Source organism: Sulfuricella sp. T08 (genome assembly GCF_000971475.1).
Lineage (GTDB): Bacteria > Pseudomonadota > Gammaproteobacteria > Burkholderiales > Sulfuricellaceae > Sulfuricella.
In genome coordinates, this window is record NZ_DF967535.1 from 1 (window position 1) to 109438 (window position 109438).

Sequence of the window (109438 nt, forward strand, 5' to 3'; positions counted from 1 at the left end):
GAATTCTTCCGGGTAACGTTTGCTGCTCATAACACCTCCTTGTTGCCTCAAGTTTAAGGCTTAAAGGTGTCTAGCTGGAACGGGGCGATTCAAAAGCAGACGGAACTTCATCGGCTCATCAGCCGTTATCTTGGCAAAGCCGAGATTGCTCATTTTCTTGATGATCGCATTCAACTCCTTCTGGTCGCTTACCGAAACCTGAGCCATGTAGCCCTTGTAGCGGTCGTTGGTCAGATGAGGAAGCGCATCCGCGCCATATTCGTTGCCAAACAAAGACTCAATGACGTTGTTTCCGTTGTCCGCCAGCCAATCAACAAGCACATAGATGAACAGTGCCAGCTTTTCTGTGCCGTCGCTCAACCCACGTTTTGAACCGTGAAAATAAAAGAATCCGCGCGAATCGCTTACCAACTCAAAACCCAGCGCACTAAAGACTGCCTGATATTCAGAAATGGATTTGTTGAGCAGCTGCCACACTTCGCCGTCTTCGATGGTGATATGCCTCCCTAGAGATAACGACTGAAAGGCCATGTCGAGTTTTTCAGGCAGGTGCATTTAGACCTCGATTCTCAATGGGAAATAGTGATAAGTGGCCGCGCCAACGGCATGGCTGGTCATCGCGCTATCGAACGAATACTGAATGTCATTTTGCAGAATCTCTTGGTACGCAGCCAAGACGGAGTGCTCTGTCTTGGCTGGGAAGGTGTCAAATAGCCAACGAAGCGTGTCCTTGATAGGTTTGGATTCATTCACTCTATCCAGCAGGTCAAATGGGTCTATGTAGCGATTTGCTGACGCGCCGGATACAGATGTTGTGATGAGAGGCTCCGGTGTGGATTGGACGCACTCCGACACACTGGACAGATAGTTTTCCATCGTACCAGATGAAAACAAACTCTCAGGCTTCCACTTAGAAATCGGCACCTGCTCTTGCAACAGCTTTGCCAATGGGCCACAGCCATCTCTCGAAAATGCGTCCAGCTGCTTGCTCACAGCACGCGCAAGGTGTGCATCACGGCGCAGTTGGTTATACAGGGGAAGCACTTCTTTGAACGCGGCCGAGAAGCGAGAGAGCGTCTCTCTTTCAAGTCGAATCACGGTTGCCCTTAATCTGGCCAGCATTTCTGGCGCTTGCGGGTCATTTGTGAAGTCAGCCAAACCGTTTTTTATCACCAACAAAAGCTCATTCAGACGTTTATCCATCTCCCCGCCCGGATCGACAATCGAGCGCAATGGTTCTATATGATGCTCGTACATATCGCTGATGAATGCGTAACGCTCATGGACAGAGCGTTTATCAGTGCGCGCCTTGATCTTCATTACCTCATGGATGACAGCAGCGTGGCGGCTTTCACTGACATGGCGAACTTCGTCCAAACGGTCTTTGACCTCTCTGCACCGTGCGAGAACCACATCAGATGATTTACCCTCAATTGCTTTATGCAGCTCTCCAGTTTGGTAAGAAATATCCTCCAGAATGGAAACCAGAATACCTGGAGAAGAAAGACGCTGTCGGCTAGACAGGTGACGGAAAAAATCACCAAAAGCATGAACCATTTCCCATTCTGAATCAGATTCAGCCGATCTTTCCAATATCCCGCATTCCTCTAGTAGCGCGAGAACCACCAACGGGGGACGATCTTCTTTCGGCAGATACTTGTCCAGCAAGTCACGCATTTCGTGGACTGACACCAACGATTGCCTATCAGCCATGCGTTCCAAGATCGGCCAGAATGAAGACGCAACGGATAGTGATTTGGCTGGATTCATTGTGCTAATGGGGCGAAAGCCCGTTTACTCATGGAATAATTCTGGAAGCATAACGCGTTACTGGCTCGCTGCGTGAGCTTGATGAAGGAATTTTCTACAAAAACCGTTTGAAAATCAGATAACAGAGGGGCGCTACCCTTTAACCGGCCTGACCCGGCTTGCAGCCAGCTTGGCACTTTCTCGCGCCTGATCGGTATTGGTACCGTTTGCCAGTGCAACGCCCATGCGTCGGCGTGCGAAAGATTCGGGTTTCCGAAATGTTGCGGCGAATGATTTGCGTAAATAATTACAGTCAGGCGGCCAGCCTTTGGATGCTATCCAGTTGACTTGCAATAATCCCCTGCGCCTCCCGCAGGTCATACTCGTCCTGCAATCCCATCCAGAACTGGACGGAAGTGCCCAGCGCCTTTGCCAGCCTAAGGGCGGTATCGGCCGTGATGGCGCGCTTCCCCAGGACAATCTCATTGATGCGGCGGGGCGACACGCCAATTGCGCGTGCAAGCCCATTCTGGCTGATATTCATTGGCCTCAGGAATTCTTCAAGCAAAATTTCGCCAGGATGAACATTCTTCAGCTTTTCCATATTCTCACCTCTGTTTAACCATGCTATTCAGTGATAGTCAACAATCTCGACCCTTGATGGACCGTGTCCTGTCCAGATGAAGCAGATTCTCCATTGATCGTTGATTCTGATGCTGTGCTGTCCCTTGCGTTCACTCTTGAGGGGTTCCAGCCGGTTAGCCGGGGGTATGCGCAAGTCATCAAGCATTTGTGCCTTGTCGAGCATGAATAGTTTGCGCAGTGAAACCTGCTGTATCTCACGCGGCAGACGGCGTGATACTTCGCCTCGCCATATTTTTTCGGTCTCACCGCAGAGGAAATCAACAATCATACTTAAATATAATGCGGCGCGTTATATAACGTCAAGCGTTATTGTATATATGTAGGAGGCCAAGGTTTATTTCCTGCAAGCCCACGTTGGCCGGGGTGAACCCGCGAACCCCAGCCTACGCCAATCACCCCACCCATTTCCTGGCATTGCGGAACATCCGCAGCCACGGCCCGTCCTCCTTCCATTCGGAAGGATGCCAGGAATGCTGCACGCTGCGAAACACCCGCTCGGGGTGCGGCATCATGATGGTGAAACGTCCGTCCGGCGTGGTCAGGCCGGTGATGCCCAGAGGTGAACTATTCGGATTGGCCGGATAACTGACGGTCGGCTGGCCGCGATTATCGACGTAACGCAACGCCACCTGGGCCGCATTCATCTGCTGTTCGCTGCCGAATTCTGCATATCCCTCTCCGTGCGCTACCACGATCGGCATGCGGCTGCCGGCCATGCCGTCGAGGAACAAGGACGGGCTTGGGGTCACTTCCACCATGACGAAACGCGCCTCGAACTGCTCCGACTTGTTGCGCACGAAATGCGGCCAGTTTTCCGCGCCGGGAATGATGGCGTGAAGATTGCTCATCATCTGGCAGCCGTTGCATACACCTAGGGCGAAGGTGTCGCCGCGCTGGAAGAACGCCTCGAACTCATCTCTGGCACGGGCATTGAACAGGATCGACTTGGCCCAACCCTCCCCGGCTCCCAGCACGTCACCGAAGGAAAAACCGCCGCAGGCGGCAAGGCCATGAAAATCCTTCAGTGCAACCCGGCTTTCGATGACGTCGCTCATGTGCACGTCCACCGCCTCAAAGCCGGCACGTTCGAAGGCAGCGGCCATTTCCACCTGGCCGTTGACGCCCTGCTCGCGCAGGATCGCCATGCGCGGACGGCTGCCTTTGGTAATGAACGGCGCAGCGACGTTGTCATCGAGATCGAAGCTCAAGGCCGCGTGCAAACCGGGATTACCGGCATCCAGAATGCTTTCATATTCCTGCTGTGCGCACTCCGGGTTATCGCGTAAGGCCTGCATCCGGCTGGTGGTTTCCGACCAGGCGCGCTGCAGTTCGATGCGCGATGTGCCCAGGATTTCCTTGTTGTTGCGCTGGATGACCAAGCGGTCATCCCGATTCAGCGTGCCGATGACGTGCAACTCGCCGCGCAGGCCGGTGGCGAAGAACGCTTCCATTACTGCCGAGGTATCGCTGCGCTTCACCTGCAGCACCGCGCCGAGCTCCTCGCTGAACAGTACACCGAAGATACGGTCGGTATAGCCGCCAGGCGGCACCACCGGTTCTTTTCCGCTCAGCTCGGCATCGTTGCGGATGCGTTCGAGGCACAACTCGTCAACGTCTATCGTCACGCCGCAATGCCCGACGAACATCATCTCGCACAGGGTGGCAAACAGTCCGCCATCGGAACGGTCATGATAGGCAAGGATGCGCCCATCCGCATTGAGACGCTGCACCGTATCGAAAAACCCCTTGAGTTGCGCTGCACTCACCACGTCGGGCGCCTCGTTGCCGGTTTGCTTGTAAACCTGCGCCAGAGCTGAGCCACCCAGCCGGTTTTTGCCCTGGCCGAGATCGATCAGGATGAGATCGGTGTCACCGGCATCGGTGCGCACACACGGGGTCAGAGTCTGGCGCGCATCAGCGCAGGGTGCGAAGGCGGAAATGATCAGCGACAACGGCGCGGTGACTTCCTTCCTTAGACCGCCCTCCTCCCACACCGTCTTCATCGACATCGAATCCTTGCCAACCGGGATGCTAATTCCCAATTCCGGGCACAGATCCATGCCGACCGCGCGCACCGTGTCATAAAGCGCGGCGTCCTCGCCGGGGTGACCGGCCGGCGCCATCCAGTTGGCGGACAGTTTGATGTCGCCGATTTCGGCGATGCGCGCAGCGGCGATATTAGTGATTGCCTCGCCGATTGCCATACGGCCTGAAGCGGCCGGATCGATCAGCGCGAGCGGTGTGCGCTCTCCCAAGGCGAATGCCTCGCCACGGTATTCGTCGAATCCTGCCAGAGTCACTGCCACATCTGCCACCGGGATTTGCCACGGACCGACGAACTGGTCGCGGGCGGTCATCCCGCCGACGGTGCGGTCGCCGATGGCGATCAGGAAGGTCTTGTCCGCCACCGCCGGCAGGCGCAGCACGCGTAGCGCCGCCTCGCCGAGGTCGATCCCGTTGGTCTCGAAAGCCGGCAATTCCCGTGTCAGGTGCGCCACGTTGCGCGTCATCTTCGGCGGCTTGCCGAGCAGCACCGACAGTTCCATATCGATCGGCTTGTTGTTGAAATAGCTGTCTTCGAGTATCAGTCGCTGTTCAACCGTTGCCTCGCCAACCACGGCGTAGAGGCAGCGCTCGCGTTGGCAAATCGCCTCGAACTGCGGGAAATCCTCCGGCTTGACGGCGAGCACGTAGCGCTCCTGTGCCTCATTACTCCAGATCTGCATCGGCGACATGCCCGGCTCTTCGTTGCGGATGGCGCGCAGCTTGAAGACTCCGCCGCGTCTGGAATCGTTGACCAGCTCCGGCAGGGCGTTGGATAGTCCGCCAGCACCAATATCGTGAATCGAGATGATGGGATTCTGATCGCCCAATTGCCAACAGCGGTCAATCACCTCCTGGGCGCGACGCTGCATTTCCGGGTTGCCGCGCTGCACCGAGTCGAAGTCGAGGTTTTCGGCATTCGCGCCAGTATCCATGCTCGATGCCGCACCGCCACCGAGGCCGATCAGCATGGCCGGGCCGCCAAGCTGGATGATCAACGCACCCGGCGTGATCTGGTGTTTCTCGGCATGCCGTGCAGAAATATTGCCGACGCCGCCAGCGAGCATAATCGGCTTGTGGTAGCCGCGCATTTCCCCGGCCACCTGTTGTTCATAAGTACGGAAATAGCCGGCCAGGTTGGGACGGCCAAATTCGTTGTTGAAGGCTGCGCCGCCGATCGGACCTTCGAGCATGATCTGGAGCGCCGAGGCGATGCGGCCGGGTTTGCCATAATCGCATTCCCAAGGCTGCTTGAACCCCGGAATGTTCAGGTTGGACACCGAAAAGCCGGAGAGTCCCGCCTTCGGCCTGGAGCCGCGACCGGTTGCGCCTTCGTCGCGGATTTCACCGCCCGAGCCAGTAGCCGCGCCAGGAAACGGCGAGATTGCGGTGGGGTGGTTGTGGGTCTCCACCTTCATCAAAATCTGCGCGTCGTCCTCGACGTAGCCGTATTTTGCACCCGCGCCCGGATAGAAGCGCTTGACCTTGAATCCCTCGATGATCGAAGAGTTGTCGGAATAAGCCACCACCGTGCCGCGCGGACTTTTTTCGTGGGTATTGCGGATCATGCCGAAGAGGGATTTGTCCTGCTTTTCGCCGTCGATCACCCAGTCCGCGTTGAAAATCTTGTGGCGGCAATGCTCGGAGTTGGCCTGAGCGAACATCATCAGCTCGACGTCGGTCGGGTTGCGGCCGATGCGGGCAAAGTTCTCCACCAGGTATTCGATCTCATCCGGCGACAACGCCAGCCCCATCGAGCGGTTGGCCTGATCCAGCGCGTCCTTGCCCTGCTCCAGTATGTCCACGGTACTGAATGGCGCCGGATCGAAGTGGCGGAACAGCTTTTCAGCATCGTCGAAATCGGCCAGCACCACTTCCGTCATGCGGTCGTGTATCAGTGGCTGCAGCACTTGCATTTCCTGCTGCGTCAGAGATGCTCCGTCGGCTTTCTGTGCGTAGAACGCCACACCCCGCTCAAGGCGTTCGACTGCCTCCAGCGCGCAATGACTGGCGATGTCGGTGGCCTTCGACGACCACGGCGAAATCGTGCCCAGTCGCGGCACCACCAGGAACAGTTCGCCCTGCGGTTCTTCCACCAGGGATGCGGGACCATAGGTGAGGATCTTCTCCAGCACCGACAATTCCTGCGCTTCCAGCGCGCGGCGGGTGGCGGCGAAATGCCAGTATTCGGCGTGGACATGCGAGATGGCAGGCGCTGCTTGGCGCAGACCCTGCATCAGTTTTTCGAGACGGAAAGAGGAAAGTGCGTTGCCGCCGCGCAGTTTGAGCATGACTACCCTGAGTGACTAAGATCAAAGGGTAAATCATACCCGAAAACAGCCTTCTAAGGATTATCCGCGTGCCAATACAATGCAGTTGCGACCGGCATGCTTGGCCTCATACAGCGCCTTGTCAGCGGAATCACCCAAATTGATCGCATCCCCGAAATGAACAACCTCGGCAATGCCGCAGCTGAATGTAGCGGGAAACTCTTTCCCATCTGCCAGATGTTTCAGGCGGGAAAAGGCATCCCGTAGCTCGTCCATCACCTTTATTGCCGCAGGACCATCCGTTTCGCTCATGATTACCGCGAATTCCTCGCCTCCATAGCGGCCAACCACGTCGGTCTCGCGCAGGCGTTGTTTCAACAAACGTGACAGACTCTTGATCACGCGATCCCCGGCGGGGTGGCCATAAGAATCGTTCACTTGCTTGAAATGGTCAATATCGATCATGGCGTAGGTTAGCGGCATCTTCTGCCTTTTTGCACGCGCCACCTCCCGCTCCATCTGATCCTTGATGGCAGTATGGTTGAGTAGTCCAGTCAGGCTGTCGCGGACCATGAAAGAATGCAACAGACGGGAACGCTGGATGCGGCTCGTTACGGATGAAACCAGATGCTCCGGTTTGATCGGCTTGGTAAGGAAATCATCACCACCCAGGCTCATTGCGGACAACTGCTTATCCAGGTCTTTTTCAGCAGACAAATAGACAATGGGAATACTGACGAATGAATCCAATTGCCGAATTACGCTTGCTATCTCCAACCCGCTGCATTCCGGCATATAAATATCCATCAGGATCAGGTCAGGAGAAAACTCCCGCAATGGCCCCAGCACCTCCATAGGGTTGTTCACCACCTTGACATCCATGCCAGCCTGCTCCAGCACGGCAGAATGGTAGTTAGCCAGCGAAGTCGAATCATCAACGATCAATACGCGAAAAGGCTCTGGCGGAACAGCGGAGGTCAATTCATCGAGCTTGTCGACCAGATCACCGATGCTGACCGGCTTGGAGAAATAAGCCAGTCCCCCGGTGCGCACCGCCTCAAGACGGGCCGTCACATCATCCAGAGCGGAGATGAACATGACGGGAACCGGCTCATCCCGCCCCTGCTGGATTTCTCTCATGGCGTTAACCCCGCCCAGGGGATCCTCCGGGAAGGAGATATCCATCAGAACAAGCACGTTCCTGGTGACTTTCATTGCCTGCAAAAATTCATCCAATCGCTTGAATACCCGCACCTCATAGCCGAAGTAACCCAATTGCAGCGCAATCTCTTTTGCCTGGTCAGGCTCATCCTCGACCAGATAAACAAGCTTCTCGTTAGCGGGTCCGACAGCCGCTGACGAGGTTGCCATTAAATCAGGCGAGGCATAAGCTGAAGAGTCGGAACTTGAAGCGGCCTGCTTCAACGCCACAATTTGCTGATGGATTTCAGTGAAGTTCTCAGCATTCGAAGGCGATTTCTGGTTTACGATATTTTTAAGATACTCCTCCAGAACACGTGCAACCTGACTGAGCTCAACAAAACCGAACGTTGCACCTGAGCCGGTCAGGCTATGTACCATGAGGTGAAGCGCATGCAAGGTTTCCTCATCCAGCCGGGACTGATAGCCTGAGCAGGCTTCCTCAATCTGGCGGATCTTCTCCGGCAATTGCGCCGCATAGGCTACACGCAGCACCCGCATCTTTTCCTGCAACTCCGCAGCGCGATTAGCCATGGCAGCTCGCCCAGATCTCTTCCACCCTGCCGGCCAAAGTCATCGGATCGAACGGCTTGGGAATCACGTCCACCGCTCCAAGTTCCTTGTAATACGCCACCTCGCTCGGCTGCACCTTGGCGGTCATGAAAACGACCGGTGTCGATGCAGTTTGTGGCAAGCCACGCAGCAGCTTGAGCGTCGTCGGGCCATCCATCCCCGGCATCATCACGTCAAGCAGGATAAATTGCGGCTGGAACTCGGGTGCGCGTGCTATCGCCTCATTGCCCGAACTGCATACCTCCACGGTAAAACCGCCCAGTGTTTCCAGGGCAAGTCTCGCCACCATCTGGATATCTGGTTCGTCTTCCACATACAGTATTCGAGTTAATTTATCCGCCATGAACTGCCTTTCCTTTGACGCATTCCAAAACCTTGTCCAGAACGCGAGCTGCGTTGAATGGCTTGACCACAAAACCTGCCGCGCCCTTCTTGATTGCTTCGGTAACCTTGTCCATGGTCGCCTCCGCACTGACCATGATAATTTTTATTTCCGGTTGCGCCTGCCGGATCGCCTCCAGCACCTGCAAGCCATCCATTTTTGGCATCTGGATATCAAGCAGAACCAATTTAGGCTTAAGCCTGGCGCACTGCGCAAGCGCATCCTCACCGTTGGATGCCTCGCCCACCACATGATATTCCTCACTGCGCAAAATAGCCTTCAACATCTCCCGCATAAGACTGTCGTCATCCACCACCAACACCGAATAGTTACGGGGAGACACCATCCTACGTCACTCCAATCAGTTGTTTGATCGTTGCCAGCAACATCTCGTTGCTGGTGCGCGCTTTTACCAGAGCATTGTCCACTTCCTTCTCGCCTTCCAATCCCATTTCACTGGCCGAGAACACCATCACCGGGATCGGTGGCGAAGCGCCGTTCAACAAGGGTAGCAGGTCCTTGCCTGAGCCATCTGGCAAGCCGAGGTCAAGGATCACCAGGTCATAACGGCACCGGCCAAGCAGTTGCCTCGCCTCGGCCAAGGTGGAGGCATGATCCAGGTGAGCCACCTCACCCACGATACTTTGTACCACCCGAAAAATATCCGGGTCATCCTCGACTTGCAGCACTCGGGGCTGACTGTCGGTCAGTTGCCCCATCACCTGTTTCAACGCCAGTACCAGCTGATCCTGATTAATCGGCTTGCTGATCCAGTCAATCACACTGATGGCTTCGCCGTCCAATTCCTGACGGCCCTCGACTGCCTTGGCCGAAACCACCACGATCGGCAAAGCTGCGGCCTCCTTTGACTCACGAAGCTCGCGAATCAGCGAGATCCCATCCTGATCCGGCAGGGCCAGGTCAAGCGTCATCGCGACGTACTTACCCTGTGCCAACATTTGCTTTGCTTGCCCTGCATCATAGGCAATATCGGCTGCCAACCCGTTCTGCTCCAGCATCAGCCGAAGCAATGCAGCAATGTCGCGATCATCCTCGCAAATCAGCACCCGCTTTTCCTTCCCGCTCAAGCCGGGTGCGAAAACGGCAGTCTCTTGCCAAACCGGAAATTCAACATAGAAATTGGTCAGCACATCCGGTGCTGAATCGAAGCCTATGCTGCCACCCATCCGCTCGACGATCGCCTTCGTAATGGAAAGCCCAAGTCCTGTCCCCCCCTTCTTGCGAGTGTCAGACGAATCCGCCTGGGCAAATTTCTGGAAAATCCGGTCACGGAACTGCTCCGGGATACCACTACCATGATCCTTCACCGCCACACGAATACGGTTGCCCGTATGAGTAACCTCAACCATCACCTTGTCTCCCGCAGGAGAAAATTTGGCGGCATTGGATAGCAGGTTGGCCAGGACTTGCATCAAGCGGTTAGCATCCGCGTTCAACATGATGCCCGGCAGATCACTTTCAAGTTCGTAGCTCACCTCAAACTGTTCACCGTAGGCCCGGTTTGATTCCAGCGCCTGACGCAAAAGAGGCATCAACTCCACCGGCTTGAGTTGAAACTCGATCTTGCCCGATTCAATTTTTTCCATATCGAGGATGTCGTTGACCAGCAGGATCAGTCGCTCGCTGTTCTTGTGCGCGATGTCCACCAACGCCTTGAGCTGAGGAGCCAGTTCTCCCGCCACACCACCGGCAATCAGCCCAAGAGAGCCGCGAATCGAAGTCAGGGGTGTGCGCAACTCATGGCTAACGGTAGAAATGAATTCATTTTTCATACTTTCGATCTTCTTGCGCTCGGTAATGTCGCGGAAAGACACCACCGCCCCGACAATTTTATCCTCCTCGAGGATGGGTGAACTGACATACTCCACCGGGAAACTGCTGCCATCCTTGCGCCAGAAAACCTCATCCGACACGTGAAAGGTCTTGCCGTAGCGAAACGAGCCGTAAATATTACATTCATTCGACGGATAAGGCGTTCCATCGCTATGGGTATGGTGAGTCAGTGGATGCTGCGCCCGGCCGAGGAGCTCCTCTAGCGGGAACCCAAGCATGCGCAAGCCAGCCGGATTGATAAACGTGGTTCTTCCCTCCATATCCACGCCATAAATACCCTCATCGACCGTATTCAGAATCAATTCGTTACGACGACTGACAGCCGCAAGTTCTTCCTCGATACGCATACGCTCGGTGATGTCCTCCTTGATGCCGACGAAATTGGTGATCCGGCCAAGGCGGTCTCGAATCGAGGAAATATAGACAAATTCCCAGAACAGTTCGCCATTTTTTCTGCGGTTATGCAGCTTGCCACGCCATTCCTCGCCGGCAAGAAGGGTTTGCCACATCGTGCGATAAACTTCGTCAGGGGTCAGCCCGGATTTCAGAATACGCGGATTCTGGCCAATCGCCTCGTCAGCGGAATAGCCGGTCACCTCGGCAAATTTGGCATTAACGTATTCGATATCCCCTCTGTCGTCGGTGATCACCACCGACACCGGGCTCTGCTCGACCGCGCGGGACAGTTTCCGCAACGTCTTCTCATTGTTCTTGCGTTCGGTGACATCCTGCACCGTGCCTATCATGCGCACCGGCTTGCCGGATTCGTCGAAAATCACCTCGCCCTGCTCATGCACCACCCGTTCCGTGCCATCGGGCAGAATGATGCGGTGATCGATGCTGTAAGGGGTTTGGTCTCTCTGCGCATCATTCACCGCCTGCTGAACCGGTCCGCGGTCTTCGGGATGCACGAACTGCATGAACGCGTCGTAGGTTGCGTCGAACTGCTGCGGCTGCAGACCGAAAATCCGGTAGATCTCATCCGACCAGCGCAGCGCATTGGTTTCGATATTCCAGTCCCAGTTACCCAGATGGGCGATCTGCTGCGCCCGCGCCAGGCTATCGCTGCTTTCCCGCAGCGCCTGTTCGGCCTTTCTTTGCTCGGTAATATCCCGGGCAATACCGAGAAAGCCGGTGATCATGCCCTGCTCGTCGCGCAGAGCCGTCACCGTCAAAAGCACCGGAATACGACTGCCGTCCTTGCGGATATAACTCCACTCGTGAGTATCCACCTGCCCGCGGCGCGCCAGAGCCACAAACACTTCAAAGCCGGGCTCGACCGCCACTCCCACCACAGTCATTTCCTGAGCACGGGTCAGCACTTCCACGGGATCGTGGAGCAGCGCTGGCGTGGCTTTACCAACCAGCTCTACGGCGCGATAGCCGAGCATTTTCTCTGCGGCCCGGTTGAAGGTCAGAATGATGCCATCGGGATCGGTGGCAATAATGGAATGATCAGCGCCATCCAGAATCGCCTGGTTCAGCCGACTGGCGCGCGACAGGGCATCTTCCGCCAGCTTGCGACGGCTTATATCGCGCACGATGCCGGTAAAAATGCGGCGCTCGTTCAGCCAGGTTTCGGTCACCGCCAGATCCATCGGAAATGTCGAACCATCCTTGTACCGTCCTACCACCTCGCGACCGATACCGATAATCTTCTTCTCGCCCGTGCCGATAAAATTACTGAGGTAACCGTCATGCTGGCTGTGGTAGGGTTCCGGCATCAGCATCTTGACGTTTTCGCCAATCACTTCTTCCGGCGTGTAACCGAAAATCTGCTCAGCTGCCCGGTTGAACGATTCAATGATTCCCTGTTCGCTGATGGTGATGATGCCGTCGAGCACGTTGTCGAGCACAATGCGGCTGCGCGACTCGCTTTCGTGCAGTTCTTGCACCATTTCCTCGGCAAGCGCTGTGGCACGGCGATTCGAGTTACCCAGTACCGACACGATCCAGAACAGCAGGAAAGAAACCATGCCACCGCCGATCAGCACGATCCAGGGCAGCGTCGCTTCCTGACCGGCCAAGTTTTCTCCCTTTTGGGTCAACGTAATGCGCCACTGGCGGCCGCCGACCTTGATCAGGCTCTGCCGCTTCGGCAGGTCACCAGGCCCAAGCCCATTCTGATGGTTTTTTTGTTGCAAGCGGCTGTCGAACAACGCTTCCCCGGCGGAGCCTGGAGCCGACTGTGCATCCTCGATCACCACCTCCATCCGGTTGAGAAAACGCTCGCCGATAGACTTGTTCACCAGGTCGCCCACGCGCAGACCGAAATAAGCCAGGCCCAGGAAAGCCGCGCGCCTTTGCTCGACGGTCTGGATCGGCATACCGGTCCGGTATAAGGGGGCAAAAAACAGAAATGCCTTCTGGCTGCCCTTTTCCTGAACCAGGGTAATGCCGTCGGTTGCCGCCAGTTCTCCGGTATCCCGCGCTCTTTCTGCGCCTTCCCGCCTGACCGGCTCGCTACCGACATCCAGCCCAAAGGCCTTTTCATTGCCTGCCATCGGCTCCAGATAGGTAATCACGAAATATTCCGCACGCTCCCCCTCTGGCTTTATGGCGAAATAGGGATAGCCGACGGGATCGAGGCGCTTGTCCAGCCTTACCTGCTGTTCGAAGGCAGCCTTGTCAGCCGCAGGGACTGCCTGGATGTAGCCAGCCACTGTAATGCCGGGATAACGATCAAGAAAACCGTTATAAAATACGACGCGGCGAAATTCCGCACGCGACAGATGCTGATCCAAAACAAACACTGACTGCAACCCTGTCAGCACCTCGGAAAAGGACTGAATGCGGCGCTTCAGCGCATCCTCGGCCTGAATCGCCTGAAAATCAAAATCTTTTTGGTAATCCTCCACGACAATACGGGAGGTATAACGCCACATCAGCACACTCAGCATCAGCCCGCATGCCAGTATGCCTAAGGCCAGGATATTGAATTTGCTGCCATGCCGCACAAGATTCATGTCTAACCTTTTTTTATTCGATTGTGGTTCAAGCCCACATGAAGAGCATGCCGACCATAATCGTTTAGCATGATCGGGGAAAAGTATAAATCATCTGCCTTCACTATTGCATAGAGATTCCAGTTGATAGTAAAGAGGCTTTATTCCATCATTAGGCAAATAATTTGTCATGTCAGGATATGCGCATGCCCGCACCCATTTATTTTTCCCACGAAATACGCCAACTGGAAGAAAAAGCCCGTACCGCCGGCGTCACCGACCTGATGGAACGGGCCGGACTGGCTGCGGCAAAACTGACGCGCGAACTGCTGGCCGGCAAGACCTCGGTACTGGTGATCGCCGGGCCGGGTAATAACGGCGGCGACGCTCTGGTGGCAGCACGCCACCTCAAAGCCTGGTGGTTCAAGGTCAACGTCGTGTTTGCCGGAGAAGCCGCCAAGCTGCCGGCCGATGCCGCCAATGCCATGCAAGCCTGGCAGGAGGCTGGCGGCGAACTGCTCGACGCCATTCCAGCCGAAGGTAAATGGGATATGGTGATCGACGGCCTGTTCGGCATCGGCCTGGCACGCGAATTGAGCGGACGCTATCTGGAACTGGTGCGGGAAATCAACCGCATGAATCTGCCGGTGCTGGCGCTGGATGTGCCCAGCGGGCTTGACGCCGACGCCGGCCAGACCTTCCGCGCCGCTGTCCACGCCAGCCACACCCTTTCCTTCATCGCGCTGAAACCGGGGCTGCTGACCGCCTATGGCCCGGATTATTGCGGCCAGATTCATGTCGATACGCTGGGGCTGGATGCTCCCGCCCTGCTCAAGCCCAACGGCTGGTTGCTGGAGAAAAACGAAGTGGCTGCTGCGCTCAAACCGCGCCCTCGCAACAGCCACAAGGGCATGCTCGGCAGCGTCGGCATCCTCGGCGGCGCATCATCGATGTGCGGTGCGACGCTGCTGGCCGGACGCGCTGCACTCAAGCTGGGTGCTGGTCGGGTCTATGCCGCACTGCTGGCGGATGCTGCCCCGGCCGTGGACATGGGTCAGCCCGAGCTGATGCTGTGCGCGCCGGAAAAACTCTTCCAGCTCGATCACCTGAACTGTCTCACAGTCGGGCCCGGCCTGGGGCAATCCCCGCAAGCGATTCAATTGCTCAGGCAGGCACTGGAAACCGAACTGCCGCTGGTGCTGGATGCCGATGCGCTTAATCTGCTTGCTATCCATGATGACCTGCAGGAACTGACGAAAAGTCGCAAGGGCAGCACTATCCTTACCCCCCATTCGGCCGAGGCAGCGCGTCTGCTGTCCAGCACCACCCACGACATCCAGCAGGAACGAGTCCATTCAGCGACGCTGATCGCCCAGCGTCTTAACAGTCTGGTGGTACTGAAAGGCGCCGGCAGTATCTGCGCGACGCCCAAAGGGGAATGGTTCGTCAACCCCACCGGCAACCCTGGCATGAGCAGTGCCGGCATGGGCGACGTGCTGTCAGGCATGATCGCTGCTCTGGTCGCCCAGCGGCTGACACCGCAGTCAGCCCTGCTGCTGGCCGTTTACCTGCATGGTGCGGCAGCCGACGATTTGGTGGATCAGGGCATCGGCCCAATCGGGCTGACCGCGACGGAAGTCGCCGAGGCGGCCAGGATACTGCTTAACCGGTGGATTTATCCTAAGAAATAATCAGCTTCAACCCGATCAGGATGGTGACGATCTCGAAGGCGCGCTTGATCCAGCGGTTGCCCTTTTTGATCGCGTAGTGGCTGCCGACATAGCCGCCGATCAGCGAACCCGCCAGCAGCGCCGGCATCCAACCCCAGGCGATAGTGCCGATCAGTCCCAGAACAACCGCCCCTGTACCGTTCCACACCAGCCCGCACAGTACCAGGGTATAGGCCACGGCGCGTTTGTAGTCGAGACCGAAGTGGTGGATCAGCCACATGGTGAGGAACAGCCCGGTACCGGAAGTGATCGAGCCGTTGAGGAAGCCAACCACGAACAGGCCGACCATGCCAGTAGCGAGGGCTCGTCCCTCGCGATTTCTGGGAGCGTGCTCCATGCCCAGTTTCGGCTTGAAGAAGGAATATAGCCCCAGCCCCAATGTCAGAAATCCCAAGGCAAGCTGTGCGTAATGCGCCGGAATCTTGAGGATGGTGCTCGCCCCCAGCACCACGCCCGGCAGCCCTGCCCCCAGGATGATCAGGGAGAAGCGCCGCTCCAGATGGCTTTCGCGCCAGTGGCGCAGGGTCGCGCCGAGCCCCAATGCCACGCTCGCCACCTTGTGGGTAGCCAGCGCCACGCCGAATGGCAGGCCGAGGAAAATCAGCATGGGGAACTGGATCAGCCCCGCCCCACCGCCGGAAAGGGCGGAAAACCAGTTGGCGAGGAAGGAGGCGAGGAAAAGGACGAGATGGTCGGTTAGGACCATCTATTCGGTTATGCCGTATTCTGCCGGTATCGCGACGTAGAACAGCCTTAAGCCCTCGGTTTTGAGTAGCGCCAGCAGCCGTTCGGCCTGCTCCGTGCTGACCAGGAACTCGATCTCGACCGGCAGGTCGCCCGCCAGCTCGAAAAACGCCTCCTCGTGCAACCGGCCATGACGCCCGAAGCCGGCGACGGCGCGCAGCGCGGTGCCGCCCCCGATGCCCATGCCCTTCGCCTGCTCCAGCAGCCACTCGTAGAGCAGTTCATTGCCGTGACGCTGCACTTCACTGACAAAAAATTTCAGGCAAACTCCTTGCATCGCTCTACCCTTTCAAAAGTTTGACAGTCCAGATGCCGAGCACGGTCATCATCAACGAACCGACGAGATGCGCCATGATGATCGCCGCGCCCCAGGCATACTGGGCGCGCAGCAGCAAGGTGACGGTTTCGGCCGAAAAGGTGGAGAAGGTCGTGAGCCCGCCGAGAAAGCCGGTGGCGATCAACAGCCGTGCTTCCGGCGGCAGGCCGGGATGATCGGCGAACATCGCCATCGCCAGCCCCATCAGGTAGCCGCCCACCAGATTCGCCGCCAGCGTGCCCAGCGGCAGCGTCGGGAACACCGGGTTCCACAGGAGGCCGAACCACCAGCGCAGCCAGGCTCCCACCACCGCGCCCGCACCGACGGCGAGCAAGCCGTAGAAACTCATAGTACGTCTTTCACGATTGCTTTCATCGCAGCATCATAAGCCAAGCCGCCAGTCCGAGCAAAGTGACGAGCAGCACCGGCAGCGTCAACGCCACCCCAACGCGGCAATACTGGCCCCAGCCTATTCGGATGCCGCGCGCTTCCAGCACGTGCAGCCACAGCAGTGTGGCGAGGCTGCCCAGCGGCGTCATCTTCGGCCCCAGGTTGCAGCCGATCACGTTGGCGTAGATCATCGCCTCACGCGTCAGCGCGGAAAGATGGGCGTCGTGGATAGCCAAGCTGGCCACCATCACCGTCGGCAGGTTGTTCATCACAGCCGACAGAAAGGCGAACAGGAATCCCGCACCCAGAGTGGCCGGCCAGAATCCCCGACCGTCCAGCCATTCCAGAACCACTCCCAGTTCGGCGGTGAACCCCTGGTTGCGCAAGCCGAACACCACCAGGTACATGCCCAGCGAAAACAGCACGATTTGCCAGGGCGCCTCGCGCAACAGAGTCATCACCGGAATGACCGCCTGCGGTTGCTGGCGGATGAAGTGCTCGCGCAGCGCCGCCAGCACCAGCAACAGCGCCGCGGCTCCAGCTATGGCCGAGACAGGCAGGCCGAGCGGACGGGCAGCAAAGTAGCCCGCCATCAGCAACGCCAGCACCAGCCAACCGGCCTTGAACACGAAGGGATCGCGGATGGCCGAGGCCGGGTCCGGCAAAGCCGAGACCTCGAAGCGCGGCGACAGATCCTTGCGGAAGAACAGCCACAGCACGGCCAGCGAAGCCAGAACCGCCAGCACGTTCACCGGCGCCATCACCGCCGCGTAATCGGCGAAGGAAATGCCAAAATAGTTGGCAACGATGATGTTGGTGAGGTTGGAAATCATCAGCGGCAGGCTCGCCGCATCCGCCATGAAACCGGCCGCGAAAACGAAAGCGAGCGCGGCGGCGGGCCGGAAGCGCAGCGCGTGCAACATCTCCAGCACCAGCGGGGTGAGTATCAGCACCGCGCCATCGTTGGCGAAAATCGCCGCCACCACCGCCGTCAACAGCACGATCAGCAAAAACAGCCAATGACCGTAACCCCTGCCCCAACGCGCCACATGCAGCGCCGCCCACTCGAAAAATCCGGCGGCATCGAGGACGAGGGAAATGACGATCAGGGCGATGAAGGTAAAGGTGGCATCCCACACGATGCCCCACACTACCGGCACGTCGGCGAGCGTAATCACGCCGGCTGCCAGCGCAACCACCGCTCCAAGCAGGGCGCCCCAGCCGATGCCGAGTCCTCTCGGTTGCCAGATCACCAAGGCCAGGGTGGCGGCAAAAATCAGGATAGCGGTCAGCATTTAAAGTCTCGAGCGTAAAATGGGCGAATTTTACCATCCGCGTCATCGCGATTCATGCTGCCGTCTTGCACACCTCCATAAATGCCAGCAGCAGGTTTCTTTCCCTCACGAAAATCCACGCAGTCCGCCAGCGTAAAAACTGGTACCCAATATCAGGTCGGGCGAACTCGGGGCTCCTCAAAGGAGCACTTGTCGCCATTACACCTTCAGCCATTTTCTCAATTTTTCTTTCGCATATTGCGAGGCGGCGTCACCCCAGAGCATGAAGGGATTTTCTCTTTTTTCCTTGAGCAGACGTATCTCATTTTCAATATCGGTCTGGCCGAGCCTTTCGGCAAACAGCCGCGTAGCATACTCATACAGTTCCATGTCCAAGGTGTTGAATTTTTCGATCAGCCGGATTGTGCGAACGGGAATTTCTTTAATGCTCGACCTCTGCTGCGCCACGTTCTTCGGCAGGTAGGACTTTATTGGCCAGTCGAACATTTTGCTCATTAGCCCATAAGTTTCGTCAAAGCGCTCCGTGATTCCCACCAGGGCAAAGTTTTGCTGAACATTATGCCTGGCCCATTCCAGCATCTCCGCTGAACATTCTCCAAATCTGACCGAATCCGGCGACCCAGACAGCCTTCTGGTCTGGCCATTGTCCATTTCGTTGAGATTGCATTGCGCAACCCAGTCATCCAAGCTCGATCGCATGGCAAGTTCCTGAAGCGGATCGTTGGCGGTACGCCTGACGTAGTGGTAATGCGATATCACCCGCTCCACGGGGTTGCGCATCAGTGTAACGTATCTGGAGTTTGGTGGCAGCAACTCATGAATACGGTAATCCATGTGGCCATAGATTACCCTCAACATGTCTTTGCGAGACTGAGAGAGATGCTTGTATTTCTCAATGGATTCCATCGCCGGGTTAATCTTGTGCAACTCGGAATGCTTGTAAATATCCCTGATCATGGAATATAGCGTCATTCCACCCGTTTTTGGAATGTGTATGAACACAACAGGATCGGCTGATTTCGAGCTTCCTGATGTTCCTGGCAAGGAATTATTTGCTGCTGGAAGCATTGTTTCCCGGCCAGGAAAAAGGTCCACATAAAATGCGGCCTGGCTGTTGCCGGCAGTTTTGTTCATCATGATTATCTCGTGTTTTGAATTTGCGTTGAATCGGCGGTTGCCCGCAGTTATTTCAGGTCAGAGATCACCGGCAACTCCTGGTGATAGCCGACCATCATCATGTCAAGAACTACCGGTGCGCCCGATATAGCCCTGTTAGCGCCCTCGCCCCATCCCTCCACCGCCTTCCATGCCACCCCGTCCCTGTCCGCCTCCCTGACCTTTCTTTTGTTCACGCATTTGATTGCGAGTTTCATCCTTTTCTGCCGAGCTCATGTTCACTGATCGTTTCTGCATTTCGGCGCGAAAAGCATTACGGTCCCCATCATTCATTTCGCTGGGTTTCAGTTGCGTCAATTCCGTCGTGCCCAGCCCCGAAAAATCCTGCGCCGCAATTGCGCTCAGGCTGATCAGACCAAAAGCCACCGCAGCGGCCTGCATAAATCTTTTTCTGTACATATCAAGCACTCCTGTTAAAGGTGAGATAAACAACTCCTGTCGAGCAAGCTCGTTACCATTACATCGGCATTTCCTGGTCGAAGTGCCCGTTGAATACTTTCTTCTGCTCCGGCGTCAAAATGCCATTCAACTGATTCATGGCGGCCGCCACGGTTTCCATGCCGGCCACGCGCTGCTTCATGAACTGGATACGCTCGCCGATACGGTCTGGTGCAGATTGAACCGGTTGCACTCTGGACACAGGCTGCATCCGCTCCTGCATCGCAGAGATCATTTCTGTTTTCTGCTGCTTAATGGTCTTGGCGAATGCCGACCATGCCTCCTCTTGATCGGAACCAATGTTCAGATCCTTTTTCATCGTGGCCAGATGGCTGTCTATCTGAGCAGGATTTATCATTTTATTACCGGCCATAGCACATCCTCCACCCGGCCCCATGCCCAAGCCGGTTGCATAGGAGGTAGCCATCATGCCAATGCCGAGGGCAGTAGCGGTGGCAGCAATTAAGGTCAGGGCGATTTTCTGCGCGCGTTTCATGATCGAGTCCCCATGTAAAATGAATAGTGCTTTTCAGCTAAGCGTATTTAACCGCAGTGGTGTAAATGGGGTATGTCAAAATCGCCATTTTTTGTAACTAATTGTGACAAGGTGCCAGGGCGTTTCCTGTACCAGAAGATTCGAGTCTGTTTGGCTCGTGATGTGTTGTTATGAATTCCATTGCATGATGCAGTCTCTAGCGAGGCCCGGAGGCCGCCCCAAAAAACTCTCGCATCAGAAAATCTTCCAGTCCCGCGTTATCTTCGACACGTGCAGACATGATGACAACGCGATTCAGGCGTTGCGAATCCCAATTAAAATCACCTTTGTAATATTTACGAATCAGTTCAATCATTCTGCGCACGATTGCGCGCTCTATATCACCATTTGGATCTGCTTCGACTTCGATCAATTCGCGCCGGGAATTGCTAAAGTCTTTAGTCCAGCCACGAAACGAAAATTTACCCGTCCGAATGCCCACACTGATAATTTGAAACACCCCATTCGTGCCTTGTGGCTGGAGATTGCGCATGACATTGGCCATCCTGATCTCGTCGGCCGAGGGCACATGCTCATTCGCTTTTGCTGCTGCATATTCACGTTCGGCAGACGTCTCGGCTGCACGGCGACGCTCTCTGGCCGCATTAATGTAGGCCGTCAAGTCTGCCGGTGGCGCTAAATTTGGTGCGGGCGCCGGATCTGACTGGGTCTCAGACCTGGCTGCTGCAGTTTCAGTACGCGGTGACACGTCAGAACGAGGTTTTATCTTGGGCTTGCTGGCATGCTTGGGCAGAGGTTTGGACTGAACTTGAGGACTTTTACTTGGCACCACTTCAGGCAATTCTACAAAGCTGGCTTCTATGGGTGCAGACGCTCCCTTTTCTACATTGGGAGAACTCAGGAAATCGCCAAATTTCCAGATGATCGCCAGCCAGAGGATGATCGCCAGTGGCGCCGGCCACCAGAGCCTGATCTCCCTTGATCGGGAATCGGACACTCTTACACTCACGACCTTGCCACAATTGCCGCATATGGCCTGCCGAATCTCTCGTGGCCGGTACTCTGGCACGCTTACGACATCACTCATGTTTTACCGCAATCAAAAAATGCCGGACGCCGGCGACCCGTGCCTGCAACATCGCCTGCACCACGAGACCCTGTGGCGTTATGTTATCCGCCGATACGACGACGCTTTGTTGCGAATTGTTCAGCAACGGCTCTAGCGTAGCGGCCAGGGTTTGCAAGGTCACCGGAGTCCGGTTGACAAAGATTTTGCTATCGCCTGTCAGCGTCATAGTGACGGGTTTATCGGCGTTGAGCTTTTCGGCTTTCCCCTGTGGCAGATTCACTTGCAGCGAATCGAGGTTCTGCATAGCCAATGAAGACAGCATGAATGTCGCCAGCAGGAAGAACATCACGTCTATCATCGGGATGATTTCGATGCGGCCCTTGCGATACGTCCTGGGTTTACGCAGCTTCATGGGCATCACCCTGTTGGTCAAGTCGGATGTGATCAATCAGGCGTGTGCCAAGGCGTTCCATTTCATCCATCGTTTGCGATTGCACACGAGAGAAGTAATTGAATCCGAACAAGGCAATCAGCGCGATCAACAAGCCGATTGCCGTTGCAATCAGCGCCTGTGCCACGCCTCCCGTCACCCCGGTTGGATTAACTATGCCACTGCCGCCGATGATCTTGAAGGCATCCATCATTCCGCCTATGGTTCCCATCAGCCCGAGCAAGGGTGCCGCAGTGACGATGGTCTCCAACACCCACAACCTGCGTGCAAGGGATGTTTCGATCAACTGGGCTTCATCCGCCGCACGGGATTCAGTCCACCATGCGGGACGGCTACGATTGGCGATCACCACCTCGAAAAACCGCCTGAAGTAATGACGTTCATTCAAGCCGTAAAGCTTTTTTTCCAGATCTTCCCAGGCGAAGCCATAAGTCTCGGCGAGGTTGAGTAATTCAAGTGGAAGACGTGCATAACGCCAATAGATAAATGCCTTCTCAAGCATAATGGCCAAGGCGATGATCGCCAGCAACGACAACGGCAGAATGATCATCCCGCCAAGTTTTATTGCGATCCAGGTTTCATGTAGGTCTTGCATTATTATCTCCGCATTGGGGGGCTATTCCCCTTGACTTAGTTCAGGCTTGTTTTGCACCGGTTGCACGCACGCTGCCAATGCCGTGGAGAAAAAGTGGAAACACCAGTTTCCCTTCGGCAATCAGTGATTTTCGTGCTTCTATAATGGAAACCCGCATCACCAGGCCCTGAATGATGCCGGTAAACATGACGGCGGCACCGTGCTCGTCCAAGTCCGGGCGAACCAGGTTCTGCGCCTTGGCCTGAGCAAGGAGACCGACCACTTTGGCCTCGTAATCCGCCAGGATGCTGCGAATCAGTTCCTTGATCTTGGGATTTTTTTTCAGCAGTTGATCGGTAAATACCAGCTTCGGGATCGCAGGCACCTTGTCGACGAAGCCTAGGTGAGCGAAAAATATCTTTTCCAGGGAATCGAGCGGGTCGCTGCCCTGATCTGCCGCCATATCTACCACGCTCATCAGCCGCCCACGCACCCAGTGAATAACTGCCAGCCAGATCATGTCCTTGCTGGGGAAATGGCGGAAAATCGCACCTTGTGAGATGCCTACGGCATTTGCCATATCCTGTGTCGTCACGCCGTCAACCCCCTGTTCGCCGGCAAGTTCCACGGCAGCTCTGATAATTTCCTCCTGCCGCTCTTCAGCCGATAACCGTTGCCTGTGTTCGCTCATCTCTTGCTTTCCTTGGTCAGTGTTTCATGTAATTTCAATGTTCAGGCACGGATGCCATGAAGGTATTGCTGCCATACTTTACGCCCCTCGTGCAGCAATGTTTCAGTCGCACCCCAGGTAATTGACCGCATCGCCAGTCCCTGTATCAGATAAACGAACAATTTTGCCGCAACCGCAGGATCAAAATCGGGCCTGACTATCGCATCCTTTCGTGCCAGATGAAGCAACAGCGCCAGGTTGGCTTCGTAATCTTCCAGCAGTTTACCGATACGGTGGCGCAGCTCCGTACCGCCTTCTGGCATCGCAAGCGCTTCCAGAAGCAACGTTGGAAGTGTAGAGTGTGAAACAAGAAAAGCGACATGAACATGAAAAATGTCTTCCAGCACCTCCAGCACCGGTTTGTTGCGCAGTGCTGCATATTCGATCTACACCATCAAATTATGCGTAGCCCACTGGAAAATGCCGGCCGAAAGCATTCCGCAGTTCGGGAATACCCGCCTCACCTCATCCTCGCTGATCCCGCTGTGGAGGGCAAGTGTCTCCGCGCCGAGATGGTTGAGACGTTTTCCGTTTGCCAGTTCAATGGCGGCAATAATGATTCTTTCCTTGTTTTCGGACTCTCCCATGGTTGCGTGCCTCTCTTCGTGGTAGCGTTGCGCTGCATGTCATGTAGCAGCATTTGATAATCGGTCAAATCATCGATCAATTTGGAGCCCTGCGTGTGTAACTGATCCACGGATTCGGCGGGGCCATTGATCGTGACGAATATCACTTCGACCAGATAGAAATCAAACCCGGTTTCCGCTTTGTCGGTTTTGTGCAAATGGCGGAAACTTGCGACCGTGATTTCGACCATTCATATCTGCTTCTTTTGTTTGTTTAAACTGCGAATGAGCGCGGGCCAAGATGCGCAATGCGTTTTTAGAACTCAATGCTCAGCGCGACAGAGCCATAAGCCTGGTTTGTCCCCTGCTCCTCGAATTCCCGTGAACGGTAAACACGCATCACGGCCAGCTTGACGCCGTTACCATCCACCAGGCCATGAGCGCTGACCCCGATAGCAGCCTGGGCAACCCATGGTCGGCGAGTAACACTGTGGCTTGATCGAAAGAGGTTGCCGTCGAGTGAAAAATCATGCGCGACGAGTTTTGTTTCCATCGTTCCAAAAAGGTGAACACCGGGTCGCAGCCTGGCGACCGACAATGGGCCACCGCCTGAGCCGCTGTGGATGGAGGCGGATGGCGGACGATTTTCTGCGCCGGGTCTGATCGGATAGGTCCCGAAGTCGTTCGGTAAATTCCAACCGATACGCCCTTCGATCCCCAGGGTAGCGGAGGTTTCGATGTTGCCTAGCCGCAGCCCCAGTGAGCGTATCGAATCGGCAGAGAAACCCGGCGTGATCGGACCCGCTCCGCGATAATCCTTGAACTTGCGGTCCATGGCCAATTGCAGCGCAGGCTCATTCTTCAACTGATGTTGCCAACCAAGAAATCTATTGGCACCGATCGCATCGTGAACCCAATTTTGTGACTGTTCCGCGAGAGACAACGGGCCGATGACGCCCAATGTGATCTCGCGTGTATCGAGTATTTCCGAGTTGCTTTGTGGTTCATGTTTCCGACGGTTCCACGACATGCCCACGTACAGCAAGCCCGCATAAGGCCGATCGTCCGGGATCAGATCGGTCCTGGCTGGATCTTTCGGTGTGAACATGGATTGACCAAACTTCACCACCACGTTTTGCGTATGTGCGGAGTTTTCCTCATCGTACCAAAAACCAGGGTTCAGAAACTTGATGAGTTCCGCATGCAGTCGCACCGGTGTGGGCAGGCACTCGGTTCGAAGCTTGCCGGCGATGTCGTGCGAAACAGCGGTGAATGCCACGCCGTTCGTGTAGTTTTGGTCAGTACCGGTAAAAAGGTCATTCTCCAGTCTTGCGGTCCCCCCGCGGAATCTGACAATTTCATCTGCCTTGCAATCCTTGATGCTCGAGGTATTTTCATTGGCGGCTTGTGCACTGGTCGGCACGATGTGTAATAACAGCAAGAGTAGCCACGCAGCTTTCCCCTGCCCATGCCTTGTCGTCAGACGCAGCGTCAGGGGAGGAAACTTGATCCACTGTGGGAATGTAGCAAACACGCCTTTCCCGGATACAGCTTCCGTCATTTCAACTGAAAACCCGCAATACACTGAATTTATAGAAGTGCCCATAATTTTAGTGGGGAGCTACTTCGGCCTCCGCAGGTTCAACCTCAGGACCGCCCAACCGAACCAAGCCATCGCCGCCACCATAGAAATGCCGCCGACTAGTACCAGTGCCGGTGGCAGGCCGAATACCACCTCGGAAAGGATTCCAAGCGGCATCAACATGCCTGTCAGGGAAAGCCATGATATCCATTTTGTGGAGATGGCTCCGATGGGAAGCCTCAGCAACAGATAACCCACGACGATGTTGATGAAGGCGAAAAGGTTACCGTGCACATGCGCCAGGCGCGATTCGAAATGCTTACCCACAGCGTAATCAGCGATCCATGCTTCCTTTCCAGGTGCGAAATCACGCAGATAGATCAGCACGAACCCATAAGCCATGAAACCGGCCAGGAACAGAAAACCTGCCGCGATATTCTTTTTTCCTTCCATAACGTACTCCTTTATTCGGTCAAAAAATCATGCCATGCAGTTCACAAGATGACTGCTATCCAGGCGCGAGCATTGCGGCGCTTTTATCTGCGCAGCACCCCCCGGCCAGCCACCGCCGCGATCGTCACCCACACCAGCGTTCGCAGGCTCATGGCGATCACCGTGCGCAACTCGTAGGCGCCGCCGAAAACCACGTGTAAGCCGAAAGCCGCGAACGTGAGTGCTGTCGCCGTGGCGATGGCGATGGCGAGCCACATTGCCCAGCGCTGCTGTAGCCACAGACCGGTACCGGCAATGATATAGGCGAAGCCTGCCAGAAAATTAAACCAGAGCACGAATGGCACGTAGTTGCCGGCCGCAATGCGTGCAGCTTCGTCGCCGAACAAAATCGTGCCGCCTTCCTTGATGGTCAGCAGACCGAACCCGATTGCAACCAGGGAAATCGCCCAGACACGGATGCCGCGCTGTTGTTTGGGTGTAGCCATGATGAACTTTCCTTTTCTATTGGTGTTTTGACGAAAAAATCCTCTTAGCCTGATGTCATTTCGACAGAGAGACTACCCCTGCCCGGTATAAAGCAAAAACCTCGACTGCCTCACGCAACAGTCGCTCTCGCTGGCGCAAATCGGCATTCATTCTGAGTGCCAGGCTCTGGATAATACCGACGAAGAAACTCGCCGCAGTGTGCGGTTCAATATCGGCCCTGATGAGTCCCTGGTGCTTTGCCTGATCAATTATTCGGCAAAGGCGTAATTCGTAATTGTTAATTACCACCTGAATACGCCGACGAATACGGCCATCGCCGCCATGCGATAACCACCCTAGAAGGCGCTTGGGAATGTCGGGATGCCGTGCGATGAACGAAATCTGAAAATAGAAGGCGCGCTCCAGTTCATGGAGCGGATTTTGATCTTGCCTCGCTGTGCGCTTCAAGAGACGCAGCAAGCTCCCCCGCGCTCGTGAAATGAAGCGGTCCTGAGCACCATGGCTTTCCAGGTTTGACTCAAGCAGCGCTGTCTCTGTCGCATCGACGAGGTTTTCCCGATCGGCAAACAAATAATGGCGCGTAGTTTTTAGCCATTGTTCCAAATACGCCTGCTCAAACATATCCGTATTACCTGTATTCATGATCTACCTCCTGTTCCGTTAGGGCTGTAGGGTGCGATAACAGAGGAACCGCAAAGAACTGGATCACTGTACGGCGTCTTTCTTGCCGTAGAAATGCTCCACGAAAGGCTTGCGGAATTCGCTGTGGCAGTTGTAGCAACTGGTCTGGAGTTTCTGGAAGGCGAGAATGACGCCTTGGCCATCCTTGGCCTTGGCGGCCTTGCCTACCGCCTGCGCCTGCTCGTGAGTTTCGCCGTCATAGGTCTTGAACTTGCCCATGTTGGTGCCCATGAAACCCATAATGCGCATTTTTTCCGACATCGGCGGCTGGGGATGATCGGCGATCAGGGGTGCGGTTTTTTCCACCAGTTCCCAGTCTCCGCGGGAAATTCCGTCGGTGATGACCTGCATGTTCTTGCCAAGGTCTTTCATGACATTCTGCAGGGCGAGCGGCTCAGCCGCTTGCACTCCAGGTGCGGCGAATAGCAAGGATGAAGAAGCAAGGAAATTAAGGATAAGGTTATGGGTGTTTTTCATGTCAGGTCATCCTTTTCTGGAAACGAAGTGAACTAATAATCAACAGCGTGGTGCCCAGCACCGCCAAGGCGGCGAACTGGGGCCACAAGATTTCCCAGCCGCTACCATTGAGAAAGATGTCCCGGATAATGACCAGGAAATAGCGCAGCGGGTTGAGATAGGTGAGCCACTGCGCCGGTTCCGGCATGTTCGAAATCGGGAACATGAAGCCGGACAGCAGCACCGCGGGGAGATAAAAGAAAAACGACGACATCAGCGCCTGCTGCTGGGTCTGGGAAATAGTGGAAATGAACAGCCCGATGCCGATGGTTGACATCAGATACAGCCCGGCGCCGAACAGCAGCAGCCCCAGGCTGCCCTGGATCGGCACGTTGAACCAGTTGATCCCGATAAAAGTGACCACCAGCACGTCGATGAAGCTGATCAGCACGAAGGGCAGGGTCTTGCCGAGGATCAGTTCGAACGGCTGGATCGGCGTCACCATCAGCTGCTCCATGGTGCCGATCTCACGCTCGCGCACGATCGCCATGGCGGTAAGCAGCAGGGAGATCAGCAGCACCACCACGGCGATCACGCCGGGGACGTTGTAATAGCGACTCTTCAGGTCAGGGTTGAACCACGCGCGCGAGCGCAGCTCGATGGGATTGGTCTGCGGCGGCTGAGCCAGCTGGGCCAGTTCTATCGGGGCGGATCGTGCCCGGGAGAATTCCTGGGTGATGCGCTGGGCGTAGTCCATCGCCACCGTGCCGGTGTTCGAATCGGTACCGTCAACGATCGTCTGGATCGCTGCCTGCCTGCCCGAGCGCAGATCGTCGGCGAAGCCGCGGTTGATCTGGATGCCCACGATCGCCTTGCCGCGGTCGAGCAGTTCGCCCAGCCGTTCGGGCCGGTCGGTATTGTCCACCACGGTAAAATAGCCAGAAGCCGTGAAGCGCTCGATCAGCGCGCGGCTCTGTGGGCTCTTGTCGAGGTCGCACACCGCGGTCTTGATGTGGTCAACGTCGGTGGTCACGGCATAGCCGAACATGATCAGCTGGACCACCGGCATCACAAAGATCAGCGCCTTCATACGCGGATCGCGCAGCACCTGGATAAACTCCTTCACCAGCATGCGATAGATTCTTTCCCACATAACGCCTCCGTCAGGCCAGTTTTTTGCGGAACTTGCCGAGGGCGACGGCGAACACCACCCCCGCGAACAGTCCGAGGAAAATCAGGTCGCCCGCCACGAAAGAAGGAGGGCTGGCCTTGAGAAAAATGTTCTTCAGCACCTCGACGAAATAGCGCGCTTGCACCACATGGGTGACCACCTGCAAAAAGCGCGGCATGTTGTCGATGGAGTAAAGAAAACCGGAGAGCAAAAAGGCGGGCAGGAAGGTCACCACCATCGCCAGCTGGCTTGCTACCAGCTGCGATTTGGCGATGGTGGAAACCATGATGCCGAGACTCAGGCCGCCCACCAGGAACATCGCGGTGACGCCGAGCAGGAAGAGGAAGCTGCCGCGCAGCGGCACATCGAACACCCATACCCCCATCGCCACCGAGAACAGCACGTCGAGCACGCCGATCACGAAATAGGGCGCCATTTTGCCGAGGAATAGTTCGATCGGCTGCACCGGCGTAGCGATCAACTGTTCCATGGTGCCGCTCTCCCACTCGCGCGAGACGGTGAGCGAGGTGAGCAGCGCGGTGATCACCGTCATGATCACAGCGATCAGGCCGGGGATGATGAACCAGCGGCTTTTCAGCTCGGAGTTGTACCAGACGCGCAGGCGGTTATCCACGGCGAGCTCGATCTTGCTGCCCAGGTGCGTCGTGCTGTAGCGGTTGGTGATGGCCTCGGCGTAGCCCATGGCAATGGTTGCTGTATTGGCGTCAGAGCCATCGGCGAGCAGTTGCACCTGCGTCGTTCGTCCCTGCTCCAGATCGCGCGCGAAATGCGGCGGGATCACCAGCGCCAGGTGTGCCTTTCCCTGGTCTAGCAGCGCGCGCGCGCCGTCGTAGTTTTCTACCGCCGACACCACGCTGAAGTAGCTGGAGGCCGGGAAACCTTCCAGGTAATTGCGGCTGGCGGCGCTCTTGTCTTGATCGTATACGACGAGGTTGAGCGTCTTGATGTCCATGGTGATGGCATAGCCGAACAGGATCAGCAGGATCAGCGGCATCAGGAACGCCATCGCCAGGGAACGCGGATCGCGGATGATGTGGATGAACTCCTTTTTCACCAGCGCCCACAGGCGTATCCACGAAAAGTTAGGCTGCTTCATGCTTTTTCTCCCTGCGTGCGCTGCCGGTCGTCGAGCTCGATCAGGGAAACGAACACGTCCTCCATCGAGGGGGTAACCTGCTTGATGGACTGCACGGCGAAGCCTTGCTGCACCAGGAAGTCGTTCAGCGCTACGCTTGCCGTGGCCGCATCGCTGACCACTGAGTGCAGGGCGTCACCGAACAGGGCGACTTCCTGTGTCAGTTTCGAGGCTTCCAGCCGTTCCAGCGCATCGAATGGACGTTCGACGTGAATTTCAAGAATGTCCTCGGGTATGAGGGTCTTGAGTTCGGCAGGTTTGCCTTTGGCGATCATCTTGCCGTGGTAAATCAGCGCCAGCTCGTCGCAGTATTCAGCCTCCTCCATGTAGTGGGTTGTGACGAAAACGGTGGTACCGCCGTGCGACATCTGTGCAATCAGATCCCAGAACTGGCGTCGCGAGAGTGGGTCCACGCCCGAGGTCGGCTCGTCGAGAAACAGGAGCTGCGGTTCGTGCAGCACCGCGCAGCCCAGGGCCAGGCGCTGTTTCCAGCCGCCGGCCAGCGAGCCGGTCAGGTTGCTTCGCTTGTCGGTCAGTCCCGCCATCTCCAGCACCCAGTCCTTGCGCGCCTTGCGTTTGGCCCTGGGCACATTGTAGATGCCGGTGTAGAAGTCGATGTTCTCTTCCACGCTGAGGTCGTCGTAGAGGGAGAATTTCTGCGACATGTAACCGATGTGGCGCTTGATGGTTTCGGACTCGGTCATAACATCGAAGCCCGCCACCCGGCCCTCGCCGGAACTGGGCAAAAGCAGGCCGCACAGCATGCGGATGGTGGTGGATTTACCCGCGCCGTTGGGGCCGAGAAAGCCGAACACCTGACCCTTTTCCACAGTGAGCGAGATACGGTCGACGGCGACAAAATCGCCGAACACCCGGGTCAGGTCGCGCACTTCTACGGCGGAGTCCACGCTCATGCCATCGTCTCCTCTTTGTTTCGCGTAAGCTGATAAATGAATACGTCCTCCAGCGACGGGGTGATGGTGTTTTCGCCCAATATTGAGATGTTGGCCTCGCTCAACACGGTGCGGGCCTGCTCCGCCTCCCCCTCGTCTGCGGCGTAGAGGTGCAGCTTGCCGCCGAACAGACTCACGCGATTGGAACCCAGCCGGGTGGTGAGAGCCTCCCGTGCGACGCGTGGTTGCGCGGTTTCCAGTTCCAGCAGCAGGCCGGGAATACCTTCCTTGAGTTTCTGCGGCGTGTCGCACTGGATCAGGCGACCCCGGTGCATCAGGCCGACACGGGTGCAGCGCTCCGCTTCGTCGAGGTAGGCGGTGGAGACGAAGATCGTCACCCCCTCCTTGAGCATGGCGTAGAGAATGCGCCAGAAATCACGCCGCGACACCGGATCGACACCGTTGGTGGGCTCGTCGAGAAACAGGATTTCCGGCTTGTGGATCAGGGCGCAGGCCAGGCCGAGTTTCTGTTTCATGCCTCCCGAGAGGTCACGCGCCAGGCGCTTACTGAACGGGGTGAGGTTGGAGAAGCCGAGCAAACGCTCTTCCTGCGGCTCGCGCTCGCGCCTCGGTACTTCGTACAGGTCGGCATAGAAACGCAAGTTTTCCTCCACCGTGAGGTCGCCGTACAGGCCGAAGCGTTGCGACATGTAGCTGATGCGGGACTTGATCTGTTCTTCGCCGCCCTTAATCGGATAACCGGCCACTGTGGCCGTGCCTTCGCTGGCGGCAAGGATGCCGGTCAGGAGGCGCATGGTGGTGGTCTTGCCGGCGCCATCCGGCCCCACCAGACCAAAGATCTCGCCGCGCCGCACTTCGAGGTCGAGTCCTCGAACCGCCCACATTTCGCCGAAAGCGCGGCCCAGGCCGCTTACCTGAATGGCAATGTCATTCATGACATTTCTCTGTGTGCCGCAAACAGGGTGTCACGGACAGGGTTGCTGGCAATCGCGGCGACGACCTCGGGGTCGAAAAGACTGCCTGCAGCCTGGGCAATTTCGTTCAACGCCCGGTCCGCGCTGACGCCACTGCGGTAGCTGCGGTTGCTGCTCATGGCATCGAAAGCATCGGCCACCGCGATAATGCGCGCAGCGAGAGGGATGTCCGACCCGCTCAGTCCGTCCGGATAACCGCTGCCGTCGAAATGTTCGTGGTGATGGCGCACGGCGTGAACATGGTGGCTGAGCAGCGGGATCGATTGAACGATCTCGGCGCCCATGACAGGGTGTTTCTGGATGACACTGAATTCTTCAGGAGTCAGTTTGCCAGGCTTGGTGAGTATGGCGTCGGGGATGCCGATCTTGCCAATATCGTGAAGCGAAGCGGCTTCTCCGATGGAGTGGGATTCCTCCTGCGGCAGACCGAGGGCGATTGCGATCTGGCGTGCGTAAAACGCCACCCGCCGCCCATGTCCGCCGGTATAGGTGTCTTTCAAGCCCAAGGCATTGTCGTAGGCGAGCAGCACCGACTCGTGATTTTCCTGTTTCTCGTGCATTAATTTGCACACCAGGCGCCGGTTGGCGCGCAACAGCATTGCCCACAATGCCGTACTCAGCACCAGGTAGACCACTCCCCTGGCAAGAAGGGGAGCAATACCAAAGCGATCCGCCATATGGAAGTAAAAGACTACCGCCTCCTCGACCACGACGACTACCAGGCTGAACAGTCCATAAAAAATAAGGACATTCCGGTCGCGCCGTTCCAGCTTCCGGGCGGTCAGTTGTTCATCTTCGGTCAAGGTAAACGCCGGAATCATTTGGTGGATCCGCCTTGGGCAGTGATATATACATCAGCCGGCATACCGGGTTTGAGCGTACCGTCAAGATTATCCAGTGTCACGTTCACCGCAAAAACCAGCTTCACCCGTTCTTCCTGAGTCTGCACGTTCTTGGGTGTGAACTCCGCCTGAGACGAAACATAGCTCACGCGCCCATCAAAGTCCCGGTTGGGAAAGGTGTCGACCTTGACTTTGGCTGCGGCGCCCAGGCGCACCTTGCCGATCTGGGTTTCCGGGATGTAGACCCGTACCCAAGGCCTGGAAATATCGGTGACCGTCACCACTGGGCGCCCGGCACCCAGGGTTTCTCCCACTTCGGCATGCTTGCGGGTGACCACGCCTTCCACCGGGCTGGTTACCTGCAAATCCTCCAAGGCAACATGGGCGGCGGCGACTGCGGCCTGCGCTTCCTCGAATTGCGCGCGCGCGGCGTTGATGGTCTCGGGACGGTAACCGCTTTGCAGCAACTTGAGCCGTTCCTGAGTGGCGCTTAACTGCTGGGCGGCCACGTCGGCGACGGTGCGGTCCTTGTCGCGCCGCTGCTGGCTGGTGGCGCCGCCATGGAAGAGCGCCTCGGAACGCCGGGCTTCTTCTTGCAGATTGCTCAGATTGGCGCGTGCCTGTTCGGCCTGGGCACGCGCTTCGGCGATTTCCTGCGGGCGGTAGCCCTGTTCCAGGTCTTTCAGGCGCGCCTGGGCGACCTGCTGCGCGGCTTCCGCCTGGTGCAACCGGGCTACAGTCTCGCGCTCGTCGAGCGCGGCCAGCAATTCGCCCGGCTTGACGTGGCTGCCTTCATCTACCGGCCGCTTGATCAGAATGCCCGGCACACGGAACGAGGCGGCTATTTCAGTCGCATCCACCGTGCCCGAGGCGAATACCGAGCCTTCGTCCGGCCGCGCAGCCCAGGGCGCGAATTTCCACAGCACGGCGGCGCCGATACCTGCGGCGAGGATGCCGATAATTACGATCTTTTTGTTCATAGCTTTGCTCCTTGCTGGATAGAGTGTCCCGGAAGATCCGTTGCGGCGAGCCTTTGACGGGGTGAAATGCCGACATTCGCATTCTGTTCGGTCGGCTCGCCGCCACAGGTCATTCCGCAGCGATGCCATGAGAGGTATTGCGCGAAAGTGAATGGGTCAATGCCGGATAAGGAATGTTCCGCACCGGATTTTTTGCTCGCGGCTGAGGGCCTGAAACTGTCTGGAACGAGTTCGCCGATTACGCGCAGCAGCCGTGCCTGACTCACGGCAATATCGTACCCCGCCTGGAGGCGGCTCGCGGTAGCTGACCAGAGAGCGGATTCGGCGCCGAGCAGGTCAGTGATAGTATTCTCGCCGCTGTGGTAGCGCAGGGTTTCGATGCGTAGCGCTTCACTGGCCTCTTTTTCTCCCTGAGTGGCCGCTTCCAGCCTGGCGCGTGATTCGGACAGGGCTCCGAAAGCCTGTTCCACATCGCTGGCGAGGCGGTTGCGAGCGTCTTCTTGTAGCAAGGCGTTTTGCCTCTGTTCGAGACTTGCCTGCTCCACCCGGTGCTTGCGAATATCACCGTCAAATATTGGCAGGGTCAGTTGCACGCCCATCTGCCAATCGTCATAACCCTTCCAGTCGCCGCCGGAGGTCTCTTGCACCTTGGTCACCAGATTTATTTGCGGCAACCGGTCGCCGCGGGCGATGACGGTTTTCTGCTGTGCAGCCTTGCCTATGGCATCGAGCCTGAGAATATCCGGGCGCTGCTGCAAGGCGCGACGCATCGCTTCTTCAGCAGAAACCGGCAGAACCGGAGCAGTTTCGCCCAACTCCGACAGAATCGGCACAGGTCCACCCTCACCCAGCAAAGAAGCCAGAAGCGACAGCGCATCTTTCTCGCTCTGCGTAACGGACACTTTGTCGTAACGCGCCTGGGAAAGCTGGGTCTGGAGCCGAATTAATTCCAGCCGGGCGGCGCGCCCCTGCTGGATGCGCAATCCGATATCCTTTTCCTCCTGCTGCAGCGCCTTGACGCGAGTATCCAGCACTTTTCCGAGCTGGCGGAAATGCAACGCCTTGGTGTAGGTAGCAGCGACATTGAACAGCAGGTCTTGCCAGCCGGCGCGCAACGCCTGGACGGATGCCTCCTGATTATGCTTGGCCAGCGCCTCACCGGCCACCAACTTGCCACCGCTATAAACTGGCAGATTAAGTGCTAAGCCAATATTGGCAATATTCCTGTCCATCGGGGGGAATACGCCCGTTTCGCGTATGGGCGTAACGAAGGTCGGGTATGCATAGCTGGTGTAAGCAGCGTTCAAGTCGACTTTGGGGAAATGTTGGCCGTGGGCAATGTCCTGCTCCAGTATTTGCCTGCTGACTTCGACCTGCTGGCTTTTGATTGCCGGGTTGGATTGTGCGGCCCGTTCCATCGCCTCCCACAGGGGCAACGAATCCGCTGAAAATGCCACTTTCCCGAAGGAAAGAATGAAAGCGAACAGCGACAACCGTGACAAGGGTTTCATAATCAAATCCATCCTGAATTTATTTATTTCCTGATTTAAGTAAGTAATCAGTTACTACTTTATATATCGAATAAGCCTTTGTCAAGAATTGATTAATGATTATTTAATTACTACAACATACTGTTTTTTAATGTGTGTATATATAATTAAATACATACGCAATAAACAAGTAATCGAATGCTTATTAAGAATTTTTATGTTTTTTGAAAGCACATCATCTTAGCCAGTAGTTCATGGCCATCTTGGCTAGAATGGAGCTTGAAGTCCGACACGGTGACCCAGGCGCTTATCGATTTATTTCATTTCGACAGCGAGCCAATTTCTGCCTGATATAGAACAGAAACCTCGATGGACACACTAAGTAACGAAATCACTAGCAGTAAACTTCTTGCCGTATAAATGCGCCACGAACAATTTGAGAAATTCATTGTGGCAATTGAAGCAGAAGGCCTTCTTCTGGTAGTGGATCCCGCCATTATGAGCATTGAAATTCCTCATGCAGGCATCCATGAAGCCCATGATGTGCATTTTTGGACATTGGTGGCCAGGCAGGACAAAACAAAAAGGCTGAGGACAAGGTTGCGAGTGTTTTTCATGTCAGGGCAACCTTTTGCAAACAGTTTTTCCTGGTTCATCCAGCCTATGGGGCGCAAAACTTGCGCCCCATAGGCTCAGGCCGCTGTTGAAATGGTGCGGCCACTGGTTTGCTCGTCTTGACCGAATGCGCCGTAAGATGCCGCCAGCTCCATTATTCGAGCCATTACCCTGGCATCGTCACTCTGTGCTTCACTTGAGGACGAGGTGGTTCCGTTTGATAATTGGTAAGCCATCGCTTCCTGCGCACTGATTTTTCCATCCTGATTAGTGTCCGCCGCGTCGAAATTCTGGGCCAGGGTGTTCAGCGCCTGTGATGCGCTGCCAGTGGCACTGCCTGCCATGCTACCAATGTCGCTCTTCGACATGCCGCCCATACCGCCCTTGCCGCTCATCCGCATGCTTTGGAATTGGCTGTCGAGCTGGTCGGCAAGTTTTGTGACACTATCGGACATCTCCTGCTTGGTCACCTTGCCGTCACTATTGCCGTCCAGTGCCTTGAAGACATCGTCCACGCTGGGTGTCTTGCTAGAAGATTTATTCGATAAGACCTGATCAAAAGCGCTTTGAAGATCGCTTTTCTCGATATACCCCTGACCTTTGGTATCCAGTTTCGAAAATAACTTGTCAGCCATTTTTGACGGATCAGGACGTTGCATTCCATTCATTCCGCCCATCATCGCTGAAGAACCCCCTCCGGCACCACCGATTGCGCTACTCATAACAACACCCCCTATATAAAATGAACTATTTGATTTGCAGCGAAGCATATTTAACCGCCATGGTGTAACCGGCATATGTCAGAGCGGGTCTTTTTTGTAACTTATTGTGACAAGGAACCGGGCCGTTACACTGCTTTACAATTTTCTTGCATGAAAATCAGGTAAACAGGGTATAAAAACATCATGACGATACCAGAACACATTCTTATCGTGGACGACGATGCCGAGATCCGCAGCCTGCTGGGCGATTACCTGCGGAAAAACGGCTATCGAACCACTTCCGTGGCGGAAGGCAAGGGCATGTTGGCGGCGCTGGAGAGCGGACGGGTAGATTTGATCGTGCTCGATCTGATGCTACCAGGAGACGATGGCCTGGTGCTGTGCCGCAATCTGCGCGCGCGCTCCGACATCCCGGTGATCATGCTCACCGCCCGTGGCGAGGACATGGACCGCATCCTCGGCCTGGAAATGGGTGCCGACGATTACCTGCCCAAGCCATTCAATCCGCGCGAACTGCTGGCGCGCATCAAGAGCATCCTGCGCCGGGCCAAGGCTTTGCCGGAAAATCTGCGCACCGACGACGCGCATCACCTCCGCTTTGCCGGATGGCAGCTGGACATGATCTCGCGCCAACTGGTCTCGCCGGAAGGGGTGGTAGTTCCACTGAGCGGTTCTGAATACCGCCTGCTCCGGATATTTCTCAATCACCCCAACCGGGTTCTCAGCCGGGATCAACTCATGGATCTGATGCGGGGGCGGGAAACGGATCCTTTTGAAAGAAGCATTGATGTTCAGGTGAGCCGACTCCGTCACCGCTTGGCGGACGATGCCAAGGAACCCACCATCATCAAGACGGTGCGGGGTGAAGGCTACGTCCTGGCCGCGCAGGTGGAAGCGGGAAGATAATGATGCGACTCTTGCCACAATCCCTATTCAGCCGAATGGTTCTGATCCTGCTCGGCGGTCTGATTCTGGTGCAATCAATTAGCGTCGTCTTCCATTTGCGCGAACGCGACCGTTTGCTGTTTCGCTCAAACAGCATGGAATCGGCGCAACGGATCGCCGATACCCTCCGTCTGCTAAATTCTCTCCCCCCCGCCGATCGGCATAAATTCGTGGCGGCCCTCAATTCCCCAACCCTGCGGATTTCCCTCGTCACACCCCCCTCAAGCCAACCCCGTCAGAGTCCGGACGGCGCAAACCAGGCGGCCAGTTTCGGTATGATGTTGCGCGACCTGCTTGGGGAAAATCCGCCTATCGCAGTCACTGTTTCCGAAATGGAATGGCCCGCAAGGCAACACGAGGTCAATGCACCCTATCGCGCCGAGAGTATCCACCCACGGCAAAAAACCGCCTTCACAGTGGAAACGCACTTGCAGGATGGGACAACGGTGTCACTCGATGCACTCCCAACCGGCCAGGCATTTCCCCTGCCTCCCCGCCTGCTGCTCAATCTGCTGATCCTGCTTGCCGCAGTGATTGTTCTTTCACTGCTCGCAGTGCGACTTGCCACGCGCCCCCTTAACACCCTCGCCAGCGCCGCAGAAAAACTGGGCAACGACATCAACAGCCCGCCCCTGTTGGAAACAGGCCCGACCGAAGTGCGTCGCGCGGCACATGCCTTCAACACCATGCAATCACGCCTGGCCAGCTATATTCAGGAACGCACGCGGATTCTCGCGGCCATGTCGCACGACCTGAAAACCCCCATCACCCGGTTGCGGCTCCGGGCCGAACTGCTGGAGGATGACGAACTCAGGGTGAAGTTTGCAAAAGATCTGGAAGAAATGGAGTCCATGGTTGCCGCCACCCTGGATTTCATGCGCGGGGTAGACAACCCGGAGCCGCTACAACCGATGGACATCATGGCCTTGCTGGAAAGTCTCCAGGCAGATGCGGCGGAAATTGGCCACGAAGTCAGGTTGCAGGGTATCGCTGCACAGCCTTATCCGTGCAAACCGACAGCCCTGAAGCGGTGCCTGAGCAATTTGATCGACAATGCCATCAAATACGGAAAAAGTGCCACCGTCATCGTGAACGACGACGACAAACAACTACAAATCCACATCCTGGATCACGGTCAGGGCATTCCAGAGGCTGAACTAGAACGGGTATTCGAACCTTTTTATCGCCTGGAAAATTCACGCAGCCGCGATACCGGCGGCACCGGCCTGGGCTTGGGCATTGCACGCAACATCGCACAGATGCACGGCGGCGAACTGGTATTGAAAAACAAGGCCGGCGGCGGCCTCGAAGTCATCCTCACCCTGCCCAAACCCATTACCAGCGGCAGCATGGCGACGAAAACTGGAGCAGCGTCTAACATTCAGGCAAAGAAACCGAGGATGTAATATCCCGCCAGAAGTATCAGCAGCAAGCCCAGCAGCAGCTTGAGCGTTTTTTGCGGAACACGTTTCTGGCAGCGTGCACCGAAGTACATCCCGGCGAAACCACCCAGGCCGAACAGCAGGCCCAGCGCCCAATCCGGCTGAGTCGCCATCCCCGCCGGCGCGGGAAGCAGGCTATACAACGCCACCCCGGCTACCGAGGTGAACAGCGTACCGGCAATCGCCGCCCCGGCGATGGCATGTACCGGCAGACCGAACAAGGCCACGCAGAACGGCGCAATGATGGCGCCGCCGCCGATGCCATAAGTGCCGCCAATCACGCCGACGACCAGCGCCAGCAGGAACATGGCCGGCACGCTGAATGAGAAGACCTGCTCGCCGAAAGAAAAACTTGCCTTGGCCAGCGAGAATTCGAGCATGCGGATCGCCGTCACAGGCTGGGGGCTGGTCACTTCTGTCCGGGGTTTTCGCTGTCGGGGCAGGAACTCCGCCAGCACCCGATAACCGATATACAGCAGCACCAATCCGGCAAACAACTTGAAATCGCGCGGATCGGGCAGATACATGATCCGCAGATAATAGCCGATGACGATGCCCGGCGAGGTGCCGGCCACGATCACCCATACCAGCGGCCACACCATGCGGCCTTCGCGCAGGTAGCGGTAAACGCCGCCGGGAGTGGCGACCAGGTTATAGACCAGATTGGTGGCGCTGACCGAGGGCGCGGTGTAGTTGAGAATACTCATCTGGAACGGCAGCAGCAGAAACGCTCCGGAGATGCCTACCATGGAAGTGAAAAAGGAAATGATGAACGCCACCAGCGGCGGCAGCCACAGCCAGGTTTCGACGCCGGAAACAGGAAAAGTCGCCATGAACGAATTCATCTCGTAGGCCCGGATTGAATCGGCACCCAGAACTTCAGCAAAAGCGCCGCCAGGATGGCGCAACCGGCGGAAAAAGCGAAGGCCGTTTCCGGGCTGAAGGTCTGCCACAGCCAGCCGAACATCAGGGAGGCGGGAAGCAGCATCACCCCGGCGGTGAGATTGAACCAGCCGTAGGCGGTTCCGAGCAGTTCCTTGGGTGCGAGATCGGCGACCAGCGCCTTTTCCGCACCCTCGGTGGCGGCCATGAACAGTCCGTAGAAGGCGAACAACGGCCACAGCAGCCACAGATTTTGTCCGTTCAGGCCGAGAAGCAGGTAGAACACGCCATACACCGCCCAGCCGCCGACGATCAACCTGGTTCTGCCGAGGCGGTCCGACAGCGCCGACAGCGGGGTGGAAAACAGCATCGCCATGCCCGACGCCAGTGCCCACAACAGCGGCACCTGGGATTCTGCCAACCCCATTTCCCTGGCACGTAACAACAGGAACATGTTGGACGAATTGCCCAGGGTGAACAACGCCAGTACCACCAGGTAACGCTTGTAAACCGGCGGAAAGCCTTGCAGCGTCCAGCTGAAAGCCGGCTTGTGTAGTGGCATCTCGCGGTGCGGCTCACGGATGCACAGCGCCAGACCGACCGTCATCACCCCCGGCACCAGGGTCCACAACAATATGTCGCGGATCGGCATGCCGCGATAGAGCAGCCAGGCGGCGAGCAACGGCCCGACCACCGCGCCGGCATTATCCAGGGCACGGTGAAAACCGAAAGCCAGGCCGCGCTGCTCGGGCGCCACGCTCAACGCCAGCATGGCGTCGCGCGGCGAGGAACGCAGCCCTTTGCCCACTCGATCGGCAAAGCGCAGCGCCAGCACCATCGGCCAGGAGCCGGCCAGGGCGAGAATCGGCCTGCCCAGCGCGGCCAAACTATAGCCGCCCACCACCCAATATTTGGTGGAACGCATTTTGTCCGCCAGCACGCCGGCAAACAGCTTGAGCAGGCTGCCCGTCGCCTCGGCGATACCCTCGATGATGCCCAGCGCCTTGGGCCCCGCCATCAGCACCGAGGCAAGATACAGGGGCACAAGCGGGTAGACCAGTTCGCTGGCCGAATCGTTGAAGAAACTCACCAACCCCAGCAACCACACGGTGGAAGGTAAAGCGAATAAAGCCTTCAGCATCTCAGCGCACCACCATCACGTTGCAAGGGAGTCCCATTTTTAGCCTTGGCGTACTCGATCATCATAATATTCACTGGGAGTCAGTATGGGAATGCCCCGATAGGGGTTCAATGTGAGCAGGTCATCGTCGCTGGACACCAACACATCAGCCGAACAATACAATACCAGTCTTGTTGTGGGTGGCGGAGAGTTTCCATGATTATTCCAGCGCCCGCCCCTCCCCTGCCTCCTCGAAAGTTCTCCCGTCGCGGATGTTGTAGATGCGCTTGAACGTGGGGATGATTTTCTCGTCATGGGTGACGACGATGATGGCGGTCTGGTACTGGCTGGCCATCTGGTTGAGGATGCGCATCACGGCCAGCGCCCGCTCGCTATCCAGAGGCGCGGTGGGTTCGTCGGCCAGGATCACCGGCGGCCGGTTGGCCAGCGCACGGGCAATGGACACGCGCTGCTGCTCGCCGCCGGAAAGTTCAGAGGTTTCTGCCTTCGCCCGGTGTGCCACGTCGAGCGCCTGGAGCAGCTCCAGCGCCCGAGCGCGGGCTTCTCCGTTGGGCCGTCCCGCCAGCATGGGCAACAGCGCCACGTTGTCGGTCACGTCGAGAAAGGGGATCAGATAAGGGGCCTGGAAGATGAAGCCGATGCGATCCCGGCGCAGCACGCGCAGGTCGGAAATCTTCCAGCCATTGTCGTAAATTACCTCGCCGCCCAGGGTCATGCGGCCGCGCGTCGGTTCGATCACCGCCCCCAGGCATTTGAGCAGAGTGGTCTTGCCGGAGCCGCTGGGGCCGATGAGGCCGACCACCTCGCCAGGGGCGACGCTCATGTTCACTTCCTTGAGCGCATCGACAGCAGTGTCTCCCTCGCCGTAACGCTTGCTCAAGCCTTCGATGTGGATGCCGATGCCTTTTTCCATCTCAGCCTCCAATCGCCGTGGCCGGATCGATCTTGAGCGCCGCGCGTATGGCCAGGGTGCTGGCGAGGGTGCAGACCACCATCACGATGACGAAGCCGCGCACCGCATCACCCGGTTCGAGCAACACATATCTCGGGAAGGCCGGCCCCCAGATGGTGGCGGCTATCTTGCCCACGGCGAAACCAATCAGACCCAAGCCCAGCGCCTGTTGCAGGATCATGCTGGCGATGGTGCGGTTGTGGGTGCCGATCAGCTTCAGCACGGCGATCTCCCTGATTTTGCCCAGGGTCATGGTGTAGATGATGAAAGCCACGATGGCGGCGCTGACGATGGTCAGAATCACCAGAAACATGCCGATCTGCTTGGCCGAGGTGGCAATCAGCTTGGCGACCAGAATCTCCTCCATCTGCTCGCGGTCGAAGACCTGTAAATGCTTCCAGCGGAGAATGTCCCGCGCCACCATCTCGGCAGAGCGGCCCTCGGCCACCCGCACCAGCACCGCGTTGACGTTGTGGTTGCTGGTCTGCGAGGCGTTGATCGCGTCCAGCAGGCCCGGCACGCCGGGACGGTTGAGGGTGGGGTTGGCGGCAGTGCGGGAGCGCTCGTTGACGATGGCGTCATTGTCCTTGAGGAATTGCGCTTCCTGGGCGTCCTTGAGCGGAATGAACACCATCGGGTCGCCACCGGAGGACACCATGCGCCGGGTGAGGCCGACTACGCTGTAATCGTGGCGGCGGATGCTGATACGGTCGCCCAGGGCGAAGCCGGTTTTGACATCGGCTATCGCCTCGTAATGGCTGCGGGTAACGCGCCGACCCGCCACCAGGTGGCTCGGCTCGCCCGGTTGTCCTGGCTCGAAGCCCACCACCATGGTGCGCACGTCGATGCTGCCTTTGCGCACCTGCATGGTGAGATAGGTAACATTGGCGGCCTGCGCCACGCCAGGCATGCCGAGAATGCCGCGATACACATCGTCGTGGATGCTGGACGATTCGGCATAGGGGCCCAACGTGTCCTTTTGCACCACCCACAGATCGGCGCCGCTGTTGTTGAGCAGCACCTTGGCATCGTCCACCATGCCGCGATAGACGCCTGCCATGGTGAACGTAACGCCGATCAGCAACCCGAGCCCCAGTCCGGTGAGAACAAACTTGCTCCAGGAATGCAGGATGTCACGACCGGCCAGGCTGATCATTTCCCTTTACCGCCCAATGAAGCAACCACCTTGATGCGGCTGTCATCCTTTAGATCGCTCTCGCTGTAGACAATCACCTCGTCACCGGCTTTCACCCCTTCGACAATCTGCACCTTGCCATCAAGACCCTCCGCCCCGGTTTTCACCGGCACGAAGCGCAGATGTCCGTCCGCACGCAGCCACACGCCGGCTTTGGCGCCGCGATACCGCAGTGCGGCATTCGGGACCAGCAGCGTATCGCGAATCGCAGGCGGATGCAGCGTCACCTCGGCCATTTCGCCGGTGGTCACCCCTTGCGGCAAACTATCGAAAGCCACCTGGGCAAGTCGCTCTTCGGTCACGCTGTCGCTCACCGGTTCGATACGGACGACCTTGCCTGCAAATAGTTTCCGGGCTTTGGATCGGAGCGTGATTTCGGCAGGCAATCCCACCTGCAATCCTGCGGATCGGCCCTGGTCCAGCCGCGTTTTGACCCACAGGCTGGCAGGATCTACCAGTTTGAGCACGGCCTGTCCGGCCACGACGGTGGAGCCAGGCTCAGCATCGCGCGAAGTCACCACACCGTCGGCGGGCGCTTCCAGGCGTATGTTCATCCGTTGCTGTTTCACCCCCTCGCGGTCGGAATCCAGACGGCCCACGTCTTGCCGGGCACTCGCCAAGGCGGACTCGGCGGCAGCAAACTGGGCATCCGCCGACTGCTGTTGCTGCAACTTGCCATCCACCACGCTCTGACTGACAAACCCCTTGTGGCCCAAATCAACGTAGCGTCTGGCCTCGCTGGCGGCCAATGCCTGGCGGCTCTTCGCATCGTTCACCTGGGCTTGTGCCGTCGTCACGGCGCTCCCGGCGCGGGCCGTTGCAGCGGCCGCGGAAGTCACCCGCGCGTCGAGGTCAACCGGGTCCATTTCCGCCAGCAATTGGCCCGCTTTCACTCTGTCTCCTACATCCACCAGCACGCTTCTCACCCGTCCGGCGGCAGTCGGCCCGATGAGGTAAGCGCGCCGTGCCTCGACCGTGCCGATGCCGAACAGGGCGGGTGCCACTTCTCCTTTGGCAACCTGGGTCACAGTCACCTTGATCGGCGCGAGCGGGCCGCTCGTAGTGGCCACCCAGCCCAAGGTGAACAACAGCGCAATGCCAAAAACGGCAAACCAGACCTGCCGTGGCAGGGTTATAGGCATTTTCATCGTTTTTCCCTAATAGCTTTATCTTAAAATCGGCCTTTCCACCGCAGAGGAAGGGAAGCACCAGCAAGCCACATTCACTGCCCCTCAATCTCCAGGTAGACGCGGCTGGCATTGCCGCCCTTGAGCAGATCGAAGTTGATCAGGTGACTGAAGGCGCTCTGATCCAAACTGTCGATGGCGTCTTGTAAAGCGATCCCTTTATCCACCGCCTGCTGCATATGCAAGATCAGCAGGCGCAGGTAATCCCCGGTCTCCCGACGCGCCCTGGCAAGGTCACATACCTGTCCGTGGCCGGGAATGATCGTCTTCGACTTGAGTTTCTCCATCATCTCGAAAGAGGCCAGCCAGCCGGTTGCACTACTGAAAGGCAATACCCCGAGCAGACGGTCCACATAAATCATGTCGCCGGCAAACAGCACGTTCTGCTTCGGCAGCCACACCACGCTGTCTCCCGGTGTATGGCCGCCGTGGAAATACAGCAGCTGGATTTTCTGCCCGCCCAAACGCAGTGTTTCGGACTGGTCGAAGAAGCGGTCGGGGTAGACAGGCCGCGTCCCCACCACTTTCTTGTCCAAGGTCTGGCGCAGACCGTCCAGCTGCATCTCGCCACGCGTCTGCATGTCGGCCAAGGCGGGCCGGGCGGCAACAATCTCGGCGCCGATGGATTTGAAATAGCCGTTACCCAGCCAACGGTGATCCTGGTCGCCGGTGTTGACCACGATTTTCACCGGCTGTCTGGTCACCGTCTTGATAGCACGGTGGATTTCCTTCGCTACTTTCCAGGTCGGGCCACTGTCGATCACCACCACGCCCTCACCGGTGACGATAAAGCCGGTGTTGGCATTCATACCCTCGTTATCAGCGGTGCGCATCCCCGTATCGCCGATGAAGGCATACACATCGGGGGCCACCCTGACCGGCGTGAGGGTGAGTGCAAAAGCATTGCCCATCGCCAGGCAGGAGAGGAACAGAACGATACTGGTCAGGCGGATCATCCTGTTTATTGAACGCGGTAAGTCGAGTGGCAGGCCACGCACTGCTGCGTCACCTTCGAAAGGCTATCCAGGGCGCGAGGGAGATCGCCTTCCTGCGCGGCCATGGCAAAACGGCTCGCGGCATGATGCATTTCCGAGCCGATAGCCTGCATCCCCTTGGGCATGTACGGCGCCATGTGCGAGGCGTTGTGCGCGACCATCGAAGTCATTCCAAGCCGGTGTTCGGCGATGTCCGCCGCCTTGTCCAGCTCAGAATTGGCCAGCAGCGCCAGAATTTCGTTCAGCGCCGCCAAATGATCGCGCATGTTGGAAAACTGATGCTGTCTCATCATCTCTGGAAAATTGACCTTCTCGCGGGTATCGTCCGCCGCTCCTGCGGAAGGCAGGATGGCAGCCGTCAACGCCAGCACGCATACGATTTGAAACGGATTTTTCATTTTCTTGCTTGCTCGGCGCATTAATCGGAAGCTCATGTTAAATCAGTCTTCCGCATGTCATATATGATTTCAGTCATATGAGGCAAATCGGGATAGGACTTTCAAGCATTTCCAAACAGTTTCTTAAAGACGCTTTCGCGATGGTCAGAACTTGCCCGATTTCATCGGCCGCCAGCCGGGGTGATCGAAATAGCGGTCGTAGTTTTCAAGGGCATGCATCACTTTCGAGGCGCCACCACGTCGATCCAGTTCCTTGTTTTTCCCCTCCATAGCCTCCGCGCCTGCGATGATTTCCGCCAGCACGAGATGGAACATGGCATCGGCTCCCTTGTCCAGCTTGCAGTTCTGCACCATGAAGGCGATCTGTTCATTCACCCGTTTGGCCCGGATTTCGAACTGGGAGGGATCGGCCTTGCCGGCATAAATGGCCGGAATCGGCTCTTCCATCGCATCACGGATGCGGCCCATACCCTGGCGCAGACTGGCATCGGTCGGCCATTTCCTGCCCTGATTAAGCGAAAGGGCCGACGGCGCACCGGACGATGCGCCGTGCTCATGGTCGTGGTCAAGCGCCGCCGCCCGGCCCGCCAGGATCAAACTCAGTACGATGCCGGTTGTTGCCACTAGGCGAGTTGCCTTGATAAAAAACGAATGCATAAATTCTCTCCTGATTACTTCAGATAATTGTCAATGGATGTTCCCTCTGGCCTTGCTCTCCCCTCCAACTGAAATCAGCGCTGCCTTTCAGACACCCAGACATAGAACATCGGCAGGTAGAACAGGGAGAGCACCGTTCCCAGCAGCAGTCCGCCAATCGCAGCATCGGCCAGCGGGGAAAGGCGCTCCAACCCAACCGCGCGCTGCATGGCGATGGGAATCATGCCGGCGATTGTACCGAAGGCAGTCATCAGGATCGGGCGGTAGCGCAGCCGGATCGATTCCATCGCCGCCTCGAACGCGCTGCTGCCTTCGCGGCGACGCTCCTGGATGAAATCTACCATCAGGATGGAGTTTTTAATAATGATGGAAAACAGCAGGACGATGCCAAGAATGGCGGGCAAGGCCAGCGCCTTGTTGAAGGCCAGCAACCCCCATACCGCTCCGATGGCGGAAAGCGGCAGGATAATGATCGACAGCAGCGCCAGGGCTACGCTGCCGTAGGCCGGGGCAAGTACGCCGAACAGCAGCAGCACTCCCATCCCCAAACCCGTCAACATGCGCTTGCTGGAATCTGCTGCTGCTGCATTATCGCCCTTGTCACTCGCTTCCACGCCCGGCGGCAGCACCTTTTGAGTTGCCGCCAGCGAGTTCTCGCTGAGTATGCTGATCGGCGCGGTATTGCGATAGCCCAGCACGTCCAGACTGTAGCGGTTGCCGTTAGTGGTGAGCAGGGAAAGTCCTGGCTGGTTAACGATGTAACTGATTTCGCCCAAACTCACCATGCTGCCGTCCGGCAAAGGAATGGGCAGCAAGCTCAGGGTGGCCGGGTTCGATCGGTAGGGTTCGCTAAAATAGCTGCGAACAGGGATTGCGCTTACCGTGGGCAGTTTACTCATGCTGGCCACGGCCGCGCCCTTCAGGGGCAGCTGGGCGAGCACAACGTCGGGGGTCAGGCCGAGTGTGCGCAGCTTGTCCTCGTTCAGCACCAGACTGGCTTCCGTGGTGTTGGCGTCCCAGCTCACGGAAACCGACGACAATCCGGGAACAGTTTGCAGCGCCGCTTTGACGCGTTCGGCCGCAGCCGGCAACAGCCTCCAATCTTCAGCGGTGAGGCGGATGTCGACCGGCGCCTTGATGGTGGAAAGAGCGGTCGCTCCGGAATCATAGGCATCGGCGATAGTCACCCCCGGCAGGGCCGCAAGCTGGCGGCGCAAATCCGCCTCAATCTGCCAGCTGCTTTCCGCGCGCTCTAGGCGGTTGACATAGGTTATGGCGAGAGTCGCCTCCGCCGGCAGTTGGCCGGAACCGAGGGAAATCACCCCCGCTTCGGAACCGAAGGTGGTGCTCACCCGCTTCACACGTTTGTCCTGCATCAGGCGTGTTTCAAACTCCTTGAGCCGGCTTTCCGCCACACCCACAGGCTCGTTGGCGCCGAATTTCGCATGTACCCGTACGATGCCGGTATCCATCGGCGGCAACGCGTCCTTGCCAATCAGGGGAATGATGGTCTTGAAGCTGAACACCAGCAGCATGAAGGCGGGAATCACCAGGATCAGGCGGCGGAAGAAGCCGCCGTTGAAGGCAAAGCGCAGCGCGCCGGCATAGAGCCCCGCTCCCGGCGCTACGGTGCGCTGGTAAAACCGTTCCATGAAGAGTTCGAGGCGGTTCTTGGGCGGCAGGCCGTTGCGGTACCAGAAGGCGGAAAGACGCGGGATGAAGGTCACCGCCACGAAGTAGGAGGTGAACACTGCGATCACCACCGCCAGGATCAGGTGCTTGAATATCTGCTGGGAAAAGTCGCCGACGAACATCAGCGGCGCGATCACCACCGCCGTCGCCAGGGTGCCGACGAATACCGGGAACAGCACCTCCTCGGTACCCCTGCGGATTGCGGTATTCACATCCTCGTGCAGTTCGCCCAGATGGCGCTCGATGTTCTCCAGCACCACCACGGCGTCGTCCACCAGCATCCCCAGCGCCAGGATGATGCCGGTCATCACCAGGATATTCATTTCCTTGCCAAGTAGCCACAAGATCGCCACGGTGGAGAGAAATACCAGCGGAATGGAGATCAGCGCGGTCGCCACGGCGCGCCAGTTGCCGAGGAAGAACAGGATCACGATGCTGGTGAAAATAATCGCGTCGCGCAACGCTTCCGTCATATTACTGTTGGAGGTCTGGATCAGCTCGCCCTGCGTGTCGGCTACGGAAAATTCAATATTGGGGTAGCGCGCCTTGAGTCGGGGAAGCTGCCCCTCGATATCGTCGATCGCCGCCTGTACCGCACCGCCCGGTGCGCGCATCACCGCCACGGCAATGGCCTGCTTGCCGTTGCCGTGGTAGGCGGAATAACGCTCGGCATGGCCGAGGCTAAGCTCAGCCACATCGCTCAGCGTCAGGCCATGGATCAGCGGCAGCAGGCGCAACGCCTCAACATTGGCGCGTTCGCCATAGATCGTAAGGGTCAGGCTGCTGTCCTCGCCCTGGGCGGTGCCCACCGGCCAGTCGCGATTGAGCTTGTTGATCAGGTCCTGCAATTGCGCCTGGGAAATGCGGTAGCGGGCAAGTTTGAGGGGATCGAACTCGACCCGCACTGCCGGCTCGTAGCCGCCGAACACTTCCACGTTGGCAATCGCCGGTTGTGTGACGAGAGCGGTACGAATGTCGTTTTCCGCCAGCAGGCGCACCTGGGCAAGCGTCAGTCCGGTACCCGTCTTGGGTGACAGCGCCAGCACCATTACCGGCGAGGTGAAGCCGCCCACCGCGTAAACACTTGAAGGCGGCACCTCTGGCGGCAGCTTGCCACGCACCCTGGATAGTGCGTTATTCACGTCCAGCAGCGCAGCATCCATCCCCTTTTCGTAATTGAACTCGGCGCGCACGATCGAGACTTCGTTCTTGTTGGTGCTTTGCACCTCGCGGACGTGGGAGAGCGCATACAGCTCCTGCTCGATCGGACGCGACAGTTTCTGCGTCACGGTCAGCGCGGAAGCGCCGGGGAGTTGGGTAATCACCGTGACCTGCGGCCGCTCCACGTCGGGATACATGTTGCGCGGCATGTTCATGTAGCCGACCACCCCCAGCAGCGAGGTGATCGCCAGTATCATCTTCAGCAGCAGCGGACGATTATGAAAGAATTTGAACAGCATATTTTACTTCCCGTCCTGGACGCGGAAAGACACCCCGGCAGCCAGCCGGGTCAGGATATCGGAGCTGGCACAGGCCACGCGCTGGCCAGCAAGCCGGTTGTCCAGCGTGGCGGCGCCCTCCTCCCCCGCTGCCGCCAACACAATGCGCAGCGGCTCCAGCTTCTTGTCGTCCGGCAGCCGCAGCACGGTGGCGAACTTCCCGTCGTCATTAAACAGGCAGGCGCGGGGCAGAAGCAGAGCCTGGCTGGATTCGAACACCACCGTGCGAACTTCGATGCGCGCGCCGGGAATGAAGGATCCATCCTGGGTGCGCGCCTCATAGCGGCGCAAGCCTTGCGGACTGGCTTCGGGCCACGGGCGCAGCGGCAAGGTCTGGCCGCCGACGCGTAGCGCCGTCGGCTGCACGCTTTCCGGCACGCTGACCAGCAAACGGTTGCCGGAACGGGTATCGACGATCTTCAGCAAGGGTTTGCCAGGCGTGGCCAAGTCGCCCGGCTGCACCAGGCGCTGGCTGACCACACCGTCGAAGGGCGCCGTTACCGTGGCATTGCGCAGGTTTTCCCTTGCAACCGCATGGCGGGCTCGCGCAGCAGCAAAGGCGGCATCGGCCGACTGGAGCTGCTCCTGGGAGACCCCCTGGATCGGGTACAGGGCTTGAGCACGACGCAGGCGTTCCTGCTCGGCCTTGAGGTTGCTTTCGGCAGCAGCCAGATCGGCATCGAGCGAGCTGCCCTGCGCTTGTCCCAGGCTTGGCGGACTCATGTCGAGCCGCGCCAGCAGGTCGCCGCGCTTGAAGCTGTCACCCTCGAATAGCGGCAAGGCAGTTACGTAGGCGGTCAGCCGGCTCGCCACCATGCTGTCGCGCACCGCCTGAACATCGGCGGTGGTACGCAGGGTCAGCGCCACCGGCCCGGTTTGCAGGGTTAGTGTCGTCACCACCACCGGCAACGTCTGCGGGGTTGTTTCCTGGGTGAGCTGGTGACGCTTCTTCATGATCAGCGCAACTCCGGCACCAATCACGACAACAAGGATCAGCACTACGACGGCTTTATTTTTCATTTTGCATCCATTCGGGCAATATAATTTTCAGTCGGCAATCCGGTCAGCACCTGTGCCGCAGACCAGGTAGCTGCGGCGCGTGCCTTGGCTTGCTCCAGGCGAAAGCGGGCGTCGAGCAGGTCCCGTTCATGACGGAACAGGTTTTCCAGGGTCTGGCTGCCGAGGCGTTGCATTTCCCCCTGTACTGCGGCCACCTGCTCGCGGTAGGCGACTTCCTTTTCCATCGCCAGGGCATCCGCGGCAGCCGAATCGTAAGCGGCGCGCAGGTTCGCCAACTGGCGTGCGCTGTCGCGCGCGGCAGACTCGCTCTGCTCGGCGGCAGCTCGAGCATTAAGCCGCTGCGCATCCGCCTGCCGGTATTGGGACATGCCCAGCGGCAGGCTCACCACGCCGCCCAGCGCCCAAGTGTCGCGATGGTCACCGCCGCCGATATTGCGAAAGTAATTGGCGTCCAGGCTCAACGAGGGTAGCAGCGCCTGGCGACTTTCATCGGCCTGGGCACGCGCCGCTTCGCGGCGGGCCTGCGCAATCCGGGCCGGAAGAGTGCTATCAGAGGTGACATCTTCCCAGGCAGGAACATGGATACCGGCACGAGTCGGCAGGAATTTTTCGCGGCTGCCGGCTTCTTCGAGATCGGCCTGCGCCTGGATCAGCGCACCGTTGAGCACGGCCTCGTCGGCAATCAGCCGCGCCAGTTCGCTCTCGGCATAGCGGGCATCGACTCCCGCCGCCTTGCCCAGCTCCACTTCCTTCTTGATGCGACTATGCGTGGCCTCGATTCGCTGGCGGTAAATGGCAAGTGCCTCGCGCTGTTTGAGCAGTGCCTGCAGGGTGAGATAGGCGCTGGCGGTCTGGTGCAGCTTGAGCAGGGTTTGCTGGCGCGCCAGCAGTTCGGCCGCATCCAGGTCATACTGCGCTCGTTCCCGGTTTGCGGCGATCACGCCGAACAGGTCCACTGGCAGGCTGTAGGCCAGCCCAGCCTGGCTGATCCGGTCGGAGATGAGGGGAGCGCCGGGCGTACCCGGGGTATAAACCCCCACCACACGCTGGCCTTCATAATTGTGCCACCCGGCCGACAGCGCTGCACTACCGAAATACCTACCGGTCGCAGCATCCTTCAGTGCCCGCGCCGCCTCGACCTGGCTGGCTGCCGCGCGCGCCTGGGGGTGCTGCAGGGCAACCTGCAGCAAATCTCCCAACTCGCCCGCCTGTGCCATTGAGACCAGCATCAGGACAACCAGAGCGGCTGGTGCTAGATTGTGCTTTATCCGGATTATCATGCCTTCCTCATTATTTTAGACTTGTTCCTCATTATTCCGTGACCGGATTCCATCCAGGTAAATCGGGAAAACTTTCTTTGCCGCTTCAGGCAAGGCACGTTGGCTGCCAAATAAATTCCATTGCAACACCAAGCCCTGGATCATGCCGATAAACAAGGTGGCCGCACTACTTTCATCGAGATCGGGGCGAGCAAAACCGGTCGCCTTGGCTTGGGTTAGGATGGCTGCAATTTTGCCCTCGTAACCGGTGATGACTTCCTGGATCAGCTGTTTCAAACGTGTATCCCGGCGCAGCAGCTGATCCGAAAACACGATGCGCGGAAAGCCCGGATGCCTGGAAATAAAGGACAAATGCGCAAAAAATATATTTTCCAGCGCCTCCAGCGGATTCTCGCTTCGTGCAGCGGCAGTTTCCACCACGCTCAGCAAACCAATGCGTATCCAGCGAATCGCCGCCAGCCATATCTCATCCTTGGTCGGAAAATGGCGAAAAATAGCTCCTTGGGTCAAGCCCATCGCGTTCGCCATGTCTTGTGTGGTCACGGCATCCACCCCGCTCTTAGCCGCGAGCTCGATCGCTACCTGAACAATCTCTTCCTGACGTTCCTCCGCGCCCTTACGGCGCTTGCGGGGTATGTCAGCATTGTCTGTCGGGGTATTCTTTGGCATCTTCCACACATTAAGATAGTAATCAGTCACTATCCTATCTAGAGGAAAACATCATGTCAATCCATGACGCAGCAAATTTTAAAACGAATGGCAATTGACCTTTCCACATCATCAAAGTAGAATGCGGCCTCTTCGGGGTGTAGCGTAGCCTGGTAGCGCGCCTGGTTTGGGACCAGGATGTCGGGAGTTCGAATCTCTCCACCCCGACCAGGATTTGTCCGACAATCTGCCCGTAGCTCAACCGGATAGAGCACCAGCCTTCTAAGCTGGGGGTTACAGGTTCGATTCCTGTCGGGCAGGCCAGTTTGGTCTGTTTCATCAGTGGTGGCTGTAGCTCAGTTGGTAGAGTCCCGGATTGTGATTCCGGTTGTCGTGGGTTCGAGCCCCATCAGCCACCCCAAATATTCAAAGGCTTGCAGCGATGCAGGCCTTTTTCACGTCTAGAATTCTGTGAAATGTAACCAGTATGTAACCGCATTTGCTCAATGGCACAGCGTTTTGATTGGTTATCACTGGACGGTTCACTTTCTGGCAGGATCGAACGCCACAATCTGCCCCATCCCATTGTCGGTCATTCTTACACTTCCACATCCTGAATTAGGACATAACTCTCCAAGTTATTGTATCTAACGCATTGATTTTTCTTGGTACACATGTTGCTTAAGTATTCAGTTAGTCTGGAATGTGCGAAGACTCGGTGTTTCTGCACGCTTGGGTCCGTTGCAAAACTTCACGGTGACGCTATCCGATTGGCGCGTCCCGCTCCGCGGCAGCCGAGTGCACCCATTTTCGTAACAAATATGCGACAGCAATTTTTACCCTGCTAGTATTTAAGAGAGAATATTTTCGACAATAATTTGGCGGATGGTATCGAATAAAGGGCCATCAACGCGTTAGAGAGAGATGCTGGGCATGGATGTTCTATTGGTTGAACCCGAACCAGCAATGAGCGCGTTGCTGCAATCCGTGCTTGAAAGCCGTGGCCATACAGTCACAGCGGTCGCTGATGGCGAAAGTGGCTGGGAAATCTATCAGTGTCGCCACTTTTCCATGGTGATCCTGGAATGGCTATTGCCGGAAATGAACGGACTGGAAGTATGCCGTAAGATTCGGAGTAGCCCGAAAGGAGCAGACAGGCAGATTTTGGTGATCACCTTGCGCACGAACCCCGGTGACCTCAAACAAATACTGGCTGCCGGCGCCGATGATTACCTCGCTAAGCCTGTCGAGAGACCACTCCTGAACATACGGCTTGAGATTGCCGAACAACGTGTTAGCAACCTGATACATCAACGGAAAGCCGAGGAAGGTCGTGCCCAGGTCCAGGCCATGCTCAAATTGGTGCTGGACACAATTCCCTCACGCGTATTCTGGAAAAACAAGGAGAGCCGCTACCTCGGCTGCAACCGTCTCTTTGCACTGGATGCGGGCTTGAAAAACCCTGGCCAGATCGTTGGCAAGACTGATCGTGACTTGTGCTGGTCCGAGCAGGCCCAGCTATACATTTCAGATGATCGCGCAGTAATGCAGTCCATGCAGGCCAATGTAAATTACAAAATACAGAAGACCACCCTGGATGGTGCATCAATGTACCTGGAAGCCAGCAAGATCCCCCTGAAGGACAGGGAAGGCAATCTGGTAGGTGTGCTGGGCACCTACCAGGACATTACCGAGCGCAAGCGTGCGGAGACCGAACTGTTTGAGGCGCAAAGCAAACTTGTCGCCATGTTCGATGCTCTTCCAGACATGCTGTTTGAACTTGATCTGGACGGGCGCTACTTCGACTACCATTTTTCACGTCCTGAATTATTGGTCGCACCTCCAGAAGTATTGATCGGCAAGACCGTGTACGACATCTTTCCCCCCGAGGCAGTGGATGTGGTCATGTCGGCACTGCGCGAAGCCAATGAAAAAGGACGTTCCCGTGGTGGACAGATAGAGCTGAATGTTCCGCTTGGCAAAATGTTGTTCGAGCTCTCCATTGCCCGCAAGCCTGTCGCAGCGGGGTTGGCGCCTCGTTTTGTCGTTCTGTTGCGCGACATCACCGAGCGCAAGCTGGCCGGCGAAGCAATTCGCAATGGCGAGCTCTTCATGCATGCCATCCTGGATTCCGTGTCGAATCAGATCGCCGTGCTTGACAAGAACGGGGGGATCTTGGCCGTAAACGAATCCTGGCGGCGCTTCGCAGTGGAGAACAGCACCGTGCCCGGCCAAGCCGCGGCTCGCACCGGAGTGGGAGAGAGCTACCTGGCGATCTGTCAAGCCAGCACCGGCTATTCCTCCGATGGAGCCATGGATGCCCGGGACGGCATTCTGGCGGTACTTGAGGGCCGCCAGTCCACCTTCAGCATGGAGTATCCCTGCCACTCTCCGGACCAGAAGCGCTGGTTCATCATGACCGTCACACCCCTTGGACCTGAGGCCCAGGGGGTGGTCATCTCCCATACCAACATCACCGAGCGCAAGCAGGCCGAGGCGGAAGTCAGCGCCCTCAACCTCAGCCTGGAAGTGCAGGTACGAGAGCGCACCAAGGAGCTGCTTGCCAAGGAAGAGCAACTGCGTGAAACCCTGGCGCTGAACGATAACATCCTGATGAAGTCCACCGTAGGGATTGCGGCCTATCGGCAGGACGGCCAGTGCGTAATGGCCAACCCGGCGTTTGCCTCAATAACCGGCGGCACTCAGGAACAGTTGCTGAAACAGAACTTTCGCCAACTCAGCTCATGGCAGGCTTCGGGAATGCTGGAGGCGGCGGAGCATGTGCTGGCCACCGGCGCTAGGGTGGAGCACAAGGTTCGATACCTTACCAACCCTGGCCGCGACGTTTGGGCGCGAGATCAGTTATCCAGCTTTACCAGCCGAGGCGAGCCGCATCTGCTGCTCATGCTTGAGGACATCACCGAGAAGAAGGCTGCCGAGGAGGAATTACGCCTCGCCGCCAGCGTGTATCAAAACTCGTCTGAAGGCATCCTGGTCACCGATGCGGCAGGCATCATTCTGTCAGTCAATCCTGCCTTCACCGAAATCTCCGGATACGCGGCAGACGAGGCGCTGGGGCAGAAAACCAGCCTGCTGAGATCCGACCGCCATGGACCTGAATTTTACCGCTCTATGTGGGAAGCCCTGACCAAAGAAGGTTGTTGGCGGGGAGAGGTCTGGAACCGGAGGAAGGACGGGGAGGCCTACCTGGAGTGGCTCTCCATAAACCGCATCGAAGCCAGTGCCGGAGCCCCCATCCGTTACGTCGCCGTTTTCCACGATATCACCGAACTTCGGCGCAAGGACGAGGATATCCGGCACCAGGCGTTCCACGATGCCCTCACCGGCCTGCCCAACCGCGCCCTGATGAAGGATCGCCTTCTGCACGCCATCGAACGGGCGAAGCGCGAGGGTGGTCGGCTTGCGGTGATTTTCATCGACCTCGACCGCTTCAAGGCCATCAACGACGGGCTGGGCCACGACGTCGGGGATCTTCTGCTGCAAGAGGTGGCTCGCCGTATCAAGAGCCGGATGCGCACCGTGGACACTGTGGCTCGGCTGGGGGGGGACGAGTTCGTGGTTCTCATGGAGGATCTGAGGGATGCCGGAGATTGCGCCAGCCTGGCGCAGGAACTGATCGCCGAGATCGCACGCCCCATGGAACTGAGCGGGCATACTGTAGAGATCAGCGCCTCCATGGGAATGGCCTTTTACCCCGAGGACGGGGCGAATCCCCTGGAACTGATGAAGTGCGCCGACTTGGCCATGTACTCTGCCAAGTCGGCCGGACGCAACACCTATCGCTTCTTCCAGCAGGACATGCAGGACCGGATCAGCCAGCGATTGAACCTGGAGATGGAACTGCGCCTCGCCTTAGCCCAGCGTGAACTGGAACTGCACTACCAGCCCAAGGTCGACCTGGCTACGGGCAGGATTCACGGTGTCGAGGCTCTTTTGCGTTGGCGCCACCCGCTGCGCGGGCTGCTTCTACCAGCCGACTTCATCCCCCTGGCGGAGGAGTGCGGTCTAATCTTAGGGCTCGGGGACTGGGTGCTCGACGAGGTCTGCCACCAGTCGGCCGTCTGGCAGGCAGCCGGCCACACTTTCAAGATTGCCTTTAATATTTCGCCGCACCAGCTGGAAATGGGAGACCTGGTAACGCGCATCTCCGAACTGACCGCCCTCCACGGGATTGCCCCGTCGGACCTGGAAATCGAGCTTACTGAGAGCGCGGTGATGGCGTATTCAATACACGCCGCCAGCGTGCTCTCTCGCCTGCGCGGGATCGGTGTCACGGTAGCGGTGAGCGATTTCTGCGCGGGTTACTCCAGCCTGTCCTACCTGCGGAAGCTGCCCATTGATATCCTGAAGATCAACCATTCGTTTGTTACGGATGCAGACAGCAACGTGGAGGACGCCCAGATTGTGAAGACCATTCTTGCCCTGGGGCGGATGTTCAAATTGACGATGGAAGCTGAGGGTATTGAAACCAGCCACCAGGCGGAATTGCTGCAATCGTTCGGCTGCGGCATAGCCCAAGGCTACTTCTTCTCACGCCCCCTGCCAGCGCGCGAATTCGAGGGTTGGTTGGACAAGATAATTGACTCACCAGCGCACGAATTCGAGGGTTGGCTGGACAAGATAATTGACTCAAGCGACCGCAAGCCCAGTCTCGAATAGCCCCTCGATATCGTTGAATATCCAGGCTGCGTCTTGTGATTCCGGTTGTCGTGGGTTCGAGCCCCATCAGCCAGCCCATAAACAAAATAAAAAAACTGCCACCCCAGGCGGTTTTTTTCATTGTCGAGCGTTCATCAGCGCCTTCCCTGCCCGGTTTGATTCTTGCAACAACCAAAATACGGTAAACTGCAAAAAAACCTAGCGGATGATCCTATTCGCATAAACCATAGAGGCAAAAAATGGCAAGCAGCGCAAGCGATCTGGTCAAGGACATTGGTGGCCTTGTCACGCTCCCGGATGTTTATTTGCGCATCAACCAACTGGTTGAAGATCCAAACAGCACCACAGAGGATATCGCCAAGGTTATCAGCCGAGACCCTTCCTTTACTGTGCGCCTGCTGCGCGTAGCCAATAGCGCACTATATGGGCGCTCTTCCACCGTCGACACTGTCTCCAGGGCAGTAACCCTGATAGGCACTTTGCAGATACGCAGTCTGGCTTTGTCCATGTCCGTGGCGAACAGTTTCGCTGGCCTGCCCAACGAACTGGTGTCGATGGAAAACTTCTGGCGGCACAGCCTGCTTTGCGCCTTGGCCACGCGTCACCTGGCGAAAGAAGCTCGTCGTTGCGACCCGGAAGCCCTCTTCACCGCCGGACTGCTGCATGATATCGGCGAACTGGTCATTTTCAATCGCATGCCTGAACAGGCCAGGGAAGCACTGCTTATCGTGCTGGACAGCCAGGATGAGGTGCCCATCCACAAAGCAGAACACCAGGTAATAGGCTTCGCTCACAGCGAAGTGGGAGGCGAACTGGCGCGGGCATGGAAGCTCCCACCCCTGCTGGAAGATTGCATCGCCCACCACCATGATATTGAGAATGCCAAACAATTCCCCAGAGAGACTGCACTGGTGCACATTGCCAACATCGTTGCGCTGATGGCGGAACTGGACACGTTCGATCCTGAAGATGTACCGCCGATCGATCCGCGCGCCTGGGAAGTCACCGGCCTCACCGAGGAATCGGTGGTACCGGCAGTACGCCTGGCTCAGGAAGAAATTTTAGAGGCTGAGAAACTGTTTCTAGACAAACGGTAGCCGCCCACCCTATCAGGCACACATTTATGGCACTCACATCCAGCCCAAAACCACCACCGCCTCCACCGACACTGCCCGGCTTTGAGCATGTTCGACGCTCATGGAACGAAACCTACCAGTCCTACGCGGCCCGCATTCTGCCGGGTGAATACTATGTCACCCGGCACGACGAAGGTGTTTATACCACTCTCGGCTCGTGCATTTCCGCCTGCATCCGCGACAAAGTTCTTGGCATCGGCGGCATGAATCACTTCATGCTCCCAGCCACTGAGGCATCCGAAGCCGATGCCTGGAAAGCCTCCAGTCAGAGTTCAGCCACACGCTATGGCAACTACGCCATGGAACATCTGATCAACGAAATCATGCGCAATGGAGGTAAACGTGAAAATCTTGAGGTTAAGGTCTTCGGGGGCGGCCGCATCCTGCAAAACATGACCGATGTCGGTCGGCGCAACATCGAATTTATCCGCGACTACCTCAAAACAGAAGGTCTGCTGGTGGCATCGGAAGACGTGGGCGAAATCTTCCCCCGCATGGTGGTTTATTTTCCGACCACTGGCCGGGTGCGGGTCAAGAGACTGCGTTCCTTGCATAACAACACAATCGCCTCACAAGAAATCAGCTACATCGATACGCTCAAAGCAAAACCAGTCACGGGAGAAGTCGAATTGTTCTGAGTTATTGCTGTTGATGCAGCATCGAAAACCGACTGGCTGCCAGGGTAGGTTCTGAGAAACTTCGTTCAGAATAGCTCAATCAGGGGGCGAGGTTTGGCTATACCATATCCTTGCATATAGTCAACGCCAAGTTCACCCAGAATTTTCACGATTGCCTGGTTTTCGACGAATTCTGCAATTGTTTTTCTACCCATGACATGCCCGATATGGTTGATCGATTCAACCATTGCGTGATTGACTGGATCGGAGGCAATATCCTTGACAAACACCCCGTCAATTTTCAGGAAATCCACCGGAAGGTTCTTGAGATAGGCATAAGAGGATAATCCACTTCCAAAGTCATCGAGGGCGAAACTGCAACCATGGCTTTTTAGCCGCTCAATGAAATATTGAGCCTTGGCGAGATTGCCAATGGCTTCTGTCTCAGTGATCTCGAAACAGATTTTTTCCGCTGGAATCGAGAACTCCCGCAACTGATTTTCAATGTGAGTCAGACAGCCCTCGTCACCCAGGGAGCGTCCGGAGAGATTTACCGACCCGAACTCCAATGCTTTCAAGTGGGCAGGATGATCCGCCAACCAGCGAAAGTAGGTGCTGATCACCCAGTGATCAATAGTGGCGATCAAATTGTAGCGCTCCGCTGCAGGCAGAAAACTCCCCGGAGGAATCAGATTGCCCGACTCATCCAGCATGCGGATGAGAATCTCGTAGTGGCTACTCAGGTCTGCCGGGGCGTCGTGGCGGACGATCGGCTGGCAATAAAGCACCATGCGCTGGTCTTCCAGCGCCTTGGTGATGCGTGGAGTCCATTGCATTTCTCCATGCCGCGCGTGTAGCGCCTGATCTTCTTCATCGTGAACATAGATGTTGTTGCGCCCCACCTCTTTCGCCATGTGGCAGGCAGCATCGACATGGCTCAGGATGGACATCACGGATTCACTTTTGCGATCAATCCCGATCAATCCTATGCTGATGCCGATGCGGAAGGTGCTGCCACCCCAAACAAAGCGGAAATGCTGGGTCATCTCCTGAATCTTGCCGGCAACATTCAGTGCTTGCTCGACAGAACAGTTTTCCAGCAGGAGTCCAAATTCGTCGCCCCCTACCCGTGCCAGGGCATCTCCCTGGCGCAACAATCCTAACAACTGAACGGTATACAATTTTAGCAACTCATCACCAGCAACATGGCCGCAGGTGTCGTTAATCACCTTGAACTGGTCGACATCCATATGAAGCAGGCTATGTTCCTTGCCGCTGACCTGGACATCACGAATTGCCTGCTTCACCTGGTATTCAAATTCGCGGCGGTTGAAGAGCCCGGTTAAAGCATCATGCGTAGTCTGAAAGGAAAGTTGCTTGGCAAGTTCGCGTGCCTGACTGACATCGCGGAAGACAAGTACAACGCCGGATGCTTGCCCACCATGACCTCGAATAGGCGCGGCAGTAGGTTCGATGTAAATTTCACGTCCGTCACGCCCTACCAGAATAAGGGAGCGAAATGAAGGAGAAAGCCGCCCCTCACTCAAACAGTGTGCAACCAGGTCCATTGACGGTTGGCGGCTATCTTCGAAGAACAGAGTTCCCAGTTCCGCAAGTTGTTTTAATCTCGCTTCGTCCAACTGAGTGGCAAAAAGCTGTTCAGCGACCGGGTTGAGATATTCGATACGTCCCTGGGTATCCGTGGTGATAACTGCATCACCAATGGACGAAAGCGTAACCTGAACTTTTTCCTTTTCGCTGAAAAGTGCCTGATTGGCATTTTCCAGTTGCACGATCAAATTATTATTATCGATGGCAGTGGCGATCTGACTGGCGAGCAAAGTAAGTAAATCGAGATCACGCTGGTCGAAGTCGCCCCCACCGATCTTGTTGATGCCGGCAATGCCACCAAGGAAATGATTTTGGCCGACCAAGGGAACGAGGATGACGCTGCCAACCTCTTTTTCCCACTTGTTACGCTCTTCCGCACTGAGTTCCTTGAGCACACCACGCCACCAAGGGCGCTGATGCTTCCACACCCATCCGCAGATGCCCATGTTCAGATCCAGGCTCTCCCCGACGATCTCTTCAGCATGGAGACCATAGCCGGCGCGGTAAGTGTAAGTAGAGCAGTTTTCGTCCAGGACGGGGATAAGAACCGTTTCAGCCTTGATCAAACCTTGAGCAAAGACGGCCACCATTCGAAAAATGGTCTCGAGATCTAGTCGTTCGCGGACTGCAGCGACCACTTCCTTGAATAGCGCGATCTGCTGATCGCGGTCATAAAGCTCATCTCGAAGTTTGATAACCAGTTGATCTAAAGAGATTTCTAATCTATTATTCATTTGGCATTCATCAGATCTCGACGTTTTTTCGTTATTTGAAGTCTCTCACGGATGAGAGCGTCTTGGTGTCTTAATCAAATTAAGACACAGTCTAATCATTAGCGCAATAGCTTGCGCCCTGCCTTTGGGTGTTCCGGCGCATGACAGGCACGGCGGAAAACCTGTAGATTTTTCTGGGCGTGGCCCAGCACGCTGCCATGGGGGTAGCTGCCCGCCTCGTTCGCCATGCCGGCGGGGATTCCCGTCAGCAGTTCAATCCCCTCGTTCGCATGCTCTGCGGTATAAATATGGAAAAGCCCCTTGGCAACAGCCTCCACGACCTTGCTCTCCAGCATCAGGTGGCGCCGATTACGATGGGGAATCAGCACCCCCTGGCTACCGTCCAGCCCAGCTGTTTCGCAAATGCGGAAATAACCCTCGATTTTTTCATTGATTCCGCCCACCGGTAGCACTTCACCGTACTGGTTAACCGCGCCGGTAACGGCGATGCCCTGCCTGAGCGGCAGGCCGGACAAAGATGAGAGCAAGGCATAAAGCTCTGCGCAGGAAGCAGAATCTCCTTCTACGCCATGGTATTCCTGCTCGAAGACGATGGAGGCATTGAGGGAAATTGGAGCGATATGCGCGAATAGTGCAGCCAGATAGTTTTGCAGAATGAAAACACCCTTGTCGTGAATCGGACCGGACAATTCAACCTCACGCTCGATATTCAGCAGACCGTCATCACCAGCGAAGGTGCGCGAGGTAATTCGTATCGGGAAACCAAAACGGTAATCGCCCAGATCGACCTGCGTCAGGCCATTAATCTGACCCACTCTCTCGCCATGCAGGTCAATCAGCAGATCTCCCTCGGCGATGGATTCGCGCAGACGCTGGTCTGGATAGTCGTGCCGCCAGGTGCGTGCCTGTAGTGCTGCCTCGACGTCCTCAGCCTCGACCAATCCATTCTTGCGGGTACAGCAGTTAGCGGCACTTTCCATCACCAGCGCCTCGGTTCGGGCGAAGATCGCACTTTGTCGCGCCTGATCGTCCACATCACGGTGACCATCTTCCAGCAAGCGCGCCACCGCTGAGGAAGAAAAATGGGGTAACCCAAGCTGACGGCAGGCGTGGGCGACAAAAATCGACGAGGCTCGCCGGGTTTCAACGCTGGATGAAAAGCTTTCTGCAAAATCCACCTTCACCCGGAAGTGGCGTGCGAATTCCGGGTCTTCCTCCTGCAAGTCGTAATACTGTTCGCGCGAACCGATCAGCACGATCTTGACCTCGACATCAACGGCTTCCGGCTCGAGCGACACCGCTGCAATCGGGGAAAACGAAGTTCCCGGCTCTTCGATCTGCAGCCTGCCGCTGCGCAGAAAGCGTCGCAGCTTTTCCCACACCAGAGCGTCAACCAGCAAATCACGCAGGTGCAGCATGAGGAATCCGCCATGCGCCTTGAGTAGGCTTCCGGCACGGATGCGAGAAAAATCTGTCACCAGCACGTCGTTTTCAGACTGGTACTCAATGCTGCCAAACAGCATGCGGAACAGCGGATTATCCTCGACAATCACCGGCGCGCCCGAGAGTCCGCCATTGTCCACTACCAGGTTGACCCGGTAACGGGACAGCGCACTTTCCAGGCTCTCCTGCCGGCTTTCCTCATCGTCATCGGCAGCCTGGAACAGCGCCAGGTTGTCGAGCACGTCATGGGCCATATCGTCCAGCCAGGTATTCAGCTTGGCGGCATCCTTGATCTGCTTCTTCAGGCCGGCGCGGATTTCCTGAAGGCCATGATCCAGCAGCGGTTTCACCACTTGGCGACGCAGCGCCGCCAGCGCTTCGTTCATCACCCGCTCCAGCGGCCGGGTTTTCTCGAAATAAAGGGTGATCTCGACACGCAGTTCCTGCTCGGCCTGCTCTACCGCAGCCCGGCGCTCCTTCGGCAGGGAAAGCACCTCATCCTCGGCCAGCGGCTGTCCCGCCTCGCCCAGCAGAGTAAACACCATCCGCCCGGCCTCGCGGTGGATGCTGAAATTGCGCGCTTCCGCAAAGGCGGAGAGTTCAGCATAAGCCTTGGCTTCATCATCCTTGTAGGCTTTTTCGATGTGCGCGCATTCGGTCTTGAAATCCTGTCCCGCCAACTGCTGCGGGATTTCCGTCACCAGGGATTTCGCCATCTTCAGCAGGAGCTGGCGCAGCTGGCGCCCCTGCCCCGCTGGCAGGCGTAGCGCCAGAGGTCTTTCCGGGGTATCGAAGTTGTGCAGGTAGCACAGATCCGGCGGCACCAAGCGCTCGACTGCGATCGCCTGCATCGCCTGCGTTAGCAGGGAAGTGCGGCCACTACCGACCTCGCCCAGCACGAACAGATTGTAATCTGGCTGATCCATTCCCAAGCCGAAGCGGGCGGCCGTTTCGGCTCGCTCCTGGCCGATCCAGGGCAAGGGCAGGTTGAGTAGTTCGGACGTATCTGAAAACCCCAGCGATTCGGGGGCGATGGTCAGGCGAAGATCAGCGGGTGTCAGATTTGAAATGGGCATTTGTTAACCACAGAGACATTTAGAGACACAGAGGATTCTTGTATCCTAACCTGAATTGCGCGCAAAGCCGCTATCATCAGGAATCTCCCCCTGGTTTTCTCCGTGTCTCTGTGCCTCTGTGGTGAAATATCTTGTTATTTGTTTCCACTCAGCGCACAGCTGTTGGTTTCGGCCAACTGCAGCGGCAGATCACCGCTCCTCCCGCCGATACTGCCGACGGCATGCACCGCTGCAACGTAATGCTTATCCTCATGCAATCTGTCCCAACTTTCCGGGTGCGTCCGGCCGTGCATGCGAATCAGGCGCGCCATGCCCAGTGCCGGCATTTCCCATTTCAGACCAGCCAGCAGTTCGTCGGCGCTTTCCGGCTTGTTACACACCAGCACCATATCGCAACCCGCCTGCAGCGATGCCTCGGCGCGTTGCACCACACCGCCTGCTGTGCTGGCGCCTTCCATGGAAAGATCGTCGCTGAAAATCACGCCGTCAAAGCCGAGTTCCTTGCGCAGGATATCCTTCAGCCAGATGCTGGAGAATCCTGCCGGCAGCTTGTCCACCTTCGGGTAGATCACATGTGCCGGCATCATCCCGGCAAGGCCAAAACCGATCATCTGCCTGAAGGGGATCAGGTCATCCATCTCAATGTCGGCATAGTCGCGCTCGTCCACCGGGATTTCCAGATGCGAGTCGGCGCGCACGAAACCATGACCGGGAAAATGCTTGCCCACCGCGGCCATGCCGCCCTGTTTCAGGCCCAGCGTCAGGCTGTGCGCAAGAACTGCAATGGCCTGCGGGTCACGGTGGAAGGCGCGATCTCCGATCACCCCGCTTTGCCCGAAATCGATGTCCAGCACCGGGGTGAAGCTAAAATCCACGCCGCTGGCTCGCAGCTCGGCCGCCAGCACCCAACCGGTCTGGTGCGCCAGTGTCTTGGCGCGGTTCGGATGTTCGTCCCAGATATGTCCCAGCTCGCGCATCGGCGGCAGGCGGGTGAAACCATCACGGAATCGCTGCACCCGACCGCCTTCATGATCCACGGCAATCAACAGATGAGGGTTGCGCAAAGCGTGAATTTCAGCGGTCAGCCTGGCTAGCTGCACCTGCGAGGAATAATTCCTGCTGAACAGGATCACACCGCCGACCAGAGGGTGTTTCAGTCTTTTCCTGTCCTCGTCAGTCAATTCGGTGCCGAGAACATCGAGCATTACCGGGCCAAGAGTCATTTTTGATTTTCTCTAGATTATTTTTCCAGGACGGAAAACGCCACCACCATCTCCGCCTCGTCACTGATCGACAGGTGATGGCCGCGAATATGCCATTGCGCCAGAACTTGCGCCAGCTCGGGTTCCAGCCCAAAACCCGGTCGGCCGAGCGCATCGTGCGTCACGTTGATGTTGTGCCAGGTTGCCGGATGGCGCATCCCCGTGCCAAGCGCCTTGACGAAGGCTTCCTTGGCTGCAAAGCGTTTGGCGAGAAAGCGGGCGCGATGAACGCTGTTCGCAAAATCGTCCCATTCCCCGTTCGCCAGAATACGCCTGGCAAACCGGTCGCCGAAACGGTTCAGCGCTTCCTCGATACGCCCTACCGCAATAATGTCGGTGCCGATGCCGTAAATCATCTGGCGACTGCCACCATCAGCGCTTTCATTTCCGCCACCGCCTGTTCCCAACCCACGAACAAGGCCTGCGCAACGATGGCATGACCGATATTGAGCTCGTAAACACCGGGGATGGCGGCGATTTTCTGCACATTGTGGTAGTGCAAGCCGTGGCCCGCATTCATCCGCAGGCCGAGCTTCATGCCGTATTCAACCGCGTTGCGGATGCGTGCAAGTTCTACCTCCTGCGCCACCTCAGTTTCGGCATCGGCAAAGTGGCCGGTATGAATTTCCACCACTGGCGCACCCACTTCCCTGGCCGCATCGAGCTGCGCCTTTTCCGGCGCAATGAACAGCGAAACGCGAATACCGGCATCGCCCATTGCAGCACAGGCCTGTTTGATACGCTCGAAATGGGCAACCACGTCGAGCCCGCCTTCGGTGGTCCGTTCCTCGCGCTTCTCCGGTACCAGACAGACATCCTGCGGTTTCAAACGCAGCGCAATCCCCACCATCTCGTCCGTCACCGCCATTTCCAGATTCATCCGGGTCTGCAAGGCCGCACGCAGAATTTCCACGTCCTCGTCCTGGATGTGGCGGCGGTCTTCGCGCAAGTGCAGGGTGATCGAATCCGCGCCAGCTGATTCCGCCATCAACGCCGCCTGGATCGGGCTGGGATAGCGGGTTCCGCGCGCCTGCCGAAGCGTGGCTACATGGTCGATGTTGACCCCCAAATGAATCATAGTTCCTGTAAGTCCTTTAATATCTGGCGGGTATGCAAGGTATCCTCGCCGAGATAATGATTGATCAGCGCCCGCATCAACGCCTTGCTTTGCTGCAGGGTGACCGGATCGCCGTAATCGTCGGCGGCCATGTCCAGCAGCGTCTTCCCCCGCAATTCTACACCGTTTTGGCCGTTTTTTTGCCGCACCGGGCCGCGCTCGAAAACGTAGCGGTAAGGCACATCCACCTCGATCGCCGCCCCGGAATCAGCATCATGGTCGAGCGTCAGGGCGTAACCCAATTCCTTCAGCAGATTCATTTCGAAGCGCCGCAGAACGGCGGCATAATCCGTGCGCCGCGCGAGTTCCTGCAAGGTATCCTGGTAATAAATGAACAGCTGCTCGTGCGGGTCGTCGCGGTGCAGCAGCTTGAGCAGCAGCTCATTCAGGTAAAAACCACAGATCAGCGCCGTGCCCTGCAACAACGGCTGTCCACCCTGCCATTCGGCACTGTGCAGTGTGCGTAGCTCGGCCTTGCCGAACCAACTCAATGAAAGCGGCTGGAAAGAAAGCAACAGTCCGCGCACGGCTGATTTCGGTCGCCGCGCGCCGCGCGCCATCAGCGGCAGACGACCGAAATCACGGCTGAACACCTCGACGATCAGGCTGGTTTCGCGATAGGGATAGGTATGCAGGACATACGCGGGTTGATCTCCCTGCCTGGCATTATGTTCTCGTGCCATACCCTCGAATAATAGCTAGCAAATCAATACGGTTATTGTTTAACACCGTTAATTATACGGGTTAGGATGCAGGGCTATCCATTATTTTCGGCTTCCAGTCCACGCTTTCCGGATAATCCGGGCGCTTTTAACAACTGCGACAAGCACATTCGACCTGCCATGAGATTCAGCTTAAAATCCTGTTTAATTGAATTTCATCTAACCTGAAGATTTGAAGGAGATTCGAAAATATGGAAAGAAGAGACAACATGCCCATTTGGGTTTTCTTTGGGCTCTCCAGCATCAACAGCCGGAAAGGCGCTCTGATCCTGTTCTGGAGTTGTTTCGCGTTCGGGATTGCCTGCATTCCCTTTTCCCCTGCTCTGCCGTGGTTGCCTACAACCGGGCCGGGCTGTTTTGCTTGCGGGATCGCCCCCATCCCCGCTTCCTATCACCTGGATGACTGGAGTTGGGCCGGACTGACTTTTATAGTGGCCTTGTGGTATTGGCTGTGCATCCGGTGGATCGACAAAAATTCGACATGGGAACCCCGGCCTCAATAAATCTCACAGGGATACCTTGGCTCACACCTCGAAGCAAGCTCTGCTATCGAAGGACATTCCTCCCATCCCGGTCGCTAAACCACAGATACCCCGCAAGGAAATATTGCCACACGGAAAATAGTTATCTAGTCTCCGGGAGGTGGTAAAATCTCTTATGTGGGCTAATCATACAGCGGCATCATGCGCTTAAAAGCCAGTTATAACCATTGACGTTAGTCCGAGGGTAGCAATGAAATGTGTGGATGATTTCCGCCTGCAATTCGGCAAGCAGGAACTGGTGCCGATCATTATTGGCGGGATGGGTGTGGATATCTCGACGGCCGAGCTCGCGCTCGAAGCGGCGCGTTTGGGCGGCATCGGCCACATTTCCGACGCCATGCTGCCGACCGTGTCCGACCGTCGCTACGAAACGCACTTCATCAAAGAAAAACTCAAGCAGTACAAATACAACATCGACAATTCCGACAAGTCGTTGGTGAAATTCGACCTCGGCCATATTGCCGAGGCCACCCGCCTGCACGTGAGCAAGACCATGGAAGCCAAGCGCGGCGAAGGCATGATCTTCATCAACTGCATGGAAAAACTCACCATGAACGCGCCGCGCGAAACGCTGCGCGTGCGCCTGCGCACAGCCCTTGATGCAGGAATTGACGGCATTACGCTGAGCGCCGGCCTCCACCTCGGTTCATTCGCGCTGATGGAAGATCACCCCCGCTTTCGTGATGCCAGGCTGGGCATCATTGTCTCCTCGCTTCGGGCACTACAGCTCTTCCTGCGCAAAACCGCCAAACTCAATCGGTTGCCGGATTTCATCGTGGTCGAAGGGCCTCTGGCCGGCGGACATCTCGGCTTCGACATGGATTGGGCGAAATACGATCTGCACACGATCATGGCTGAAATTTATCAGTATTTGCAGTCGGAGAAATTAAATATTCCACTGATTGCGGCCGGCGGAATTTTCACCGGCAGCGATGCCGTGTCCTTCCTCGAAAACGGCGCAGCGGCGGTGCAAGTGGCAACACGCTTTACCGCGGTGCACGAGTGCGGTCTGCCGGAGAAGGTGATTCAGGAGTACATCAAGGCCACGGAGGACGACATCGAGGTCAACACCGTTTCACCGACGGGCTATCCGATGCGTATGCTCAAAAACAGCCCGGCAATCGGCTCAGGCATCCGTCCTGGCTGCGAGTCTTACGGCTACCTGCTCGATGGCTCCGGGCATTGCGCCTACATCGAAGCCTATAACCGTGAAGTAGCAGCTCACCCGAAGGCAAAGAAAATCTCGGTGAAGGAAAAGACCTGCCTTTGTACCCACATGCGCAACTTCAATTGCTGGACCTGCGGCCATTACACCTATCGGCTCAAGGACACCACACGACGCCTGCCGGACGGCAGTTACCAGATCCTCAGCGCGGAGCACGTGTTCCGCGACTATCAGTTCAGCGTCGACCAGAAGATCGCATTGCCGGATTAAAAAACCATGAAAAGAACAGACCTGGAAAAGAACATCGGCTTGAAAATAAAGGGCAAAATCAACCAACCCGGCACTGCCGGACGCATCGGCCAAGAGGCTGTCATTGCCGTAGACCGGCGCGAACAACGCAAACTCGATCAGGCACTCGGTCTGGTGCCGTTTGCAGTCAAACTGAACGGTGATCTGGTGAAGCAGATCCAGTCGCTGGCGCAAGAACGTCAGACAGGACTAAACGAAATGGTAGCGGAATTACTGCAAAAAGGCTTGAACAGCCAAGCAAAAATAGTCAGTCCAACACGTTCATTATAAAGACATAAGGGGCCAAGTCCTGCATTATGAAAATGCAAGACTTGGCCCCTACCACTTTTAATCAGCGATGGCGTCCGCCGGAACGATGCAGCGGGGGCGTCCTTGGCGTAGCCACATTGCCATTTGCCTCTCTGGCCGGCACTGCCCCCCGGCTCTGTGAAGGTACCCTGGGCGCGGAACGGCCTCTCGGCTGACCACGACCACCCGGTGTTGACCCGCGTCCATTCTGGATCGGCTCAGGCTTGGCATTCCGGTCTGGCTCGAAACCCGGCACCACTTCCTCGGGCAATTCCCTCTTCAGCAGTCTTTCGATATCCGCCAGCAGCTTGTATTCATCGACGCACACCAGAGACACAGCTTCACCAGACGCGCCAGCGCGGCCGGTACGGCCGATGCGGTGAACATAATCTTCCGGCACGTTGGGCAACTCGAAGTTGACCACATGCGGCAAGTCAACGACGTCAATACCGCGGGCGGCAATATCTGTAGCCACCAGCACTCTCAGGCTACCGTCCTTGAACTCGCTCAATGCGCGAGTCCGCGCCGACTGGCTCTTGTTGCCGTGGATCGCCAGCGCCGGGATGCCGCCCTTGACCAGATGTTCTGCCAGCTGGTTGGCGCCGTGCTTGGTGCGGGTAAACACCAGCACCTGCGACCAGTCGTGCTGCTTTATCAGGTGGGAAAGCAAGGCGCGTTTCTTGTCGCGGTCCACCGGGTAAACCTTGTGCGACACATTGTCGGCAGTGGCGTTGCGGCGCGCCACCTCGATCATCGCGGGCTTGTTCAGCAAGCCGTCGGCCAGCGCCTTTATCTCGTCGGAGAAGGTGGCTGAAAACAGCAGGTTCTGCCGATGCTTCGGCAATAGCGCGAGGATTTTCTTGATGTCGCGGATAAAACCCATGTCCAGCATGCGGTCGGCTTCGTCCAGCACCAGAATTTCGACGTGCGACAGGTCGACGGTTTTCTGCTGCACGTGATCCAGCAAACGCCCCGGCGTGGCAACCAGGATATCCACGCGACTCCTGAGTTTCGTGATTTGCGGATTGATGTTGACCCCGCCGATCATGGTCATGGAATTCAGTTTCAGATGCTTGCCATAATCCCGCACGCTCTCCTCCACCTGTGCCGCGAGTTCGCGGGTAGGAATGAGGATCAGCGCCCGAATCGGTGCCCGACCGCTGGATGGGCCTTTGACACTGGCATCAGAAAGACGGTGCAGGATAGGCAGAACGAAGCCGGCGGTCTTGCCGGTGCCGGTCTGTGCGCCGGCAAGCAGGTCGCCGCCCGACATCACGGCGGGAATCGCCTGCATCTGGATAGGTGTGGGAACAGTGTAGCCGCATTCAGTGACGGCACGAACAATTTCATCGGACAGACCGAGGGAAGCAAAGGACATGGTAACTCCAGGAATAACATCGGCCTGTCGCCGTTTATCGGCGCCAGTCTTAGACAGATGAGGGGGTTTTATAAGCCCGAATGGGCAGCGGCGCGATGACTGGATTGCGTACGCCGCAGGCGCGCATTATAGCAGAGTGAAGGCTTTTTCACCGTTTAGCTATGAGGACAGGAGAGAGGTTATTCGTAACCCAGGCTTTTCACCGCCCGTTCATCGTCAGCCCAACCACTTTTCACCTTGACCCAGACTTCGAGGTAAACCTTGAGACCGAACAGCTCTTCCATGTCCTTGCGGGCCTGTGTTCCGATTTCCTTGAGTTTTTCGCCTTTCTTTCCGATCAGGATCGGCTTCTGGCTATCCCTGTCGACGATGATGGCAGCGTAAACGCGGCGTAGCTCGCCTTCGGTTTCGAACTTCTCGATCTCGACGCTGATGGAATAGGGAATTTCGTCGCCCAGAAGGCGGAAAACTTTTTCGCGCACGATTTCGGCGGCGAGAAAACGCTCGCTGCGGTCGGTAATTTCGTCCTCGCCATATATCGGCTCGCCTTCCTGCAAATGACGGCGGATCTCCTGCACCAGTTCAGGCAACTGCGCGTCGCGCTTGGCGCTGACAGGAATGATCGCCGCAAAGGGGAACGAGGCTGACACTTTCTCGATAAACGGCAGCAGCGTTGACTTGTCACTCACCTTGTCGGTCTTGTTGATCACCAGCACCACGGGTTGATTGCGCGGCAACAGGGCCAGCACCTTTTCGTCGCGGGCATCGAAGCGCATCGCTTCGATTACGAACAGCGCCACATCCACATCCGACAGTGATTGCGTCACGGTACGGTTCATCACACGATTCAGCACATTCTGGTGCTGCATCTGGAAGCCTGGCGTATCCACGAAAACATACTGAGCATCGGCATCGGTACGTATGCCGACAATTCGGTGCCGGGTGGTCTGCGCCTTGCGAGAAGTGATGCTGATTTTCTGCCCGATCAAGTGATTAAGCAGCGTAGACTTGCCCACATTCGGACGGCCGACGATGGCGATGTAACCGGTGCGAAATTCCATGTTAATGTCTTCTCAAGATTCGTGAGGGATGAGGTGTTAGAGGTGAGGCGAAAAAGTGGGGTCGGCACAGACTTTGACCTTCCACCTCACCCCTCACCATTCAGTATTTGCATCACGCTGCCAGCGGCCTGTTGCTCTGCGCTACGGCGGCTTACCCCTCCGCCGCAGGCGCGCACGTCCAAGTCGGGAATGGCGCACTCGACTTCGAAGTGCTGTTCGTGGGCTTCGCCGCTGATCGACAGCACAGTGTAATTGGGCAAAGGCAGTTTGCGGCCCTGCAAATATTCCTGCAGCAGGGTTTTCGGATCCTTGCCCAGAGTCTTCGGGTCGAGCCCCTTCATCAGCGGCTCGAAAAGCCTTGCAATCATTTGTTCCGCGCTGGCAAAACCGCCATCGAGGTAGACCGCGCCGATAATCGCTTCCAACGTGTCCGCGAGGATAGAGGGGCGGCGAAAACCACCGCTTTTCAGCTCTCCTTCCCCCAGTTTCAGGTAATCACCCAAATTCAGGGAGGAGGCAATTTCAGAGAGCGTCAGCTCCTTGACCAGATGGGCGCGCATCCGGCTCAAATCGCCTTCCTGCACGCGAGTATGGAGATGATATAGATGCGTGGCGATAGCGCAACTCAGCACGCTGTCACCGAGAAATTCCAGCCGCTCGTTGTGCGGCATACCGTAACTGCGGTGGGTCAGTGCCCTGCGTAACAGCGCCGGGTCCTTGAACTCATAGCCAATCCGCCGAACCAGCGCTTCAGTGCCCATGCAGGTGAGTTACTCGCCCTGCGCGGAGGATGAGGCTGCGAAGTCCATACAGGCGCTGATATTGGCCACAACCGGCACCTTGATGGAATATTCCACAGCAATGACTGACGTATTCCCTTCTCGGCTAACAGTCAGGTCTTCCGGTTTGACGCTTTTCACGTCACTGACATCAGCGCGTTTGAAGAAAGAGGCCTGAAGTTCCTTAGGCGACATGGATTTGAGATCTCCGCTGGAGGCCATGCTACCAAATATCCTTTTGACCGACATGAATTCCAGATAGGCTGGCACCAGCTTTGCTGCAAGGATTAACGCCGACCCCACCAGAGCAGCAATAAACAGCATACCCACCACCGTAGCGCCCTGTTGTTTCCTCATGACCACCCCCTCCTTAATCAATTGATTTCCCGATGCGCTTGAGATCATCGAAATTCCACCAGATCATGAAAGCCTTGCCAACTATGTTGCGATCCGGCACGAAGCCCCAGTAGCGGCTGTCATTACTATCGTCACGGTTGTCGCCCATCATGAAATAGTAGCCTTGCGGCACCGTACAGGTGAAGCCCTCATCATTGTAAGCGCAATTTTCGCGGTTGGAAAACTGCCGCACGTCGCCCAGACGCAGCACTGGCGCCTCAGGCTGAACCAGCGTCTGGTGGTTGTGCCCCCCCAGCTGTTCGCCGTAAAGGTTGGCGTTCACGAAATTCAGGCCGCTTTTGACGTAGCTGTAGCTGCCCAGACTTTCAATTTTCAGGAGCTTGCCGTTGATGGAGAGTTGCTTGTTGCGATAGTTGATTTTATCCCCCGGTACGCCGACCACACGCTTGATGTAATCCAGCGAGGGATCTTCCGGGTAGCGGAAAACCATCACGTCACCGTTCTTCGGCTGGCTGATCTCGAGGATCTTCTGGTTAGCCACTGGCAAACGGATGCCATAAGTGTATTTGTTCACCAGGATGAAATCACCCACAAGCAGCGTCGGCATCATCGAACCGGAAGGGATCTTGAACGGCTCGACCAGAAAAGAGCGCAGCAGGAAAACTACCAGGATGACCGGGAAGAAACTTTTGGAGTATTCGACCAGCATCGGCTCCTTGGCACCTGCCACGCGGCGCGGCTTAAGAGCGTAAATCTCGAACAGCCAGATAACCCCGGTAACAACCAGCGCAATCAACATGATTAACGGAAAATTCATTCGATACCCTTTTTGGTGATGGGTAATGAGTTGCGGGTGATGCCAATGCCATCTCCCATACTCATTACCATTGACTCATCACTATTTATTGTCCACCTGCAAAATTGCCAGGAAGGCTTCCTGCGGAATTTCCACATTGCCGACCTGTTTCATGCGCTTCTTGCCTGCCTTCTGCTTTTCCAGCAGCTTGCGCTTGCGGCTGATGTCGCCACCATAGCACTTGGCCAGCACGTTCTTGCGTAGTGCCTTGACGTTTTCACGTGCGATGATTTGGGCACCGATGGCCGCCTGGATCGCCACGTCGAACATCTGACGCGGAATCAGTTCGCGCATCTTGGCCGCCACTTCGCGGCCACGATACTGACTATTAGCTCGATGAACGATCACCGACAGGGCATCTACCTTTTCGCCATTGATCAGAATGTCCACTTTTACCAGATCGGAGGTACGGAATTCCAGGAATTCGTAATCCATTGAGGCATAACCGCGCGATACCGATTTCAGCTTGTCGAAGAAATCCATCACCACTTCATTCATCGGCATCTCGTAGGTCAGCATCACCTGCCGCCCCAAATACTGAATATTCTTCTGCACGCCACGCTTCTGGTTACACAGCGTCATCACTGCGCCCACATATTCCTGAGGCGCAAGGACAGTGGTGGTGATAATTGGCTCGCGGATTTCCTCGATCTTGGACAACTCAGGCAATTTGGCGGGGTTTTCGATTTCCAGCACTTCGCCGCCGCGCATCACTACCTCGTACACCACCGTTGGCGCGGTAGTGATGAGGTCCATATCGTACTCGCGTTCCAACCGCTCCTGCACGATCTCCATGTGCAGCAGTCCGAGGAATCCGCAGCGAAATCCGAAGCCCAGCGCTTGGGAAACTTCCGGCTCATAGTGTAGCGAGGCATCGTTGAGTTTGAGTTTTTCCAGCGCATCACGCAGGGCTTCGTATTCATGCGACTCCACCGGATACAGGCCGGCGAACACCTGCGGCTGAATTTCCTTGAAGCCCGGCAGCGCCTCGCTGGCACGCCTTCCGGCCAAGGTCACGGTATCGCCCACCTTGGCTGCCTTGAGTTCCTTGATGCCGGCAATAACAAAGCCCACCTCACCCGCCGCGAGTTGCGGCCGAGGCTGAGATTTTGGCGTAAAGACACCGACCTGTTCGCACAAGTGTTCAGTGCCACTAGCCATCAGCAGGATTTTATCCTTGGGTTTCAGCACGCCGTCCACCACACGTACCAACATCACCACGCCGACATAATTATCGAACCACGAGTCGATGATCAGGGCCTTCAAGGGGCCATCCGGGTTGCCCTTTGGTGCCGGAATACGGGCGATTACCGCTTCCAGCACGTCCTGCACACCCAGACCCGTCTTGGCCGAGCAGAGAACCGCGTGGCTGGCATCAATACCGATTATGTCCTCAATTTCCTTCATCACCCGCTCTGGCTCGGCGCTGGGCAGATCGATCTTGTTGAGCACCGATACGACCTCTACCCCTTGCTCGATGGCGGTATAGCAGTTCGCCACACTCTGCGCCTCCACGCCCTGCGAAGCGTCCACCACCAGCAGCGCCCCTTCACAAGCAGAGAGCGAGCGGCTGACTTCATAGGAGAAATCAACGTGGCCGGGAGTATCGATCAGGTTAAGCTGGTAAACCTGCCCATCGAGGGCCTTGTACGTCAGCGCGGCAGTCTGTGCCTTGATGGTGATACCGCGCTCGCGCTCGATATCCATCGAGTCCAGCACTTGCGCCTCCATCTCTCGATCGGAAAGGCCGCCGCAGAAATGGATGATACGGTCGGCCAGGGTGGATTTGCCGTGGTCGATATGAGCGATAATGGAAAAATTGCGGATGTTCTTCATTTGGGTCAGTAAAAAAGGGCACTTTGCGGTGCCCTTTCTTTTTTGGGAAAGACGGATTTTACCGGATTTTACCGAAATAAGCAGCAAGTGCGACCGGATCGAGATGGTAATGACAGATTTCCTCGCCGTTTCCGGCCAACACAGGCACTAAATGGCCGTATTGCCGTTCCAGGGTTTCGTCTTCGTCCACATCGACAACTACCAGCGCAAATCGGTATTCCGGCTGAAAAGCCTCAAGCTCCGCGATCATGTCATGGCACAGGTGGCAGTCTTCGCGCCCGTAAACCGTCAATACGATTCCACCTGTCATCGCATCTTGAAGGGAATGAACAGTGCGCGCTCTCCGCGCCGCACCAGCAGCGCAATATTCTGTCCTGCCTTGTAACCAGCAAGAATCTGATTAAACTGCTCGACGCTTTTCACGTCACTATTGTTGACAGCCGTAATCACGTCACCGCGTCGGACTCCAGCTCGCGCAGCCGATCCTTGAACTTCAACCACCACCACGCCGTGCGGAATCTGCAACTCTTTCTTCTGCGCCTCGGAAAGGTCATTCAAACCCAGACCCAGCCTGCCAGCAGCGCTTTCCATCTTGCCAGGACGCTGCGCCACTTTCTCGGTCGGCGCTTCTCCCACGGTCAGGGCCAAATTCCTGACCGAACCTTTGCGCCATACCTGGACCTCCACCTGTTTTCCAGGCTTGGTCGCACCGACCAGGAGAGGCAGTTCGCTGGCGTTGCCCACCGGCTTGCCGTCGAATTTCAGTACCACATCGCTTGGTGCCAACCCCCCCTTATCCGCCGGGCCACCCGTCTCCACGCCCGCGATCAGGGCCCCTTCCGATTTCTTCAACCCGAACGACTCGGCCAATTCTCTGGTGACTTCCTGAATCATCACCCCGAGCCAGCCGCGGCTGATCTTGCCATGAATACGCAACTGGTCGGCAACGTCCATCGCCACGTCGATCGGAATTGCAAAGGCGACTCCCATATAGCCGCCGGTGCGGCTGTATATCTGGGAGTTGATGCCGACCACCTCACCCCTGAGGTTGAACAGCGGCCCACCCGAATTACCCGGATTGATCGCTGCATCGGTCTGGATGAAGGGCACGTAGTTTTCCTGCGGCAACGAGCGCCCCTTGGCACTGACAATTCCCGCCGTAACGCTGTTCTCAAAGCCGAAAGGCGAACCGATCGCCGCCACCCACTCGCCCACCTTGAGTTGGGAGGGGTTCCCGATCACCACCTTGGGAAGCCCGGCAGCATTGATCTTAATCAGCGCCACGTCGGTGCGGCGATCCGCGCCGATCACCTTGGCCTTGAATTCGCGCTTGTCGGTCAGGCGAACGGTGACCTCGTCGGCCCCATCCACGACATGCGCGTTAGTGAGAATATAGCCGTCAGCACTGACGATGAAACCCGAGCCCTGGGACTTCGACTCGAACTCGCGCGGAATTTCGCCATGAGGCGGATGGAAACGACGAAAGAAATCGAAGAAAGGGTCACCCTCGGGAAGATTGGGGATTTGAGGAAGCATTTCTTCATGGTTGACGGTCTGGGTGATGCTTACATTCACCACCGCCGGCCCCTGCTTTTCAACCAGCTCGGTGAAATCCGGCAGATCCTTGGCATAGGAAAACACGGAAAAAGAAATCAGGAAAAAAGCCCACAACAACTTCTTCATTTTCTAGCCACCTCAACAAAGTTAATTATTGAAAAAAACTCACTTCTTCAAGCCACTCTCAAAATTCACCACACTTACTGGCATATCGACCATCCGACTCAGGATAACCGGCTGGAATTGTCTGGCCAACCCCATCTTCGACGAAAACAACTTCAATCCGAGAAAACCCGCCGCCAGTCCGATGCAGGCGCCTGCTACAGAATACCCATCCTTAACATCCGCGGTAACAGCCAGCACACTCCCCGCCACCGCACCGACAAACAATAACAGCAGGGGAAACAGGTAAAGCAGCAGCGTCCCCTTGAACAGTGCCGACTCATTCAAGCCGACCACAACCCGATCACCGACCTTTGCGCCGACTTCGTTGCTGGCACGATAAAGTGGCGTCCTCTTACCAAAAAAATTCGCCAGTACCGAAGTTCCGCAGCTACTTTCGCTGCAACTGCTGCAGTTCGACTTCCGCTCCGCCTGAACGTAGGCAACGGCATGTTCAATTTTGACGACTACCGCTTCGGTTTCTATCATGGCTAACACCTAATTTTTGCTGACGGAATTCGCGATCTGCATCACGGTAACAGAGGGAACTTCGCCTAACACGGTGATCTGATGGTCAGCTACAGTACGCGTGTAAACATGGACAGCTCCTTGGCGAACCACGCTTTGCATGGGCTTTGCCATGGCCGCGACAGACTCGATGAAAACAGACACTGTCGCCAGACCATCAGAAAACACCAGATGCTTCACTGGCAAGTCTTTCCCCGGTATCATGCGCCTCGTCACCGTCACTTGGGCAAAACCAGGTGGAAGCTGCTTCACCACCCAGTTCAAATCGCTTTGCTGCAGTTCCGTCGCGATTACCGGTTCACTCAGCACCTTTTTGCCGGCAATTCTCGGCTTGATGGATTCCTTGTCTATCCGCCCACCGATTTCCACTTGGGTGAACGCGAATAGGCCGATCACCTCGTTCCTTTCGTTGAACATGCTGGCTTTCAGCAGCAAGCCCGTGGCTTGGTCAATCCAGAGCTTGTGCGGGTAACGGTATTGATCCCTGGGTTCGAGAACAATCACCTTGCAAGCATGGCCGGCTGTGCGATCGGATTCGGCAAATCGAGCACGATAATTGTCGGCAATACCTCCAAGCTGCCTGGGCAGCAACGCAGGAAAAGATTTTTCGATCTTCTTTTTCTCCACCAGGACGGAATCACTGTTGTCCGGTTTGAAGCACAGCACCTCTTCATTATTGCGGATCACTTCACGGGAAGAACCATCCAGCGCCTCGAGCTTTTCATGCTCGCCGCCTTCATCCTTGATATGGGTGATTTTGCTGGTTTCAATATGGTCGCCATACTGATAGATGTAAGTACCGGTGTAATTGAGCTGGTGTGCCGCAACGGTGGCTTTGTTCAGCCAGTTCAGCGCATCCGTCTGCTGCACCACATCCGCCGCCTGCGATACACCATGCAATCCCACCAGCGCGGCTACAGCGAGGAGTACTGCTCTCATCGGCCCCCATCCTGCGGTTTTTCGAGAGAAGCACGCTGATAGTTCCGGGTCAGCTGGTCGGCATGTGAGTATTCCTGATGTGCCGCCAGGTAACCATTGACGTTTATCTCGGACGAGCCGCTATTCGCCGTGCTCGCCTCTGCAATAACGTTACTGGCTGCCGCACCCGGGCCACTCTCATGATTGAATTGCAGCGCCACCCACGCCACCAGGGAAACCGCTGCGACCGAAGCCGCGGCAGACAGTGCAATCACGGGGCGCCGGTGCGAAAGGAATCTCCGGGGCGCCAGAACCGTCGGCTCTTTTGCCAACTGACCGGCGATTCGAGCGTTGAAATCGGGTGAAAGCGGGGAAGTTTGTCTCAAGGTATCGCCGATCAGGTGATACATATTCCACTTCTGCTGCAATTCCGGTTGTTCTCGGCCGGAAATCAAAATTTCATTCGCCTCTTCATGATCCAGTTCACCATCTGTCAGCGCAGATATTCGACTCTCCATCATGTTTACCACCTCGTATCTCTATCAGTTCCCAGCAAAGGTCTTAACTTCTCGGCGATTGATTCGCGAGCACGAAAAATCCTCGACCGCACCGTACCAATCGGGCAATTCATCATGTTCGCAATTTCCTCATAACTCAGACCCTCGATTTCACGCAGTGTGATCGCGGTTTTAAGTTCCTCGGGCAGGCTATCCATTGCCTTGTTCACGGTTTCGGCAACCTGCTTGCTCATCAGTTCATTTTCAGGCGTATTGATATTGCGAAGCTGATCGGCATCTTCAAAACCTTCGGCCTCCTCGCTGTCGAACTCCGTTGTCGTCGGCGGCCGCCTGCCTTCAGACACCAGATAATTCTTGGCGGCATTGATTCCGATCCGATACAGCCAGGTATAAAAAGCGCTTTCACCCCGAAACGAAGGCAGTGCGCGGTAAGCCTTGATGAACGCTTCCTGAACCACGTCCTCTACTTCGGTAGGGTTACGGATAAAGCGTGACAGCAAACGCCCCAGCTTGCGCTGGTACTTCGCGACAAGCAGCTCAAAAGCATGCTTGTCACCGTGCTGTGCTCGCTCGACCAGCTGCTGGTCAATCTCACGATCACCCATTTGGGCCGTCCCTGAAATTCAGCGCCATTATACTTGTCCCCATTGCTGGCAGGGCCTTCCCATGCCATCCAATGATTTCAGTATAGCGCCCTCATCCACTTCAGGGAACGCAACCTATTCCTAAAGACACCCCTGCCTCAGAATAGTTCACATCCCTGAATGGTTATTAACAGGCCAGTTTCGCAAAAAACACCTCCCTGCCCTGCACCCACGTTGCGTGCTATCATTTCCAACGCATATCTATAAAAACATAGGGACAATGTACATGTCGCATTTCGACGTGATCATCATCGGCAGCGGGCTGGCCGGCATGACGCTGGCGCTGAATCTCGCCGAAAGCCAGCAAGTGGCGATCGTCACCAAGCGTGGATTGCTGGATGGCGCCAGCAACTGGGCGCAGGGCGGCATCGCCGCCGTGCTGGCGGACGATGACTCGATCAAGGCGCACATCAGCGACACCCTGATAGCCGGCGCAGGGCTATGCGACGAACAAGCCACCCGCTTCGTGGTGGAAAACAGCCGGGCCGCGATCGAATGGCTGATCGAGCAGGGCGTGCCCTTTACCCGGGATGCGGACAACAGCACCGGCTACCACCTGACCCGGGAAGGTGGTCACAGCCACCGCCGTATCATCCATGCAGCTGATGCAACTGGCCATGCGATACAGGTCACCCTTGCGGAAAAAGTCAAAAACCACGCCAACATCACCCTGCTGGAAAACCACATCGCCATCGACCTTATTACCGGCGGCAAGCTCGGGCTAGAGGATAATGCCTGTCACGGCGTGTATGTTCTCGACAAGAACAGCGCCAAAGTCAGAACCTTTGCCGCCCGACATATCGTGCTGGCCAGCGGGGGTGCCGGCAAGGTCTATCTTTACACCACCAATCCCGACGTGGCCACTGGTGACGGCGTCGCGATGGGCTGGCGCGCCGGATGCAGGGTGTCAAACATGGAATTTGTCCAGTTCCATCCCACCTGTTTGTATCATCCCCACGCCAAATCATTCCTGATCACCGAAGCGGTGCGTGGCGAAGGTGGCATCCTGGTATTGCGCGACGGCACCCGCTTCATGCCGGAGTACGACCCTCGCGCCGAACTGGCGCCACGCGACGTAGTGGCACGCGCGATTGATTTCGAAATGAAAAAACGCGGTCTGGACTGCGTTTATCTCGACATTTCTCACAAGCCGGCCGCTTTCCTCAGGGAGCATTTCCCCAATATTTACGAACGCTGCCTGGAACTGGGTATCGACATCACGCGCCAGCCCATTCCCGTGGTACCGGCGGCACACTACAGCTGCGGCGGCATCGTCACCGACTGCTCGGCACGCACCGACATTCCCAACCTGTATGCCATCGGCGAGGTCGCCTGCACCGGGCTGCACGGCGCCAACCGGCTGGCCAGCAACTCGCTGCTGGAGTGCATGGTATACGCCCAGGCCGCCGCGAAGGATATCCTCAAGCAGCCGCAAACACCGCTCGTCGCTCTGCCGGAATGGGATGAAAGCCGCGTCACCGACGCCGACGAGGAAATCGTCATTTCCCACAACTGGGACGAACTGCGCCGCTTCATGTGGGATTACGTCGGCATCGTGCGCACCAACAAACGCCTGGAACGGGCGCAGCACCGCATCCGCCTGCTCACCGAGGAAATCAACGAGTATTACCAGAACTTCCGCGTCAGCAATGACCTGATCGAGCTGCGTAACCTGGTGCTCACCGCCGACCTGATCGTGCAATGCGCCATGCTGCGCCACGAAAGCCGCGGCCTGCATTACAGCCGGGATTATCCGGAGCAGCTGGCCGAAGCAAAAAACACGGTACTGGTGCCGGGCGGCAAATAGCGATTAATCTACCTTCTTGCAGCGCCATTTCAGCCACACCCTCAGTCGCCTGAAATCTTCCGCATGGATTGCATCCGGAAGAATCACCAGATGTTTCACCAGGCGGCCGCTCTCCGGTTTCAAATTCAGCACGGTCAAATAAGGGGCAACGAAGCTGCTGCCGAGCAAGTCGGCTTCGTGCCATGCCCCGGCGCGGGTCTGGAATTCGCAGCTGCAATCGGTATCGAGCCGCAAAGCAACCAGCGAATTCTGCAGAGTACGGAAACTATCGCGCCGCAGCGTATGCCAGGCGCTGCCGAGAAACACCGGCATCAGCAAGACGACGATCCACTGTGGCAGTGGCGCCAGCCAAAACATGGCTGCGGAAAAACCATGCATACCCACGAGTAAACCCGCCAACCGCCGGGACGGCCCAACTGTGATCGTCAGTGTCTCCACCCGCAACCCTTGTAAAAATGCCCGAATGGCCTTATTTTAACCAACATCACTTTCAAACTCCGTCAAAAATATGAATCCCACCTGGAAAGACCATCTTGTTAAAGCGGGCGCCACCATGGCAGACGATCATGCCATTCATTTCGGCGATCTGAAAAAAGAATTGCTGGCCGCTCAGTCCGGCACCGTTCTCACCGACCTCTCCCATCGTGGCGTGATCGGTATCGATGGCGAGGACAGCCAGACTTTTCTGCAGGGCCAGACCACCAACGATGTCAGGATGACCTCCGACCGCGCGCAATACAACAGTCTGTGCACGCCGAAAGGCCGGATGCTGGCGAGCTTCCTGGTATGGCGGGACGCTGGCGGTTATTTTCTGCAACTGCCCGCCACTCTGCAAGCTGGCATCCAGAAGCGACTGACGATGTATGTGCTGCGCGCCAAGGTCAAGGTACGCGATGCCGGCGAAGAATCGGTTCGTCTCGGTGTGGCCGGCACGGGTGCCGAAGCATTATTGCAGGCCACCATCGGCGCATTGCCGCCAGATGTGCTGGGCGTTGCTCGCCACGACAGTGGAACGATCATCCGGCTCGGCGCAACGCGCTTCGAAATCGTGGTAACCCTGGAGCATGGGCCTGCCCTGTGGGAGGAATTGAGCGGCCAGGCCACCCCGGTCGGCAGCGTCAGCTGGGAATGGCTGGAAATCCACGCCGGCATCCCGGTCATCCTGCCCCAGACCCAGGAACAGTTCACACCACAAATGGCGAATTTCGAGGCCATCGGCGGCGTCAGCTTCAACAAGGGATGCTACACCGGCCAGGAGATCGTGGCGCGTACGCAATATCTCGGCAAGGTCAAACGCCGTTTGTATCTCGCACATGTTGACTCGGACAGCGCGCCCCAGCCGGGAGATGAAGTATTCGGCGCAGAGTCGACGACGGGCATGGTGGTGAACGCCCAGCCCGCTCCCGATGGCGGCTACGACCTGCTGGCGGTGATCCCTACCAGCAGTATTGAAGCCGGCACGGTGCACTTTAAAACCCCGGAGGGCCCGACCCTGCATTTCCTGCCCCTGCCTTACCCGGTCTAGAGCAGACACACCCGGAGGTCACAAATGAAAATTTCCTTCCTCGGCGCCGCCCAGCAGGTCACCGGCTCCTGCTACCTGATCGAAACCGGGGAGGTCAAATTCCTGGTGGATTGCGGCATGTTCCAGGGCGGCCACGAGGCCGACAAGCTGAATGCGCAACCCTTCAGGTTCAATCCCCGGGATATCGCCTTTGTCCTGCTGACCCACGCCCATATCGACCACAGCGGTTTGCTACCCAAGCTGGTCGCGGCGGGTTTTGACGGACAGATTTACACCACGACCGCCACCGCCGACCTGCTTGGAGTGATGCTGCCGGATTCCGCCCACATTCAGGAAATCGAAGCCAGCAGGGAAAACCTCCGGCGGGAGGAAAAACCAAGGAAAAAACGCAAGTTCAGTACGGAAGCCACCCCGCTGTACACCATGGCCGAAGCTGAAATCTGCCTGGGCAGACTGGCGCCGGTTTCCTACGATACGCAGATCTCCCCGCACCCATCCGTACACTGCTGTTTCAGGGATGCGGGCCATATTCTGGGATCAGCCATAATCGAAGTCTGGGTCAAAGGTGGAGGCAAGCAGACCAAGCTGGTTTTCTCGGGAGACCTCGGGCAGCCCGGCCAGCCTATCCTGCGCGACCCCACCATCATCGAAGAAGCCGATATCCTGTTCGTCGAATCCACCTACGGCGACCGTCTGCACAAAGACCTGCCAGCGACCACCGAAGAATTCGTGCATGCCATCAATGACACGCTGTACCGGAAAAAAGGCAATGTCATCATTCCCGCCTTCGCCGTGGGCCGCACGCAGGAAATCCTCTACTTTCTTCAGGAACTCACTCGCCAGGGTCGATTCAAGAATCTGAACGTCTATGTGGATTCGCCGATGGCGACCAAAGCCACGGACATCACCATGCGGCACATGGAAATGTTCGACGAGGAAGCGAGGAAACTCTCCGCCTGGCAGGCAAATAACACCGTTCCGCTAAAGCTCACTTTTACCGGCAGTGCGGAAGAATCCATCGCGCTGAACAGCATCCATTCCGGTGCGATCATTATTTCCGCAAGCGGCATGTGCGATGCCGGGCGCATCAAGTTTCACCTGATCAATAATCTGGGAAAAAGACAGAACACGATCCTGATTACCGGTTTCCAGGCCCAGGGCACGTTAGGAAGACGACTGGTAGATGGTGCAAAAACGACTCGGATTTACGGCAAGGACATTCTCGTACACGCGGAAATTTACACTATCGGCGGGTTCTCGGCCCATGCCGACCAGGCCGCCCTGCTGCACTGGCTCAAACAGTTCAAGCGGCCGCCAAGCCAAACCTTCGTGGTTCACGGCGAACTGCACGCCGCCCAGGCGTTAGCCGGCTACATCAAGAAAATGGACTGGGAAGTCACCATACCCGGCTTGGGGGACTCAGCCATCTTCGTAAAGGTGGCCGAGGAAAAGCCATAACCCTTTACTCAGCCGGAGGCGGATTGGCGCTGCCCTCACCCGGAGACTGCTCCGGGTTTTCCTGGGGCTGGGTTTTATTCAGTTTCTGCTGTGTTTTTTCTTCTTTTTTTCTTTTCTTTTCCAGCTCTTTCTGACGCTTTTCATATTGAAAATTAGGTTTTGCCAAGTTATATCACCCTTTAAGTTGGTATTCGTGATTAAGAAAGGAAATAAAGCCAGCCTGGAAGCCAAGCTCATTATGTACCTATCGAAGATGAGTTAGTTTAACAGAAACAACAACACAACTGCGCCCTATCATTCAGAGCCGGCCCGGAGCATTGCATAACCCGGGAAGCTCATGAAAGGGTAAAATAGCATTTTATCCGCTCGACCGCCCATGCCCTCCCCCTCAGCCCAGCAAATCCTCCACGACGTTTTCGGCTACAGCGCTTTCCGCGACGAGCAGCAGGCCATCGTCGAACACGTCACGTCGGGTGGCGATGCGTTGGTGCTGATGCCGACCGGCGGCGGAAAATCCCTGTGCTACCAACTCCCCGCGCTGTTGCGGCACGGCGTCGGCATCGTGGTGTCGCCGCTGATCGCGCTGATGCAGGACCAGGTGGACGCCCTCAAGCAACTCGGCGTCAAGGCCGCCTTCCTCAACTCCAGCCTGACCGCCGAAGCCGCCCGAGACGTGTTTGGCCGCCTGATGCGCGGCGACCTGGATATCCTCTATGTAGCTCCGGAGCGCCTGCTGATGGCGAATTTCCTGAGCGCGCTGGAGCAAGTTCAGGCCGGTCCGGGATTGGCGCTTTTCGCCATCGACGAGGCGCACTGCGTGTCGCAGTGGGGCCACGACTTCCGCCCCGAATACCGGGAATTGACGGTACTCCACGAGCGTTTCCCAGCGGTGCCGCGCATCGCGCTCACCGCCACGGCGGACGCCCCGACCCGGCGCGAAATCGTCGAGCGTCTGGCGCTGGAACAGGCCCACCAGTTCGTCTCCAGCTTCGACCGCCCGAACATCCGTTACCGGGTGACGCTGAAGGCCAACGCGAGGAACCAGTTGCAAACATTTCTGGAAGCCGAACACACCAACGATGCCGGCATTGTCTACTGCCTGTCGCGCAAAAAAGTCGATGAGACCGCCGCCTGGCTCAAGGACAAAGGCTGGGATGCCCTGCCCTACCACGCCGGTCTCGACGCCGCCACGCGCAACGCCAACCAGCGCCGTTTCCTGCGCGAGGAAGGCGTGATCATGGTCGCCACCGTCGCTTTCGGCATGGGCATCGACAAGCCCAACGTGCGCTTCGTCGCTCATCTCGACCTGCCCAAGAGCATGGAAGGCTACTATCAGGAAACTGGTCGCGCCGGTCGCGACGGCCTGCCTGCGGATGCCTGGATGACCTACGGCCTGGGTGACGTGGTCTCGATGCGCCAGATGCTCAGTTCCGGCGAAGCCCCCGCCGAGCGCAAGCGGGTCGAACTGCAGAAGCTCGATGCCCTGCTCGGCTTCTGCGAGGCCACCGCCTGCCGCCACCAGACCATCCTGCGCTACTTCGGCGAGGAGCACCCCGGCGACTGCGGTCAGTGCGACAACTGCCTCGAACCCGTCGACACCTGGGACGCCACCCAGCCCGCGCAGATGGCGCTATCCTGCGTCTACCGCACCGGCCAGCGCTTCGGCGTCGGCCACCTGATCGATGTGCTGCTGGGCAAGACCACGCCCCAGGTCGAGAAATTCCGCCACCACCAGCTCACTACCTTCGGCATCGGCCAGGCGCTTGCCCAAGCCCAGTGGAGCAGCGTCTACCGCCAGCTCGTCGCCGCCGGACTGCTCAACGTGGACATCGAAGCCTACGGCGGCCTGCGCCTGACCGAGGAATCCCGCCCGGTGTTGCGCGGCGAGCAGGAAGTCTGGCTGCGACGCGATGCCGAACCGGCCAAAAAGAGCCGAACCAGCAAGGCCGAGCGCGGCGCCCGTGCCCGCGAAGCCTTCGCCGGCGCCAACGAAGACCCGCTGTGGCTCGCCCTCAAAGCCAAGCGCACCGAACTCGCCCGCGAACAAGGCGTGCCGCCCTATGTCATCTTCCACGACAGCACACTGCTGGAAATCCTCAACCGCCGTCCCGGCAGCCTGAGAGAAATGGGCGAAATCACCGGCGTGGGCCAGGCCAAGCTGGCGAAATACGGCGACGAGTTTTTACAGGTACTGGAGCATGAGGCAAACGGGGCCTTCCCTACATGAATACACGCTACATTACGCTAGCTGCAGCCCTGATTTTTTCCAGCCTCGGACCAATCGCCCAGGCTGAAACTCTCACGGGATGGGTTACTCAAATTACGGATGGCGACACAATTACCGTTCAGGATTACTCAAACCAGCAACACAAGGTTTGGTTAATTGGCATTGACGCGCCAGAAAAGTATCAAGCGTTCGGGAATCTCTCACATCAAAAACTGGGGGCTTTGCTAAACGGTCGTGACGTGGCTGTCGAATGGAATAAACGGGATCGCTATGGGCGCATTATCGGCAAGGTCATGGCCGCCCCGTTTGATTCGCCCTGCCGTAACCAGCGTGACTGCCCCAAGACACTTGATGCCGGCCTGGAGCAAATCAAGACCGGACAGGCCTGGTGGTACAGGGGCCATGCAAAGGAGCAAACCCCAGAGGATCAATCAAAGTACGAGCGGGCAGAATTTGAAGCGAAGATTCACCGCAATGGGTTGTGGGCTGATAGCAATCCGGTGCCGCCGTGGGAGCTCCTGCGGAAATAAGCGCTATTTCTCAGACAATGGGTAAGTTGCCCATTATCAACCCACCGTCATAACGCCCCCGCCTTTTGCAGCATGTCGTCCAGCCCTTCCGGAGAGAAGCCAACCATTTTCTGTTTACCCACCAGGATGACAGGAACACCCTTGGCGCCCAGTTCCCTCATCTTGGAGCGGGCATAGTCGGACTGGTCGATATCCCATTCCTCGAAAGATATCTTGCGGCTCTTCATGTAGGCTTTGGCCTGCTGGCAGACGCCGCACCATTGCGCGGACAGAATGGTGACTTTCCCGACCGATCCGTTGTACGAGGAAACCGAGGGGACGCCGGAATAGGTCTGAATGTTCAACTTCTCGGTTTTGGCCGTAGCGGACTGGGGAGCCCTGTCGGCATACGACACCTTGCCGTCGGCACCGACGATTTTATAGATTTCAGCCTGCACTTGCTGTGTGGCGAAAGCGAAGAACAACAGAAAGAAAATGGACCACTTGTTCATGTGCCACTCCAGCCAGATGGGGAAGATCACGCACCCTCGATCAGGCGCGCAGTTCGCGAACACCCACAATTGACAATACGGGACAGCGCCCGCTATAGTCCTCTTATGGTAACAAATTTCCTCATCCGTTCCGAATCGACCTCCACCATGCGACTACCGCTATGGGCGCTATCCCATTGCCGCAGTAATTCGCTCCCGTTTTAATATCATCGAGCAACTGCGGGTCAGACCGCGATTGCTTTTTCCTGCCGAAGACCCGCACCACATATATCCAAAGGGTCTTCATGAAAAACGCATCACCGGCTAGTGCCATCCAGCGGGACGTCCTTTTCGGCGTTACCTTCGCGGTTCTCGCCGCAGTCGGCTTTTCGGCCAAGGCCATCCTGGTCAAGCTGGCTTATTTCGACGCCGTGGATGCGGTGACGCTGCTGGCTCTGCGCATGGCATTTTCCGTCCCGTTTTTCCTGGTGGTTGCGCTATGGGCCAGAAAGACTCACGCCGAATCGCTCGACAAACAGGACTGGATGGCCGTTCTGGGGCTGGGTCTGATCGGATATTACCTGTCCAGTTTCCTGGATTTTCTCGGGCTGCAAACCATTTCCGCCGGACTGGAACGGCTGATTCTGTTCCTCTACCCCACCATGACGGTGATCCTGTCAGCGCTGGTCTACCGGCGCGCCATCAGCAGAAAAGTGGTGGCGGCGATGATCTTGAGCTATGCGGGAATTTTTCTGGTTTTCCTCCACGACGTGGGGATGAACCGGGGCGGCATCGTGCTGGGCGCCTCACTGGTGTTCGCCAGCACCTTGTCCTATTCGATCTATCTGGTGGGTGCCGGCCATGCCATCGCCCGCATCGGCGCAGCCAGGTTCACCGCCTATGCCATGATAGTCGCCAGTGCTGCCAGCCTGCTTCAGTTCGGCGTGACCCACCCGTTGGCAGCACTCGACCTGCCGCTGCGGGTCTACGAGTTGGCCATCGCTATGGCGATTTTTTCCACGGTGCTGCCGGTGTTTCTGCTTTCCGCCGGAATCCGCCGCATCGGCTCGGGCAATGCCTCGCTGATCGGCTCCATCGGGCCGGTGGCCACGATCTACCTGGCCCATGTTTTCCTGAATGAGGGGGTATCCCTGCAGCAGCTTGCCGGTTCGCTGCTGGTGCTGACCGGCGTAATCACCGTCAGCCTCAACAGCAAAAGCGGGGGAAAATAGCGTTTAAGCTGAGTTACTCAGGTACTGTCCATTCCAGACGGACTTTGCCGGTTTTTTCCGCGCCCAGCGCGGCCAGCAATTCGGGCAGCAGCCGTAGGTTGGGGTGACGAAGGAACCCCAACACTTCTCTCCTCATTCTCCCCACCCCGCCATTTCCGCCTCGGCATAATTCGCACCCCAATCCGACGGGAGAATCCCATCCCGCACATACCGATGTATCGACGACTGCGGCCAATCGATAGGTGATTTCACGTAGCCGTGTTTGACCGGGTTGTAATGGATGTAATCGATATGCCGGGCGTAATCGGCTTCGTCGCGGATTTGGTGTTCCCAATATCGCCGCTGCCAGATGCCCCGTTCGCCCTTGGCGATTCGGCTCGAACCGATGCGCTCGTTCTTGGGCAGGCCGCGAGAAAACCCTGCTTTGATCAATGTCCATCGGGTGGGGTAATCCGCATCGCCGGGCGGCAATGTCCAGAGGGCATGGAGGTGGTCGGGCAGAACCACGATGGCGTCGATATGGAATGGATGCCGTTCACGGACATGCCGCAGGTTTTCGCGCAGCTTGTCGATATGGTCGGTAAGCAGGGTTTTCGATCTATCGGCCAGGTTGGCGGTAAAGAAGAACGTCCCGCCTGGCGTAAATGCGCGTGTGTAGCGGCTCATGGTTCTGTTTGTTGCTTTGGGAGTGTTGGGGTTCGCAGGCTCACCCCAACCTACGGATGCTGGTGGATTGGATCATTCCGGCACCGTCCATTCCAGACGGATTTTTCCGCTCTTTTCCGCCCCCAGCGCAGCCAGCAATTCCGGCAGCACTTCGCCTAGCTGCGTATCAAGCTTCCATGGCGGGTTGATGATCGTCATGCCACTGCCGTTGAGCTGAAAGTTGTTGAGCGGGGCGAGGTGGATTTCCGTGGTGAGTATCGGCTTGATCCCGCTGGCAACCAGTTGGCGGTGAAAATGGCGCACCGGCTCCGGGCTTTTGATCGGGTACCAGATGGCATAGGTGCCGGTGGGGAAACGTTTGTAAGCCTCTTTCAGGGCGGTCAACTGGCGGCGGAACTCGTCTGGTTCTTCGTACGGCGGATCGAGCAGCACCAGTGCGCGCCTGCTTTCCGGCGGCAGCTGCGACTTCAGCGCCAGCGCGGCGTCGAGCGCCTGGATACGCACCTGGCGGTCATCGCGGAACAAACGCTCCAGCGCACTCAGCGCATCCGGGTGGATCTCGCTCAGCAGCAGCTTGTCCTGCGGCCGTAGCAGCGCACGCGCCAATCGCGGCGAGCCGGGATAGCTGGTCAGCCGGCCCTCGGCATCCGGCAAACCCAGGCGGCGCACCAGGTTGAGAAAATCGGCAAGCGCCGGCGAAGGATGGGCAAATTCCAGCACCCGCAAAATACCCGCTTCCGCCTCGCCCGTCTTGGCGGCCAGATCGCCGCGCAGGCTGTAGGAGCCATCGCCGGCATGTGCGTCAAGCACGGTAAAACCCTTTTCCTTGTGCTTGAAATGTTCGATCAGCAGCATCAGGATGAGGTGTTTGAATACGTCGCAAAAATTGCCGGCATGGTAGCCGTGGCGGTAATTCATCAGAGGTAGTCCCGGTCATGGAAGGCGCGATCAAGGCCGCAGGGGAATTATAAGCCTAAGCCGGGCGAGCCGGAACCAAACAGTATGGGTAGGATGGGTGGAACGTAGCAGATCAGAACAAGCGTCCTTCGCCATTGCCCCCTCTCCCGCTTGCGGGAGAGGGTTGGGGAGAGGGCAACCCATCATTCATCACCGCAAAACGATGGGTATCGGCGCAAAGCGCCTCCACCCATCCTACGCCTTATGCGATCTAAAAACGGCCATTGATTTCCTTGCTCCCAAAACCATCCGCCTTGAGTTAAGCTATGGTTTTTTACCAGCACCTAATCCAAGACCATGGCCCAATACGTAATGTCCATGCTCCGCGTGAGCAAGATCGTTCCTCCCAAGCGTCAAATCATCAAGGATATCTCGCTGAGTTTCTTCCCCGGCGCCAAGATCGGCCTGCTCGGCCTGAACGGCTCGGGCAAGTCCACCGTACTGCGCATCATGGCGGGCATGGACAAGGAATACGACGGCGAGGTGCAGCACCTGCCCAACATCTCCATCGGCTACCTGCCGCAGGAGCCGCAGCTCGACCCGACCAAGACCGTGCGCGAAGAAGTCGAATCGGCCCTGGGCGAAGTGATGCAGGCCCAGCAAAAGCTGGAGGAAGTTTACGCCGCCTATGCCGAGCCGGATGCCGACTTCGACAAGTTGGCCGAGGAACAGGGGCGGCTGGAAGCCATCATCGCCACCTCCGGTTCCGATTCCGAACATCAGCTGGAAGTGGCCGCCGACGCGCTGCGCCTGCCGCCGTGGGACGCCAAAATTGAGCTCCTTTCCGGCGGCGAAAAGCGCCGCGTAGCGCTGTGCAAGCTGCTGCTGGAAAAGCCCGACATGCTGCTGCTGGACGAACCCACCAACCACCTCGACGCCGAATCGGTGGACTGGCTTGAGCAGTTCCTGGTGCGCTTCCCCGGCACCGTGGTGGCCGTCACCCATGACCGCTATTTCCTCGACAACGCCGCCGAATGGATACTGGAACTCGACCGCGGCCACGGCATTCCGTGGAAGGGCAACTATTCGAGTTGGCTGGATCAGAAAAGCGCACGTCTGGAGACCGAGAACAAGCAGATCGACGCACACACGAAAGCGATGAAGCAGGAACTGGAATGGGTGCGGCAAAATCCCAAGGGACGCCAGGCTAAATCCAAGGCGCGTATCGCACGCTTCGAAGAGCTCAATTCGCAGGAACACCAGAAGCGCAACGAAACGCAGGAAATCTTCATCCCGGTCGGCGAACGCCTCGGCAACGAAGTCATCGAATTCGACGGCGTCAGCAAAGCCTTCGGCGACCGCCTGCTGATCGACAACCTCAGCTTCAAGGTGCCGCCCGGTGCCATCGTCGGCATCATCGGCCCGAACGGCGCAGGCAAATCCACGCTGTTCAAGCTGATCACCGGCAAGGAACAGCCGGATAGCGGCACCGTGAAGATCGGCACCACCGTCAAGATCGCGCACGTCGACCAGGCGCGCGACTCCCTGCAAAACGACAAGACCGTGTTCGACGCGATCTCCGGTGGCAACGACATCCTCACCGTGGGCAAATACGAAACCCCGGCGCGCGCCTACATCGGCCGCTTCAACTTCAAGGGTTCAGACCAGGGCAAAATGGTCGGCCAGCTTTCCGGCGGCGAACGCGGCCGCCTGCACCTGGCGCAAACACTCATCTCCGGCGGCAACGTGCTGCTGCTCGACGAACCCTCCAACGACCTCGACGTAGAAACCCTGCGCGCACTGGAAGACGCCCTGCTTGAGTTTGCCGGCTGCGTGCTGGTCATCTCCCACGACCGCTGGTTCCTCGACCGCATCGCCACCCACATCCTCGCCTGCGAAGGAGATTCCAAGTGGACGTTCTTCGACGGTAACTATCAGGAATACGAAGCGGACAAGAAGAAGCGTTTGGGTGAAGAAGGCGCGAAGCCTAAACGGATTCGGTATAAGCCGATTACCCGTTAATGCATTGGCTCCCCTCGCCCGCCTGCGGGAGAGGGGCTGGGGGAGAGGGTATACAACCTATTGGCTAACTTAGCCAACAAAGTGTAAAATTACAACATTACACAAACTTCTTTCAGGAGTTAATCATGCAATGCAACATGCTCGAAGCCAAAAGCCAACTCTCCAAACTCGTACAAGCCGCGCTGGAGGGCGAAGATGTGATCATCGCCAACAAAGGCGTGCCTGTCGTCAGGCTGGTCAAGATCGGCGCACAAAAATTCGCACGCAAGCCGGGCGCATGGGCCGCATTACCTAAAGCTGATGCCGATTGGGATTCAGCCAAAACCAACGCAACCATCGCCGATGACCTCACAGGCGGCGATCTACCTTGAAGCGATACCTGCTCGACACTCACCTGATCTATTGGTGGATGACCGCAGATGCACGTCTGGGCAAAACCACACAACGCATCATCGAAAAATCCGAGATCGTCATCAGTACCGCCAGCTTGTGGGAAATGGTGCTGAAAAACGCAAAAGGTAAATTACCTTTGCCGCAAGGCTCCCTGTCCGAGCAACTTGAAGCACAAGGCTTCGCCCTGCTACCTATTCTGCCCCGCCACATCGAGGCTGCACGTAGTCTGACCTGCATACACGCCGATCCGTTTGACAGGCTGATCATCGCGCAGGCAAATGACGAAAGACTAACGCTGTTGACTCGCGATGCGGCGATCCTGGAACTTGGGTTGGATGGGGTGGTGAAGGGATGATGGAAATACTTTGGGCATGCAACGAATCTAGGCTCTGAGCTTGTTTTTCTTGTGCAGTATTTCATTTTCCGCTTGAGGTGATATGCCGATCCCAAAGTATGACGATTTATTCAATCCGCTTCTTCAAGCTATGCATAGCCTTGGTGGCTCTGCTTCAATTTCAGAACAAGAAGATAAAGTTGCTGTAATCCTTAAGCTCACGGATGCCGAAATATCTGAAATCCACAAAGGTAACCGAACAAAATTAAGCTACCGTTTGGCGTGGGCTCGAAATTATCTCAAAAGATATGGGGTGATAGACAACTCAACAAGAGGTGTATGGGCACTAACCACTGACGGTCAAAAAATTCAGAAGCTAGACAAGGCTGTCGTAAAGAAAGCAGTTCAGGCTCTTGATCGAGAGATCACAGTCGATATTGTTGAAGACCAAACCACTGGCTTAATATCCGAATTAACAGATATTGGATGTAAAGATAAGCTTCTTGATGTTCTCAAATCTATGGCTCCGGACGCATTCGAACGTCTGTGTCAAAGGCTATTGCGTGAATCTGGCTTTATTCAAGTTGAAGTCACTGGAAAAACCAGTGACGGCGGGATTAACGGCAAAGGAGTGGTTCGCATTGGCGGGCTGTTGTCATTTCACGTAATTTTCCAATGTAAGAGATACCAAGGTAGCGTTTTCTCGCCATTGGTACGAGACTTCCGAGGTGCGATGGTTGGTCGCGCTGACAAAGGTTTATTGATTACGACAGGTACATTCACAAAAGATGCACGTCAAGAAGCTCAACGCGATGGAGCGCCTCCTATTGATTTAATCGATGGCGAGGCTCTCGTTGAAAAGCTGAAAGAACTTAAGATTGGCGTTCTTGTGAAGCAAAAGGTGGTTGAAGAAGTTATTGTTGATGAAAGCTATTTCGGGGGCGTTTAAGGGAGCCAGGCTCTAAATAGAAGCAGGACACCACCATGGAAATGAAAAAGATCAGCTCCGGCAAGCTACGCGCCATCGGCTACGATGCCCACGCCCGGCTGTTGCAGGTCCAGCTCGACGACGGCAGCATGCTGCAATACAGTGGCGTTGGCGAGGAAGCCTGGCGCCGCCTCAGCAGTTCGGGGTCGGCCTGGAGCTACTATCGCGACAACATCGATGAAGAGTTCACCGCGAAGCGCGTTTCCGCCGACGCCATTGCTTCTATTCCGGGCGGCAAAAATCCGCTCGACGATTTATTCGGCAAACCCTGAATGAAAACAACTCAGAGTGCGCTGATTCACTCTCTTTGTTCATGTAATGGGACTATGGATTTTTCAATAGATGTTCGGGAAACTAACGGCCTGCGCACGCTGCATTTTGATAAGCGGTGGATGCAAGGCGCGATGCGGATCAGGCGGCCTTGGGATTTGGAGCTGGAATACACGCAGGTGATGATGGCGTGTTTGCTGATGCGCGATGAAAGCCGCTTTCCGCGCAACATCCTGTTGATCGGCCTCGGCGCTGCCTCGCTGACTAAATTCCTTTACCGCAACTGCCCGTTGGCTCATCTGACGGTGGTGGAAATCGATGCGCGTTTGGTGGATGTGGCTAGCGAGCATTTCGGGCTGCCGGATGATCCGGCGCGATTGAACATGGTGATAGGCGACGGTGTCGATTACATGATGACCAACGACCAGGCATTCGATCTGATCCTGGTTGATGGTTTTAATGAGCACGCTCACCCCGGCGATCTCAATACGCTGCCTTTTTATCAGGCATGCCGCTCACGGTTAAGCGAACAAGGCTTGCTGGTGGTCAATCTGATCGGTTTGTGTCACGGGATAAAAGGCGGTTTCGCGGATATCGAATCTGCTTTTGAAGACCGTGCCCTGATGTTCCCCAAGTGCAAAAGCGGAAACACGATTGCTTTCGCGTCAACAGCAGGCGTCGTCAACATTTCGCTGGATGAGCTGAAGAAAAGGTCGTTAGCGTTTGAGCAACGAACAGGTCTTGCGCTTTTGCCCACTTTAAGCAAATTAGAATTAATGGGGCCAAGCCCAAAATAGCCCCAGGATGCCACCATGGAAATGCAGAATATCAACGCCGGCAAGCCATGACGTCTTATTCCACCCACAACCCTACCCATTCCATCACTCCCCATGCATAAAAAAACCTGGTTAAGCTGGAGCAGCGGCAAGGACAGCGCCTGGGCGCTGCATGTGTTGCGCCAGTCCGATGAATACGAGGTGACCGGGCTGTTCACCACCATCAACACGGCATTCGAGCGCGTGGCCATGCATGCGGTGCGCGTCGAGCTGCTGCGCCAGCAGGCGCAGGCGGTGGGCTTGCCCTTGCACCTGATTGAAATTCCCTACCCCTGTTCCAATGAACAATACGCTGCGGCGATGACGGCGTTTGTGGGGCGCGCGCAAGATGACGGCGTGCAGTGCATGGCTTTCGGCGATCTGTATTTGCAGGATGTGCGCCGCTACCGCGAGGAGCGCATGCTAGGCACCGGCATCGAGCTGGTGTTTCCTTTGTGGGGAAAACCGACGCGTCCACTGCTGCAAGAGATGCTGGACAGCGGTTTGCGCGCCTGCCTCACCTGTGTCGATCCGCGCGTGTTGCCGGCCGAGTTTGCCGGGCGCGAGCTGACGGCGGAATTGCTGGCGCGCATGCCAGACAGCATCGACCCGTGCGGCGAAAATGGCGAGTTCCACACCTTCGTGTTCGATGGCCCGATGTTCGCCCAGCCGCTCGATATCGAGATGGGCGAAGTGGTGACGCGCGATGGCTTTGTGTTTGCCGATTGCTGGTTGCGGGCGTCTCAAACATGGGTTGCGGTTGACTAGGGTACGAAGCTGACAGGGTCAGCTTCGCATTTGTTTTTATCAACCTATAATGCATCAAGGCAAACCGTGGCCTGATAGCTAGCCTGCGTGTGTTGTTTGGACTTTAGTCCACTACAATCACGACGTACCCCTTGCGGATATACTTAGCTGTCGATTCTTGACAGCTAAGACGAATGGCTAGTGGTTCTATCCGCCCGGTTTGCTCTTTCACTCTTAGGGAAGGGGGCAAGAATATGGACCCGATTGAGCAATTCAAATCAATGCAACGTGAAACCTGGACCCTGGGGAATTTTGGCGACATGGCTGTGTTCACCACGCCCGTGGCCGGCCATCTGGTTCGCTATGCCGGGGTAACGAGCGGCCAGACGGTGCTGGATGTGGGAACGGGAACAGGCGTGGTTGCGATCACAGCACGCATAAAAGGCGCCAAGGTGACGGGGCTGGACCTGACCCCTGCGCTGCTCGCACAGGCGAAGGAAAGCGCCACGATTGCCGGTCATGACGATATTGCCTGGCATGAAGGAGATGCCGAGGCGCTGCCATTTCCGGATGCCTCTTTTGATGTCGTGTTAAGCCAGTTCGGGCATATGTTCGCACCACGGCACGATGTCGCGGTAAGCGAGATGCTGCGCGTGTTGAAACCCGGTGGCATGATTGCCTTCGCCACCTGGCCCGGTGAGCAGTTGATCGGCCGCATGTTCAGCTTGAATGCAAAGTATGTCCCACCGCCTCCAGGCATTGTTTCGCCGGTGCAATGGGGTGATGTCGCTATCGTGCGGCAACGGATGGGGGAGAGCGTGAAACGCATGCGCGCCGAACGGGGCATCATGGGCATCCCGGCGCTCAGCCCACGACATTTGCGCCTGTTCCTGGAAGCCAAGACGGGCCCTTTCATCCGCACCGCACAGGCATTGCAGAACGACCCCGCAAGCCTTGAAGCGTGGCGAAACGAAATGGAGGAACTGATGCACGAATATCTGCACGACAATGTCGTCCGCCACGAATACCTGCTGATACGAGCGATCAAGGTCTGACAGCACTCTCTGGCAAGCTTGCTCATCATCACACTTCCCCGCAAGGGCGTTTATTTTGACTCACTCTTTATGACCATGGCCAACGCTTTTAATAACCTGCAACCTGGCTCCGTCTGGGCGCATTTCGCCACCCTCTGCGCCATCCCGCGTTCCTCACTGCACGAGGCAGAGCTACGCGACCACCTGATCGCCTGGGCGGAAAAAACGGGTATTTCGACTCAGGTTGATGCGATCGGCAATTTGATACTGCGCAAACCTGCCAGCTCCGGCTGCGAGACGATGCCCGGCGTGATCCTGCAAGGCCATCTCGACATGGTGTGCCAGGCCAACGCCGGCACGCTGCATAACTTCGAACGCGACCCTATCCAGACAGTGGTGCGCGACGGCTGGGTGGTAGCGGAGAACACTACGCTGGGGGCGGACAACGGCATCGGTGTGGCGCTGGCGCTGGCCGCACTGGAAGAGCCGGGCCTGATCCATCCGGCGCTGGAGGTGCTGCTCACCGTCAACGAGGAAAGCGGCATGGACGGCGCGCGCGGGCTGACCTCCGGCACCTTGCACGGCAAGACGCTGATCAACCTCGACACCGAGGAGTGGGGGCACTTCTATCTGGGCTGCGCGGGCGGCGTGGATGTAGAGGTGCGCCACGATTGCGAGCAGGAAGACCTGCCGCCGGGCTACGCGCTGCTGCAACTGGAAGTATCCGGGCTGCGCGGCGGCCACTCCGGCATCGACATCCATCTCGGGCGCGGCAATGCGATCAAGCTGCTGGCGGAGGCGCTGCATGAGCTGGTCGAACTCTTCGATTTGCGCCTGATCGGCATGCAGGGCGGCACGGCGCGCAACGCCATTCCACGCGAGGCATTTGCTGTGTTTGCGCTGCCTGCTGCCGATGCGGCGCAACTGGAAGCTTGGGTGCAACAGAAAAATGCGGCATGGCGAAAACACTTCGCGGAGGTGGATGTGAAAGTGTCGCTGGCAATTCGGCAGGAATTGCTTGATCCGGCTGCGAATAACCCCCTCTCCCTAGCCCTCTCCCCGGAGGGGCGAGGGAACATAGTTGCCAAAGCTGAGTGCGACCGGCTGCTCGATTTACTCAATACCGCCACCAACGGCGTTGCGCGCACCAGCGACGAATTCCCCGGAGTGACCGACACCTCCAGCAATCTTGGCGTGGTGGCTCTTGAACAGGGCGTATTCCGCGCCACCTTCAAGGTGCGCTCGCTGCACGATGCACGGGCGGATGCGCTGGCCGAAGAGGTGGTTGCGCATGCCGCTTCATCTGGATTGCGCGCCTGGAAAGACGGTGCCTATCCGGGCTGGACGCCTAACCCATCATCACCCCTGCTCGATTTGTGCCAGCAGGTATACACCGAGCAATTCGGCCAGCCCGCATCCTTGCAGGTGATTCACGCCGGACTGGAATGCGGCCTGCTCGCCGCCAGCCATCCGCATCTGGATATGATATCCTTCGGGCCGGATATCCGCGGCGCCCATGCACCGGGCGAAAGCGTCGAGATCGAATCAGTTGGGCGCTGCTGGCAGCTGCTCAAAGCGGTGTTGCAGGCGCTAGCCGAGTCACGCTGTTAGCGGAACAGGCGTTTTAACCTAGAATCAGCAAATTGCCACAAAGGCACAGAAAAATAACTTCGGAATCTTTGCATGTCGAACTTGAAGCAGCGCGGTAATGACTATGCTGCGATCCACTATCTGTCCGCGTGTTCGCAGGTGATTGCATGAATCTGGACCCCCGCACCCTGCTGTTTTCGCTGATCCTGACCTATGCCCTGACGGTGCTGAGCCTGTTAGTCGCTGCCTTAGGGGGGAGCGGCGGCAGAAAACGTGACGGCATGGGCAAATGGGCGGCGGCTATGTTCCTGGAAACCCTGACCTGGACGCTGATCGCGGCACGCGGCGGTATTCCGGATGTTTTCTCGATTATTGTCGCAAACGGATTAAAAGCCACTTCGCATGCCTTGATACTGGCTGCCATTTATGAATTTCAGCAGCGCCGGGCGCCACATTGGCAATATTATTTAGCGCCAATCGCGCTGTCGCTGGTGATGGCAGCCATTCTGGTGGATGACATAGGTGGCAGATTCATCTGGGGCGGCCTCATCTTCGGCTTCCAGATGGTGCTGATTGGTCACGCCCTGCTATCCGATCAGAAAACCCGCGCCGGTCGGGCATGGCGACTGCTGTTCGGAGGAGTCGCCATGATCGTGCTGGTGCTGGGACTGCGCGCCGCCGTCGCCCTGTCCGGCCACAGTGAATTCGCCCAACCCCAGAATTCCTCGACACTCCATCCGGTTCAGATCATTTCCTTTATCGCCATCATGGCGACAGCGCTGCTCGGTTCGATCGGTTTCGTGCTGATGATCAAGGAACGCACGGATCGGGAAATCATGCACATGGCGATGACCGACAGCCTCACCCAGGTTCCCAACCGGCGCGCCCTGATGGCATACGCCGAGCATGCCATGGCCCGGCGCAACGGTTCGCCCCTGGCGCTACTGATGATCGACGTGGACCATTTCAAACTCATCAACGATACCCACGGACACCTTATCGGAGACGAGGTGTTGCGCAAAGTCGCGACCCGGCTAGCGAGACGCTTGCGTGGGCATGACCTTCTGGGACGTTACGGCGGCGAAGAATTCTGCGTGATCTCCCCGGATACCGACACCAAGGGCGCGCTGACTCTGGCCGAATCCTTGCGGGAAACCATTGCGTCCACACCGTTTGCCACCGAAAACGGGGGGCTCTCCATAACGATCAGCATCGGCATCTCGCACTGCCCATCCAACGTCATACGCGAACTCATTGAAGTTCTGGCTGAATCCGATTCCGCGCTCTATACCGCGAAGCAAACCGGTCGTAACAAGGTGGTAGGCTTCGGTGTTGAGACTGCCTGAATACTTGCAAGTGCCCCCTGTCATTTCCCTTCAGGGCAATCCGCGATACATTTTATTTCCGGGATACGCTTGCCCCCACAGGCAAGAAAGCAGGTGTCGTAGATGGGCTGACAGCCGCATTCAACCTCGCACTTTTCCTTCCTGAGCCGGCCGAACTCCTCGTCGCGGCTGGGTTTTTTTGGCGCAGCCGGCGGAAAATAGTATGGTTCAGGCCAGGGGGGGTAAAAACCGCGGCCGTACCAGAAGGAATCATGCCAGCTCATAGACAAGTACAACTGATATCGCTCCAGTTCCCAGCGGTAGCGCTCCAGTTCGGCCGCATAGCGCTTGAGGGACTCGCTGTAACGCCCTTCCACCAACGGCTCTATGCCTTTCAGGCAAGTCTGGTAATCCGCGGTGCAACGCTGCTGGCACACCTCCATTTTCTGCCCGCATTTTTCCAGGCAAGCCTGTCCTGTACTATCGGCAGGCGGTTCATAGCGGTAAACGGATTGGTAACGCGGGCTCGGATTGGCGCAACCGGCCAGGACGACGGTCACAACTCCAATAATCAAGGCGCGCAGAGCGGGGAGCATGTATCTCCTTCATAATGCCGAATCAAGCGGCATTACTGTCTATCATAACAACTTGCAGACAGGAATCAGGAATTTCTAAACCGACCATGGATTCCTGCCTTCCGGTTACATCAAGACTGCTATAATTCCCGACTTGTGCCATCCATGATATTCAAAAGGAAAAGTGATATGAAGCGTTTCGCCCTTCTACTGTGTTTCCTGAGCCTGGCGCTCTCCGCCCGCGCTGCCGACTCCTCGACTGATGCTGGGCTACAGGAGGTTCAGGCTTTGGGTAGCATCAACGGCCAGGCGCTTGCCTGCGGCTACGCAGAAACCGCCTCCCGCATCAAGACCGTGATAATTCAGCATGCACCCAAGTCGCGACGCTACGGGGCGGCCTTCGAGGAAGCCACCAACATGGCCTTCCTTGACCAGACCAAAAAGGAGCAGGCCACCTGCCCTGATGGCCCCACTCTCAGCGGACAAGCCGATGAAGCAACCCAGCGCTTGCAGGCTGCCGTACCAGTCCCTGTGGTGAAGTAATCCCCATGAAACGATTGTATCTTGCCATTCTAGCCACAGCCCTGCTGTGCGCGGCTCCTGCCCAGGCAGAGACGCCTTCGCCCGTTGCGGATGATCAGCCGGAAATCGGGATCGTTTCCCGTTATCTGCTGATGGATACCAAGGGACGCGCAATTTCTGATCAGGATTTTCGCGGCAGCTTTCAGCTCATCACCTTTGGTTACACCTTCTGCCCGGATATCTGCCCGACCACACTGGCGGAAGTATCGCTGATCATGGAAAAACTTGGCAACCGGGCCGAGCAGCTGCAACCCCTGTTCGTGACTGTGGATCCGGAACGGGATACGCCCGAAGTGCTGCGTCGCTATACCGCGTATTTCCACCCGCGCATCATCGGCCTCACCGGCTCGCCGGAACTGGTGCGACGCGTAGCCGACCACTTCAAGGTGAGATATGAAAAACACTGGGAACCGGGCGCGGAAAAAGACCAGTATTCAGTGGACCACTCGGCAGGCATGTACCTGCTGGGGCCGGATGGAAGCTTCCTCGGCAAGTTCGCCTATGCCACCCCGCCTCAGGAAGTGGCCGACCGAATTCTGAAACTGATGGAAGACGTCAATTTGCCGTTACCGGCGAAACGTCCATCCACCAAACAATCTCATTAACTTCACGGGTTATTGCACTCTTGGCAAGCGACTTACCCATTTGGGCAGTGGTAAAAAACGGACAGTTTGTTTAAACTATTGCCTGCCCTTCATTCAAATTATTCAAGACGATGATTCTCTCTTACGACGTAGAAGAAGCCGATTTTGACGAGCTGGTAGTTACCCGCTCGCACGAAGTACCGGTGTTGCTGGATATCGGTGCCGAATGGTGCAGCCCGTGTCGTGTGCTGGGGCCGATGCTGGAAAGGCTGGTCAAGGAATACGACGGCAAATTTGTGCTGGCAAAAGTCGATGCCGACGAAAACATGCGTATCGCCGGCCGGCATCAGGCGAGAGGATTTCCTACCGTCATCGCCTACAGCCGCGGGCAGGAAATCGACCGTTTTCACAGCTCACAGACCGAAGGCTTTCTGCGCCGCTTTCTCGACAGCTTTATCGAGCGCCATACCGCCGAAAACGACGTAACCGAGCCCGCGCTTCAGCCCGGCTGAGGGCGGCTAGAGGCACCCACCACAACTGCCACACCGCCAGTCATGGGGGTTGGCCGCCTGATAGAACCAGCGCATGTGCTCTTCATCGACAGGGATGTCGTGCTCGGAAAAAAGATCGGCCAGCCAACCGGCGTGCGCAAGAATCCAGTCGTCCTCCACCATCCCTTCTGCAAAATCCTCGTCGTCGGGGTAGATGTAGCTGAATATGCCGAAGGTGCCCATGTCTTTCTCGCGCCGTTCGGCATCCAGGGTCAGAAGCCGCCCAAGGTAGTGGATTTCCCACTGGCCAAGACAAAGGTTGTTTCCTTTACTCGTCCAGCAGGCAGTAAACGGGTTCGACATGTAGGCAGGATTTACAACGTGGCTCGAATGGCGAACATTATACCGTCACGAAGCCGAATTACAGACCCACGACGGCAATCCTCACCCCAAGACATTCGACGACCTGACCGGCGCGTATTTTCGCCGTTTTGCGGCTCTCGGGCTGACCATCCACAGTCACCCGTCCTTCAGCGACCAGGGTTTTCCCACGCCCGCCGCTTTCTGCCACGCCGGCAAGTTTGAGCAGGTTGCAGAGTTCAATGTATTCGCCTTTAAGCGGGATTTCAACGGATTGCATAGAGATTTCCAAAAAATTGATACGCCACGGTACGACGCCGCAATTTCAGTGTCAACCATGCATTGTCCAGACAAGAGACATGACTTCGCGGACGCAACCAAATCGGTTATTCTTCGCTACCCTGATATGGCACCCACGACAACTGAAAAGTAAAACTATGGCCATTAAATCCACCATCTTCAAAGCCGAGCTGCAAATCGCCGACATGGATCGCAACTACTACCATGACCATGCGCTCACTATCGCCCAGCATCCATCGGAAACTGACGAACGCATGATGGTGCGAGTACTGGCCTTTGCGCTGCACGCCGATGAGGCATTGTCGTACGGCAAGGGACTGAGCACCGATGACGAACCCGATCTGTGGCAAAAGGACTTGACCGGCACCATTCAACTCTGGATAGACGTGGGCTTGCCAGATGAAAAACTCATACGCAAAGCCTGCGGCCGCGCCAGGCAGGTTGTCGTCTATACCTATGGCGGCCGTGGCGCCGATATATGGTGGAATCAGAACAGTAGCAAACTCGCAAGGCTCCACAACCTGACCGTAATCAACCTGCCCGAGACCACCAGCCAGGCCCTGGCCACGCTGGTACAACGCACCATGCAGCTGCAATGTACGATTCAGGACAGAGAGATTTGGATCGCTGACAATAACGTCAGAATTCAGGTCGAACTGGCGGTGCTGAAAACACCGTCGGAGTCATTTCGCTGAAGAGGCGCGAGTGCAGACATCGCAAACAGAATTGGGTGGTGCCCGGAGCCGGAATCGAACCGGCACGCCGCGTTAGCAGCGAGGGATTTTAAGTCCCTTGTGTCTACCTATTTCACCATCCGGGCATTGATTTATTTATGACGTTTATGAAAAACGTCATTGCAAATAGAAGCGCGTAATTTTACCACAGCCACGCACATGCTCATCGTTTTAAACAAACCGGCATGCCATCCCAACTTTTGGGTATTATCTTGCTTTGGCTAACAAGCAAAGGTTCCTAAAAATGAAATTGCCGAAAAATTCATTGAGACCGGTTTTGATCTGCCTGTGCGCTTTGCTGTTGAATGCCTGTTCCACGGGACAGATCGTGGCGCGCTCCTCGCTGTCGATCATGGACAGCGGTGTGGCCGCAATGAACCGGGAGCCCGACCTGGAATTGGCCAAGGCCGCGATTCCGGCCAATCTCAAGCTGGTGGAAAGCCTGACTCGTGAAATACCCACCAACCGTGAACTGAGAATCCATGCGGCGCAAGGTTTTTACGGCTATACATTCGGCTTTGTCGAGGACGAGAATCCTGCACGCGCTTCAGCGCTTTACCGCAGAGGGCTGGAGCATGCCCTGGCAGCACTGGAGACGGCCGGACTGGGAGATCCCATGACCATGCAGCGGGATATTCTGAATCAAAAGCTGGCTGCTCTTGAACGCGATGCGGTGCCTGACCTGTTCTGGGCAGCATCCAACTGGGCCAAGTGGATAGACATGAACCGTACCGACCCGGCGCGCATTGCCGACATGGGGAAGGTGGAGGCACTCATGCAGCGGGTGCTGGAACTGGATGAAACCTTCTATTTCGGCGGCCCACACATTTTCTTCGGGGTCTGGTATGGCAGCCGTCCACCGATGCTGGGAGGCAATTTCGCGCTTTCGGAGATGCATTTCGGCAAAGCGCGAAATATCACGCAAGGCAAATTGCTCATTGCTGACGTGCTGTACGCACAATATCTCGCAGTGCAACAAGGTAACCGCAAGGCATTCCACGACAAGCTCACCGCGGCAGTCAACACGCCACCGGATAGTTATCCCGAGATGGCGCTTGCCAACGCAATCGCTCAACACAAGGCAAAAATACTACTAAAAAATGAGGAGGAATTATTTTGATGATAAGAAAATGGGCGTTTTTCCTGATGCTTCTGTGTGCCTTTACTGCACGGGCGGATGAACCTTATGTACTGAAATTTGCCACCCTCGCGCCAGCTGGCTCGACCTGGATGAATGTGATTGCCGAGTGGGCCGGCAAGGTGGAAAAAGAAAGCCGGGGACGCCTCAAGTTCAAGTTTTACCCCGGTGGAGTTTCGGGTGATGAGCCCGACATGCTGCGAAAAATTCGCTTTGGTCAAATTCACGGCGCTGCCATGACAGGGCATGGCATCGGCTCCGTTTATTCTCCGGCACGCGTGTTGGAAATTCCTTTCCTGTTCCGCAACTACGAAGAAGTCGATTATGTGCGCGCACAGATGATGCCTGAAATCCGCGCCGGTTTTCGCAAGAATGATTATGAATTGCTGGGGTGGATGGAAGTCGGCTTTGTCCGGTTCTTTTCACGTACTCCGATACACTCCATGGACGACCTGAAAAAACACCGCATCTGGCAGTGGCAGGGAGACCCGCTTAGCGCCGCGTTTTTTACTGCCAGCAATATCGCCCCTGTTCCATTACCGATTACCGAAGTGTTTACCAGTCTGTCCACCGGGCTGATCGATACGGTTATTGCGCCTCCTCTCGGCGCCATCGCACTGCAATGGTTCACCAAAACACCCTACATGACTGAAGTTCCCATGGCAGACGGCATAGGCGGCCTGGTTGTATCCAGCAAGTTTTTCAATCACCTGCCCAAGGATCTGCAGGAATTGCTGCTGCGTACCGGCAACGAAGCCAGCGAAAAACTGCTGATTGAAACGCGAAAGGACAACGAAAAAAGCCTGGGAGTTCTGAAACAGAATGGCATCACTTTCACACTGGAATGGAAAGATATCAAGGAAGCCGACGTGATCAGCATCCGCGACCGCGCAGCTGCCGACTTGGCCAAGAGCGGCTACATCCCGGCAGAGGTGTATGACCGCGCGCGCAAGGCACTCGGCGAATACCGCGAGAAGAAGGCCAAGCAGCGATGAGCAACCACGCCCGCAAATACTCCTTGCCGTCGAAAATCGAGCAAACGCTGACTCGCGCAGAAACGCTGTTTGCCAGCGCCTGCCTGGTAGCCATGCTGGTTCTGTCACTGATCGAGATCGGCGCGCGCAATTTTTTTCATAGCGGCATCCCCGGCGCATCAACGCTGATTCAATATCTCGTATTGTGGGTCAGCTTCCTCGGCGCAGTGGTCGCGGTACGCGAGCGCCATATCAAGATCGACATTGCCACACACCTTATTAGCGAAGCTTGGCGCAACCGGCTGGAACGGCCCATCTTCATTTTTTGCACACTGGTTTGCGGCACGCTGTTCTGGCATGCGGTGCGTTTCTGGCACGACGAATGGCTAAACGTATCCAGCGATGAGAAATGGATTGCTGCCATGGCAATTATTTTCCCTGTCAGCTTCTTCCTGCTGTCGCTGCATTTCGCCTTGCGCGTAGTCATCGGCCCACGCTCTTCAAGGCGCGTAAAATGACTGCAACTATCGTTATTCTGTTGCTGATCTTCGCCGCACTCGGTGTGCCGCTGTTTGTCATCATTGGTGCTGGCAGTCTGGTTGCAGTATGGTCGGCAGACCTCGACCCGGCCGTGCTGATGGTTGAAATGCTACGGCTGGCCTCCTCGCCCAACCTGATGGCCATCCCCCTCTTCACCCTGGCGGGCGTAGTACTATCTAAAGGAGGCGCACCGGAACGGCTGGTAAAACTGTTCAACGCCGCCTTCGGCTGGATGCCGGGCGGCTTGGCGGTGGTCGCACTAACTACTTGCGCCTTCTTCACGGCGCTTTCCGGTGCGTCCGGCGTCACCATCCTGGCTTTGGGCGGTCTGCTTTATCCCATGCTGCTGAGCGAAGGGTACTCCAAGCGTTTCTCGCTCGGGCTGCTTACCAGCTCCGGCTCGCTGGGGCTGCTGTTCCCACCTAGCCTGGTGGTACTGCTTTACGGCATGGTTGCAGGCGTCAACATCGAGCAGATGTTCAAGGCTGGCATTATTCCCGGCCTCATCCTCCTGGTAATGCTATCGATCTACAGCATCTATAACGGGAACGTGGGCAAGGTAAGAAAGGAGCCCTTCTCGCCCAAGGCGCTGCGACGCGCCATCCGCCTTGGCATTTGGGATTTGCTGCTGCCTGTGGGCATCATTGCAGGTCTGTTGGGCGGTTTTGTGACAGTAACCGAGGCCGCGACTTGCACTGCCGCTTACGCGCTTTTTCTCGAAGGCGTTATTCACCGCGACCTGACCCCGGTTACCCAGATGCCAGGCTTCCCAGTTGCAGGAAACCTTCTGCTAGGCGTTCTCAGGGAAACCTGCATATTGAGCGGGAGCCTGCTGATTATCCTGAGTGTCGCAATGGGGCTGACCAATTCCATGATCGACGCGCAGATACCGATGAAAGTCATGTCGCTGCTGGAAGACAATGTCACCAGCCAGTTCCAGTTCCTGCTGCTGCTGAATGTCTTCCTGCTCGCTGTCGGCTGCGTGATGGACATCTTTTCCGCCACCATCGTGATCGTACCGTTGATTCTGCCCATCGCGCTACGCTTCGGAGTGGATCCAGTCCACCTCGGCATCATATTCCTGGCGAATCTGGAAATCGGTTATCTCACGCCGCCGGTGGGCATCAACCTGTTCCTGGCCAGCCAGAGATTCAAGGAACCGATGCTGAGCCTGTTCCGTGCTTCATTTCCGTTTCTGTTGATCATGCTGGTCTGGCTGGCGATCATTACGTACATTCCAGCGCTATCGCTTTACTGGAAGTGATCAGATGGAATTAATTCCTTTCCTTTTAACTGAGCTCACCCTCTTCAATCATTGGAAAAGTTTTCAATTTTTAGTATTGGAGGATAAACTTTAAGCATGCCAAAAGTGCTGGAAAAACATGGATTCCGTTTTTTCTTCTTTAGTGGAGAAGGACAAGAACCTCCACATATTCACGTGGAGCATGGCGACAAGGTTGCAAAATATTGGTTACAGCCAGTTGAGTTAGCCAGTTCAGAAGGTTTTCGTGCACATGAACTGTCGAAGCTTAGAATGCTGGTTATTGAACACCGCAATTTGTTTTTGGAGAAATGGCATGAGCACTTTGGCCGTTAAGATTGATTCCCACGCAGTCGATGTCCAGGTAGACAGCAATGCACTGCATTTCGTACTTGCCGATGGCAGGGAAGTTTCAGCACCGCTTGAGTGGTTTCCCAGGCTACGAGATGCCACCGATGAACAACGAAAAAAATGGCGTTTTATCGGGAAAGGAATTGGAGTTCATTGGCCGGACATAGATGAAGATATCGCGGTTAGTACGCTGATGCGCAATCAATGAAGGAAATGCTTCTGTTCCACGTATCGCTGCCGTTCCCGCACTCTAGCTGTACTGGGAGTGATCGCCCCCCCACCCCTCTCCCACAAGCGGGCGAGGGGTATGACGGCAATTAAGCTCTCCCATACACATCGTCAAAACGCACGATATCGTCCTCACCGAGATATTCGCCACTCTGCACCTCAATCATGACCAGATCCGTCCGTCCGGGGTTTTCCAGACGGTGCCGGTGCCCTGCGGGAATGTAAGTGGATTCGTTGGTCCGGATCAGCATGTTTTTGTCATCATTCACGATGCTGGCTGTGCCGCTAACCACTATCCAGTGCTCACTCCGGTGGTAATGCATTTGCAATGAAAGTGAAGCGCCCGGCTTGACCATGATGCGCTTGATCTTGAAATTACTGCCCTCTTCCAGCACCGTGTAGGTTCCCCAGGGGCGTACCACTGTACGATGCAACTTGTGACTGTCGTGATTCATCAGCTTGAGTTGCTGAACCACTTTTTTTACATCCTGGGCGCGTCCCCGGTCGGCCACCAGCAGTGCATCCGGGGTGTCGACAATCAGCAGGTTGTCCAGACCGATAGCCGCCACCATGCGGCCATCGCTCTGGATGTAGGAATTTCCCACATCGACCAGTACCGCCTCGCCGATGACGCGGTTGCCCGCCTCATCAGGAACGGTGAGGTCGCTGATGGCGTTCCACGAACCAATATCGCTCCAGCCAAAATTACCAGGAACCACCGCAACCACTTCAGACTTTTCCATTACCGCGTAATCAATGGAATTTTCCGGAATGGCTGCGAAAGTATCCGAGTCGATTTCCATCATCGGTGTACTGCCCTGCGTTTTGCTGCGCGTTGCCTCCCAGCAAGCCAGTGCATGCTCGTAGATGGAAGGGGCATGAAGCTTGAACTGCTCCAGCATAGCTCCTGCCTGGAAGCAGAACATGCCGGAATTCCACAGGTAACGGCCTGAATCGACGTACTCCACAGCGGTCTCGTAGGAGGGCTTTTCGACAAAACGCTTGACGGTCTGGCCATCTGCCTCGATGTAGCCAAATCCGGTTTCCGGCGCGTTGGGAACAATGCCGAAAGTCACCAGCTTGCCTTGTTCCGCAAGGTCACAGGCCTGCTTCACGGCAACGGCAAACGCACCCTGATTGTCGATAAGATGATCAGCGGGAAGCACCAGCATGATTGCATCATCACCAGAATCAGCGGCAACTTTCAAAGCGCCAAGCGCAATCGCCGCTGCCGTATTTCGCCCGAAAGGCTCCAGCAGGAAGGTATCCGCCACGCCAGGAAAGGTTTTCTTGGCAAGCTGATACTCATCCCTGCTTTTGAAATAATGCTCGCGATTCGTGATGGTCAGCACCTCGCGAACGCCTTCAAGCGCAGAGGCACGCACAAAGGTCTTCTGCAGCAAGCTTTGCCCGTCAGGCAGCTTCATGAAAGGCTTGGGGTGCGACTCACGGGAGATCGGCCACAAACGGGCACCGACACCACCGGAAAGAATGATGGGTATGAGCATATTGAGTTTGGTTGCGAATTTCGGATACCAGCAGTAGCCTATTAAACTGGCAACTGGAGGTTGAAATGTATCGGATACCAAGACAAAGCTACACC

110 protein-coding genes, 4 tRNA genes and 1 pseudogene are annotated in these 109438 nt (G+C 56.9%); 38 read left to right on the forward strand and 77 right to left on the reverse strand.

Annotation, left to right across the window (positions count from 1 at the left end):
- Nucleotides 1–60: 60 nt before the first annotated feature.
- From SCT_RS08080 to SCT_RS08125, 10 genes and pseudogenes are all read right to left on the reverse strand, one after another.
- Nucleotides 61–555: a hypothetical protein gene (locus SCT_RS08080; protein ID WP_059421432.1), complete on the reverse strand. Its 495-nt coding sequence runs from the start codon at nt 553–555 to the stop codon at nt 61–63.
- On the reverse strand, nt 556–1713 hold the full coding sequence (locus SCT_RS17105; protein ID WP_237759634.1) for a hypothetical protein: 1158 nt from the start codon (nt 1711–1713) through the stop codon (nt 556–558). It lies immediately after the preceding gene.
- Nucleotides 1714–1902: 189 nt separating this feature from the next.
- A pseudogene (locus SCT_RS17670) lies at nt 1903–2028 on the reverse strand (phosphoribosylglycinamide formyltransferase 2); the annotation flags it as partial.
- A 34-nt stretch (nt 2029–2062) separates the two neighbouring features.
- Entirely contained in the window at nt 2063–2353 is a 291-nt protein-coding gene (locus tag SCT_RS08095; protein ID WP_059421435.1) for a HigA family addiction module antitoxin, read from the reverse strand.
- 27 nt (nt 2354–2380) lie between these two features.
- Nucleotides 2381–2662, reverse strand: a complete 282-nt coding sequence (locus tag SCT_RS08100) for a type II toxin-antitoxin system RelE/ParE family toxin (RefSeq protein WP_059421437.1) — start codon at nt 2660–2662, stop codon at nt 2381–2383.
- A gap of 124 nt (nt 2663–2786) precedes the next feature.
- Entirely contained in the window at nt 2787–6728 is a 3942-nt protein-coding gene (gene purL, locus SCT_RS08105; RefSeq protein WP_059421439.1) for a phosphoribosylformylglycinamidine synthase, read from the reverse strand.
- 60 nt (nt 6729–6788) lie between these two features.
- The gene (locus SCT_RS08110; protein WP_059421445.1) at nt 6789–8441 is read right to left on the reverse strand and encodes a diguanylate cyclase; all 1653 of its coding nucleotides are present in this window, start codon (nt 8439–8441) and stop codon (nt 6789–6791) included.
- Entirely contained in the window at nt 8434–8823 is a 390-nt protein-coding gene (locus tag SCT_RS08115; RefSeq protein WP_059421451.1) for a response regulator, read from the reverse strand. Before SCT_RS08115 ends, SCT_RS08110 begins: the two co-directional genes overlap by 8 nt.
- Nucleotides 8813–9184, reverse strand: a complete 372-nt coding sequence (locus tag SCT_RS08120; RefSeq protein WP_237759635.1) for a response regulator transcription factor — start codon at nt 9182–9184, stop codon at nt 8813–8815. The genes SCT_RS08115 and SCT_RS08120 overlap by 11 nt, the downstream gene beginning before the upstream one ends.
- Before the next feature lie 25 nt (nt 9185–9209).
- On the reverse strand, nt 9210–13682 hold the full coding sequence (locus tag SCT_RS08125; protein WP_059421454.1) for a PAS domain S-box protein: 4473 nt from the start codon (nt 13680–13682) through the stop codon (nt 9210–9212).
- Between the two features lie 185 nt (nt 13683–13867).
- Between SCT_RS08125 and SCT_RS08130 the strand changes: the two genes are divergently transcribed.
- The gene (locus tag SCT_RS08130; protein ID WP_059421699.1) at nt 13868–15352 is read left to right on the forward strand and encodes a bifunctional ADP-dependent NAD(P)H-hydrate dehydratase/NAD(P)H-hydrate epimerase; all 1485 of its coding nucleotides are present in this window, start codon (nt 13868–13870) and stop codon (nt 15350–15352) included.
- Here the strand turns inward: SCT_RS08130 and SCT_RS08135 are convergent.
- The 25 genes from SCT_RS08135 to SCT_RS08255 all read right to left on the reverse strand — a co-directional run bounded on the left by SCT_RS08135 (nt 15342) and on the right by SCT_RS08255 (nt 34842).
- The gene (locus SCT_RS08135; RefSeq protein WP_059421456.1) at nt 15342–16097 is read right to left on the reverse strand and encodes a sulfite exporter TauE/SafE family protein; all 756 of its coding nucleotides are present in this window, start codon (nt 16095–16097) and stop codon (nt 15342–15344) included. The two genes, SCT_RS08130 and SCT_RS08135, sit on opposite strands and share 11 nt — an antisense overlap.
- Nucleotides 16098–16412 (reverse strand): DUF190 domain-containing protein, encoded by a 315-nt coding sequence (locus SCT_RS08140; protein ID WP_059421458.1) that lies wholly within the window; start codon nt 16410–16412, stop codon nt 16098–16100.
- Between the two features lie 4 nt (nt 16413–16416).
- The gene (gene crcB / locus SCT_RS08145; RefSeq protein ID WP_059421466.1) at nt 16417–16800 is read right to left on the reverse strand and encodes a fluoride efflux transporter CrcB; all 384 of its coding nucleotides are present in this window, start codon (nt 16798–16800) and stop codon (nt 16417–16419) included.
- A gap of 22 nt (nt 16801–16822) precedes the next feature.
- On the reverse strand, nt 16823–18136 hold the full coding sequence (locus tag SCT_RS08150) for an arsenic transporter (protein WP_059421468.1): 1314 nt from the start codon (nt 18134–18136) through the stop codon (nt 16823–16825).
- A 198-nt stretch (nt 18137–18334) separates the two neighbouring features.
- Nucleotides 18335–19273, reverse strand: coding sequence for a sulfotransferase family 2 domain-containing protein (locus SCT_RS08155; protein WP_059421470.1), 939 nt, complete (start codon nt 19271–19273; stop codon nt 18335–18337).
- 135 nt (nt 19274–19408) lie between these two features.
- Nucleotides 19409–19711: a hypothetical protein gene (locus tag SCT_RS08160; RefSeq protein ID WP_144408250.1), complete on the reverse strand. Its 303-nt coding sequence runs from the start codon at nt 19709–19711 to the stop codon at nt 19409–19411.
- 58 nt (nt 19712–19769) lie between these two features.
- Entirely contained in the window at nt 19770–20246 is a 477-nt protein-coding gene (locus tag SCT_RS08165; protein ID WP_059421474.1) for a Spy/CpxP family protein refolding chaperone, read from the reverse strand.
- A gap of 196 nt (nt 20247–20442) precedes the next feature.
- Nucleotides 20443–21333, reverse strand: a complete 891-nt coding sequence (locus tag SCT_RS08170) for a hypothetical protein (protein ID WP_237759636.1) — start codon at nt 21331–21333, stop codon at nt 20443–20445.
- Complete coding sequence (locus tag SCT_RS08175) at nt 21326–21727, reverse strand: biopolymer transporter ExbD (RefSeq protein WP_059421478.1); 402 nt, start codon at nt 21725–21727, stop codon at nt 21326–21328. The genes SCT_RS08170 and SCT_RS08175 overlap by 8 nt, the downstream gene beginning before the upstream one ends.
- Nucleotides 21714–22361 carry a MotA/TolQ/ExbB proton channel family protein gene (locus SCT_RS08180; RefSeq protein WP_009205770.1) on the reverse strand — a complete coding sequence of 216 codons (648 nt, stop codon included), beginning with the start codon at nt 22359–22361 and terminating at the stop codon, nt 21714–21716. Before SCT_RS08180 ends, SCT_RS08175 begins: the two co-directional genes overlap by 14 nt.
- A 40-nt stretch (nt 22362–22401) precedes the next feature.
- Entirely contained in the window at nt 22402–23031 is a 630-nt protein-coding gene (locus SCT_RS08185; protein ID WP_059421481.1) for a TetR/AcrR family transcriptional regulator, read from the reverse strand.
- A 41-nt stretch (nt 23032–23072) separates the two neighbouring features.
- Nucleotides 23073–23426 (reverse strand): hypothetical protein, encoded by a 354-nt coding sequence (locus SCT_RS08190; protein WP_144408251.1) that lies wholly within the window; start codon nt 23424–23426, stop codon nt 23073–23075.
- A gap of 104 nt (nt 23427–23530) precedes the next feature.
- Nucleotides 23531–23887, reverse strand: a complete 357-nt coding sequence (locus tag SCT_RS17115) for a hypothetical protein (protein WP_144408252.1) — start codon at nt 23885–23887, stop codon at nt 23531–23533.
- A 65-nt stretch (nt 23888–23952) separates the two neighbouring features.
- On the reverse strand, nt 23953–25197 hold the full coding sequence (locus tag SCT_RS08200; protein ID WP_059421491.1) for a lipid A deacylase LpxR family protein: 1245 nt from the start codon (nt 25195–25197) through the stop codon (nt 23953–23955).
- Nucleotides 25198–25257: 60 nt separating this feature from the next.
- Nucleotides 25258–25671: a hypothetical protein gene (locus tag SCT_RS08205; RefSeq protein WP_059421494.1), complete on the reverse strand. Its 414-nt coding sequence runs from the start codon at nt 25669–25671 to the stop codon at nt 25258–25260.
- Between the two features lie 83 nt (nt 25672–25754).
- A complete protein-coding gene (locus tag SCT_RS08210; protein ID WP_059421495.1) occupies nt 25755–26156 on the reverse strand; it encodes a hypothetical protein in 402 nt (133 codons plus the stop codon).
- 55 nt (nt 26157–26211) lie between these two features.
- On the reverse strand, nt 26212–26799 hold the full coding sequence (locus SCT_RS08215; protein WP_059421497.1) for a TetR family transcriptional regulator C-terminal domain-containing protein: 588 nt from the start codon (nt 26797–26799) through the stop codon (nt 26212–26214).
- A gap of 63 nt (nt 26800–26862) precedes the next feature.
- Nucleotides 26863–27315: a cytochrome c gene (locus SCT_RS08220; RefSeq protein ID WP_059421498.1), complete on the reverse strand. Its 453-nt coding sequence runs from the start codon at nt 27313–27315 to the stop codon at nt 26863–26865.
- A gap of 1 nt (nt 27316) precedes the next feature.
- Nucleotides 27317–28447: an ABC transporter permease gene (locus SCT_RS08225; RefSeq protein ID WP_059421499.1), complete on the reverse strand. Its 1131-nt coding sequence runs from the start codon at nt 28445–28447 to the stop codon at nt 27317–27319.
- A gap of 10 nt (nt 28448–28457) precedes the next feature.
- Nucleotides 28458–29582 carry an ABC transporter permease gene (locus SCT_RS08230; protein WP_059421501.1) on the reverse strand — a complete coding sequence of 375 codons (1125 nt, stop codon included), beginning with the start codon at nt 29580–29582 and terminating at the stop codon, nt 28458–28460.
- Nucleotides 29579–30535, reverse strand: coding sequence for an ABC transporter ATP-binding protein (locus SCT_RS08235; RefSeq protein WP_059421505.1), 957 nt, complete (start codon nt 30533–30535; stop codon nt 29579–29581). The genes SCT_RS08230 and SCT_RS08235 overlap by 4 nt, the downstream gene beginning before the upstream one ends.
- Nucleotides 30532–31470, reverse strand: a complete 939-nt coding sequence (locus tag SCT_RS08240; RefSeq protein WP_059421510.1) for an ABC transporter ATP-binding protein — start codon at nt 31468–31470, stop codon at nt 30532–30534. The genes SCT_RS08235 and SCT_RS08240 overlap by 4 nt, the downstream gene beginning before the upstream one ends.
- Entirely contained in the window at nt 31467–32330 is an 864-nt protein-coding gene (locus SCT_RS08245) for an HD-GYP domain-containing protein (RefSeq protein ID WP_059421515.1), read from the reverse strand. The genes SCT_RS08240 and SCT_RS08245 overlap by 4 nt, the downstream gene beginning before the upstream one ends.
- Nucleotides 32327–33331: an HlyD family secretion protein gene (locus tag SCT_RS08250; RefSeq protein WP_059421518.1), complete on the reverse strand. Its 1005-nt coding sequence runs from the start codon at nt 33329–33331 to the stop codon at nt 32327–32329. The genes SCT_RS08245 and SCT_RS08250 overlap by 4 nt, the downstream gene beginning before the upstream one ends.
- On the reverse strand, nt 33328–34842 hold the full coding sequence (locus SCT_RS08255) for a TolC family protein (protein WP_059421701.1): 1515 nt from the start codon (nt 34840–34842) through the stop codon (nt 33328–33330). The genes SCT_RS08250 and SCT_RS08255 overlap by 4 nt, the downstream gene beginning before the upstream one ends.
- Before the next feature lie 399 nt (nt 34843–35241).
- Here SCT_RS08255 and SCT_RS08260 point away from each other — a divergent pair, with 399 nt between their 5' ends.
- Complete coding sequence (locus tag SCT_RS08260) at nt 35242–35511, forward strand: hypothetical protein (RefSeq protein WP_059421521.1); 270 nt, start codon at nt 35242–35244, stop codon at nt 35509–35511.
- Between the two features lie 2 nt (nt 35512–35513).
- On the opposite strand, the gene SCT_RS08265 is transcribed toward SCT_RS08260, so the two are convergent.
- Nucleotides 35514–36158, reverse strand: coding sequence for an EF-hand domain-containing protein (locus SCT_RS08265; RefSeq protein WP_237759637.1), 645 nt, complete (start codon nt 36156–36158; stop codon nt 35514–35516).
- Nucleotides 36159–36341: 183 nt separating this feature from the next.
- On the opposite strand from SCT_RS08265, the gene SCT_RS08270 reads away from it, so the two are divergent.
- Together SCT_RS08270 and SCT_RS08275 are read left to right on the forward strand one after the other, a co-directional pair.
- The gene (locus SCT_RS08270) at nt 36342–37064 is read left to right on the forward strand and encodes a response regulator (protein ID WP_059421525.1); all 723 of its coding nucleotides are present in this window, start codon (nt 36342–36344) and stop codon (nt 37062–37064) included.
- Nucleotides 37065–37075: 11 nt separating this feature from the next.
- Nucleotides 37076–38509, forward strand: coding sequence for an ATP-binding protein (locus tag SCT_RS08275; RefSeq protein WP_202812133.1), 1434 nt, complete (start codon nt 37076–37078; stop codon nt 38507–38509).
- Here SCT_RS08275 and SCT_RS08280 read toward each other — a convergent pair.
- The 12 genes from SCT_RS08280 to SCT_RS08335 form a co-directional block, all read right to left on the reverse strand.
- Entirely contained in the window at nt 38485–39378 is an 894-nt protein-coding gene (locus tag SCT_RS08280) for a sulfite exporter TauE/SafE family protein (RefSeq protein WP_237759638.1), read from the reverse strand. The genes SCT_RS08275 and SCT_RS08280 overlap by 25 nt on opposite strands.
- An 8-nt stretch (nt 39379–39386) precedes the next feature.
- Nucleotides 39387–40568, reverse strand: a complete 1182-nt coding sequence (locus SCT_RS08285) for an MFS transporter (protein ID WP_059421528.1) — start codon at nt 40566–40568, stop codon at nt 39387–39389.
- Between the two features lie 199 nt (nt 40569–40767).
- Nucleotides 40768–41481, reverse strand: a complete 714-nt coding sequence (locus SCT_RS08290) for an ABC transporter ATP-binding protein (protein WP_059421530.1) — start codon at nt 41479–41481, stop codon at nt 40768–40770.
- 1 nt (nt 41482) lies between these two features.
- On the reverse strand, nt 41483–42676 hold the full coding sequence (locus SCT_RS08295) for an ABC transporter permease (RefSeq protein WP_059421532.1): 1194 nt from the start codon (nt 42674–42676) through the stop codon (nt 41483–41485).
- Nucleotides 42673–43863, reverse strand: a complete 1191-nt coding sequence (locus SCT_RS08300; protein WP_059421535.1) for an efflux RND transporter periplasmic adaptor subunit — start codon at nt 43861–43863, stop codon at nt 42673–42675. The genes SCT_RS08295 and SCT_RS08300 overlap by 4 nt, the downstream gene beginning before the upstream one ends.
- A gap of 74 nt (nt 43864–43937) precedes the next feature.
- A complete protein-coding gene (locus SCT_RS08305; RefSeq protein ID WP_082098246.1) occupies nt 43938–44858 on the reverse strand; it encodes an MBL fold metallo-hydrolase in 921 nt (306 codons plus the stop codon).
- A 5-nt stretch (nt 44859–44863) separates the two neighbouring features.
- Entirely contained in the window at nt 44864–45295 is a 432-nt protein-coding gene (locus tag SCT_RS08310) for a cytochrome c (RefSeq protein ID WP_059421703.1), read from the reverse strand.
- 144 nt (nt 45296–45439) lie between these two features.
- On the reverse strand, nt 45440–45952 hold the full coding sequence (locus SCT_RS08315; RefSeq protein WP_059421540.1) for a hypothetical protein: 513 nt from the start codon (nt 45950–45952) through the stop codon (nt 45440–45442).
- A gap of 74 nt (nt 45953–46026) precedes the next feature.
- Nucleotides 46027–49104 (reverse strand): efflux RND transporter permease subunit, encoded by a 3078-nt coding sequence (locus SCT_RS08320; protein ID WP_082098247.1) that lies wholly within the window; start codon nt 49102–49104, stop codon nt 46027–46029.
- A 3-nt stretch (nt 49105–49107) separates the two neighbouring features.
- Nucleotides 49108–50163 (reverse strand): efflux RND transporter periplasmic adaptor subunit, encoded by a 1056-nt coding sequence (locus SCT_RS08325; RefSeq protein ID WP_059421542.1) that lies wholly within the window; start codon nt 50161–50163, stop codon nt 49108–49110.
- A complete protein-coding gene (locus SCT_RS08330) occupies nt 50160–51443 on the reverse strand; it encodes a TolC family protein (RefSeq protein WP_059421544.1) in 1284 nt (427 codons plus the stop codon). The genes SCT_RS08325 and SCT_RS08330 overlap by 4 nt, the downstream gene beginning before the upstream one ends.
- Before the next feature lie 15 nt (nt 51444–51458).
- Nucleotides 51459–52112 carry a TetR/AcrR family transcriptional regulator gene (locus SCT_RS08335; protein WP_059421546.1) on the reverse strand — a complete coding sequence of 218 codons (654 nt, stop codon included), beginning with the start codon at nt 52110–52112 and terminating at the stop codon, nt 51459–51461.
- Between the two features lie 133 nt (nt 52113–52245).
- Between SCT_RS08335 and SCT_RS08340 the strand changes: the two genes are divergently transcribed.
- The 6 genes from SCT_RS08340 (at nt 52246) to cheD (ending at nt 58545) form a co-directional block, all read left to right on the forward strand.
- Nucleotides 52246–52322, forward strand: a tRNA-Pro gene (locus tag SCT_RS08340).
- Between the two features lie 16 nt (nt 52323–52338).
- A tRNA-Arg gene (locus SCT_RS08345) sits at nt 52339–52415 on the forward strand.
- Nucleotides 52416–52436: 21 nt separating this feature from the next.
- A tRNA-His gene (locus tag SCT_RS08350) sits at nt 52437–52512 on the forward strand.
- A 512-nt stretch (nt 52513–53024) separates the two neighbouring features.
- Nucleotides 53025–56771 carry an EAL domain-containing protein gene (locus tag SCT_RS08355; RefSeq protein WP_159107890.1) on the forward strand — a complete coding sequence of 1249 codons (3747 nt, stop codon included), beginning with the start codon at nt 53025–53027 and terminating at the stop codon, nt 56769–56771.
- A 239-nt stretch (nt 56772–57010) separates the two neighbouring features.
- A complete protein-coding gene (locus tag SCT_RS08360) occupies nt 57011–57868 on the forward strand; it encodes an HDOD domain-containing protein (protein ID WP_059421550.1) in 858 nt (285 codons plus the stop codon).
- A gap of 26 nt (nt 57869–57894) precedes the next feature.
- Nucleotides 57895–58545: a chemoreceptor glutamine deamidase CheD gene (gene cheD / locus SCT_RS08365; protein ID WP_059421552.1), complete on the forward strand. Its 651-nt coding sequence runs from the start codon at nt 57895–57897 to the stop codon at nt 58543–58545.
- A 65-nt stretch (nt 58546–58610) separates the two neighbouring features.
- On the opposite strand, the gene SCT_RS08370 is transcribed toward cheD, so the two are convergent.
- From SCT_RS08370 to SCT_RS17315, 7 genes are all read right to left on the reverse strand, one after another.
- Nucleotides 58611–60869 (reverse strand): EAL domain-containing protein, encoded by a 2259-nt coding sequence (locus SCT_RS08370; RefSeq protein WP_059421554.1) that lies wholly within the window; start codon nt 60867–60869, stop codon nt 58611–58613.
- Nucleotides 60870–60967: 98 nt separating this feature from the next.
- Nucleotides 60968–63388: a Lon protease family protein gene (locus SCT_RS08375; RefSeq protein ID WP_059421558.1), complete on the reverse strand. Its 2421-nt coding sequence runs from the start codon at nt 63386–63388 to the stop codon at nt 60968–60970.
- 134 nt (nt 63389–63522) lie between these two features.
- Entirely contained in the window at nt 63523–64611 is a 1089-nt protein-coding gene (gene nagZ / locus SCT_RS08380; RefSeq protein WP_059421562.1) for a beta-N-acetylhexosaminidase, read from the reverse strand.
- Nucleotides 64612–64628: 17 nt separating this feature from the next.
- Entirely contained in the window at nt 64629–65006 is a 378-nt protein-coding gene (gene acpS, locus SCT_RS08385; RefSeq protein ID WP_059421566.1) for a holo-ACP synthase, read from the reverse strand.
- On the reverse strand, nt 65003–65728 hold the full coding sequence (gene pdxJ, locus SCT_RS08390; protein WP_059421573.1) for a pyridoxine 5'-phosphate synthase: 726 nt from the start codon (nt 65726–65728) through the stop codon (nt 65003–65005). Before pdxJ ends, acpS begins: the two co-directional genes overlap by 4 nt.
- Complete coding sequence (recO, locus tag SCT_RS08395; protein WP_059421574.1) at nt 65725–66450, reverse strand: DNA repair protein RecO; 726 nt, start codon at nt 66448–66450, stop codon at nt 65725–65727. The genes pdxJ and recO overlap by 4 nt, the downstream gene beginning before the upstream one ends.
- A 166-nt stretch (nt 66451–66616) precedes the next feature.
- Nucleotides 66617–66868, reverse strand: a complete 252-nt coding sequence (locus SCT_RS17315; protein ID WP_059421576.1) for a hypothetical protein — start codon at nt 66866–66868, stop codon at nt 66617–66619.
- A gap of 353 nt (nt 66869–67221) precedes the next feature.
- Between SCT_RS17315 and SCT_RS08405 the strand changes: the two genes are divergently transcribed.
- Nucleotides 67222–68466 (forward strand): nitronate monooxygenase, encoded by a 1245-nt coding sequence (locus tag SCT_RS08405; protein ID WP_059421577.1) that lies wholly within the window; start codon nt 67222–67224, stop codon nt 68464–68466.
- Between the two features lie 6 nt (nt 68467–68472).
- The gene (locus SCT_RS08410) at nt 68473–68775 is read left to right on the forward strand and encodes a hypothetical protein (RefSeq protein ID WP_059421578.1); all 303 of its coding nucleotides are present in this window, start codon (nt 68473–68475) and stop codon (nt 68773–68775) included.
- 61 nt (nt 68776–68836) lie between these two features.
- Here the strand turns inward: SCT_RS08410 and SCT_RS08415 are convergent, their stop codons facing one another.
- The 12 genes from SCT_RS08415 to rpoE all read right to left on the reverse strand — a co-directional run bounded on the left by SCT_RS08415 (nt 68837) and on the right by rpoE (nt 79348).
- Nucleotides 68837–70171: a DEAD/DEAH box helicase gene (locus tag SCT_RS08415; RefSeq protein WP_059421581.1), complete on the reverse strand. Its 1335-nt coding sequence runs from the start codon at nt 70169–70171 to the stop codon at nt 68837–68839.
- Between the two features lie 179 nt (nt 70172–70350).
- On the reverse strand, nt 70351–71232 hold the full coding sequence (gene era, locus SCT_RS08420; protein ID WP_059421586.1) for a GTPase Era: 882 nt from the start codon (nt 71230–71232) through the stop codon (nt 70351–70353).
- An 86-nt stretch (nt 71233–71318) separates the two neighbouring features.
- Nucleotides 71319–71993 (reverse strand): ribonuclease III, encoded by a 675-nt coding sequence (gene rnc, locus SCT_RS08425; protein WP_059421588.1) that lies wholly within the window; start codon nt 71991–71993, stop codon nt 71319–71321.
- A 9-nt stretch (nt 71994–72002) separates the two neighbouring features.
- Complete coding sequence (locus tag SCT_RS08430; protein WP_159107891.1) at nt 72003–72368, reverse strand: DUF4845 domain-containing protein; 366 nt, start codon at nt 72366–72368, stop codon at nt 72003–72005.
- A 13-nt stretch (nt 72369–72381) separates the two neighbouring features.
- Nucleotides 72382–73185 (reverse strand): signal peptidase I, encoded by an 804-nt coding sequence (gene lepB / locus SCT_RS08435; RefSeq protein WP_059421593.1) that lies wholly within the window; start codon nt 73183–73185, stop codon nt 72382–72384.
- A gap of 81 nt (nt 73186–73266) precedes the next feature.
- The gene (gene lepA, locus SCT_RS08440; RefSeq protein WP_059421595.1) at nt 73267–75060 is read right to left on the reverse strand and encodes a translation elongation factor 4; all 1794 of its coding nucleotides are present in this window, start codon (nt 75058–75060) and stop codon (nt 73267–73269) included.
- 58 nt (nt 75061–75118) lie between these two features.
- The gene (locus tag SCT_RS08445) at nt 75119–75370 is read right to left on the reverse strand and encodes a glutaredoxin family protein (RefSeq protein WP_189799653.1); all 252 of its coding nucleotides are present in this window, start codon (nt 75368–75370) and stop codon (nt 75119–75121) included.
- On the reverse strand, nt 75367–76743 hold the full coding sequence (locus SCT_RS08450) for a DegQ family serine endoprotease (RefSeq protein ID WP_059421596.1): 1377 nt from the start codon (nt 76741–76743) through the stop codon (nt 75367–75369). The genes SCT_RS08445 and SCT_RS08450 overlap by 4 nt, the downstream gene beginning before the upstream one ends.
- Before the next feature lie 39 nt (nt 76744–76782).
- A complete protein-coding gene (locus SCT_RS08455) occupies nt 76783–77268 on the reverse strand; it encodes a SoxR reducing system RseC family protein (RefSeq protein ID WP_059421598.1) in 486 nt (161 codons plus the stop codon).
- Between the two features lie 9 nt (nt 77269–77277).
- The gene (locus SCT_RS08460; protein ID WP_059421600.1) at nt 77278–78246 is read right to left on the reverse strand and encodes a MucB/RseB C-terminal domain-containing protein; all 969 of its coding nucleotides are present in this window, start codon (nt 78244–78246) and stop codon (nt 77278–77280) included.
- The gene (locus SCT_RS08465; protein ID WP_059421602.1) at nt 78243–78746 is read right to left on the reverse strand and encodes a sigma-E factor negative regulatory protein; all 504 of its coding nucleotides are present in this window, start codon (nt 78744–78746) and stop codon (nt 78243–78245) included. The genes SCT_RS08460 and SCT_RS08465 overlap by 4 nt, the downstream gene beginning before the upstream one ends.
- A 2-nt stretch (nt 78747–78748) precedes the next feature.
- Complete coding sequence (gene rpoE, locus SCT_RS08470) at nt 78749–79348, reverse strand: RNA polymerase sigma factor RpoE (RefSeq protein ID WP_059421604.1); 600 nt, start codon at nt 79346–79348, stop codon at nt 78749–78751.
- 265 nt (nt 79349–79613) lie between these two features.
- On the opposite strand from rpoE, the gene nadB reads away from it, so the two are divergent.
- Nucleotides 79614–81194, forward strand: coding sequence for an L-aspartate oxidase (gene nadB / locus SCT_RS08475; protein ID WP_059421605.1), 1581 nt, complete (start codon nt 79614–79616; stop codon nt 81192–81194).
- A gap of 3 nt (nt 81195–81197) precedes the next feature.
- On the opposite strand, the gene SCT_RS08480 is transcribed toward nadB, so the two are convergent.
- Nucleotides 81198–81632, reverse strand: coding sequence for a protein YgfX (locus tag SCT_RS08480; RefSeq protein ID WP_371257735.1), 435 nt, complete (start codon nt 81630–81632; stop codon nt 81198–81200).
- Between the two features lie 70 nt (nt 81633–81702).
- Between SCT_RS08480 and SCT_RS08485 the strand changes: the two genes are divergently transcribed.
- Together SCT_RS08485 and SCT_RS08490 are read left to right on the forward strand one after the other, a co-directional pair.
- On the forward strand, nt 81703–82719 hold the full coding sequence (locus SCT_RS08485; protein ID WP_059421609.1) for a folate-binding protein YgfZ: 1017 nt from the start codon (nt 81703–81705) through the stop codon (nt 82717–82719).
- A 24-nt stretch (nt 82720–82743) separates the two neighbouring features.
- Entirely contained in the window at nt 82744–84177 is a 1434-nt protein-coding gene (locus SCT_RS08490; RefSeq protein ID WP_059421615.1) for an MBL fold metallo-hydrolase RNA specificity domain-containing protein, read from the forward strand.
- 4 nt (nt 84178–84181) lie between these two features.
- On the opposite strand, the gene SCT_RS17415 is transcribed toward SCT_RS08490, so the two are convergent.
- A complete protein-coding gene (locus SCT_RS17415) occupies nt 84182–84343 on the reverse strand; it encodes a hypothetical protein (RefSeq protein ID WP_189799654.1) in 162 nt (53 codons plus the stop codon).
- Nucleotides 84344–84553: 210 nt separating this feature from the next.
- Between SCT_RS17415 and recQ the strand changes: the two genes are divergently transcribed.
- Both recQ and SCT_RS08500 read left to right on the forward strand, forming a co-directional pair.
- The gene (recQ, locus tag SCT_RS08495; RefSeq protein WP_059421619.1) at nt 84554–86404 is read left to right on the forward strand and encodes a DNA helicase RecQ; all 1851 of its coding nucleotides are present in this window, start codon (nt 84554–84556) and stop codon (nt 86402–86404) included.
- A complete protein-coding gene (locus SCT_RS08500; protein WP_059421624.1) occupies nt 86401–86934 on the forward strand; it encodes a thermonuclease family protein in 534 nt (177 codons plus the stop codon). Before recQ ends, SCT_RS08500 begins: the two co-directional genes overlap by 4 nt.
- Nucleotides 86935–86981: 47 nt before the next feature.
- Here the strand turns inward: SCT_RS08500 and SCT_RS08505 are convergent, their stop codons facing one another.
- Nucleotides 86982–87425, reverse strand: coding sequence for a glutaredoxin domain-containing protein (locus SCT_RS08505; RefSeq protein ID WP_059421630.1), 444 nt, complete (start codon nt 87423–87425; stop codon nt 86982–86984).
- Between the two features lie 284 nt (nt 87426–87709).
- Between SCT_RS08505 and SCT_RS08510 the strand changes: the two genes are divergently transcribed.
- A complete protein-coding gene (locus tag SCT_RS08510) occupies nt 87710–88636 on the forward strand; it encodes a DMT family transporter (protein WP_059421634.1) in 927 nt (308 codons plus the stop codon).
- A gap of 132 nt (nt 88637–88768) precedes the next feature.
- On the opposite strand, the gene SCT_RS08515 is transcribed toward SCT_RS08510, so the two are convergent.
- Both SCT_RS08515 and SCT_RS08520 read right to left on the reverse strand, forming a co-directional pair.
- Complete coding sequence (locus SCT_RS08515; protein WP_059421639.1) at nt 88769–89302, reverse strand: transposase; 534 nt, start codon at nt 89300–89302, stop codon at nt 88769–88771.
- Between the two features lie 72 nt (nt 89303–89374).
- Entirely contained in the window at nt 89375–90220 is an 846-nt protein-coding gene (locus tag SCT_RS08520; protein WP_059421642.1) for a 23S rRNA (adenine(2030)-N(6))-methyltransferase RlmJ, read from the reverse strand.
- Nucleotides 90221–90556: 336 nt separating this feature from the next.
- Here SCT_RS08520 and ettA point away from each other — a divergent pair, with 336 nt between their 5' ends.
- The 10 genes from ettA to SCT_RS08570 all read left to right on the forward strand — a co-directional run bounded on the left by ettA (nt 90557) and on the right by SCT_RS08570 (nt 99738).
- Entirely contained in the window at nt 90557–92221 is a 1665-nt protein-coding gene (gene ettA, locus SCT_RS08525; protein ID WP_059421645.1) for an energy-dependent translational throttle protein EttA, read from the forward strand.
- Nucleotides 92222–92346: 125 nt separating this feature from the next.
- Nucleotides 92347–92592 carry a type II toxin-antitoxin system Phd/YefM family antitoxin gene (locus SCT_RS08530; protein ID WP_059421647.1) on the forward strand — a complete coding sequence of 82 codons (246 nt, stop codon included), beginning with the start codon at nt 92347–92349 and terminating at the stop codon, nt 92590–92592.
- Nucleotides 92589–92969, forward strand: a complete 381-nt coding sequence (locus tag SCT_RS08535; RefSeq protein ID WP_059421650.1) for a type II toxin-antitoxin system VapC family toxin — start codon at nt 92589–92591, stop codon at nt 92967–92969. The genes SCT_RS08530 and SCT_RS08535 overlap by 4 nt, the downstream gene beginning before the upstream one ends.
- 82 nt (nt 92970–93051) lie before the next feature.
- The gene (locus tag SCT_RS08540) at nt 93052–93897 is read left to right on the forward strand and encodes a restriction endonuclease (protein WP_059421653.1); all 846 of its coding nucleotides are present in this window, start codon (nt 93052–93054) and stop codon (nt 93895–93897) included.
- A gap of 35 nt (nt 93898–93932) precedes the next feature.
- Nucleotides 93933–94208: a KTSC domain-containing protein gene (locus tag SCT_RS08545; protein ID WP_059421655.1), complete on the forward strand. Its 276-nt coding sequence runs from the start codon at nt 93933–93935 to the stop codon at nt 94206–94208.
- Complete coding sequence (locus SCT_RS08550) at nt 94209–95003, forward strand: fused MFS/spermidine synthase (protein WP_237759640.1); 795 nt, start codon at nt 94209–94211, stop codon at nt 95001–95003. It begins immediately after the preceding gene.
- A 93-nt stretch (nt 95004–95096) separates the two neighbouring features.
- Nucleotides 95097–95789 carry an ATP-binding protein gene (locus tag SCT_RS08555; protein WP_059421665.1) on the forward strand — a complete coding sequence of 231 codons (693 nt, stop codon included), beginning with the start codon at nt 95097–95099 and terminating at the stop codon, nt 95787–95789.
- A gap of 260 nt (nt 95790–96049) precedes the next feature.
- Nucleotides 96050–96823: a class I SAM-dependent methyltransferase gene (locus SCT_RS08560; protein WP_237759641.1), complete on the forward strand. Its 774-nt coding sequence runs from the start codon at nt 96050–96052 to the stop codon at nt 96821–96823.
- Between the two features lie 69 nt (nt 96824–96892).
- A complete protein-coding gene (locus tag SCT_RS08565) occupies nt 96893–98413 on the forward strand; it encodes an aminoacyl-histidine dipeptidase (RefSeq protein ID WP_059421709.1) in 1521 nt (506 codons plus the stop codon).
- Nucleotides 98414–98559: 146 nt separating this feature from the next.
- Nucleotides 98560–99738 (forward strand): GGDEF domain-containing protein, encoded by a 1179-nt coding sequence (locus tag SCT_RS08570; protein ID WP_059421668.1) that lies wholly within the window; start codon nt 98560–98562, stop codon nt 99736–99738.
- Nucleotides 99739–99758: 20 nt separating this feature from the next.
- Here the strand turns inward: SCT_RS08570 and SCT_RS08575 are convergent, their stop codons facing one another.
- Nucleotides 99759–100313, reverse strand: a complete 555-nt coding sequence (locus SCT_RS08575; protein ID WP_059421670.1) for a hypothetical protein — start codon at nt 100311–100313, stop codon at nt 99759–99761.
- A gap of 168 nt (nt 100314–100481) precedes the next feature.
- Here SCT_RS08575 and SCT_RS08580 point away from each other — a divergent pair, with 168 nt between their 5' ends.
- The 3 genes from SCT_RS08580 to SCT_RS08590 all read left to right on the forward strand — a co-directional run bounded on the left by SCT_RS08580 (nt 100482) and on the right by SCT_RS08590 (nt 101970).
- A complete protein-coding gene (locus SCT_RS08580; RefSeq protein ID WP_059421672.1) occupies nt 100482–100835 on the forward strand; it encodes a hypothetical protein in 354 nt (117 codons plus the stop codon).
- Between the two features lie 5 nt (nt 100836–100840).
- On the forward strand, nt 100841–101479 hold the full coding sequence (locus SCT_RS08585) for an SCO family protein (RefSeq protein ID WP_059421674.1): 639 nt from the start codon (nt 100841–100843) through the stop codon (nt 101477–101479).
- 110 nt (nt 101480–101589) lie between these two features.
- A complete protein-coding gene (locus SCT_RS08590) occupies nt 101590–101970 on the forward strand; it encodes a co-chaperone YbbN (protein WP_059421676.1) in 381 nt (126 codons plus the stop codon).
- A gap of 6 nt (nt 101971–101976) precedes the next feature.
- Here the strand turns inward: SCT_RS08590 and SCT_RS08595 are convergent, their stop codons facing one another.
- Both SCT_RS08595 and SCT_RS08600 read right to left on the reverse strand, forming a co-directional pair.
- Nucleotides 101977–102312 carry a hypothetical protein gene (locus tag SCT_RS08595; protein ID WP_059421678.1) on the reverse strand — a complete coding sequence of 112 codons (336 nt, stop codon included), beginning with the start codon at nt 102310–102312 and terminating at the stop codon, nt 101977–101979.
- Nucleotides 102313–102370: 58 nt separating this feature from the next.
- Entirely contained in the window at nt 102371–102589 is a 219-nt protein-coding gene (locus SCT_RS08600) for an RNA-binding S4 domain-containing protein (protein ID WP_059421680.1), read from the reverse strand.
- A gap of 157 nt (nt 102590–102746) precedes the next feature.
- Here SCT_RS08600 and SCT_RS08605 point away from each other — a divergent pair, with 157 nt between their 5' ends.
- Nucleotides 102747–103304 carry a YaeQ family protein gene (locus SCT_RS08605; RefSeq protein ID WP_059421682.1) on the forward strand — a complete coding sequence of 186 codons (558 nt, stop codon included), beginning with the start codon at nt 102747–102749 and terminating at the stop codon, nt 103302–103304.
- A 36-nt stretch (nt 103305–103340) separates the two neighbouring features.
- On the opposite strand, the gene SCT_RS08610 is transcribed toward SCT_RS08605, so the two are convergent.
- Nucleotides 103341–103429: transfer RNA gene (locus tag SCT_RS08610), tRNA-Leu, on the reverse strand.
- A 158-nt stretch (nt 103430–103587) separates the two neighbouring features.
- Here SCT_RS08610 and SCT_RS08615 point away from each other — a divergent pair.
- The 6 genes from SCT_RS08615 to SCT_RS08635 all read left to right on the forward strand — a co-directional run bounded on the left by SCT_RS08615 (nt 103588) and on the right by SCT_RS08635 (nt 107815).
- A complete protein-coding gene (locus SCT_RS08615; protein WP_059421684.1) occupies nt 103588–104463 on the forward strand; it encodes a TRAP transporter TatT component family protein in 876 nt (291 codons plus the stop codon).
- Complete coding sequence (gene dctP, locus SCT_RS08620) at nt 104463–105476, forward strand: TRAP transporter substrate-binding protein DctP (protein ID WP_059421686.1); 1014 nt, start codon at nt 104463–104465, stop codon at nt 105474–105476. The genes SCT_RS08615 and dctP overlap by 1 nt, the downstream gene beginning before the upstream one ends.
- A complete protein-coding gene (locus SCT_RS08625; protein ID WP_059421688.1) occupies nt 105473–105973 on the forward strand; it encodes a TRAP transporter small permease in 501 nt (166 codons plus the stop codon). The genes dctP and SCT_RS08625 overlap by 4 nt, the downstream gene beginning before the upstream one ends.
- Nucleotides 105970–107259: a TRAP transporter large permease gene (locus tag SCT_RS08630; protein WP_059421690.1), complete on the forward strand. Its 1290-nt coding sequence runs from the start codon at nt 105970–105972 to the stop codon at nt 107257–107259. The genes SCT_RS08625 and SCT_RS08630 overlap by 4 nt, the downstream gene beginning before the upstream one ends.
- Nucleotides 107260–107355: 96 nt before the next feature.
- Nucleotides 107356–107592: a DUF4160 domain-containing protein gene (locus SCT_RS16765; protein WP_082098252.1), complete on the forward strand. Its 237-nt coding sequence runs from the start codon at nt 107356–107358 to the stop codon at nt 107590–107592.
- Nucleotides 107573–107815, forward strand: a complete 243-nt coding sequence (locus SCT_RS08635; protein WP_059421694.1) for a DUF2442 domain-containing protein — start codon at nt 107573–107575, stop codon at nt 107813–107815. The genes SCT_RS16765 and SCT_RS08635 overlap by 20 nt, the downstream gene beginning before the upstream one ends.
- 109 nt (nt 107816–107924) lie before the next feature.
- On the opposite strand, the gene SCT_RS08640 is transcribed toward SCT_RS08635, so the two are convergent.
- A complete protein-coding gene (locus SCT_RS08640; RefSeq protein WP_059421697.1) occupies nt 107925–109343 on the reverse strand; it encodes a mannose-1-phosphate guanylyltransferase/mannose-6-phosphate isomerase in 1419 nt (472 codons plus the stop codon).
- Between the last annotated feature and the right edge of the window lie 95 nt (nt 109344–109438).

Excerpts from the sequence above, each read along its gene's own strand:
- SCT_RS08165 (WP_059421474.1), bottom strand. The coding sequence starts at position 20,246 with ATGAAACGCGCGCAGAAAATCGCCCTGACCTTAATTGCTGCCACCGCT.
- SCT_RS08445 (WP_189799653.1), bottom strand. The coding sequence starts at position 75,370 with ATGACAGGTGGAATCGTATTGACGGTTTACGGGCGCGAAGACTGCCAC.
- SCT_RS08575 (WP_059421670.1), bottom strand. The coding sequence starts at position 100,313 with ATGCTCCCCGCTCTGCGCGCCTTGATTATTGGAGTTGTGACCGTCGTC.
- SCT_RS08590 (WP_059421676.1), top strand. The coding sequence starts at position 101,590 with ATGATTCTCTCTTACGACGTAGAAGAAGCCGATTTTGACGAGCTGGTA.
- SCT_RS08175 (WP_059421478.1), bottom strand. The coding sequence starts at position 21,727 with ATGAAGCTGCGTAAACCCAGGACGTATCGCAAGGGCCGCATCGAAATC.
- SCT_RS08140 (WP_059421458.1), bottom strand. The coding sequence starts at position 16,412 with ATGCAAGGAGTTTGCCTGAAATTTTTTGTCAGTGAAGTGCAGCGTCAC.
- SCT_RS08595 (WP_059421678.1), bottom strand. The coding sequence starts at position 102,312 with ATGTCGAACCCGTTTACTGCCTGCTGGACGAGTAAAGGAAACAACCTT.
- SCT_RS08295 (WP_059421532.1), bottom strand. The coding sequence starts at position 42,676 with ATGATCAGCCTGGCCGGTCGTGACATCCTGCATTCCTGGAGCAAGTTT.
- SCT_RS08270 (WP_059421525.1), top strand. The coding sequence starts at position 36,342 with ATGACGATACCAGAACACATTCTTATCGTGGACGACGATGCCGAGATC.
- SCT_RS08540 (WP_059421653.1), top strand. The coding sequence starts at position 93,052 with ATGCCGATCCCAAAGTATGACGATTTATTCAATCCGCTTCTTCAAGCT.
- SCT_RS08640 (WP_059421697.1), bottom strand. The coding sequence starts at position 109,343 with ATGCTCATACCCATCATTCTTTCCGGTGGTGTCGGTGCCCGTTTGTGG.
- SCT_RS08405 (WP_059421577.1), top strand. The coding sequence starts at position 67,222 with ATGAAATGTGTGGATGATTTCCGCCTGCAATTCGGCAAGCAGGAACTG.
- cheD (WP_059421552.1), top strand. The coding sequence starts at position 57,895 with ATGGCACTCACATCCAGCCCAAAACCACCACCGCCTCCACCGACACTG.
- recO (WP_059421574.1), bottom strand. The coding sequence starts at position 66,450 with ATGGCACGAGAACATAATGCCAGGCAGGGAGATCAACCCGCGTATGTC.
- SCT_RS08630 (WP_059421690.1), top strand. The coding sequence starts at position 105,970 with ATGACTGCAACTATCGTTATTCTGTTGCTGATCTTCGCCGCACTCGGT.
- acpS (WP_059421566.1), bottom strand. The coding sequence starts at position 65,006 with ATGATTTACGGCATCGGCACCGACATTATTGCGGTAGGGCGTATCGAG.
- SCT_RS08235 (WP_059421505.1), bottom strand. The coding sequence starts at position 30,535 with ATGAGCGTGGACTCCGCCGTAGAAGTGCGCGACCTGACCCGGGTGTTC.
- SCT_RS08095 (WP_059421435.1), bottom strand. The coding sequence starts at position 2,353 with ATGGAAAAGCTGAAGAATGTTCATCCTGGCGAAATTTTGCTTGAAGAA.
- rnc (WP_059421588.1), bottom strand. The coding sequence starts at position 71,993 with ATGGGCACTGAAGCGCTGGTTCGGCGGATTGGCTATGAGTTCAAGGAC.
- dctP (WP_059421686.1), top strand. The coding sequence starts at position 104,463 with ATGATAAGAAAATGGGCGTTTTTCCTGATGCTTCTGTGTGCCTTTACT.
- SCT_RS08485 (WP_059421609.1), top strand. The coding sequence starts at position 81,703 with ATGAATCCCACCTGGAAAGACCATCTTGTTAAAGCGGGCGCCACCATG.
- SCT_RS08330 (WP_059421544.1), bottom strand. The coding sequence starts at position 51,443 with ATGATAATCCGGATAAAGCACAATCTAGCACCAGCCGCTCTGGTTGTC.
- SCT_RS08550 (WP_237759640.1), top strand. The coding sequence starts at position 94,209 with ATGAAAACAACTCAGAGTGCGCTGATTCACTCTCTTTGTTCATGTAAT.
- SCT_RS08615 (WP_059421684.1), top strand. The coding sequence starts at position 103,588 with ATGAAATTGCCGAAAAATTCATTGAGACCGGTTTTGATCTGCCTGTGC.
- SCT_RS17315 (WP_059421576.1), bottom strand. The coding sequence starts at position 66,868 with ATGGGGGCGATCCCGCAAGCAAAACAGCCCGGCCCGGTTGTAGGCAAC.
- SCT_RS08155 (WP_059421470.1), bottom strand. The coding sequence starts at position 19,273 with ATGATGAACAAAACTGCCGGCAACAGCCAGGCCGCATTTTATGTGGAC.
- nagZ (WP_059421562.1), bottom strand. The coding sequence starts at position 64,611 with ATGACTCTTGGCCCGGTAATGCTCGATGTTCTCGGCACCGAATTGACT.
- SCT_RS08600 (WP_059421680.1), bottom strand. The coding sequence starts at position 102,589 with ATGCAATCCGTTGAAATCCCGCTTAAAGGCGAATACATTGAACTCTGC.
- SCT_RS08415 (WP_059421581.1), bottom strand. The coding sequence starts at position 70,171 with ATGTCCTTTGCTTCCCTCGGTCTGTCCGATGAAATTGTTCGTGCCGTC.
- SCT_RS08250 (WP_059421518.1), bottom strand. The coding sequence starts at position 33,331 with ATGAACAAAAAGATCGTAATTATCGGCATCCTCGCCGCAGGTATCGGC.
- SCT_RS08410 (WP_059421578.1), top strand. The coding sequence starts at position 68,473 with ATGAAAAGAACAGACCTGGAAAAGAACATCGGCTTGAAAATAAAGGGC.
- SCT_RS08605 (WP_059421682.1), top strand. The coding sequence starts at position 102,747 with ATGGCCATTAAATCCACCATCTTCAAAGCCGAGCTGCAAATCGCCGAC.
- SCT_RS08460 (WP_059421600.1), bottom strand. The coding sequence starts at position 78,246 with ATGAGAGCAGTACTCCTCGCTGTAGCCGCGCTGGTGGGATTGCATGGT.
- SCT_RS08585 (WP_059421674.1), top strand. The coding sequence starts at position 100,841 with ATGAAACGATTGTATCTTGCCATTCTAGCCACAGCCCTGCTGTGCGCG.
- SCT_RS08080 (WP_059421432.1), bottom strand. The coding sequence starts at position 555 with ATGCACCTGCCTGAAAAACTCGACATGGCCTTTCAGTCGTTATCTCTA.
- SCT_RS08635 (WP_059421694.1), top strand. The coding sequence starts at position 107,573 with ATGAGCACTTTGGCCGTTAAGATTGATTCCCACGCAGTCGATGTCCAG.
- era (WP_059421586.1), bottom strand. The coding sequence starts at position 71,232 with ATGGAATTTCGCACCGGTTACATCGCCATCGTCGGCCGTCCGAATGTG.
- SCT_RS08225 (WP_059421499.1), bottom strand. The coding sequence starts at position 28,447 with ATGTGGGAAAGAATCTATCGCATGCTGGTGAAGGAGTTTATCCAGGTG.
- SCT_RS08315 (WP_059421540.1), bottom strand. The coding sequence starts at position 45,952 with ATGCATTCGTTTTTTATCAAGGCAACTCGCCTAGTGGCAACAACCGGC.
- SCT_RS08260 (WP_059421521.1), top strand. The coding sequence starts at position 35,242 with ATGCGCCACGAACAATTTGAGAAATTCATTGTGGCAATTGAAGCAGAA.
- rpoE (WP_059421604.1), bottom strand. The coding sequence starts at position 79,348 with ATGGGTGATCGTGAGATTGACCAGCAGCTGGTCGAGCGAGCACAGCAC.
- SCT_RS08325 (WP_059421542.1), bottom strand. The coding sequence starts at position 50,163 with ATGAAAAATAAAGCCGTCGTAGTGCTGATCCTTGTTGTCGTGATTGGT.
- SCT_RS08265 (WP_237759637.1), bottom strand. The coding sequence starts at position 36,158 with ATGAGTAGCGCAATCGGTGGTGCCGGAGGGGGTTCTTCAGCGATGATG.
- SCT_RS08110 (WP_059421445.1), bottom strand. The coding sequence starts at position 8,441 with ATGGCTAATCGCGCTGCGGAGTTGCAGGAAAAGATGCGGGTGCTGCGT.
- SCT_RS08240 (WP_059421510.1), bottom strand. The coding sequence starts at position 31,470 with ATGAATGACATTGCCATTCAGGTAAGCGGCCTGGGCCGCGCTTTCGGC.
- SCT_RS08515 (WP_059421639.1), bottom strand. The coding sequence starts at position 89,302 with ATGAGCCGCTACACACGCGCATTTACGCCAGGCGGGACGTTCTTCTTT.
- SCT_RS08150 (WP_059421468.1), bottom strand. The coding sequence starts at position 18,136 with ATGCTGACCGCTATCCTGATTTTTGCCGCCACCCTGGCCTTGGTGATC.
- SCT_RS08625 (WP_059421688.1), top strand. The coding sequence starts at position 105,473 with ATGAGCAACCACGCCCGCAAATACTCCTTGCCGTCGAAAATCGAGCAA.
- purL (WP_059421439.1), bottom strand. The coding sequence starts at position 6,728 with ATGCTCAAACTGCGCGGCGGCAACGCACTTTCCTCTTTCCGTCTCGAA.
- SCT_RS17115 (WP_144408252.1), bottom strand. The coding sequence starts at position 23,887 with ATGGTCGAAATCACGGTCGCAAGTTTCCGCCATTTGCACAAAACCGAC.
- SCT_RS08430 (WP_159107891.1), bottom strand. The coding sequence starts at position 72,368 with ATGAGGAAACAACAGGGCGCTACGGTGGTGGGTATGCTGTTTATTGCT.
- SCT_RS08215 (WP_059421497.1), bottom strand. The coding sequence starts at position 26,799 with ATGAATACAGGTAATACGGATATGTTTGAGCAGGCGTATTTGGAACAA.
- SCT_RS08310 (WP_059421703.1), bottom strand. The coding sequence starts at position 45,295 with ATGAAAAATCCGTTTCAAATCGTATGCGTGCTGGCGTTGACGGCTGCC.
- SCT_RS08285 (WP_059421528.1), bottom strand. The coding sequence starts at position 40,568 with ATGCTGAAGGCTTTATTCGCTTTACCTTCCACCGTGTGGTTGCTGGGG.
- SCT_RS08565 (WP_059421709.1), top strand. The coding sequence starts at position 96,893 with ATGACCATGGCCAACGCTTTTAATAACCTGCAACCTGGCTCCGTCTGG.
- SCT_RS08375 (WP_059421558.1), bottom strand. The coding sequence starts at position 63,388 with ATGCCCATTTCAAATCTGACACCCGCTGATCTTCGCCTGACCATCGCC.
- crcB (WP_059421466.1), bottom strand. The coding sequence starts at position 16,800 with ATGAGTTTCTACGGCTTGCTCGCCGTCGGTGCGGGCGCGGTGGTGGGA.
- SCT_RS08335 (WP_059421546.1), bottom strand. The coding sequence starts at position 52,112 with ATGCCAAAGAATACCCCGACAGACAATGCTGACATACCCCGCAAGCGC.
- SCT_RS08180 (WP_009205770.1), bottom strand. The coding sequence starts at position 22,361 with ATGCAAGACCTACATGAAACCTGGATCGCAATAAAACTTGGCGGGATG.
- SCT_RS08220 (WP_059421498.1), bottom strand. The coding sequence starts at position 27,315 with ATGAAAAACACCCATAACCTTATCCTTAATTTCCTTGCTTCTTCATCC.
- recQ (WP_059421619.1), top strand. The coding sequence starts at position 84,554 with ATGCCCTCCCCCTCAGCCCAGCAAATCCTCCACGACGTTTTCGGCTAC.
- SCT_RS08505 (WP_059421630.1), bottom strand. The coding sequence starts at position 87,425 with ATGAACAAGTGGTCCATTTTCTTTCTGTTGTTCTTCGCTTTCGCCACA.
- SCT_RS08450 (WP_059421596.1), bottom strand. The coding sequence starts at position 76,743 with ATGAAGAAGTTGTTGTGGGCTTTTTTCCTGATTTCTTTTTCCGTGTTT.
- SCT_RS08490 (WP_059421615.1), top strand. The coding sequence starts at position 82,744 with ATGAAAATTTCCTTCCTCGGCGCCGCCCAGCAGGTCACCGGCTCCTGC.
- SCT_RS08545 (WP_059421655.1), top strand. The coding sequence starts at position 93,933 with ATGGAAATGAAAAAGATCAGCTCCGGCAAGCTACGCGCCATCGGCTAC.
- SCT_RS16765 (WP_082098252.1), top strand. The coding sequence starts at position 107,356 with ATGCCAAAAGTGCTGGAAAAACATGGATTCCGTTTTTTCTTCTTTAGT.
- SCT_RS17105 (WP_237759634.1), bottom strand. The coding sequence starts at position 1,713 with ATGGCTGATAGGCAATCGTTGGTGTCAGTCCACGAAATGCGTGACTTG.
- SCT_RS08570 (WP_059421668.1), top strand. The coding sequence starts at position 98,560 with ATGAATCTGGACCCCCGCACCCTGCTGTTTTCGCTGATCCTGACCTAT.
- SCT_RS08580 (WP_059421672.1), top strand. The coding sequence starts at position 100,482 with ATGAAGCGTTTCGCCCTTCTACTGTGTTTCCTGAGCCTGGCGCTCTCC.
- SCT_RS08500 (WP_059421624.1), top strand. The coding sequence starts at position 86,401 with ATGAATACACGCTACATTACGCTAGCTGCAGCCCTGATTTTTTCCAGC.
- SCT_RS08125 (WP_059421454.1), bottom strand. The coding sequence starts at position 13,682 with ATGAATCTTGTGCGGCATGGCAGCAAATTCAATATCCTGGCCTTAGGC.
- SCT_RS08520 (WP_059421642.1), bottom strand. The coding sequence starts at position 90,220 with ATGAATTACCGCCACGGCTACCATGCCGGCAATTTTTGCGACGTATTC.
- SCT_RS08370 (WP_059421554.1), bottom strand. The coding sequence starts at position 60,869 with ATGAATAATAGATTAGAAATCTCTTTAGATCAACTGGTTATCAAACTT.
- SCT_RS08360 (WP_059421550.1), top strand. The coding sequence starts at position 57,011 with ATGGCAAGCAGCGCAAGCGATCTGGTCAAGGACATTGGTGGCCTTGTC.
- SCT_RS08455 (WP_059421598.1), bottom strand. The coding sequence starts at position 77,268 with ATGATAGAAACCGAAGCGGTAGTCGTCAAAATTGAACATGCCGTTGCC.
- SCT_RS08210 (WP_059421495.1), bottom strand. The coding sequence starts at position 26,156 with ATGGCTACACCCAAACAACAGCGCGGCATCCGTGTCTGGGCGATTTCC.
- lepB (WP_059421593.1), bottom strand. The coding sequence starts at position 73,185 with ATGAATTTTCCGTTAATCATGTTGATTGCGCTGGTTGTTACCGGGGTT.
- SCT_RS08305 (WP_082098246.1), bottom strand. The coding sequence starts at position 44,858 with ATGATCCGCCTGACCAGTATCGTTCTGTTCCTCTCCTGCCTGGCGATG.
- pdxJ (WP_059421573.1), bottom strand. The coding sequence starts at position 65,728 with ATGATTCATTTGGGGGTCAACATCGACCATGTAGCCACGCTTCGGCAG.
- SCT_RS08160 (WP_144408250.1), bottom strand. The coding sequence starts at position 19,711 with ATGTACAGAAAAAGATTTATGCAGGCCGCTGCGGTGGCTTTTGGTCTG.
- SCT_RS08115 (WP_059421451.1), bottom strand. The coding sequence starts at position 8,823 with ATGGCGGATAAATTAACTCGAATACTGTATGTGGAAGACGAACCAGAT.
- SCT_RS08170 (WP_237759636.1), bottom strand. The coding sequence starts at position 21,333 with ATGAGTGATGTCGTAAGCGTGCCAGAGTACCGGCCACGAGAGATTCGG.
- lepA (WP_059421595.1), bottom strand. The coding sequence starts at position 75,060 with ATGAAGAACATCCGCAATTTTTCCATTATCGCTCATATCGACCACGGC.
- SCT_RS08300 (WP_059421535.1), bottom strand. The coding sequence starts at position 43,863 with ATGAAAATGCCTATAACCCTGCCACGGCAGGTCTGGTTTGCCGTTTTT.
- nadB (WP_059421605.1), top strand. The coding sequence starts at position 79,614 with ATGTCGCATTTCGACGTGATCATCATCGGCAGCGGGCTGGCCGGCATG.
- SCT_RS08280 (WP_237759638.1), bottom strand. The coding sequence starts at position 39,378 with ATGGCGACTTTTCCTGTTTCCGGCGTCGAAACCTGGCTGTGGCTGCCG.
- SCT_RS08530 (WP_059421647.1), top strand. The coding sequence starts at position 92,347 with ATGCAATGCAACATGCTCGAAGCCAAAAGCCAACTCTCCAAACTCGTA.
- ettA (WP_059421645.1), top strand. The coding sequence starts at position 90,557 with ATGGCCCAATACGTAATGTCCATGCTCCGCGTGAGCAAGATCGTTCCT.
- SCT_RS08290 (WP_059421530.1), bottom strand. The coding sequence starts at position 41,481 with ATGGAAAAAGGCATCGGCATCCACATCGAAGGCTTGAGCAAGCGTTAC.
- SCT_RS08100 (WP_059421437.1), bottom strand. The coding sequence starts at position 2,662 with ATGATTGTTGATTTCCTCTGCGGTGAGACCGAAAAAATATGGCGAGGC.
- SCT_RS08320 (WP_082098247.1), bottom strand. The coding sequence starts at position 49,104 with ATGCTGTTCAAATTCTTTCATAATCGTCCGCTGCTGCTGAAGATGATA.
- SCT_RS08465 (WP_059421602.1), bottom strand. The coding sequence starts at position 78,746 with ATGATGGAGAGTCGAATATCTGCGCTGACAGATGGTGAACTGGATCAT.
- SCT_RS08255 (WP_059421701.1), bottom strand. The coding sequence starts at position 34,842 with ATGAAACCCTTGTCACGGTTGTCGCTGTTCGCTTTCATTCTTTCCTTC.
- SCT_RS08510 (WP_059421634.1), top strand. The coding sequence starts at position 87,710 with ATGAAAAACGCATCACCGGCTAGTGCCATCCAGCGGGACGTCCTTTTC.
- SCT_RS08355 (WP_159107890.1), top strand. The coding sequence starts at position 53,025 with ATGGATGTTCTATTGGTTGAACCCGAACCAGCAATGAGCGCGTTGCTG.
- SCT_RS08560 (WP_237759641.1), top strand. The coding sequence starts at position 96,050 with ATGCAACGTGAAACCTGGACCCTGGGGAATTTTGGCGACATGGCTGTG.
- SCT_RS08230 (WP_059421501.1), bottom strand. The coding sequence starts at position 29,582 with ATGAAGCAGCCTAACTTTTCGTGGATACGCCTGTGGGCGCTGGTGAAA.
- SCT_RS08205 (WP_059421494.1), bottom strand. The coding sequence starts at position 25,671 with ATGGAAGGAAAAAAGAATATCGCGGCAGGTTTTCTGTTCCTGGCCGGT.
- SCT_RS08555 (WP_059421665.1), top strand. The coding sequence starts at position 95,097 with ATGCATAAAAAAACCTGGTTAAGCTGGAGCAGCGGCAAGGACAGCGCC.
- SCT_RS08200 (WP_059421491.1), bottom strand. The coding sequence starts at position 25,197 with ATGACGGAAGCTGTATCCGGGAAAGGCGTGTTTGCTACATTCCCACAG.
- SCT_RS08245 (WP_059421515.1), bottom strand. The coding sequence starts at position 32,330 with ATGATTCCGGCGTTTACCTTGACCGAAGATGAACAACTGACCGCCCGG.
- SCT_RS08185 (WP_059421481.1), bottom strand. The coding sequence starts at position 23,031 with ATGAGCGAACACAGGCAACGGTTATCGGCTGAAGAGCGGCAGGAGGAA.
- SCT_RS08135 (WP_059421456.1), bottom strand. The coding sequence starts at position 16,097 with ATGGTCCTAACCGACCATCTCGTCCTTTTCCTCGCCTCCTTCCTCGCC.
- SCT_RS08130 (WP_059421699.1), top strand. The coding sequence starts at position 13,868 with ATGCCCGCACCCATTTATTTTTCCCACGAAATACGCCAACTGGAAGAA.